Raw genomic sequence first — 110,211 nt, forward strand, 5'->3', positions numbered from 1 at the left:
AGCAGCGGATCCAGGAATTCCGAAACCGCCTCCAGGCGTTCCGCCAGCAAATGGAACAACGGCGCCAAAACCTGCCGCCCCGCCGTCCCGTTCTGCCCGCCTTCCCCCCCAGACACCCCGGCGGAACCCCGCACCATCAGGCCTGATCTCGCAACCTCTCGGGGCGGTCCCTCGCCTGGGATCGCCCCTCCGATCACTTGCGTCGACCCGTCATTACCTAAGTTCCGTCGATCCCGCAGATTGCGTACGTTCCCAACGGCCGGAATGATACCCCCGAATCGGCATCATGAACTGGGTAAAATGTTGAAGGACGGCAATTTCCTGGCTATGCTTTCACCAGTGTCGCACACCCACGAGATGACCCGCAGTCGAGCCCGGTCAGGACGGAGGTTGAGCCTCCCGACTCACCGTTCCGGATCGTGACTGTCGAGTGTCCCTGACGAGTTGCACCTGCCGAGAGGAGCCCGCACCATGTTTCAGGAACGCCGGACGCCCGGCTCGATGGAACGGTCGTCCGGGATCGGGGCGGAGACGTCGGTCGAAGCGACCTTCATCCCTCACCGGTACGAGCCGAACTACGCCTATCCCTTGCTCGTGCTCCTGCATGGTCGGGGCGGCGACGAACAGCAGCTCGTCGACGCCATGCCGACAATGAGCTGGCGAAATTATGTGGGCCTGGGACTTCGCGGTCCCGATCCCGTCCATCGCGCGGGAAAGGTCGCCGGCTATGACTGGGGAGCCTCCTTCCGGCACCCACGCCGCAGGCCCGGCCCGCACTGGGAGGAGATCGAGCCGGACGCCATGCTCCATCGCTTCATGACGCACGGCGCGGCCGACTCCTTCGACTCCATTGAAGATACCCTCTTTGCCGCCGTCTGCCGCACCATGCGGGCCTTGCACGTGCATTCCGAACGAATCTTTCTGGTCGGCAGCGGCGAGGGGGCAGCCGTCGCCTTTCGCCTCGGCTTGACGCACCCCGAGCGATTCGCGGGTGTGGTCGCCTTGAATGGCTGGATCCCCCGAGGGTTCCGCCCTCTTGCTCGCTGGGAAGCCTGTCGCTCGCTCCCGATCCTCTCCCTGCATGGACTCTGGAACGCCCGAGCGCCGATTCAGGATGCGATCAAGGACGACCGGCTCCTGCGCAACGCCGGCCTTCCCATCACCTCTCGGGTCTACAACGCGGCTCGAACCATCACCCCCCCGATGCTCTCCGATGTCGATTCCTGGCTGATTGAGCAATGCACCGCGGGTATCCGCTGATCTCGGTTCGCAATGCGGAGAGGCGTTCCCCGATTCCCTCCTCGCGACGTAAGATGAATCGGGAGCAACGCTGTGCAACATCGACTCGACTGATTCCTCTTGACCCTCGTGCCGGTGCATCAGAGAGAACCCCGCCGGCGTTTGACCTCGTCGAGCGAGGAATATGAGGAGGTGCTGCCCGCTCCGTCGCATCCTTGAACTGTGATCACGAACGAGCTGGACTCGGATCGACGGGGGCGCGGATGGGGACGTCAGTGGCGTTCGGTTGCCCCGAATGTGGCCGGAAGCTCCGGCTGAAGACGCGCTCTTCCGGGCGTCAGGTTCGTTGTCGGGGTTGTGGAACTCTGGTCGAAGTCCCGTTCTTCCCCAGGCACGTCGGACGGCGGCGTTCGAAGCGATCGCGATGGCGGCGGTGGGGGCCGCTGGCCTTCGGCCTCGTGGTTGCCGTGCTGGTTCCGGTCCTCGCCTGGCGGTGGTGGCAAGCATCCCTTCGAGCCGATCGGGCCGAGGCCATCGCTCAGGCTGTCGCGGAGATGGAGCAGGCCGAGCAGGCCGGGGATCGCTCAACCGCCTTCCTCGCCGCCGACGCGGCGCTCACCTTGGCCCGTCAGTCTGCCATCGACCCGCCGGGCGGCCTCGATCGCCTGGCCCTTCGTCGTGATGAACTGGCACGCGCCGATGTCTCGGCTCAACTGGAGTCCCTGGCCAATCAACCGCCTCGGGAGGCCCTGAACCAGGCCCGAGCGGTGGCCGATCGGGTGAACTCCGACCCGGCCCTGAGCCCTCTGAACAGCCGATCGGAACTGGCCGTTTCCGAGGCCGCCCAGCGATGGACCAGCCGGCAATTGACCCAGGCCGAGGCCGCGCTCGCCTCTGGAAATCCGGCCAGTGCGCTTGCGTTTGCCGATCAGTTGGCGAAGGACCTTGCTCCTCCGCCGGCCTCCCCGATGGCCTCCGCTCGGGATCGCCTCCGGAGCTTTGTGGCCGCGATTGTGGAGACGCGAGGCATCAGGATCGAACCGATCGACCTGACCCCGGGACCGACCGGACCACCCGCGGAGACCTTTCTCTCAGACCTTCGCCAGGTCATTCAGGACGGGCTGCACCGACGCGGCTATGTGGTTGCCCCTCCAAACTCATCGCTCGCGGAACTCTGGAACGAGGCTCCGTTCCGCTTTCAAACCCAGCTGACCGAGCAATACGGCGCCTCGTATCTCCAATCCGCACACCAGACCGCCTTGATTCGAACCGAGCTGGAGCTTGACCACTCTGGCCAGACCCTTTGGAGCGACTATTTCGAGGCGAGAACCCGAGTCCCACTTCCTGGACTCAGCGCGATGGAATCCAGTCGCCTGGAGATCGGGCGTGAGCCCAGCCTCGAAATCGAGCAACGGTTCGCCCGCGATGCCAGGGCCGACCTGATCGACAAGCTTCGCGTCAAGCTCGGCAGTCTTCCCGCCGTCGAGGGAACGCCCTCGGAAACGCGTTGATCGGGAGACTCAGTCGGCCTGCAGAACGACATAAAGGGCATCGGGAGGCAACGCAACGTCCAGGGCACCGTCTTCGGTGGTCACGTCGAGCGACCGAACGGGGACCCCGTTCGAATCGAGCACAACGGCCGAGGTCAACGCCGGGTTTCGCACGCGAATCGAGGCGTCGGCCCGGGTGATCGCCCAGGGCATCCGGCCGGTTTCGACAATCTCGAACCCCTCGACCTCGCGACGGCCGCCATCGGTGGTGAACGTCGTTTCGTGGGTCGTCCACCCAGTCGGCAGCGCCTCGGTCCCGATCTGGACGAGAATCGATCGGCTCGTCGCCAGCGGTTCTCCATCGAGCGAGACGGCGAGGACGGCTCCATACGGATTCTTCGACGAGATGGTCACATCTCGAAGTGAGAACGTCTCGACCCGATCAAGAAACCCAACGACTCCCTGGGCCTTCGGCGCATTCAGGCCGCAAAGCCCCTGGCCGAAGTTGAGAACCACCTGCCCCGTCACGCTCCCCACCCGTTGCCGATCGCGAGCGATCAAGGCGTCGAGGTCGGCCACTTCCGACCGGCTCGGGTCGGAATCGTACGAGACGACCACCGGCCCCGCGAGGAAGGCGAGGGGATCGACCGCTCCCGGTCCGGTTGGCTCGACCCGTCGGGCCGAGTCGCCCAGGTCGCGGTTCGGGTCGTAGCTGGGATCCTCGGCAATGATCGGCGGTTCACGCTGCCAGAGGTCGTCGAGGGGGCGATGCTCAACCACGACCGGCTCCCCTTCGGTCACGTATCCGAGTCGATAGATCAACGCCGCGGCCGGAAACTGCCCGAGCACCATCGGCGTGGCGATTTCCCACTTCTTGCGCGAGGCCGCGTTCCAGTCGGCGCGGTCTTCGATCGACCATTCCGACTCTCCGGTCGAGAACCAGACGAAGCCGTCGATGCCGGTCAACGCCGAGTAAACGCTGGCCAGAAACGGTGCCTCGGCCTGGTAGCTGAGCGGCGGAACCCATCGAGTTTCGGTCAGCATGGTCGGGAACCCGGAAACCTGCTTGATGTTCGTCGGCAAGCTCCTCGGATCGAGCAGGGCGGAGGTGTTGGCGAAGCGGTCGCCGGCGTTGATCCGCCAGCCGCGATCGGGACCGAGGTGCACCGGGCTGTAGTAGCGATTGACTGCGATAATATCGTTCGCCGTGTACGACCAGCGCTCGACATCTTCCAGGCGAATCGGGTCGGCCGTTTTCCAGTTGCCGGCATTGATCAGTTGGCGGCAGCCGAGATCCTCTCGCAGGTAGCGGGCAATCTCTTGGTTGAAGCCGTACATCGTCTCGCCGAAGAACTGCAACTGATCGTCGAGCCGAGCCTTGCGGCCTCCGCTCCGCGATTGAGTCCACTCCCAGACAATGTGAATGCCGACGACTCCCCGATCGAAGTCGTCCTCGGGCATCCGGTCGCCCTTCCAGGCCCGAAGTGCGGCATCGAGCGATCCATACTTGGCCACAAGCCACGAGCCAAACTGCTTGCCGAGCAATTCAAGCTGGCGTCCCTTGACGCTCTGCATGGTCCAGAACAGCATCGAGTCTTCATTCTGGAGCTGAATGATCGCCAGGGCCGGATCCTCGGCCAGGGGAATGCCGGTGTACGGATTGGGGGTGGTCAGCAGTTTCCGAAGCCAGGCTTTGTACGCTTGCTGGAGGGTCGGGTTGAAAAAGAGGAGCCCCTGGGGACTCTGATCCTCCGGCCATCCTTCCAGACCGAATCGGGCGGGCACCTGCTTGAAGTTGGAGGCCCAGTAGGGGCTGAGCGTGGTGTAGATGCCCGCGTCCTTCATCCCCGCGACCAGCTTCCAGGCCTGGTCGAGTTCCTTGGGGTCGGGGTCGGAGAGCGAGGCCTCCGGAGTGTCCTTGGGCTTCGGTTCGAGGTGGCCGTGGTATCGGACCATGTTCACGCCTCGCTTGGCCAGAAAGCGGGCGTGGTGCTTCACCGTGTCCAGGTCCCCTTGCCGCTGCACGTAGGAGGTGACGGCCCAGAACCGTACGGGCGAGCCATCCCCCAGAACGAATCCGTTGCCGTCCTCGGTTCGTCGGACGAATCCGTTCTGCCCGGCGACCTCCTCATTCAAGGATCGGAGGTCGAGCAGGGCATCGTCGCGGAAGGTGTCTCGTTCCGGCCGGAACGGCCAGGTCCCTGCGCCGCCGAAGACGGTCAGGTCCGAGGCCCCGGGGCGATCCAGCCCTCGGGGGACGAACGCTTCGGTCGTGAGCACGAAGGCGTCGATCGCGCCATGATGGTGCAACGCGCTTCGGGATCGAACGGCCAGAATGTGCCGACCGGCGTCGAGTTCCAGGTCGTCGAGCCGAACCCAGGCCACGAACCGGAGGTCGGGCTTGTCGTCGTCGGCGACATTGACCTGCTGGTCGGCCTGGGAAAAGTCGACCGTTTGCCACTCGTTGTCGTCAATCCGGTAGTCGAGGGTCGTCTGGACCGGATTCGCCCGAAGCCAGAACGCATAGCGCCCCGCCTCGGGAATGTCGAGGTTGTACTCGGCGGTGCCGGGCCGATCGTCGGAGAAGTGAGAGAGCCAGTCGCCTCCGGACAGCTGATCCGTCTTGACCCGGTCGTACCACTGCGGGTGGCGGATCATGGTCGATCGGCTCGGCCGTTCTGCCTCAATCCAGAGCGTTTGACCCTGATCGTGCGCGGAGAGCGGCTGACCGTGGCCGATGAGCGTGGCAAGCAGGAACACGGGACCGTAGTGTTTCGCCAGGTGCGCCATGGATCTCGGCTCTTTGGGCTGGAAAAGCAGTGCTCTCGGAGGCCGCTTCGTCTCGCAACAACGTCGGACAGCGGAACGATCCCGCGGTTTCGGGGTCGGCGTTGTCGAACCGTGATGGAAGCCGGGGCCGGGTCGCATCTTCAGGAGCGGCCCGGCCCGGCCTCGGTAGGACGCGGCGTGGCGTGAAACGCTCCGCGATCAGCCCTTCGGCTCGTACGTCGCTCCGGAGAGGGATTCGAGCAGCCGCTTGGTGGCCAGAATGCCTTCCGGCTCAGAGAGGCGGCCGCCTTCGTACTCGATGCCGACGTAGCCATTGTAGCCCGCGTCGGTGACAATCTTCATGATCCGGGGGTAGTCGAGGAAAATCTCATGCCCCTTGTCGTCGAAATCGAACGACTTGGCCGAGACCCCCTTGGCAAACGGCATCAACCGGGCGATGGCGTCGTAGATGTCGATGGTGTAGTCGTGCTCTTCCCGAGGCCCCTGCGAGGGGAAGTTGCCGAAGTCGGGCAGGGTGCCGAAGTTGTCCATGCCGACCCCCTTGATCAGGGCGATCAGGGAATCGGGATCGCTCGACGGGCCGCCGTGGTTTTCGCAGATGATGTTCAGGCCGACGGACTTCGCGTACTCGGCCAGCGCCGAGCATCCGTCCACGGCGTCGGCCACCTCGGTCGCGCTGTAATTGTTGCCGGTGTTCACCCGGATCGAGTGGCAGCCCAGCGCCTTGGCGGCATCGACCCACTTCTTGTGGTTTTCGACCGCCTGATTGCGCTGCTCGGGATTCTCATGGCTGAGGCTCCCCTCGCCGTCGATCATGATGAGCAGGCATTCGACCCCCTGGTCGTCGGCCCGCTGCTTCAGGTCCTTCAGGTAGGCCTCGTCGCGGGCCTTGTCCTTGAAGAACTGATTGACGAACTCGACGGCTTCGATGCCGAACTCCTCTCGGGTATCCTTGGGGAACCCGAGGTTGGCCTTCGCCGGGTCGCCGCTGGCGAAGTACCGCTTGTGGAGCGACCACTGGGCGAGCGAGACCTTGTATTCGCCGATCGGCCCTGGGCCTGGGGCTCCGGTCAGTTCCTGGGCGAACAATCGGCCCGGACGAAGGCCCAGTCCGAGGCCGAGCGCGGCCCCACCGGCCAGGGTCCCTCGAAGAAACGCGCGACGAGATCGAGGACGAAGATTCATCGGGAAACGACTCCGGAAGCGTGCAAGGCAAGGGGAAGATGGGGTGCCCGTCGTGCCGAGGCAAGCACGAGCCTTGCGTTGAGTCTAGGGTGGGGCGATCGAGGGGTCAATCGGGAGGGTCGCGGAGGCGCAGTCGTGACACGGCGTCGTCTTCGCGGTCTAATCAAGAACCGACGTCGGCCCGAGGGGTCGGCGAACGTGTTCAACCCCCTTCCTTCGATTCCTGACCCGGAGACCGCGCCCGTGATCGTCTCGACTGCCCTGGCCCTGGCCACCCTGCTGTTCGTCGCCCCGACCGACGAGAGCCAACTGAACACCCCGCCCGAAGGCTTCATCGCCCTGTTCAACGGCGAGGACCTGACCCACTGGAAGAAAGACAACGACGCTGCCGAGCACTGGACCGTCAAGGACGGCATCCTTCATTACGATGGCAAAGGCAACAGCCTGGTCACCGCGAAGGATTACGGCGACATCGAACTGTACGTCGATTGGAAGATCGGGCCGAAGGCCGATTCTGGCATCTACCTGCGCGGCAAGCCCCAGGTCCAGATCTGGGATGAACCGGAAATCGGCTCCGGCGGCCTGTTCAACAACAAGGTCGGCGAAAGCAAGCCGCTGGTGGTCGCCGACAAGCCGATCGGCGAGTGGAACACCTTTCATATCATCATGAAGGGGGAAAAGGTTACGGTTTTCCTCAACGGCGAGAAGGTGGTCGACGATGTCGCCCTGGAAAACTGGCCCGACTACGACGGCCCGATCCCGGCCAAGGGTACGATCGAACTTCAGCACCACGGCAACCCGTTGGAGTTCCGCAACATCTACCTCAAGGAACTGGACTGAATCCATCCCCTCGGAGCGGCCGGAGCCTGGTTCGGCCGCTCATGGGTTTCTTTGGAATCAAACCTCTTGGAATCCGAGATGCGTTACCGGACCTTTGGTCGAACCGGGTGGTCGGTCTCCGAGATCGGCTACGGCATGTGGGGCATGGCCGGCTGGGTCGACTCGAACGATGACGAGTCGATGGCCAGCCTTCATCGATCCGTCGAGCTGGGCTGCACATTCTTCGACACCGCCTGGGGCTACGGCGAGGGGCACAGCGAGCGCCTGCTCGGCCGCCTGGTCAAGGCCCATCCCGACCGTCGCCTCTACGTCGCCACCAAGATCCCGCCGAAGAACTTCACCTGGCCCTCGCGCCGCGGATTCACGCTCGACGACTGCTTCCCGCCCGACCACATCCGCGAGTATGCCGAGAAAAGCCTGGCGAACCTCGACCTGCCCCGCATCGACCTGCTCCAGTTCCACGTCTGGGAAGATACCTGGGCGACCGACGACCGTTGGCAGCGCGCCATGGACGACCTGAAGCGCGAAGGGCTGGTTGAGGCCGTCGGCGTCAGCGTCAACCGCTGGGAGCCGACCAACGGTGTCGAGGCCATCAAGACTGGCCTGGTTGACGCCGTTCAGGTCATCTACAACATCTTCGATCAGGCTCCCGAGGATGAGCTGTTCCCCCTCTGCCAGGAGCGGAACATCGGTGTCATCGCCCGGGTTCCCTTTGACGAAGGAACGCTCACCGGCAATCTCTCCTACGACTCCACCTGGCCCGAAGGAGACTGGCGGAATACCTACTTCGTGCCCGAAAACCTCCGGGCCAGCGTCGATCGGGCCGAGGCGCTCCGCCCGCTCGTTCCCGAAGGCATGACCATGCCCGAACTCGCCCTGCGCTGGATTCTGACCGAGCCGACCGTCTCGACCATCATCCCCGGCATGCGCAAGCTCCGGCACGTCGAGGCGAACATTGCCACGAGCGACGGTGTCCCTCTGGAACCGAAACTGCATCAATCGCTTCGCGCCCACCGATGGGATCGGACGCCGACCTCCTGGTCTCAATGAGCATTGTGACGCGACATCGTGATCGGCTGGCACTGCTGGCACTCCTGGCCTTCACCTTCGGGGTGCGGGCCTGGAAGATCGATCAGCCGATTGTCGAGAACTACGTCGGCCGTCAGATCCCCACGGCGATGGTCGCGCGCAACCTTGAGCGCGGGTCCGGATTTCTCCGTCCCCAGCTCGATACCGGACCATTCCCGAACCTGTTCCTGGTCGAGCCGCCGATCTTTGCCTCCATCGTTGCCGGAGTCTCCCGCGCGACGGGCTGGCCGATCGGCGTTTCCGGTCGCCTCGTCTCGGCCCTGGCGACGACCCTCGGAGCCTGGGGCCTCTACGGTCTGACTCGACGTCGGGAAGGAGTCGGGGTTGCCTTGGTGGCGATCGGTGTCTTTGCGGTCTTGCCGGTCATGATCCGCTACGGTCGGGCCGTGCAGCCCGATGCCCTCATGCTCGGCACGCAACTGGCGGCCCTCCGCTGCTGGGATGCCTTCGTCCACGAGGATCGCGGGCGGCGAGGCTGGCTGGTCGGCGGTTGGTTCCTCCTGGCAACCAGCCTGGCGGTCAAGGTGACCTCGGCGTTCGTCTTCGTGCCGATTGTCCTGGTGATCCTCGGTCCGAAGCGGCGATGGGCGATCGGATTGGCATTCCTGGCCTTGATTCCGGCCATCCTCTGGTATGTGCATGCGTCAACGTTGCTGGCCGAAGGGGAAGGCTCGCGTGCCTCGCTCGACAACCGGCGCATCTGGCTCGACGCCCTGGTGCCGACGGCCCTGGTTCACCTGGAAACCTACCGGCCCGCGGCACGGTATCTGCTCATCCGATCCTTCACGCCCATCGGGCTGGTGCTCGCGATCCTGGGAGTGTTCAAGGTCCGACCCATCGACCGGCTCTGGTGTCTCTGGGGAGCCTCAGCCCTGCTCGCCCTGGTGCTCTTGGCGGGGAAGTGGCATCACGAATACTATTGGATGGTCCTCGCGCCGGTGTTGAGCGTCGGGATTGCCCGGAGTCTTGTCGCGTTGGCCCGAGTGCAGCATGGCCGAGGGTGGGCGGTTCCCCTGGGAGTCGCGTTCGTCGCGATGGCGGTCCTCGGCTCCTCCTCGACCTGGCAGACTCCGGTCGAGTGGGAAAACATCGACCAGGCGGCCGAGCAGGTGCGCCGGGTTGTCCCGCCCGATCGTTGGCTCGTGGCTCCGGAGGCCTTGCTCTACACCGCCGATCGTCGCGGCTGCCGCCTGGAAACAACCCCTCGATCCGCCCAGCGGGCGGCCGGAGAGTGGGCGGGGCGGCTGGAAAATCCCGACGATCCGCTGGCCCTCGTCGCGTTTTACCAGAGCCGAGGGGCAGCGTTCCTGGCCGATCTCGGCTCTGAGGATGACCAGGACACCGATCCTCGTCGTGCCTTGCTTCGCCGGCGTGCCCGCGAACACTACCGCATTTTGATCGATCGGCCCGATGTGTTCGTGGTCGAGCTTGTGCCGAAGCCCGGCCTCGATGGAGCCTCTCATGGCGATTGAGAACGACCCCAAGGTAACCCCTCCTGTGCTTTCCCGATGGAAGCGGGAAGGCCGGAAAATCACCTCGCTGACCGCCGCCGATTTCACCATGGCCCGCTTGCTCGACGAGGCGGGAATCGACGTCTTGCTCGTCGGAGACTCCCTCGGTACCGTCGTTCAGGGGCATGCGACGACCTTGAAGGTCACGCTCGATCAGATGATCTATCACGCCGAGATGGTTGCCCGAGCCGCCAGGCGGGCTCTGGTCGTCGCCGACCTGCCGTTCGGTTCGTACCACGAGTCGCGCCGCCAGGCCGTTCGATCGGCCTGTCGGTTGCTGAAGGAAACCGATTGCCAGGCCGTGAAGCTCGAAGGGGGGCGACGGATGGCCCGGACGATCCGAGCCCTCGTTGAGTCCGACGTGCCGGTCATGGGCCACATTGGCCTGACGCCGCAATCGATCCGCCATCTGGGCCGTTACAAGGTCCAGCGCGACGCCGAGGCCCTGCTGGCCGATGCTCAGGCCGTGGCCGAGGCCGGGGCCTTCGCCCTGGTCATCGAATGCGTGCCGTCGGAGATCGCCGCGACGATTTCGCAAGCCTTGACGATTCCGACCATCGGCATCGGCGCGGGGCCGTCGTGTGATGGCCAGGTGCTTGTCACGCACGACCTTCTCGGGCTCTTTGAAGGTTTCCGCCCCAAATTTGTCCGCCGTTACGCCGAGCTGGCCGCCACCGTCCGAGAGGCCGCCACGCACTACGCCAACGATGTCCAATCGTCGGCCTTTCCCTCCGATGAGGAAGGATTCCGATGACGAGCGATCCGAGCCGAGCGGATCGTTGACCCCCCTGTGAGTCCCGGATAGGGTCGGTGCCTGGAATTGCCTTCTCGACCCCGGGCCTAGAATGGAATCGTTCCCGAGCTTTTGGAGAGGGGAGCGGAGATGCCCCGTTCGACGACGCCTGCCTTGAACATCACCCGGATCGACACCAGCTCCGACGACGCTCGGGAGGCTATCGCCTCACTCCGGGCCCAGTTGAGCCCAAGGGGAGACGTGGTCAGCCCCCGTGGTCGAGAACTGACCATCGCCGTCTTCGGCGAGCCCCTCAACCCCCAACAGGTCGTTGATCGCATCTGTGCCGACGTCCGAGAACACGGGCTCGACGCGGTCCTCGACTACACCGCCAAGCTCGACCGCAAACCACTCGACCGCTCGAACTTTGCGGTTTCTGCCGAGGAAATGGCCGAAGCCTTCCGCAAGGCCGACCGCGAATACCTGCGCACCGTTCGTCGCGTCCGCGACAACATCCTTGCCTTTCAATCGGGCATCCTCCTCCGAGATGCGGTCATGACCCCCTCTCCCGGGGTCGAGCTCACTCTCCGCTACCGCCCGATGCGCCGGGTCGGCGTCTGTGTGCCGGGAGGGGCGGCGGCCTATCCCTCGTCGCTCCTCATGACGGTCGTCCCTGCCCAGGCGGCCGGAGTCGAGGAGATCGCCGTCGTCGTTCCTCCCACCGAGTTCGGCGGTTATAACACCGACCTTCTCGCGGCCTGTCACCTGCTGGGCGTGAAGGAGGTTTACCGGATCGGCGGCGCCCAGGCGGTGGCGGCTCTGGCCTACGGGGTCGAGGGAATTCCTCAGGTCGATAAGATCGTCGGTCCCGGCAACCTGTTCGTCGCCCTGGCCAAGCAGAAGGTCTACGGCGAGGTCGACATCGACAGCATCGCCGGGCCGAGCGAGGTCGTTCTCATCGCCGACTGGACCGCCGAGCCCTCCTTCGTCGCCGCCGACCTCATCAGCCAGGCCGAGCACTCCCCGGGCGCAAGCATCCTCATCACCTGGGAGGCCGATCTCATCGACCGCGTGATCGAGGCGCTCGAAGACCAGCTCTCCCGGCTCAGCCGGGGCGACCTGGCCCGAGACAGCCTCGAACAGTTCGGCTCGTTGATCCTCGTTCGCGACGAGGAGGAGGCGATCGAATTGACGAACCTCATCGCCCCGGAACACCTGCACGTTTCGACCAGCGACGCCCATCGCCTTGCCGATCGCCTGATCAATGCCGGCGCCATTTTCCTCGGCCATCTCACTCCCGTGGCCGTCGGAGACTACGCCGCCGGCCCGTCTCACGTCCTGCCCACCGGCGGCACCGCCCGATGGGCCTCGGGCCTGGCCTCCAACGACTTCCTGAAGCGAACAAGCCTCATCCACGTCGATCGCCGAGGCCTCGAACGCCTCGCCCCCGACGTTCGCCTGCTCGCCGACAAGGAAGGCTTGACCGCCCACCGCTACAGCGTCGACGTCCGCCTGAGCCATGAGAACGACGAGTCCTCGTGATCGGGGTTCGGTCTGTTCCCCGATGGCTCGATGGTTCACTGCCGTTGGCGGGTTCAATCGCCTCGTCCGTCTCGAAATCGTACGCGGACTCCGGGTATGATCCTGGTCGCCGTCGCGTCCCGATCGAGCAACGGTCGGCCCCTGAGTTTGATGCGTCCACCCTGATCGATTCCTTCCCCCCCTTTGTGTTCGAACCACCCCCCATGACCGCGATCATCCGTCCCGCCCAGCCCGACGACTGTGAAACGATTGTTCAATTGATTCGGGAGCTGGCCGATTACGAGCAACTGCTCGATCATGCCAGGGCCACCCCCGACGACGTTCGTCGCGGCCTGTTCGGCCCTCGTCCCTTCGCCGAGGCCCTGATCGCCGAATGGGATGGGCAAGCGGTCGGTCTGGCCCTCTTCTTCCACACCTTCTCGACCTTCCGGGGCCAGGCGGGCCTCTACCTCGAAGACCTGTTCGTTCGGCCTTCGCATCGCAGCCGAGGGATTGGCAAGTCCTTGCTCTCCTCGCTGGCGAAGCTCGCCGTCGATCGCGGATGTGGCCGCCTGGAGTGGTCGGTCCTCAACTGGAACGAGCCCGCCATCGGCTTCTATCAAGCGATGGGAGCGCGACCAATGGACGAATGGACCGTCTACCGCATCGACGACGAACCCCTGCAACGCCTCGCCTCGCACGCGAACACCCCGTCGGCGGTCTAGTCAACGCCCGATCCTTGATCGTTTGCTCAACCTCGGTGATCAATCGCCTCGACCGAGAAAGGACTCCCCCGTGCTGCCGCACATCGACCGGATGGCCGGCTACATTCCCGGAGAGCAGCCGCGCGATCCGGCCGGCATCATCAAACTCAACACGAATGAAAACCCGTACCCATCCTCCCCCCGGGTGGCCGAGGCGATCCAGACGGCCCTGTCCGACGGTCGACTCCGGCGCTACCCCGACCCCTCCGGAACCGCCTTCCGCGAGGCCGTCGCCCGGCGTCATGGCGTCTCCCCCGACATGGTCCTGGCCGGCAACGGCTCAGACGATTGCCTCACCATCCTGACCCGAGCCTTCGTCGGGCCGGGTGATCCGGTCGCCTACCCGACCCCCAGCTACGTTCTTTATCACACCCTCGCCGAGATCCAGAACGCCCGGCCCGTCGAGGTTCCGTTTCAGCCCGATTGGACCCTCACTCCCGACGCCTTCGCCGCCACCGGCGCCCCGCTCGCCTTCCTGGCGAACCCCAATAGCCCCTCCGGCACGATGCTGCCCGCCGCCGAGGTCGCCGCCATCGCTCGCCACTTCCCGGGCACCCTCGTCGTGGATGAAGCCTATGCCGACTTCGCCGACGAGAACTGCATCGGCCTCGTCTCCGAACTGCCCAACGTCATTGTTTCCCGGACCTTGAGCAAGGGGTTGAGCCTCGCCGGATTGCGGATCGGCTACCTGATCGCCCGGCCCGAGGTGATTGAAGGATTGAACAAGGTCAAGGATTCCTATAACTGCGACGCCCTCAGCCTGCTCGGCGGCGCGGCGGCGCTCGACGATGCCGACTACACCCGGTCGATCCGCGATCGCGTCATCGCCACCCGCCAACGCCTCACCGAGGCCACCCGAGCCCTCGGCTACGCCGTTCCCGAGAGCCAGGCCAACTTCGTCTGGTGCGAGGGCGGTCCCCCGGCCGAGGAGATCTATGAGGCATTGAAAGCGCAGAAGATCCTGGTTCGCTTGATGCGTTATCCCGGCCGCGCTCCCGGCCTGCGCGTCACGGTCGGGACCGATGAGCAGATCGACCGCTTCCTCGACGTGCTCGGTACGATCCTCCGATCCCGTTGACCGCCCGCCTCCCTCAATAGCTGTTATCGCTGATCACCTCACCATCGGCCCGATGACCGAGGTAGCGAAACACCTGTTGATCCACCGTATCCTTCACGAACCGGACCGATCCATCTCCGAAGGCAAAGTTCGCTCCTCCGGGGTGGTTGCTCCCGAATCCGCCGACAAGGTAAGCGGCCGGCGGGAAGTCCCCCGGGACATCCGGTTGCTCCGGTTGCTCCGGTTGCTCCGGTTGTTGCTCGATGGCGTCGAGACTCCCATCCCCCAGATCCTCTCGGTTCATCCCCGCCGGAAACCGAGCCGACCAGTTCGGAGGTGTCCCCGTATTGCGCAGGGTCGCCCGCGTACCGGAGGCCCAGCCGAGCGTCGGAGCCCCGGTCGCTCGATATTCCCCGAAGAAGATCGTGTTTGTCAGACCATCGGGTACCCCCTGAGCCTTCAACGCGCTGTTCAGAAAAAACGCTCCGTGGTTCGTCTCGTCGATCGGCGCTTCCACATCGTGATGATTCCCGGCATAGCTCATCTGGGCAGGTGAGGAGGGGCCGGCGGTCCCGATGCGTCCATCAGACGGACACAAAAAGATGCGTTTCTCCATTGTCCGGATCGTATCGTTGGCCGGCGCATACAAGCCTGTGTCGAAATTCAGTTTGGCAAAGGCGTTCCGCTCCTCCAGAAAGGGGAGGATCTGCGTCGCCCAGCCATAGTGCTTGCCGACCGGAAGATTCGGGATCGGGCCCGACCCTGGATCGTCGATCACACCGGGCGGAAACACCTCGTGCGCCGACGCATAATTTTGCGAGGCCAGGATCAGTTGCATCAGGTTGTTGGTGCACTGCACCCGCCTGGCCGCCTCCCGCGCCGATTGCACCGCCGGGAGCAAGAGCGCGATCAGGACCCCGATAATGGCGATCACGACCAGCAGCTCGATCAGAGTAAACGCTCGCGTTCGCCGCCTTTGAATGGTCATTCGCGCGATTCCTTGTTCCAGAGGGTTGGATTGATCCCGAACGTTTTGCTTCGACGAACCCGGTCGTCGACGGCTCCATCGGACGGGTAATCGGCCCGAACGAGCACGCGAAATGCCTCATCCTCGCCGTCCCCCTCCCGATCGGTTGCAATGGTAATCACCACCGTGGCCGCCCGGAGACCTGGCGAGTCGGCAGGAATCGACCAGGTTTCCCCGTCGTATGTCGGGTCGGCCTTGAGCCGAACGGCGGCCCGTTCGAGCCCCGCCTCAACCAGCCAGTCGGCCTGGCGTTGCCACTCGATTCGACGGAGTTGGTCCGCCCTCGCCTTGCTCACCCGGAGCAGGCCCACCACGACCACTCCCATCACACTCAAGCACACCAGGGCGACCAGCGCGGCTCCCCCTCGACGGCGACTCGCCCGAGCCTTCATGAGCCGTCCTCCTCGAATCGGTGGTCGCGGCCAACCGTTGATTCGATCCGGACGGATCGCCGATCCCCCTCGATCGTGCCGGGCACGTCGAGCACCAGGGAAACGACCGGGATTCCGTCCGATTCCTGAAGATCCCACGAGAAGGTCGTCCCCGGCCGCAATCGATACGATTCCCGCCGATCGACCTCTCCCGGACGGTGATCCTCGCGGATCAACAAACGTCCCTGCATCTGATAGCTTGTCCTTCGGTCACCAGGTCCGATGAGCACAAGTCGAACGGGATCGTCCTCCCGCTCGACTCGAAACGCCGCGTGAACATCCGCGCGAACGTCAGCGGCGAGCGCGCCCTCTGTGATCGTCGCCGCCAGATCGTCCCGTCCAAGGCGTTCCAGGCGGAACATCAGAGCCAGAAGGCTTGCGGTCGTGCCAAACAGAACCGCGATCATCGTCATCGCGGCCAGCACTTCGATGAGCGACGCCACGCCCGACCGCTCTCCCCTTCGCCTGTTGCGTCGGGCAATCATGGTGCCTGCTCCTCAGGAGGCTTTGCCGAGCTTTCGTCCCGATGCGAGGTCCACGTCCTCAACCGAACCACCGAGGCGGGGATGCCGGGGCGGTCCTGATACCGAAGCGTCACGGTGATCCGTTGCATCGTCAGGCCATCCTGCTCCTCCTCCTCCCGATCGACCGTTATCGTACCGTCGGGAAGGGCCCGTTCTCCTTCCGAAGAGAGGCTCAGGGGAGCGTTTGCATTGGCCTCGGTTCGCACTACCCGATCGAGCAGGTGTTCGGTTTCCCGGATCGCCAATGCCCGACGATCGAGCGCCTGACGTTCTCGGGCAATCCACGACACCGCCTGCAAGGTGGTCGTCATGCCGACCAGCAACAGCACCACGGCAACCGTTGCCTCGATCAGGGTGAACCCACCCCGCGGACTTCCCGATCGGGAACGTCCGCATGGCTTCGACGAACCATTGAACACGTTGAAATTCATGACGCCATCGCCCGAATGATGGTCACAAGGGGGAGAAAATACGTGAGCATGAACAGAACCACCGGAACTGCCAGTGCAATGATGGCAACCGGATACAGGATCTGGCTCCAAACAATCACGCGGTATCCGACCCGCCGATCCAGCCCGTTCGCCTGATGCTCCAGTGCCCAGGCAAGGTTCCCGGCACCCGATGCCGCATCGAGCACTGCGCCGTCGTTCGGTCGAATCAATCCTGCGGTGGTCAGCGATTGCGTCCACGACTGCCCCCGAGCGACACGAGCCGCCACCCACCGGAGCCGTTGCCGAACCAATCGGCTTGTGTGCGCCTGAGCGATCCGATCCAGGGCCTCCGGCATGGGACGGTTCAACGCGACCTCTCCGGCCAGGGCTCGCAGCACCGTTGCCCCGTGGCGTTTGATCAACAGCCGGTCGACCAGCGTGAACCCCCAATCCATCGGATCGAACGCCGTGAACGCCAGCAACGGCAAGCCGACCAGTTGCAGGAGCACCAGGGCCGCCACGGTCGGCCCCACCGCAGGATGATGAGCCAGGGCAAAGGTCCACCGCGTAATCGCCGGGAGTTCCACACCGAAATCGATCGAGATGGCTTCAATTTTCGGGCCAACCCAGAACATCAGGAACGTGATCACGACCTGCATCACCAGGAGGGTCCAGATCAGGTACGTCAGCCGAGCTCGGATGTGGGCATGAAACGGTTGGCGTGCCGATTGCCGCTGCCCCAACGACCGAAGGGCCTGACCCAGCACCGGGCCATCCCACCCCATGCGGAGCGAGACAATCCCCTGGCGAGGGAACGAGCCGGGAACGCGGGCGAAGGCCTCACCTATCGGCACTCCCCGCTCCATCAGGGCCACGACCGCCCGGGATCGCCGTTGCATGCCCCCTCCGCAGAGGGCGCCGCACGCCTCGATGCCGGGTTCCAGAGGCAAACCACGCTCAACCGCGTTCGAGACGACTCGCAGCATCGGCTCCGAGCCAATCGACCGGCCCCGAACGAGCATGGCGACGCCTCCTGCCACTCCCGCCAGCACCACCACAACGAGCAGCAGAATGACAACCCCCAGACCCGCCGGCATGGCAAGGCGGACCAGGACCGCCACGACCACGATCACGAGCATCGCATCGCGCAACGTCATCGACCGTGATGTGGGGAGCGGACGGCCCGGTTCGTCCCCCGGAATCAGCCCCGCAGGCAGCGGGTTCCGCTCAGAAGATTCTTGACTCGAAGACGTATTCATCAAGAAGAATCACCAAAACATGGAGAAGGGTCCGCCCGTTAACTCCGAGAGCAACTTGAGCGTTGGCATGTAGAGCCCGAGCACGACCAGGATGACCCCAATCAGCACAAACGCCACCGCCATCGCCGAGAGGAACACCCCGAGGAGCGTGGTCTGCGATCGTGCTCGGGCCAGATAGATCTCCGAGGCCAGACGAAGCGCATCGGGGAGGACCTGGTGGGTCTCGGCCCAGGAAAGCAGCCGATCAAACCCGGTCGGGAACAATCGGTACTGCCGAGCGGCGTCGAGCAGCGAACGGCCTTGCTCAACCTCGTGCGATGCCCCAAGACATGCCGACATCAAGTCAGGATCACGAACCCCCTTGCCGGCCAGCAGCAACGCCTCGGGCATGGTCAATCGCGCATCGAGCAGGATCGCCAGCAGTGCCGAGAACTCAGCCATCGCCGCGTTTCGCCAGATCCGCCCGAACAGGGGAATACCGTTGGCAACCCGCCTCCATCCCTGAAGCGTCGCCCCACGGGCGAATCGCCAGGCCAGCACGACCACCAGCAGACTTCCCACGGGAAGCGCCCAGCCGGTCGCATCGACCCATCGGGAAAGTCTGACCAGCGCGCTGGTCAAGGCGGGAAGCTGCACGCCGAAATCCTCATATATCGCCACCAGATCCAGGGTGACGAACCGAGAAATGACCTGGAAAACCACTGCAAACGCACAAAGCAATAGGATCGGATAGGCCAATCGTGTGATCAGATACTGGAACAATTCTCGGTCGGTCCGTTCGAACCGAACGGCCTCAAGCAAGAGTTCCTGCGGCCGACCTGAGCGTTCCGCGGCCAGAACGATCCCCGGCAGGTGATCCGGCATCTGACCCCGCTCGACCAAGATCGCCTCACGGAGCGATGCGCCCTGCTCAATCCGGTCAGCCAGGCGAACCAGGCCCCGCTGGACCCTCGCCGATTCCGATTCCTCCGCCAGGGCTCGCAAACCTTCAGGCAAGGCCACCCCGGCCCCGACCAGCCCACCCACAGCCCCGACCATGTCCGCTGCCTCTCGTGCGTTCAACGAATCGCACGCTTCAGATGGGGTGGAATCGGGAGGATGGTGTCGAGGTTCATTCATCACTCAATTCCAAAAATCTAGGAATATAAATGGTCTCGCGTTGTTTTAAGATGATTCGTCGAATGCGATCAGTTCAGGGATTCCAGCAGAGCCGTAAACGGGACGAACAGCGTCAACCCGTAGAGCAACACCGCGGTCCCTCCGATCCCCACGAGAAACACGGTGGGAATGACGAGCCGTTGAAGTTCCGCCCGAGCCGCCGCTCGATCGCGGTAAGTCCGGGCGGCCACACGAAGCGCCTGGGGCAGATCCCCTTGAACGGCTCCCGAACCAATCAACCAGCGAAGCATCGGCGGAAACGCCTGCGATGCCTCGGGTGCCATCGATCTGGGCCATCGCTCGCCGCGTTGAATCGCATCGGCCAGCCGGTCGCTCGCCTCACGCAGCCTCGCATCACCGATGGCTCGGGAGGAAAGCCGCAGGGCGTCGGGCATCGGCACCCGGTTCTCCAGCAACAGCGCGAGCAAGTCCGCGAACAATCCGCACCGGGTCAGTGCGATCTGGGTTTTGACCCCTGGAAACACGAGCCTCCAGGCCCCTCCGACCTCAAGACCCAGGGCTGACACCCGGCCCGATCGCATCCACAGCCAGGCAACGATTCCCAGAATCAGCAGGCCGATCGGTCCCCAGATCCACGCCCACCGGCCGAGGGCGCTCAGCACCGCAAGCGAGGCCGTCGAACCTCCCAGCAATCGCGCACTCAGTTCCAGCCGAGGAGCCAGGACCGTCACAAAGCCGAGGAACAGGCCATACGCCATCACCAGCAGAATCGCCGGGTAAAGCATGGCAAGGGTGATCGTTCGTCGCAGATCCGTCTGCGATCGAACGAACGTGGTCAGGCCTTCCAGCGCCGCGGTCAACCGGCCCGCTCGCATCCCCGCCTCGATGATGGCCCGGTACAGATCCGGCATCGGGCGCGACTCATTTGCGAATGCATCGGTCAGCGAACACCCCTCGGCCTCCATCCGCCTGCCGAGGGCCTCCGCCACCCGCCCGAGCCGCCCCTTCCAGTCCCCACCGATCCCCACCAGCCCTCGCTCAATCGGCACCCCAGCCCGAACCAGCGCCACGATCTCCTCGTTCAGCGCGATCAGTTCGTCCATCGAAAGCCGATCAATCGCTCCCCGGCTCGACATCGTCGGCAGTCCTCCCCCGAGTGGCAGGATCATCTCACCGGGGGGATTCTACGACAGTTGTCACAGGTTGTCGAGGGGGCGGCTGAAAAAGTTCGGGAACGCGGAAAAATCAAGGAGTCCTGCTGTCCATGTGTTTCGATGCCGTAGGGTTAGGAGGGGAATGGGCGATCGTCCTCCCTCTTGGGCGTCTGAAGCCCGAGAACCCGGCGCACCTCGGCGGGGCTGGTCCGGCCCGCGGCCACTGCCTCGAGCGCTCGATCCCACAGGCCAACCATCTGCGACAACCTCGCAGCGGCTTCGATCCGATCCACATCAGCTCGATTGAGCACGGCTTGGGCAACCGGTCCCTCATGGGGAAGGAGAAATTCGGCCATCGGCATGCGACCCTGATACCCGGTCCCTCGGCAGGCGTCGCAGCCCGAGGCCACTCGGGCCGACTGCAGCGGAAGGCCCAGCATTGCGGGATCGTCGGCCGAGATCGGTCGGGAACAGCCGTGGCACAGCCGCCGGACGAGTCGCAACGCCAGGACGGCTCGAAGCCCACTACGCAGCAAATACGGTTCGATCCCCATCTCAGCCAGCCGACCGATTGCTCCGCTCGCCGATCCCGCGTGAAAGGTGGTCAGCACAAGATGCCCCGTCAGGGCTGCCTGAAAGGCCGACTCCGCCGTGTCGGGGTCGCGGATCTCCCCCACGGCGATCACTTCCGGGTCCTGCCGGAGCAACGAGCGCAACCCCGATTCCAGCGTGAACCCGGCCGAGGGGTTCACCTGCGCTTGCACCACCCCCTCGACGGCCGCTTCGATCGGGTCTTCCAGCGTGACGAGGCATCGGTGGCCGGCCGAGGAATGTGCCAGGGCACGCAGGCACGCATAAAGGGTTGTTGTTTTGCCGCTTCCGGCGGGGCCGGCCAATACAATCAGACCCGATGTTTCGACCAGCGCCGAGCGCAGGGATTCGAGCAGATCGCCAGGAAAACCCAGTTGATCGAGGTCGAGCAATCGCCCCGGTTCCGCAAAGAACCGCACGACCACCCGTTCCCCCAGGAGCGTCGGAAACGTGCTGACGCGAATCTCGGCCTGGCCCGGTTGCGAGGGAATTCGCCCTTCCTGGGGAAGGTCGGTTCGATAAGTCAGCAGATGTGCAAGCACTTTGAGCCGGGCCACAACATTGGGTGCGACCTGTGACGGAAGCAAGGCCATCGGTTGCAAGACGCCGTCAATCCGATGGCGAATCTCCAGCCCCTCGGCGATCGGCTGGAAATGCAGGTCGCTGGCCCCGACCGCACGGGCCGTTTCCAGGAGCACGCCAACCGCCTCCGTCGCAAACTGCGGGGAGGCGGGGTCGAGCCCGGCAAGCACCGAGGGCCCTCCAGGCGATCCTCGATTCGAGGTGCTGGGCATCGGTAGCGATCAGCCTTCATTGTCCGAGTCGGAGGCCAATTCGTCCGCACTCAGACGTGCTTCGAGGGCTTCGAGCCGGGCCGAGAGGGCCGCGACCTTGGCCGAAAGCGTGGCGGTATCCTCGGCCCGAGCCAGACCAAGCCGTTGCGAGACTTGCTCGATGCGCCGGTCGATCTCCGCTTGAAGATCCTCTTGCGCGGTCGTGGCCCGATGTTCGAGTTCGGCCTGGAACTTGGCGGCTTCGGCTTCACTCAGGTCGGCCTGACGAGCCACCTCCTTGCCCAGTTCCTCAAGCTTCTCCTTCGTCATCGCCGCAAGGCCGACGCCGGTAAACAGGGTTCGCTTCACAAGTTCGAACATCGCTCCATCCTTTCGCATGATTGTCCGTGGATTGAGTCGTGATCGTGGCTCAATCCTCCGGCAATGATCGACCACGCCGAGGGGCGTGATCGTGATCCCGAACCCGCCGCAGCCAGTTCCGAACCTAATTCATTGTCTCATTTCAGGCCACTCGACGCGAGGGGCTGCTTTTCGTCGGTGGCCGTGTGAAACCCGCGCTGGCAACCCGTAAACTGGAGCCGCCTTGCTCCTCACCGCTCCGTTCCGTTTTCGACCGAGGATTGTTCCCGATGGCGTCTCCCGAGGACCAACCACCCCCCGATTCCGCTCCCACTCCGGTTCCGGCCGACCTCTCCTACGGTGGGTTCTGGGAACTGCTCGGCATGGTTCCCCTCGAACCTGCTCAACCGGGAGGACCGAGCCGTGTGAAGCTCGTTGTGGAACCGCAGCATCTCCGAAGCCTCGGCCTGATGCACGGTGGTGTCACGGCGGCCATGCTGGATTCGTTTATGGGACGAGCCGCCTTCGCCCACTCCCCTCCGGGGCATCATCTGGTGACCTTGCAGCTCAACGTCCACTTCGTCCGAGCCGCTCGGGTTGGCGATACGCTCATCGCCGATGGCGAGGTACAGCACAACGGACGACGAACCGCCGTGGTCCGCAGTGAGCTCCGAACCGATCAGGGAAGCCTCATCGCCACCGGCTCCGGCACGTTCATGCACCTGCCGACCGATCCTCAGACCCCAGATCGTTCCTGATCGCGGGGCGTCAGACGTCCAGCCCCACGGCTCGCATCAACTCCAGCGCATTACTTTTCTGAACGACCCCGGGACGCATGATGTAATCGAACCGCATCTGCCCGTCTTCCAGATGGTCCTCGAAGTGGACGTTCTCCGCCCGATGCCCGAGGCCCGCGACGATCTCGGCCAGCGCCAGGTCGTGCGTCGTCACAAAGCCGATCGCCCCGCGGTCGAGCAATCCCTTCACCACACCCTGTGCTCCCGATCGCCGGTCGTGCGAGTTCGTCCCGTGCAGGATTTCATCGAGCAGAAAGAGCAGGGGGGGAGGGCTTGAGGCCAGATCCACCAGCGTCCGCAACCGCGTAATCTCGGCGTAAAACCGCGATCGCCCCGCCTGCAGCGAATCTTGCACCCGGAGCGTCGATCCCACGCTCATCGGAGAAAGCCGCAGCCGATCGGCTCGAACCGGAGCCCCCGCCAGCGCCAGCACGACGTTCACCCCCACCGATCGCAACAGCGTGCTCTTGCCCGACATGTTCGATCCGCTCACCAGCAGCACACGGGGGCCATCGGCGCCTCCCAGGCGGACATCGTTCCGAACGTTCTGGGTGTCCGGGATCAACGGATGCCCAAGCGCCTGAGCCTCGATCACCGGGCCTTCCGACTCGTCCACGATCTCCGGGAACGGGTCGTGCGGCCGCTCATACGCATACGACGCCAGCGCGCAAAGGGCTTCGAACTGACCGACGGCGTCGAGCCATTGCTCAATCGATCGGCCCGATCGGTTCCTCCAGCGTTCGATGGCCAGTCCGAGATGAATTCCCCAGAGCAGGAGAAACGCCAGCGGCGCAAACAACTGGTTCCGTCGGAAGTCGAGCAGCATCACCAGTCGGGCCAGTCGCGCAATCTGTCGAGAGGGCGGTTCGTAGTCCCCCGTTTGGCTGTCTCGAATCATCAAGAGCCGGGCCGATGTGAACGGCTCGTGTTCAATCCTCGCCAGCAGCGATTCCAGCAATCGTAGCTCCTCGGCCCGCTCATCCACGGTGCCGAGCGTCTGAGCCAGGTCATTCCGAAGCGATCGAGACAGGATCAAGGTGGCCGCAATCGTTGCCATCAGCGGGATTCCCCCCATCCCCACGATCCAGGCGGCCAGCGCGGCCAGGTTCAGGACGGCCAGCAGCGAGGCGGCCAGGGGAATCAAGGGGGATTGCAAGACGGCAGGAGCCTTGGCCCAGGCAATCAGGGTGGTCGGATGCAGGCCCTGCTCGATGTCGTCTCCCAGCAAGGCGAGGTCTTCGCGTAGATCGAGCCGATCGCGCAGCTCCGCCACCGCCTCGTGCCGGGCTCGAATCTCGTCCACCTCGGCCGGGTGATGCAGCCAGGCCGCGAGCGTCGTTTTTCCAGAGCCGGTGCGGGCGGTGCAAAGCCGTTCGAAGACCGATCCGGACCCGAACAAATCAAGGTCGGCGTCGAACGGATGATCCGGTTTTAAGAAGCGATTGCCGGGATCGCCTCGGCCGGGCCATCGGTCTTCCAGCCGAGCCAGCCCGGCCTCGTAGAAGGCGACCCGACGTTCCGCGCGCCGATGCGATCGCCCGACCGTGTCGTAGGCGATCACCAGGCCCACAAAGACAACCGTCGGCACCAGCAACCACCAGGGCGACCCCCAACCCAGCCCAATCGTCACGACGGCCAGAACCAGCCCCACGGCGAAGACCAGCAAGCGGCCATCGGCAATCTTCCGATGCCGGTCGCTCAATCGGTTCGCTTCCGCCCGTCGGGCATCGCGGCGTCGAAGGTATTCGGCATGAGGATCTGATGGCTTGGAATCGGCGGATGACGAGTCGGAGGGACGCGCGGCCAAGGTGCGAACTCCCAGGGAAAGCTGCTCCGAAGCCATGACCCCATCATGACCGGCTCACGCCCGACGCAGCGCAGAGGATTCTGCAGATAAAGAATCTCGACCCCGACGTCACTCGAATCAGGTCGAGCGACGACGCATTCGGCACCATCTTACCAGGAGCCATGATCTGTGGGGATGCCCGCCCCGCCCCTCCGTAAAGGATCGAATCAGAGAACGGTGCGCAACCGCCCGAGATTCCCGACCCTCACCGAACCACCGGGTAAAACCGGGCGAGCGTCTCGGTCGACATCCCTCCCGCGGCCCCCGCCGTCAGGGCCCAGTTGCGCAGACTCTGGCCCAGAATCCCCTGGTTCCGCCAGCGCCTTGCCGAGACCTCAATCCGCTTCGGAAGCAACGCAATCCTTCCCAGTCTCCGCAATCGGAGCATCAGATACACGTCTTCCATCAAGGGCAATTCCGGAAACCCGCCGACCCGGTCAAACGCCCATCGCGGAACGAAAATCCCTTGATCGCCGTACGGAACCCCCAGAACTCCCGCCCGGAGGTGCGCCGCGGCGTCGATCGCGCGAAAGGCCCATTCCGGCCCATCCACCCGCATCCGAAAGCAGCCGCCCGGCACTTTCGGGCACCGGGCGACGAACCGCTGCAACTCGGCAATCGCCCCGCCTTCAAGCCGGCAATCGGCATGGAGGAACAGCAAGACGTCTCCCGACGCCTCCAACGCTCCCCGATTTTGCTGAACTCCTCGGCCTTTCGGAGCGGCCACGACCCGAGCCCCGGCCCGACTCGCCCGATCGGCCGTGCCGTCAGGGCTGCCGGCATCGGCCACGATCACCTCATCGACCCCCTGGTCGGCGAGATGATCGAGGCACGATCCGATCGTCTTGGCTTCGTTGAGCGTCGGAATGACGACCGACACACGAGGCAATTCCGCCATCTCAGCGCTGCAGGTCGTAGAGGTCTCGGGGAGAGTCGTGCAGGATTTGCTGGAGCAGGGCCGGCAGATCCTCCTCCCTCGCAAAGCCCGATTCCACCTGATGCGCTAGGGCCGAGGCAATCGCCCGCTTGATGACCTGGAGCTTGCCATACGCCCATTCGACCGAATACGAGTCGCTCAGATAGGCGCAGAACTTCGTCATCGGCACCACCTGCGACCGCAAGGCAAAGTGCCGCTCGATCAAGGACGGGAAGAACGTGTGCCACCAGTAGCCCGACGTGTAAACGTTCGGGAACTGCCGGGCCAGCACGGCGACCTCCTGCGACAGCACGTCGGAGGCCATCATGATGTCGAACCGGGCATTGCCGAATTCGTGGAACGTCCTTGCCATCTCGCTCGTCCAGTTCGGCTGGAACCGAGGGATGCTCTTGCCGTCACAGATGAAATATTCGGCGCCAACGGCAATCTGCACCGCCTTACGTCGCTCGTGGTGCCATTCCAGAATCGCCCAGGTCACCGCGTCCACCAGAGCATCGACATCGGCCTCGGTCTGGTCCTTCGCCGTTCCGATCCGGGCGAGAATGGCGTCGATCGTGGCCGGATCGGGCCGTCGGAATCGCTGCTCAATCGGAATGAACGTGTTGGTGAACCGCACCGGCCCGGTCACGGTCCGATCGAGCCAGCCCTGCACCGCCCGAGACAGCTCGCCCGACGATCCCGGATGCGATCCGAACGCCTGACTCAACGCCTCGAAATAGTCCAGCTTCCGCGTCCTGCCGGTGAAGAACGGGTCGAGGTCGGTGGCCACTCCCGGGCAAAACAGGTAGTGCGCATCGAGCATAAACAGCGCATCGGGCGCAACGCTACTTGACGCTTCCCCCCGATTGCCCAGGCTGGTCACAAAGGTCTGAATGTTGCAGCGATCCCGAAGCACATGGGCCGGCCACTCCGGGTCTTTCCCCTTGGCTTCGACCCGGTCGAGCAGGTCGCGGTAGTTCGCTTCTGTGACCTCCGGCTCGGCGAATTCGTACAGATCCCAGAGAATCCGGTAGACGCACCACGACATCGCCGTGTTCCGCATCCGCTTCAGGTACGGAATCATCCGACGGATGCGTTCATCGGTCGGCAACGCTGGGTCGAGGTCCTCCTTCGGCATTCCGACGGCGATCAGCTCGGTCTGAACCCAGTGGTAGCCGAACAGGGCGGTCAGGTCGGTGGCCGACGGCCGATCGCAATGGATGTGCGTGTGCGGGTCGATGATCGGCGTGTCGTCAATCAGGCGTTCAATCGACTGGGCCAATCCGGGGAGGCTCGTGAACATGAGGACGGTTTCCGTGAAGTCGGGACGGCTCGAAGCGACCGCCGTTGCGAGGGCCGCGAGCATTCTCGGACGAGGCCCTTCGCCTGTCAACGAGACCCCGCCCGTGCCCTCGGCGAGCCGATCCGCTATAATACCTCTGGGACCGCTCCAGCGCCCGCCCACGGACCCGGACCATTTTTCCCAGTCGCCGAACCGGGAGCGATTATGCGGCGCGATATTGACGAGGCCCTTCGGGGCTGGCCCTACGACCCCGAGTTCGACGAGGTCGAAGCCCGAGAAATCCTGGCGCGCGACGGTCGTACCGTCCTCCAGATCCGGGTCGATCTTGGCGTGCTTCAGATGGAACTCGACGGCCGACCCGACGGCGCACGACCTCGCGGCTTCTTGACCTACCTCGACTACCTCCGCCATCGCTCCAAATTCCGGAGGCGTCGGCGATCACAGGCCGCCGCCGATCCCGGCCCGGTCGGATGGTCGATGACGCCCGAACACTGCGCCGAGGCCGACCGCGAACTCGTGCAGTTCTACCACCGCCGTGTCGCCTTCCTCACGCTCCAGCACTACGAGCGTGCCCTCCGCGACGCCGAGCACAGCCTCAACCTGATGGATTTCATCGCCGACTTCGGCCCGACCCCCGAATACGTCGAGCGTCACGAGCGCCTTCGCGCCGGCATCCTTTTCGACCGGACTCAGGCCTCCGCCGCCCTCGCTCTGGAACGGACCAGCCCCGAGGAAGCAATCGACGCCATCCGCGAGGGGATCGACCGGCTCGAACGTCACGCCCGGACCCTCCTCGAAATGGACGATCTCGACGACTTCGAGGCCCTCGAACTCCCCCCGGGCGAACTCGAAACGCCGACCGTCGCCTACATCGAGCGCCTCCGCCGCCTGGAAGGGGAGGTCCGGCATCATTTCGAGGTCCCCAAGACCCTCCGCGAACAGCTCGACGAGGCGGTCGAACACGAAGACTACGAACGCGCCGCCCGCCTCCGCGACCAGATCCGCTCCCGAAGCCGCTCCTGAGGCGGTATTTACGAACACCTTCCCGGGTTTGGGGTGGCCCCGGTTACTCGCCAACCGGGGCGGCTCCGCCGCAAGAGGTCCCGAAGGCGGGGGATCATCTCTCGTCGCTGCGCGACCCCGATTGGTGAGCAATCGGGGCCTCTCAGCTCGGTGGAACCGCTCTCACCGTCGTCGGGAATCGGATTGCGGAGACTGGCCGATCAATCCGCCGCCCTCAATGCCCGCCGCCCAGCGGCCAGGCCACCTCCGCCGCCCTCACAATCGGCCCTTCCACGCACACCCGTTTCAGGTCGGTCGAGCCGTCGGCCTGTCGCATCGGCACGACGCAGCTAAAACAGGCCCCGAAGCCGCACGACATCTGGTTTTCAAGCGACACGTCGCACGGAATCCCTTCCCGATCGGCAATCCCCGCCAGCACGCTGAGCATCGCCGGAGGCCCGCACCCGACAAGCTTGCTCGGCCGGTGCCCCGCTTGCAACCGCTGCTCCAGCAAGGTCGTCACGAACCCGTGAAAGCCTGCTGATCCGTCGTCGGTCGCCAGTGCCACGCGGATGCCGGCCCGCTCGAAGTCCTCGACCCCCGCGGCAAGTTCCGCGGTGCGCACTCCGTAAAGCAACTCGCTCGACGACGCGACCGGACCCGTCCAGCCGGTCGGCTCGGCCCCGTACGATTGCCGGCCGGTCCACCATCGACCGAGCGCGAGAAACGGCGTTTGCCCGATTCCCCCGGCCACGAACGTCACCGGGCCTCCGTCCTCGGGAGGGGGGCCGAAGCCGTTACCGAGCGGCCCCCAGACCTCCACGGTTTCCCCCGCCCGGCGCTCGGTCAGTGCGGCCGTGCCTCGACCGATCACCAGGTAAACAATGTCGATCGCTTCCGGAGTTCCCGAAGGCCCTGGCACAATGTCATACAACGCGAACGGTCGACCGAAGAACGGGTCGGTCGAGCCCTGGCGCGTCGGCCGGATCATCAAGAACTGCCCCGGAATGATGCAACGCGCCATCTCCGGGGCCAGCAGCCGGATGCGGTACGTCCCCCTGGCGATCGGGACATTCTCGACGATCTCCACCGAACGATGCGCCGCACAGGCCGGAACCACCGCATCCATCAGGCGACTTCCTCCCAACACCGGGCGATCCTTGAAACAAGTCCGGAAGACGACCCGTCACGCCGGGTTCCCGCGTTCAACCGCTCTCAACCCTCACCCGCCGCTTCGCTTGCGGGGGAGAGGGTGGCCGCAGGCCGGGTGAGGGGGGGCAGTCGCCTCGACTCGCTCGCAACCATCACTTGAAACGCGACGATTCGATTCCGCCCGCCCCTCCGCTCCGATCACTCGTCCCCCGCAGGCTTCGACCGCCGCGACTTCGGCAACGGCTTCGGCCGACGCTTGGCAACCTGGCCGGGTGGCTTGATCGCCGGGCGCCGTCCGCCCGAGGGACCATTGCCGCCGCCGCCAATCGGCGGGCCACCAGGACCTCCGGAACTGCGACGCTTGGGACCAGCACCCGCCGATCCTCGACTCCGAGGCGGGCCGCCGCTGGCCGGCGGACGACCGGCCGGTGGCCGCGACCGAGGCCCGGCGGGCCGGGGCGGTCGTCCGGCCGGAGGAGGGCCGTCGAAGTTCCCGCTGAAGATCGGCGGAATCAACACCTCATCGGGCCCGTCGTCGAGCGAAGCCGGGCGTTTCCCTTTCACACCGGTCGGCGGTGGGGCGAACGAGCCGACAGCCCCTCGCCGGGGAACGCCTCCCGGTCGTCCTCCCCCCTGGTCCCGATCCCGACCGCCTCGCGGCGGGCCGCCGGGGCGCTTGCCCCTCGGACCATCGGCCGATCCGACCAGATGACCCATGCCCGACCGAGGGCCGGATGGGGCCGGTCCCCCTTCGGATTTCCGTCGAGGAGCCTCACGACGCTTGGCGTCTCGGGGCCGGAGCGACTCTCCGGAGGCAACCCGGCGAAGCATTGCGACCTCGTCCGGTTCCAGATACCGCCACTGACCGGCCGAAAGCCCCTTGAGCGTCACCGGCCCGACCGAAACGCGAGTCAAGCGCATGACCTTGTGGCCGAGTTTCGCCAGCATCCGGCGCACTTCGCGATTCTTCCCTTCGGCCAGGGTCAGCTCGATCATCGTGGCTTCGCCGTGATTCGATTTCTCGTTCACGAACCGGGCCGATCGTGCCCTTGCCTTCCCTTCGGCAAGCCAGACCCCTTCCACCAGCTTGTCAATCACTTCCGGCCCTGGCTTGCCGGCGACCAGCACGCGATACACCTTCTCAACCCCGAACTTCGGGTGCGCCAGCCGGTTGGCCAGCTCCCCGTCGTTGGTCAAGAGAATCAGGCCCGTGCTGTCCTCGTCGAGCCGACCGATCGGATAGACCCGTTGCGGCAAGTCGGGCACGATGTCGATGACCCGAGGCCGCCCGGACGGGTCGGAATTGGTCGTGACAAACCCCTTCGGCTTGTAGACGGCCAGATAAACGATCTTTTCCTGGCGAATCCGCTCGCCATCGACGGTAATCGTCGCCTGCGTCGGATCGACCCGCGTGGCCAGATCGCGCACGACCTGGCCATCCACCAGCACGCGACCCTGGAGAATCAGTTCTTCCACCGCTCTCCGCGAGCCGAGCCCGGCCGCCGCGAGCACTTTATTCAGGCGATCTCCTTCGCTCGACCCGCCGGATCGAGCCGGGCCACGCCCTGCCGACGACGATCGACGAGGACCCGCCGTCGGTCGCGGGCCGGATGACGGCCGCGGGCCGGTCGGAAGGCCGGCGGGCCGGGGTTTACGGTTCGATTGCGGACCCGCGCCCGACGTCGAGCCGGCGCGGCGGGGAGGCGGGCCACCGCCTCGGCGGGGTGGTCGTGCTGCCATTGCGAATTCTCTTCCTGCGTCGGCGGACGCAACTCAATCGGAAAGGACTTAATGTGAAGCGCCGCCGACAAAAGCCACGGACCGGCGGGTCGTTCCTCATTCGTTGGTTCATCGAGTATACGATCGTTCCCCAGAAAGGTTCCAGGGAATTACGCAGAAGTGTCCTGAGATTCGACTCTGCGATCGTTAGGGGCCTGATTCGAGGCTCCGGCCAACCCTTGCTCCAGGCGCACCTGGCCGGACCGGCCGATGTCATCGAAGAAGTGACCCATCACCTTCCAGGTCTCACCGTCCCGCCGGAACTCGAAGGTCGCCGCCCCGGAGAAGCGGCGAGCCATCATGCCGCCCCCTTCCCGCCGCGGCAGGTTCTCCTCGAACGTGTACATGAAGCGGAGCGTCACCAGCTCGGCCATCATCCCGATGTGGAGGCTCCCCAGATCGCTGTGGACCCGCACCTGGCCGCCGCTCTCCGCCTCACGCTCGACCATCACACTGATCTGCTCCCAGGTCTGGGAGATCTTCATGAAATAGCCCGTGCGAAAGACCGATCCCGACTCCGACGGCGAGTACAGCTCGATCGTCCCGTGGTATTCCCCGGAGAGGTCGGACGGGGCCGGCAGCCCGGCCAGCCGGAACATCCACGTCCCCAGCTCGGTTCGCCAGACATAGGCGTCGAAGAGATTGATCAGGACGCCGAAAAGAATCAGCGCCGTGAAGCCGCCGAAGAAAAGGGCCTTCTCGGCGAGGTCCCAGTCGTCTCCCCCGTAGCGGCGAATCAGGACCAGGACCCCGTGCTGGGCCAGCGGGGTCAGGAAGGCGGTGATCAGGGCCAGCAGCGCGTACATCCGCGCCCGGCCTCCCAGCCCGCTGCTATAGATCGTGTAATCGTGGCCCTCGATCATGGTCCAGGCCCCATCGTTCCGTGAAGTCCCGAGGCTCAGAGCCCGGTCGACGGCCCCTTGCGGCCCAGGATCAAGGAGACGACGAACAGGACCAGGAAGATGAAAAAGAGGATCTTGGCGATCCAGGCCGCGTCCTGCGCCAGTCCGCCGAACCCGAAGACGGCGGCCACGATGGCCACGACGAGGAAGATCAACGCATAGCGGATCATGGGTGCCTCACGGTGATGTCTGGGGAGGAGTGGGAACGAGTCGGTGGAATGAATGACGAACGCAACGATTCAGGTGACAACCCGATGACCTGTCCCGGCGCCAGGCCAGGCCACCCGGTTGTCGAGCCACCACGGCGGGTGACAGGTTTTCTCAGCGGTTGCTGTCTGGTTCTCCAGAGGGCTCGCCCCTGATCGCCTTGCCGGCCCCCTCGACCGCCTTGCCGGCGGCGTCGGTGTCGGAGCGGGCCTCCTCGCCGATCCCCGGGGCCGCGTCCTCGATCTTCCGGCCCGTCTCCTCCAGGCCGACGGACTCGGCCGCCTTGCCGACGGCATCGACGGTGCCCTCGGCGGCGCCGCCGACCGAATCGGCCGAGTCTTCGATGGCCTTGCCGGTCGCCTCGACCGCCCCGCCCATCATGTCGCGGGTCCCGTCGACGGCACTTCCTACGGCGTCGCGGGTCCCGTCGACGGCACCTTCCACGGCCTGCCCGGCCGCGTCCATGTCCGCCTCGATTTCCTCCTTCGAGCAGCCGGCAACCAGCGCCAGCACCATGGCCAGCCCGGCCATCATTGGTCGATTCATCGGAAGATGCTCCTGAGTTTCAAGCGGTCACGACGGGTGGCGAGCTCACGCGGCTCGCCTTCCTGTCGCATGGATGATGAGGTGTCGTGAGTGGTCACATCAAGCGATATGCCGGGCCGACGATCCGATCCCGGCTCAAGCGAGAACCCCCGGCCACGATGCAGGGGGTGCTCAAGTTGAATCGAGGGTTGGCTCCCTCGCGTCAACTCCGGCTTCGGCGTCGCTGCCGGTACGCGCCGAGCCCGATCAGCACCACAGCCATGCCGCCCATCGCCAGAGTGGAAGGCTCAGGAACCGCTGATACCTCCGTGGCATTCACCTGGAATAGGATTGGAGCCGGGCCGTTCCGGGGATCGGAGAACGGATTTTCCAACGCGGTCCAGCCGTCAGTACCATACCCGGCATAGGACGTGTCTCCGATTGACCAGCCAGCCAGACCCGTTTGGTTAGGATCGCCCGTGAAATTCCAGAAGAAATTGTCATTCACATTCGCAGAAACCATTAACCAGTAGGATGTGTTCGCGGACAGCTGCAGCATGTTCTGCGGCGTGAACGTGATCTCCTCGGCCGATGAGCTTGGGTTGGAGCCCAGAAAACTCACGAGAGGGGTCGTCCCTGGCAAACCGCTGAGATCCGCGAAGAGTGCAACGCTCACGGACCCGCTGGGAGTCTCAAACACTCCGAGATTAAGCACGACCGAGTCCAGAATCCAACCTGGCCCTGAGCCGGTCGTGAATTGATTGGCAACTGGAGAATCTAGGAGCGTCGACCCACTGCCGATCCTCCACGCGGAATCCTGTGTGTTGCTGAGGTTGGAGACCACTAGACCGGCCCTGGCGTGGGAATCAGCCGAGGACCAAAGGCCGAGGACCAGTACGACGAGAGCCGAGGTCGAGTAGAACGGGTGGCTGGGAATCCTGGTCATATCGGATGTTCTCCCGAGTTTGGGGCTTCATGAAGGCGCAGGGGCGATTGAATCGGGGAGCCCTCGGGCGCCACGGGCTGAGGAGAACTCGCCATCTACAACCGGCGACCGTCGAACGGCCCTCCTCTCCTCTTCTTGGGGGTGCCGGGCCGAAAGTTAGCACCCGCGGCGATAAATATTTTCGGAGACACTCCTCGAACAGACTTCCAAGCACTAGAATGTGTTCCAATGGGCCCCAGGCAGGATGCAACGTAGCGATCAGCCCCAGATCGCCCGAAATCCCAGTCTTGAAAACCAGATCCGTCGACGAGCCAGGTGAGCCCGATGGCCGTGCCGGAGGTTTCCGAGAACCTTGGAGGGACACCGTGAAGCCAACGGACACCTGCCCCGATCCGAGCCGCTGGGAACGATTCCTGGCCGACCAGGTCGATGATCGGGAATGCAACGACCTGGAAGCGCACCTCGACGCGTGCGAAACCTGCCGCGATCGGCTCGCCCTGCTGGCCGAATGGCCGTCGGTGGCCGAGGTGACGGCGAAGCCCGATCAGGATCCCTCGCAGTCGTGGCTCGATCGGCTCGAACGCATCGACGGCTGGGAGGCATCAGATGCCGATCGGGAACCGGCCACGCTCCCAACACTGCCGGGATTCGACGAACTCGAAGAACTCGGCCGGGGTGGCATGGGGATCGTGTACCGCGCCCGACAGGTGGGCCTGGACCGGTCGGTGGCGATCAAGGTCCTTTCGTCCGCCGGTCGACTCGCACCCAAGGCCCGCTCCCGAGCATTCCGCGAGGCGAGGGCACTCGCCCGACTCAATCACCCGAACATCGTCAAGGTCCACGACATCAGCGAGTTCGACGGCCTCCCCTCCATCGTCATGGAGTGGGTCGAGGGGGGCGACCTGAGCCATCGCCTGGAGCACGGCCCGCTCCCGCCCCGAGAAGCCGCCGAGCTGGCCCGGACCCTCGCACTGGCCTTGGCCGCCGCCCACGAGCAGGGGATCATCCACCGCGACATCAAGCCCCGCAACGTCCTGCTCGCTGCCGACGGCTCTCCCCGGCTGACCGACTTCGGCCTGGCCCGGGAGGTCGATTCGAACGACCGATTGACCTCGACGGGGCTCGCCATCGGGACCCCCGGCTACATGGCTCCCGAGCAGATCGACACGACCCTCGGCCCGGTCGGACCGCCGGCCGACATCTACGCCCTGGGGGCGACCCTCTACGCCATGCTCACCGGTCGGCCCCCGTTCCAGGCGGCCAATGAGGCCGAGTCGCTCCGCCAGGTCGTCGAGTGTGATCCGGTCCCGCCCCGCAGGCTCGACGACGTGATCCCCCGCGACCTGGACACCATCTGCCGCACCTGCCTGGAAAAGCGTCCCGAACGCCGCTATGCGTCGGCCGACGACCTGACGGCCGACCTCAAGCGATTCCTGGACGGTCTCCCGATCAAGGCCCGGCCGATCGGTCCGGTTCGATCGATGATCCGGCGGGCTCGTCGGCACCCGAAGCAAGCGGCCCTGGTGTGTTCGGTGGCCATCTTGCTGCTGACAATGGCCGTCGGCGGACTGCTGGTCGCTCGGGAGCAGGCGCGACTCCGCTCCATCGCCGAGGACCGCCGCCTTCTTGCCGTCGAGCGCGAGAACGACGCCCGCGCCAGCGCCGACCACGCCCGCCGTGTGCTCCAGGTCATGGCCGAGGGCATGGGAGCGTCCGCCAAGGCGATCAGGACGATGAACGCCTCATCGCAACCGGAGCTCCGCCGCATCTCCTCAAAGCACCTCGCCGAGGTCACCTCAACCTATGCCCGCTATTTTCAGGAGCACTCCGCCGAAACGCCCTGGATCGCCAGCGAGGTGCAGATGCTCGAAACGCTGGCCGAGCTTCGCGGTCTCGAAGGTGACCTCGACGAGGCCGATCGCCTCCGCCGACGCTGCATCGAGGAAGGGATGATCGTCCTCGAACGGGCCCCCGACGACATTGCCTTTCGACAATCGCTGGTCGAATCGGCGACGAGGCTCGCCCTGGCTTCGGAAACGCAGAACGGACCCGAGGCCGCGATGCCTGACTTCGAGGCCGCCTACCGCCTCGCCAGGGTGATCGCTCCGGAGGACGTCAGCAACACCGACCAGTTCTTTGTCCGGGCGATGGCCGCCACCAACCTCGCGGGTACGTACCATCGCCTCGGACACTATGAGAAGGCCGCCACCGTTCAGGCCGAGGCCCTCGCCTTCTCCCGCGACGTCCTGGCCCGACAGCCCGATGACACGGCCGTCACGGCCTTCGTAATCGATCACCTCTGCGGGCTCGCGACCACGCGGATTGAGCAGGGGGCATCCGAAGAGGCGTCCCGCCTGCTCCTTGAGGCCGATGCGATGCTTGACACCCTTCGGGACGCCGGCCCCACCTCTCCGGGACGCGATCCGGAGATCCTGCGAGCCTGGATCAACGAGGAACGGGAACGACTGCCGAAATCCCTGGCCGGCCGATGACCCACGAGCCATCCCCGCAACCCTCCGGAACCGTCGGGGATCATCCCGACGCCTCGAAGCCGCCCGCTTCGATCTTCCCCTCGGCCTCGAACCGGGCGATCTCAAGCCTGATCAGCCGCTGAACCTTGCAGCGCGCGGCGAAGGCCGAACCCCGCTTCATGCCGAGTCGAACCGCCGCCTCCTCCCCAGACAATCCTTCGAGCGCCAGCAGTCGGAAGGCGTCCCAGGTACGGGGCTCGACCCGGGCCCGAACGAGTCGCATCGCCCGTTCGAGCCGCTCCTGGTCCACCTCGGCCTCCCGGCACGCTGCCGACACGTCTCGATCGGCAATCCGCTCAAGCAGACGGACAACCGCCGTGTCTCCCGTTCCTCGGTGCCAGGGGCGATGCCGCTCGACCCAGTCGCACCAGGCCGCGTGCGTCAGCCTTCGCAGATAGCCCCGAAATTTCCGAGACGGATCGTAGCGGAATCGCGTGGCCTGCCGGGCGAAGCAGAGGAAGACCTCCTGCGCCACATCCCGGGCGTCCTGCTCCTGCAGCCCCTTGCCCCGACACCAGCTCAGGACCAGCGGGCCATAGGAGTTCACGAACTGTGACCACTCGACCGGGTCGCTTGAAGGTTCGCTCAGCTTCCGGAGGAGGGAGATTCTGGTCTTTGGCTCAAGCGATTGCATCGTCGCGGTTCCAGATGTTGCGGAGCATCGCCGACCCATTCACTTTACACGCGGTCCCCAACTCCATGTCAATCAATGATCGTGATGGGTGTTGATCTCGCGTGCGTCACGCGGAACCTCTCCCCATTCAGAGAATCCCAGAAGAACAGCCCGTTCCGGCCTGGCGACGTTGCGGGGGTTCTCCCGCGCTGGCATTTCGAGCGAGCCTCCGAGAACGACCCTGATCGGGATAATTGCGAGGATCATCCGGTTGAATCCCCCGCGTCGGCTTGCTATGACGAGAATGCCTGGCGCGTTCGGAATCACCCGTTCCGAGGGACGCCATTCCTCCCGTTTTGCCTCCACCCGATCGCACCCCACCCATTCCAGGGAGTCGATTCCTCATGACTCGCATCCTTGCCCCTGCTCTGGCCGTCGTCGGCCTGACCCTCGGCCTCGCCCTTTCGGCCACCGCTCAGGAAGGCTTGAAGGTCGGCGACAAGGCCCCCGACTTCACCCTGAAGGCGTCGGACGGCAAGACCTATTCCCTCTCCGACTTCAAAGGCAAGAAGGCCGTCGTCATCGCCTGGTTCCCGAAGGCGTTCACCGGCGGCTGCACCAAGCAGTGCACGGCCTACGCCGAACAGGGCGACCAGCTCAAGGACCTGAACGTCGCCTACTTCACCGCCAGCACCGACACCGTCGATGAGAACACCCGCTTCGCCCAGTCGCTCAACGCCGATTACCCGATTTTGAGCGATCCCGACGCTTCGGTTGCCAAGGCCTTTGGCGTCCTGATGCCCGAGCGCCCGCTCGCCCGCCGCGTCACCTTCTACATCGACAAGGACGGCGTCATCCAGGCCATCGACTCCCAGATCAACACCGAGAACGCCGGCACCGACACCGCCAAGAAGCTCAAGGAACTCGGCATCGCCGAATAATCACCTTCCCTTGAGCCATCCCAGGTTCGACCCATCACGCGGGGAGCCGCCGGTCCCAACGGGCCGAGGCTCCCCCGTGGTCTTTCCGGCGGGGTCTTGAGTCGTTCGATCAATTCAGCGATGCTTACGGCTTCGAACGGACTGCTGGACTCGAAGGCGGAGTAATCATGATCGTCGGCGTCGTGAAGGAGAATTTCCCGGGGGAGCGTCGCGTGGCCCTCATCCCCGCGTCGGTGCCCTTGCTGAAGAAGGCCGGTTGCGAGGTCCTGGTCGAGACCGGCGCCGGGTTCGAAGCGGGCTACCCCGATCCCACCTACGAGCAAAAAGGGGCAACCATCGTCTCCAGTCGAGACGAGGTCTTCGCCCGATCCGACATCCTCCTGCACTTGCTCGGCCTCGGGGCCAATCAGGATCGCGGACGCGACGACTTGCCCCGCTACCGCCCCGGCCAGATCGCCCTCGGCTTCTTCCGGGCGCTGGGAGCCCCCGAGACCGTCCAGGAGGTGGCCGCGACCGGCATCACCGCCTTCGCCATCGAGATGCTCCCTCGGATCACCCGCGCCCAAAGCATGGACGCCCTGTCCTCGATGGCCACCGTCGCCGGCTACAAGGCCGTCGTGATCGCCGCCGACACGCTCCGCCGTATGTTCCCCATGATGATGACCGCCGCGGGCACCATCTCTCCCGCCCGAGTCCTGGTTCTGGGCGTCGGCGTGGCCGGGCTCCAGGCCATCGCCACGGCCCGTCGCATGGGAGCGGTTGTCTCAGCCTTCGACGTTCGGCCCGCGGTCAAGGAACAGGTTCAGAGCCTCGGCGCCAAGTTCGTCGAGCTTCCTCTCGAATCCGGCGACGCCGAAGACACCGGCGGCTACGCCAAGGCCCAGGGCGAAGACTTCCTCCGCCGCCAGCGCGAACTGATGGCCAGGGTTGTGGCCGAAAGCGACGTCGTAATCACCACCGCCAACGTTCCCGGCCGCAAGGCTCCGGTCCTGGTCACCGCCGACATGGTCGAGGCCATGACCCCCGGCTCGGTCATCATCGATCTGGCCGCCGAACGCGGCGGCAACTGCGAGCTGAGCCGGGCCGGTGAGGTCGTCACCACCCACGGCGTCAGCATCGTCGGCGCGGTCAACCTGGCCGGCACCGTTCCGTATCACGCCAGCCAGATGTATTCGAGCAACATCACCACCTTGCTCCTTCACCTGTTGAAAGACGGTCAGCTCGCGATGGATTCGTCCGACGAGATCACCCGCGAGACCCTCATCGCCCGAGGCGGCAAGGTCGTCCACCCTCGGGTCCTTGAGGCCCTCGGCATCCCTTCGGAAGTCCCCGGCGACTCAGGGAGATCGTGATTCGATGGAACTGCTTGTCTTCTCCCTGACGATCTTCGTGCTCGCCCTCTTTGTGGGCTTCGAGGTCATCACGAAGGTTCCCCCCACCTTGCACACCCCGTTGATGTCCGGGTCGAACGCTATCTCAGGGATCACCCTGGTCGGGGCGATTCTCTCGGCGGGCTTGCAGTATTCGACCCTGACCTCCGTGCTGGGCGTGCTGGCCGTGGCCCTGGCAACGATCAACGTGGTGGGCGGATTCCTCGTCACCCATCGCATCCTCGGGATGTTTCGACGGAAGAGCTGAACCGTGTCCACATCGCTCATCAATCTCGCCTACCTCGTCGCCTCGGCCCTGTTCATCCTGGGCCTGAAAGGGCTGAGCCACCCCCGAACCGCCGTCCGCGGCAACCTGCTGGGCGCGACGGGCATGCTCATTGCCGTCGTCGTAACCTTGCTCAATCAGGAAATCATCGGCTTCGGCGGCATCCTCGTCGGGCTCGCTCTCGGCTCGCTCGTCGGCGCCGTCCTGGCCGTTCGTATTCCGATGACCGCCATGCCGCAGCTCGTCGCCGTCCTGAACGGCTTCGGCGGTGGTGCGTCGATTCTCGTCGCCGGCGCCGCCCTGGTTGAGGCGGTCGGCCTGACCGAGCGCGAGGTGACCTACCAGCTCACGATTGCCACCGCCGTTTCGGGCCTGATCGGTGCCGTCACCCTCTCTGGCAGCTTCATTGCCTTCGCCAAGCTGCAAGAGTTGATCTCGGGCAACCCGATCCTCTTTCCCGGCCGTCACGTCGTCAACGCTTTGCTCCTGATCGCCACCCTCGGCCTGGCCGCGATGGTGGCCGTCCAGCCCGACCAACCGCTCGCCTACTGGGGGCTGGTTCTCGTCGCCTCAGCGCTCGGCGTGCTGGCCGTCATCCCGATCGGCGGGGCCGACATGCCGGTGGTGATCGCGCTGTTGAACTCGTACTCCGGCCTGGCCGCCTGCGCCACCGGGTTCGTCCTGAACAACACCATGCTCATCATTGCCGGGTCGCTCGTCGGCGCCTCGGGCCTGATTCTCACCCGGATCATGTGCGACGCCATGAACCGATCGCTGACCAACGTCCTCTTTGGTGGCGTCGGCGCGGTCGCATCTCAGCCCGGCGGCGGCAAGGGGGACGAGGTCTACGCCGGTCGGGTCAAGTCGGCCGGTCCCGAAGAAATCGCCATGATCCTCGAAATCGCCCAGCGGGTGATGATCGTCCCCGGCTACGGTCTGGCTGTCAGCCAGGCCCAGCACTCGGTGCGCGACCTGGCCAACCTGCTCGAATCGCGCGGCGTGCGGGTCGATTTCGCCATCCACCCCGTCGCCGGCCGCATGCCCGGCCACATGAACGTCCTGCTCGCCGAGGCTGACATCCCCTACGAAAAGCTTCTTACGATGGAGGAAGCCAACCCCCAGTTCGAGCAGACCGACGTGGCCATCGTCATCGGCGCCAACGACGTCGTGAACCCCGACGCCCGCACCGACCCCACCGGCCCCATCGCCGGCATGCCGATTCTCGACGTCGACAAGGCCCGCACCGTCATCGTCATCAAACGCTCCCTTTCCCCCGGCTTCGCCGGCATCCCGAACCCCCTTTTCGCCGCCGACAACACCCTGATGTACTTCGCCGACGGCAAGAAAGCCCTCGTCGATCTCATCACCGCGCTCCAGAGCTAACCAGAACGATTGCAACGTGCTTGGAGTAGACCTTCCATCCGAAAATGCTGTGTCGCCTCTTTGCCTTGGGTGGCCCCGGTTGCTCGCCAACCGGGGCGGCGCAGCCGCGAGAGGCGACGGGAGGCCCCACCGAGACTGCTCGTCGCTCCGCGACCCCGGTTGACGAGCAACCGGGGCCACCCAGCAAAAACCCACCATTATTGAGTGGAAGAGGTTGTAGTCGGGTACCGTCGCGTCGTCGAAGACGCACCCATCCGCTCTCGAAGCCCGGCGGTGCATCTTCGACGACGCGACGGCACCCAACGGAACCGCCTTGCAATCGCCCTATCGATGGAAAGGCCCGCCTTGCTCACACCCGTCCGGATCGGATAGGTTAAACTGATGTTGATCTCCCCTCCGGAGCGCGGCGGGTTCTGGGTCGGTCGGGTCGAACGGGGGGCGACGAGTCACAGAATCAAGGGAGGGCTGCATGATGCGGGGAGTCAATCGAGGTTGCGGTTCCTTCCGATCGGGCCTGCAACGCTCTCGCCGCGAGTTCCTCCGCGCCGGCGGCCTGGGCCTACTCGGCATGAACCTGCCCACCTTGCTCAACGCCCAGGCCCGATCGGCCAGCGTGATGGCTCCGCCGTCGAGCTTCGGCAAGGCCAAGGCGTGCATCCTCCTGTTCATGTGGGGCGGCCCCGCGCAGCAGGAAACCTGGGACCTGAAGCCCGACGCCCCCGAGCAGGTGCGCGGCGAATTTAAGCCGATTGAGACCAACGTCCCCGGCCTCCTAATCTCCGAGCACTTCCCCCGCCTGGCCACCCGTTGCGACAAGCTCGCCGTCATTCGCTCGGTCCACCACCGCGATGTCAACCACACCACCGCTACCCACGAACTCCTCACCGGCCGCCCCATCCCTCGCCCCGGCGGCGGCCCGATGAACGAGGACTGGCCCCACTACGGCGCGGTGCTGGAACACATCGACCACTTCAAGCGCCGCTCTCCGTTGCCTCCGTACGTCCAGTTCATGCCCGTCAGCACCGACGGCGCTCCTCGATTCGTCGAGCAGAGCCACGGCCAGGGGGCCGGCTGGCTCGGGCCCGCTCTCAATCCGTTCTCGATCGACCACGACCCCAGCCTCCCCGATTACGACGTCGGCGACTTCCGCCTCCCCGCCGAGGTCGGCCCCACCCGGCGTGACGTCCGGCAGGGGCTCCTCCAGCTCGTCGAGCAGCAGGCCCGGCACCTGGAGCAGTCCCCCCAGGTCGATGCCATGTCCTCCCATTACGAGCGCGCCCACGCCCTCCTCACCGACCGTCGCGCGCTCGATGCGTTCGATCTCACCCAGGAAGACCCGCGCCTCCGCCAACGCTACGGCATGCACGCCCACGGCCAGGCCGTCTTGCAGGCCCGCCGCCTCGTCGAGGCCGGGGTGCCCTTGACGACCGTTTTCTGGCAGAACGACGGCATCACCAACGTCAGCGTCTACTGGGACACCCACAACCGCAACTTCATCGACCTCAAAGACCGCCTCATGCCCCCGGCCGATCAGGCCTTTTCCGCGTTGCTCGACGACCTGGAGGCCCGCGGCCTGCTCGACGAAACGCTCGTCGTCTGGACTGGCGAGTTCGGCCGCACCCCCAAGGTCGGCCAGTCCGTCGTCGGCGGCGCCGGTGCCGGCCGCGACGGCCGCGACCACTGGGCCCACTGCTTCAGCACCGTGCTCGCCGGCGCCGGCATCCGTGGCGGGACCGTGTATGGCGCCTCCGATCGCTGGGCTGCCTACCCTTCCCGAGACGCCGTCACCCCTGCCGACATCGCCGCCACCATCTACCACTGCCTCGGCGTCGATCCCGAGCTTGAGCTGGTCGATACCCTCGGCCGCCCGCTCGCCCTCTGCCTCGGTCGGCCGATCCAGGGGATTCTTGCCTGAACTGATCGTGCCATGTTCGAGGATGGATCATGGTTCTCCCCGAGATCTCGATCGACGCGGTCCTCGCCGCCGAACCTCTGGTGCGGCCGTTCGTCTCGCCGGCTCCCTTGATCCGGTCGTACCCCCTGGAGCGCGAGCTTGGGCTGCCCTCCGATCGCCGGGTCTGGCTGAAGGATTTCGGCTGGATGCCGTCCGGGTCGTTCAAGCTCCTCGGCGCCTTGAACTGGATGGCACACCACCTCGATGAGATCGGGGATCGGCCCGTGGTGGCCCATTCGTCCGGCAACTTCGCCTCGGGAATCGCCTTCGCGGGCCTCTGCTTCGGCCGACGGGTCATCGTCGTCATGCCCGAAACGGCCCCCCGCGTGAAGTTCGAAAAGACCCGAGCCTTCGGTGCCGAGATCCAGACCTACGACATCTCCCGAGACCACGAGACGGGCGAACGCGATCGCCTGACCCGCGCGATCGCCCAGACCGAAGGAGCCATCCAGGCATCCCCCTACGACGATCCCCACATCATCGCGGGCAACGGGGTCGGCGCCCTGGAGATCGTTCGGGCCTTGAAGCATGAGGGGCGCGACCTCTCGACGTTCCTCTGTCCGGTCAGCGGCGGGGGCCTGATGGCCGGCATGGCGCTGGGGATCGCCGATGGCTTCCCCTCAAGCCAGATCGTCTCGGTCGAGCCTTCTGAGGCCGACGACTTCCGGCAATCGCTCGAACTCGGGCGACGGGTCCGCCTCGACCACCCCCGGAGCATCTGCGACGGACTGCTCTCCTACGACGTGGGGGAGCACAACTGGCCGATCCTCCAGCGCCTCGTGACCCGTGCGGTCGCCTTGCCCGACCTCGCCACCCGCGTCGCCATGCGATGGCTGTACGACCAGCACGGCCTCCGGGTCGAGCCCTCTGGGGCGATCGGCGTGGCGGCCTTGCTCGATCGCCGGGTCGACCTGGGCACGTCCGGCGACCTTGTCGTCGTCCTCAGCGGTCGGAACGTCGATGACAACGTCTTCCGCTCCTGGATCGAGGTCGACGCACGGCCTGCTCCCGCCTGGAATCGGATTCCTTCTTGATGGGAAACATCGAAGCTCCCCCACCCGGCGGGTCGCGCAGAGACACGAGGCGCCGGGAATCGCCTGGCGGGTTCGACAGGCTAGGTCCGGACAAAAGCCTCTTGCGGCGTTGCTGCCCCCCCCTTGCATTCAAATTGATTGCCTGAAAGAATGACATGAACATCAACCTCTCCATCACACGTCGCACCGCCCTCGGCGGTCTTGCCGCCCTTGCCGGGAGCCTGGCCGGAACCGCCCGGGGATCATCCCCCGCCCAGGGCTTCCGCCTCGCCACCTTCTCGACTGATGTCACCATCCCTCTCGGCCACCCCTGCATGGGCGGCGGGGTCGAGCCCGCCTCCGAAATTCGCGACCCACTGCTCGCCCGAGGCATCGTGCTGCTCGGCCTCGATCACCCCCTGGTCGTCGTCGCCGTCGATTGGTGCGAGATCCGCAACGACGCCTTCGATCGCTGGCGCTCCCTCCTGGCCGAGGCCGCCGGCACCACCCCCGAGCGCGTCCTTGTCAACAGCATCCACCAGCACGACGCCCCCGTCGTCGATCTGGAAGCCGAGCGCCTCCTCCTCGCTCACGGGGCACAAGGGAGCGTCTGCGACCTCGACTTTCATGAACATGCGGTTCAGAAGGTCGCCGCCGATCTGAGGGCAAGCCTTCCCTCCGCCCGTCGTGTCACCGAAATCGGCCTCGGTAGCGCCCCGGTCGATCGGGTCGCCTCCAACCGCCGCTACCTCCTCCCCGACGGCCAGCCCTCCTTTTCCCGAGGCAGCGCGACCCGCGACCCCTACGCCCAGGCCCAGCCCGAGGGAATCATCGATCCCCTCTTGCGCACCCTTAGCTTCTGGGACGACGATCAACCCCTCGCCGCCTTGCATTCCTACGCCGTCCACCCCATGAGTACCTACGGCCGCGGCGCCGTTTCCAGCGATTTCGTCGGCCTTGCCCGCACCCGCCGCCAGGCAGACGATCCTACCATTTTTCAGATGTATTTCTCTGGATGCAGCGGCAACGTCACCGCCGGCAAATATAACGACGGCTCCCCCGAATACCGCGACATCCTCGCCGATCGCCTCCACCGCGCCATGATCGCCTCCTGGCAGTCCACCCAGCGTTCTCCCCTCGAACGCGTCTCCTTCCGATCCGTCCCCCTCAACCTCCCTCCCCGATCCACCGACGCCTTCACCCCCGAGGCTCTCCTCGATCGCCTCAAACACGACCCGAAACCCTTCGGCCAGTGCCTCGCCGCCCTCGGCCTGAGCTGGCGCAAACGCTCCGACGCCGGACGCCCGATCGACCTGCCCGCCATCGACTTCGGCCCCGCCCAGCTCGTCCTTCTCCCCGGCGAAGCCTACGTCGAATACCAGCTCCTCGCCCAGCAGCTTCGCCCCGACCAGTTCATCATGGCCCTTGGTTACGGCGAATGCGCCCCCGGCTACATCCCCACCGACCAGGCCGTCTCCGAATCCGACACCAACCTCTCCGAATGGTGCTGGGTCGCCCCCGGTGCCGAGCCTCTCCTCCGCGCCGCCCTCGCCGATGCCCTCAACGCCCCCCGCTGATCCCTCCGCGACCCGAATGCGTTCCGTCGGGTCCGCGGTGTGGCTCTCCACCCTTCGTGGGGCGCGTCGAGTCTCCGAAGACGCTCCGCGATGGCCGAGGTTCGACTTCGCGGACGCGATGCGGATTGCAAAAGATGAACATTTTTTGTGAGCCTGGGTGAACGGCCGAGAAACGAACCCGCCGCTTGACAGCAAAAGAGCCTGATTCTCACAATAAACCTATCTGAGGAGGGCTTCGGATGCGCCGGTGGGCAGTCCTATTCACCCTGATCGCCACGATCACCGGCACACCGCTTCGGCAGGCCGAGGCCGCGTCCGATCTGGCTCGCATCCTTGCGGGCTTCTTCCATTCGGTTGACCTTGAATCGCCCGATGGCGGCGTCGGCGACGATTCCGGGGTCGGGACACTGGCCGCGGTTCATGGCGGCCGCGTTGTCGAACGTCCACTCTCCGCCGACCCGCTCTTCCTCCCCCCACCCGTCGCTTCGAGGCTCACTCGCTTCGAGGTCCATTTCCTGCGAGAACGGGTCTGGTGGCCGCAAGACCCGCCAGGCCTTTGGTTCGCTTGGCTCCAATCCTTCCTGTGTTGAGGTCGCGTGCGGAAACGATTCCGGCCGGTCATCCGCCCCTTCGAGAGGCATGCCCGACCACTCCTTCCTCGTCGCGAATCGAACCATCAAGACAGGAGCCATATTTCATGCGTTTCTCGCCGAGTTTCCGACCCGTTCGCGCCTTCACGCTGATTGAACTGCTTGTGGTCATCGCCATCATCGGTGTGCTCATCGCCCTCTTGCTCCCGGCCGTCCAGTCGGCCCGAGAGGCGGCCCGCCGCATGCAGTGCTCGAACCACCTGAAGCAGATCGGCCTGGCAATGCACAACTATCACGCGACGCAAGGCACCTTTCCGCCCGGTTACATCACCGGGACCGAGACGCCCAATCCCAACAGCCCCGAAACCGGTCCCGGCTGGGGGTGGGGAACGATGCTGCTCAACAACCTGGAACAACCGGCGCTGTACAACACGGTCAATTTCAGCCGTCCCATCACGGTGTCGGCGTCTCAGACGGTTCGCACCGTGAACCTCTCAGGCTTCCTCTGTCCGAGTTCGACGGGGCGGGATGGCCCGGTCACCCTCCGCGATGCCTCGGGGGTATCGCTCGTCACCGACCTCTCTGCCGGCCAGTACGTCGCCTCGGCTGGCCAGTGGGAGATCGAAGAGTTCCCGTCCCAGAATAACGGCGTCTTCTACCGTAACAGCCGCATCGGCGTCCGCGACATCAGGGACGGGACCAGTACGACGCTGATGGCGGGCGAGCGTTCTCGAAACGTCGCCGATGCCACCTGGGTCGGCGTCATCCCCTACGCCGAGGTCTGCACCAACCCCGAGTGGAGAGTGCAGGAGTGCGAGACGGCCAACGTGATGGTCCTCTCGCACACCGGCCCGTCTCCCGACCAGCGTTGGGTCGACGCCCCCAATCACAAGGGGGCCGGAGCCGACGACTACTGGAGCCTCCATCCCGGCGGCTGCAATTTCCTCTTCTGCGACGGCTCGGTCCGGTTCATCAAGGAATCAGTCGACCCTCGCATCTTCAGCTTCCTCTCGACACGGGCGGGAGGCGAGGCCGTCTCGGCCGACCGATTCTGACGCGTCCGGACCATCCTCTTGGGGAGAACCCTCGCCAGGCGGCGGCCGCCCCGACCAGAGGGCGAATGGCGGGTGGCCGTCAGGCGGGTTAGGGGGGCTGCATCTGGCACGAACGGCCCTGCGTCCTGGCCCCATCCCCCGCCGAGATCATCCGCAATCGTGGGCGCGATTCTCGGTCTCGACGATCCCCCTCGGCCCCGGCCACTCTCGATTTTTCCCCCCACGGCTCAAGTCTCTGGCACACGCAAACGCGGCTCCGTAAACTCTTTGAACTTTGTTGCGCAACGCAGGTGCCGAGAGGCCGCCGCAATGGATCTGATGGAACTGAACTGGCCCGCCGTGGCCGCCCTCGACCGAAACACCCCCGTCGTCTTCCCCATCGCCGCGCTTGAACAGCACGGGCATCACATGCCCGTCTTCACCGATAGCATGCTCCTCGGCGAGGTCCTGCGCCGCGTGAAGGAAACCCCCGTCGCCAACGAGGTCCTCTTTGCCCCGTTGCAATGGCTGGGGAACTCGCATCATCATCTCGATATGCCTGGAACCCTTTCCGCAACCCCGAGGCTCTATCTCGACCTGCTCCGCGATCTTGCCGAGAACCTCCTCGTGCACGGCTTCCGGCGGATCGCGTTTCTCAACGGTCACGGCGGCAACATCGTCCCCTCGCAGCAGGTGATCTTCGAACTCCGGCAAACGCACCGCGATCGCGACGACCTGCTGCTCACCTCCCTCACCTACTGGGAGAGCGCCGACCCCTCCTCGTCCATCGCCGGCCTTTCTCAGACGGCCATGGGCCACGCCTGCGAGTGGGAAACCTCCATGATGCTCGCCCTTCATCCCGACCTGGTTTCCCCCAATTATCGCGACGTTCCCGAGGTCCCCTTCGGCGCCGGAGCCTCGCCCGCCTCTCGCGGCTGGACCATGCGCGATCGCAGTCCGATGGGGCACATCGGCCACCCGGCCGTTGCCTCGGCGGAAAAAGGCGAGGCCCTGTTCCGCGTCTTCGCCGAGGGAGTGAGCCGTTATCTCCAACGTATGATCAACTGGTCAGGTGACTCGTGGAATCTCTAACTCCTCCCGCGCTCGGCGCTCGCGTTTGGCTCATCTGTGGCGTCCTCCTGCTGGCCACCATGCTCAACTACATGGACCGGCAGGCCCTGGCCGTCACGCTCCCCACGCTCAAAAACGAGTTCGCGCTGACCGAGAGCCGTGTCGGCATGATCGAAGGGTGCTTTGGCTACGCCTTCGCCTTCGGCTCGATCTTCTTCGGCCTCCTCGCCGACCGCTGGGGACCGCGCTGGCTTTACCCGATCGTCCTGATCGGCTGGTCGATTGCCGGCATCGCCACGGCCGGCGCCGGCCAGCCCTGGATCACCGATTGGTTCGAGACGCCCGGCGACTCCCCCGGCACCGGCACCTATCGCTGGCTCCTCCTCTGCCGGGTCGTGCTCGGCGTCTTCGAGGCCGGCCACTGGCCCTGTGCCCTCTTGACGGTCCGCGCCGTCCTTCCCCCGCAGGGGCTCGCCCTGGGCAACGGCATCCTTCAAAGCGGCGCCTCCATCGGCGCGGTCGCCGTCCCCCTCTACATCGAGGCGGCCGAACGGTCGGGATTCTCCTGGGAATTCCCGTTCTGGTCCATTGGTCTCGTCGGCCTCGCCTGGGTCCCTCTGTGGGGTTTTGCGATCCGAGACCAGCAACTGCGCCTGCCTCACGGCTACTCCAGTGACCCGATACCGACCCCCGGCGATCGCGGCATCCTCCTGCGCCGGCTCGCCGTCCTCGTCGTGGTCATCGCCTCCCTGACCATTAGCTGGCAGTTCCTCCGCGCCTGGCTCGGCCTGTTCCTGCAGGACTACCACGGCTACGGCAAGTTCGCCACCCGAGGTATCATGTCTGCATACTTCATCGTCGCCGATGTCGGCTGCATCCTCTCCGGCCTCCTCGTGGCCCGCCTCGCCCTCCGAGGCTGGCGCGTCTCCAGCGCTCGACGCCTCGGCTACCTCCTTTTCTCCCTGCTCGCCCTGGGTGCCTCGCTCGTCCCCTTTGCCGGCGATGGTGCCCTCATGGTCGCCCTCCTCCTCATCGCCGGAGCCGGAATCCTCGGCCTCCACCCTTACTACTACGCCTTCACCCAGGAACTTTCCGCCCGCCGCATGGGCATCCTTTCCGGCGGCCTCGCCGCCTGGGGCTGGGTCGCCTCCAGCCTCTGGCAGATCCGCATCGGCAGCCTCATCGAGCAGACCCGCAGCTACGGCCTCGGCCTCGTCATCGTCGGCCTCGTGCCGATGGTCGGCTGCCTTGTCCTCCTCCTCTTTTGGCCCCGCTCCGAACCCAAACCCATCACCCCCGGCTCCCCCTCGTAACCTTCCGCAGTCCGGTTGGTTCGGACACCATCCCGCCGTGTCCGGACCAACCCGCGAACAAGATCTGAGCGAGAAACCCACGAATCGCGTTCGGATCGAGCGTTCAATCGGGTTGATGGATCGCCCGGGTCACCGAGTCTCCTGGGCGCCGGCCTCGTCGTCGATCTGGGAATGGGCCTGGGCTTCTTCCATCAACAGCAAGGCCAGCGCCTGCTCCAGCTCGGCCGGCTTGAACCCGAAGGGGCCCCGGCCACTCTTGAAGGCGACCAGGCCCTCGCGATCGATCAGGTAGAGTCGCGCAGGCATCCCACTATAGAGCGTTCCCACCGGGTCCTCGATCGAGTCGACAACCATCGGCATCCCCAGGTCGAGCGTCCGCTGGCAGAGGCGGGCCACCTCCACCCGGCCGGCGTCGTCGGTCGGCTGGGGAAGGGTGTAGCCCTGTCGGAAATTGTCGAACATATGCCAACCGTCCGTCGGGTGTGCCTCTCGGACGTAGACAAGCAGGAAACCGGCCCGGTCCCGGTATCGGCGGAAAAGCTTCTCGATGTTCCCGGCCTGGCTCCGGAACGGGCCGCACGTGAAGTTACCAAAGATCAAGACGACCGGCTTGTCCAGCCGTTCGCGGTAGGCCGAGAGCGTCACGTCGCGGTCCCCATCCACCGAACCCAGGGTGAAGTCGGGCGCGACATCGCCGATGCCAGGTCCAGGCCAGAGCGACCCGATTTCCTGCGTGAACAGACCACGAATCAGGGTCGACTTGCTCGGCCCCTCCGGTGAAGGCGGCAGCCCTTCTCCCTTGATCCCCGGTTCCATCATCAAGCGATTGAACGTCCCCTGATTGAAAACGCCCTTCAGCTCATCTCGCGACAGGAAGCCGAGATCCCCCCGGTCCAGCCGCTCGAACAGCGCGAGGAACTCGGCCCGACCCACCTTCCCGTTCCCATCGGTATCGGCCAGATAAAACAGGGCCGTACCCGGCCCCCCGGCCAGCGCATGTTCCGACCAATCAAAGTCATCTCTGGTAATCAGCCCGTCGCCGGTTCGGTCCACGGCGATGAAGTCATCAGCCGTGCCGGGCCACTCCTCTTGAGAAACAAATCCGTCGTTGTTCATGTCAAGGCGGCTGCGGACTTCCGTCCAGGAGAATCGAGAGCCCCCCGTAGGGCGTCGGAACCAGCCGTCGGACGCGTTGAGCTGACTTCCCCGGAGAATGTCTGTAAGCATTAACATCCATTCTGGTCGTTGCTCGGAAGGCGTCTGCTCCAGCCGCTTCGCCAGCCAATTGCCGAGCCTTCCCGCCAGTTCGGAATCCCAGAAGGCCCTGGCGGCCGGAGACATCACCTTGGCTGTCGAACCGTCGCCGCTCCCCTCCTGAGCCTGGGCCAGACCAGTGAGCGTAACCACCAAGAGTCCCACCGAGAGGACCGCGAGCCGCCGACTCCTTGAAGGAAATTCGATCGGAAAACGCTTGTTCATCGATCTGCCTTTCTCCCAGGCCTGAAGGGCAATCCGCCGCCAGATCCATCACTGAGCATTCCACACTTTACCCATCACTCATCCCCAATCGATAGGGGCCCTTGTCATCCGCAGCACACCAGGAGTCCCCGGCTTGCCGCAGAACAGAGGAATGTCTCTCTGGAATCAAGAGGTTTCTGAACAATGGCCTTTTCACAATGGCAAGTCCTGCAAGGACGGAGAACGCCCCCCGTGCTCCGGGCTTCGAAGCTGCAACAGGCGTGATCCAAACCCACAGAACCGGATTCAGGCCGCGGTCGGCTCGGCGGGAGCGCGAAGGGCCTCGATCTGGGCGGTGTAGGCCCTCACCAGATCCTTGCGGCCGAGCAGGCCGATCAGCCGGTTCGGGCCGTCGGCGGGGACGACGGGCAACTCGTCCACGTTCAGCTCGGTCATCCGCTTCAGCGCGGTGTGCAGGTCGTCTTCAGGGGTGACGGTCATGGGAGATCGGGCGATGTCGTCGGCAACCACCAGCGCGCCGAGGTTCCCCGTGCCCAGCAGGGCAAGGCGAACGTCTCGCAGCGAGAAAATGCCGGTGAGCAACCCCTCGTCGTCGACCACCGGGAAAAGGGTCTCGCTCGACCGAGCCACCCGGCGCACGACCTGGCTAAACGGAGTGGCCTCGGGCACGATCTCCAGCCCCTCGGTACGAACGCGCACCTGGTCGACCCGGAGCCGCTCCAGCACGTCGACCACAAAGTCTCCCTGGTGCGCCGGGCTGTCGACCGGCGAGGCGACCTGCTCCTCGTAGATCGTCCAGTGGCGAGAGAGCCCGACATTGAGCCCGCACACAAGCATCAAGGGGACGAGCAGGCTGTACGATCCGCTCATCTCGCACACCAGCACGATCGAGGCCAGCGGTGCCTTCGACACCCCCGCGAAGAAGCCCCCCATCCCCACCAGTGCGAAGGCGGCGGGGTTCAGATCCCAGGTCGGCAAAGCGGCGTCGAGCAGTTGGCCCAGCGCCCCGCCGAGCATGCCGCCGATGAAGATCGACGGGCCGAACACGCCGCCGCTGCCGCCCGAGCTGATCGTCAGACCGGTGGCCGCCGTCTTCAACAACGCCAGGCTCAGCAGCAACCACACGCCCATGCCGGGGTCGAAGACCGACTCTCCGGGCAGCACCAGCGAGGGCGGCAGGCCGATCGCCCCCCACTGCACCCAGCCGTATCCGCCGGTCATCAGTTGCGGGAAGGCCAGCGCCATGATCCCCAGCAGCAACCCACCGATGGCCGGTTTCACGTGCTTCGGCAGCGGCAAGGGGCGGAACAGATGATCGCGCATCCCGTAGAAGACCCGCACATACAGCCAGCCGACCCCCGCGCAGGCCAGCCCGAGCATGGCAAACAGCGGCAGCTCCAGCAGGCCGTGGAACTCCAGGTCCGGGACGATGAAAATCGGCCTCGGGGTGATGAATACCGCAAAGGTCGAATACGCCACGATCGCGCTGGCCAGACACGGCAAGAGCGCCGCCGACTCCATCGCGGCCGTCATGTACAGCACTTCACATGCAAATAAGGCCCCACCCAGCGGTGCCCGGAAGATGGCGCCGATCCCGCCGGCCGCGCCGGCGAGCATCAAGAGCCGGCGCTCGTCGGGCGTCAGCTTCAGCACGCCGGCCAGCAACGATCCGAAGCCGGCGCCGACCTGGGCAATCGGCCCCTCCGAGCCGGCCGACCCCCCCGAGCCGATGGTGATGATCGACGAGAGCCCCTTGATCAAGGGCACTCGGCCCCGGATCTGGCCGCCGCCTCGGTGGAAGGCGCGGATCAGCGCGTCGGTTCCATGCCCCTCGGCCTCGGGAGCCCAGGTGAAGACGATCAAGCCCGAGATCAGGCCGCCCACGGTCGGAATCAACAATACCAGCCACCAGGTCGCCGGATACGCGATCGGGTGCGGTGTCCCTTCACCCGTCGGCGGCGGCCGCAGGCCCATCCACTCCCCCAGCACCCCGTGAACCACCGCATCCAGCAGCAGCAGAAAGGCGACCGCCCCCAGCCCCGACACCACCCCCACCAGCGGGCTGCACACCCCCACCCGCCCCGAGCCCGGCGTCGCCCACCGGGTCGCCAACTGGTTCATCAACCGGAAGATCAAGAAGTCAGCGCGACGGTCAGGAGTTGAAGCGGGGTCGGGATCAGCCATCTGCCTAGCTCGGTCCTGGGCGCGGTCAGAAATTGGGACAGCTCGGACCCCGCGCGGGCGATTGTCGAGCCGTTCGCCCCGCCGCGATCTCCACAGTCCGTCCCCCATACGGAGCCGACCAGCCTCGATCCGTCAGAGGGCCTGGCCTCGATCGACATGAAAACGCCTATCCTACAGAGTTTCGCCCGATCCGTCGATGAGCCCTGGCCACCCGTCGGACCCGACACGGCTCAACGAATGATGACGAGTTCCGGCCTTCTCTCCCGAAGTCGCTTGAGAGCATCGTCGGTGATCGTCGGATTCCCGGCCAGGAAATGGACCTTTCGGAGGCTGCGAATCGTGCCGAGGGACTCCAGCCCGGCGTCGCCGATGGCGGGGGCCTCAGGGCGGGAAGGGCCGCGAGCGCCACCAAAGGTGAGCTCTCGCAGGCGGGGGAGCCCCTTCAAGTGCTCCAGGCCGGCGTCGCGAATCGCCAGATCGTCGCTGAGGGACAGGACCTCCAGGCGATTCATCCCGCCGAGGTGCCTCAAACCCTCATCGGAGAAGCGAGGGCCCGTGAAAATGCTGAGCGTCTTCACCCGGCGAAGTGGTGCAATGAGACGCAGATCCTCATCCGTCGCACCGTTGAGATGGACGAACACGACCGAACCGAAGAAGTCGGGGCCGAGTCGATCGAACAGCCAGCTCGGGGCCCAACCCGGCTTGACGGAGCCATTCTGCGCGCCGTTTGTGTCCTGCCAGTCGTACCGAACGAAGCCGTTGGACTGTTCGATCTCCTTGACCGCATCTCGCTGGATCCGGGCGGAGTTGATCCACCAGCCCCCGCAACCCCCGATGAGCAGGACGAGCCCCATCAGCACCCGGACACTCAAGCGGAACACTGGACGCCTTTGCGGGGCGTCAAGATTCTCATGAGAGTTCATGCCGATGATCTCCGGCAGGGTGGTGCAGCCGCACGAGGTCTCTGGCCGACTGTTGGCCTGACCTTGAACGCTTCACCCTCGCTCAACGAATCGTGCAAACCTCGACGGCCGATCGACAGACCGTGTTCCATCCCCGGCAAAATTTTCCCGCTTTCCCCGGAATCACGCAATTAACCCGCCCCCATTTCCTGATCTTATCAGACAGGGGCTCCGCTTAGGCCGCCCTCCCTGTTCCACCTGTCGACCTCGCATCCTGGCGCCTTTCGGAACACCGTCATCATGGCCACCTCCCTGTCGCAGACGATCGCCAACCGCCTGAACGCCCTGTTGTCCACCGGCCCGAAATCGCGGGAGGGCAAGGCGCGATCGAGCCGGAACGCCCAGACGCACGGCCTCTCGAAGCTTGGCAGCCGACCGCCGGCCGAGATGGCCGAGGCGATTTCCGAACGAACCGACCAGTGGCGCGGCGACTACCGCCCCGAAGGCCCCGCGCAGCAATGGCTCTTCGAGCAGCTCGTGGCCGAGTCCGTCCGTCTCGATACCTGCGTGGCACGGATCTGCGCCGCTCGGGCCGAGCAGGCCGATCGGGCCGTCGAATCGTGGGACGACGACCGCGCCGCCGCCATCGCCACCCTCGCCGCCCGATTGCTCCATCACCCCGACCGCATCCAGCCCCAGTTGCTCCAGACCAGGCACGGCGTGCTCTGGCTCCTCGACCGCTGGGCCGAGATCACCGAGGCCATCACGCAAGCCGATGGCTGGACCCGCGACACCTGGCACCGCGCTCTCGACCTCCTCGGCGTTCCCCCCTCGGCCCGCGACGGCTCCGGCCCCTGGGATCTCCACCCCGAAGACTCCAGCGCCGCCCCCGGCCTCGACCTCATCCATCAGGCCACCGCCGCCCTCCGCTCCCGCTTGGAAACGTACCTCAACGCCCGAGACGACCGCGCCCAGGCCGACGCCGCGCTCGGCCTCGCCACCGACGACCCGCCCGCCCTCCGCCTTCTCGAACGCTACGCCGTCGACGCGCGTCGCCAGTTCTCTCGTCACCTCAACGAGTTGCGCCGTCTGCAATCCCTCGCCCCTCACGACGCTCCCACCGCTTCCCGCTCGACCCCGAGCCATCCTCCCGGCCCTCGACCCGACCGCCTCCGACCCCGCGCCGAGTCTTCCTCCCCTCTCTCGGAGCCCCACTCCACCCCCACCCTTTCCCCCACCGAGCCCACCCCCCCGGCGCGAAACGAACCCAAATCCGGCTCGTCTCTCCGCCCGGTCTCGATCCTCGCGACCCTTCCCGGTGCCTCCGCCCCCTTGAATCGCCGCGCCCGCCGTGCCCTGGCCGCCGCCGCTCGCCGCTCCTGACGCCCCCAAACCACCCGGCTCATCCCAGATGACACGAACCACGGATCATCCGCATGCCCTGAGTCCGCGCCTCGGCCACCTCCCTGCGTGCCGCATCCGCCACCGTCTCCGACCGATCGCTTCCGGCCCTTCTCCCGGCTCGTGGGGAGAGGGTTGGGGAGAGGGGGCTTTGCGTTCAAAGCCCACCCCGGCGCATCGTCCGAGCCCCTCCTTTCCCCGCCTCCTCGGAGCATTACGACCACCCTCCACCACGCGCCAACCCGCAGGAGAAATCACCGAACCGGCCCGCGGTTCACCATTCCATCCCGATCAGATCCGAGCGCGGCGCAAAGGCGCTCGAAGGCACCGCTTCACGCATCGCATCGACGTTCCTGCATCGAGGTATCGAGGCCAAACCTTCATCGCCCCTTCACGTTCAGGAAATCGACCGTGTTGAACCTTTGTTGTGCGGCGTCTTGACGTTCGGCCGAGAAGTGGCTAGACTCGCCATGCGTGGCGTTTATCCTGCCACCACTCCTGAACGCACGCATTGTTGGGCATGAGGCGCACTTGCCTCGCTCGCGAAACCCAACCCCGCCCCTTTTTCCATCCGAAACCTGAGCCGCCGCCGTTCCCCTTCGCTCGCCCCAGTGTGCGAAGCGGGCCCCGCCCCAGGGCGAGCGCTCATCCTCCCCCCCGGAGTCGGAATCGTGGTTTCTTCCAGCATCGCCGAACTGGTCATCAAGGTCCCGTTCCTGATCCCCTTCACCCGGGCGATGATGAGCGGACTCATCAGCGTTTCCGTCCTGGGTTGGGTGGTCAATCAGGCCGGCGACCCGAACGGCGAGGTGGTGATCCACGTCGCGGAATCGGAGGTTGACGTGGCCATCGGTGGCATCGTCTACCGGATCGAGAACCGCCGATACGAGCCGATCGTCTGCAAACTCCCCGCCGGCCGCCACGAGCTGTCGATGCGCCGCGATGGGCAGGTCGTCTACTCCGAATCGTTCGACCTTGATCGTGGGGCCCGACTGATCCTCACCGCCTGGGACCCCGCCGTCACCCCCGGGCCTCCGCTGTCTCAACCGGAGCGGTAATGCGGCGGGGATCGGTCCGATTCCCGGCTGATCCGTCGATCGCCCCGTCGCCGAGTGAGTGGCTGAGGTCGGCCAGACACTCCTCCCTCCCTCTGCCACGGGGCGTCACAGAACTGGCCGTCGATCAGGGCTGGTCGTCCGTCGATTCCGGAGCGATGCGAACGGCCTCGGCACCTCCCTCGGCAAACCGGACGGGGACGGTCCACGCATACTGCTTCACCGTGCAGAAGCCGCCGACCTCGGCACAGGCGAAGATCGAGGCCGAGACCTTCAGGGTCAGCTCGTCACCGGCCTCGAATGCTCGGGCCAGCGGGACGGGAATGGGAATCGAATCCCCCTCGGGCTCGACCGTCTCCCCCGTCTCCGACACGCCATCCGCCAGGGCGTCGGGCGCCTCGGGGGCCTCGACGAGGAACAGAACGGGGGAATCGGGCTGGAGCTTGAAGCCGGGGATTGTCAGGGCCAGATCGACGGTCAGGGCGTCGCCGGGCCGGATCTCCGCTTGCGGCACGTCGATGGCGGTTGCATTGGCGAAGGTCGGTTTCCGCTTCGGCGGTTCCGGAGGGTTGATCCCCTCGATCGCCAGGGTCCGGACCTCCTTCGACTCCAGGTCAAAGGCGCGGATGGCATGGTTGTTCGTGTCGGCAATGTAGAGCCTCGATCCCGCCAGCGAGATGCCGCCAGGCTGGTAGAAGGTCGGCTCCGCGTCGGACGAACCGGCCTCACCTGTACCCACCAGCGACGTGACGCTGCGCTCGTCGGGCGTGCATGCCTTGATCTTGTTGTTGTACGTGTCGGCGATGTAAAGCCTGCCGTCGCCGTGGGCGAGTCCGAGGCAGTGCTGGAGCCGGACCTCGTCTCCGGTGCCGTCGATGTCGCCGAACTCGAACAGGCCCATGCCGACGACCGTATCGACCTGCGGTTCCTGCTCTCCCGAGAGCGAGACGCGCCGGACGCCCGAGACCTCGGAGTCGGCCACATAAAGATACGTGCCGTCGGTCGCCAGGCCGCTCGGCTGGGCAAAGGCCCCGGTGTCGTAGGTCCCGTCGGTAATGTCTTCTCGACCCGACCCAGCCCAGATCGACACCATCCCTGTTTCCAGGTTCAGCTTCCAGAGCTGATGCGGCCCGGCCATGGCGATGATCAATTCCGAGGTCCCCGGCACCTGGATCAGATCCCAGGGGCTATTGAGCCCTTCGGCCGTTCCCTGGAACTCGCCGTTGCGGCGGTACGACTGTTCGCCGGTTCCGGCGATCGTCTCGACCGTCCGGTTCTCCAGGTCCACCTTGCGGATGGCGTGGTTCTCGGTGTCGGCCACGTACAGGGCACCCTCGACGAGCCTCGTCCCCTGTGGCCGGTTGAACCGGGCGGTGGCGAAGTCGCCGTCTTCCAGGCCAAGCTGACCGCTGCCGATGACAAACTGCCCCTGGCCGTTCAGGTCGGTGACGACGATCCGGTGATGACTCGTATCGGTGATGAACAGCCGGTTGTTCTCGGCATCGGCCGTGACCTTGCCCGGGAAGAGCAGGGGGCCATCGCTCGGCCGGTCGCTCTCGGCATAGACGACGAACGGCGTCTCGTCCAGCTCCCCCTTCTCGCGGTGCTGGGCCACGAGCTTGCCGATGAACTCATCCAGCGTGTCGTAATGCCCCTCGCCGCTGAGCGACCCCCGGAAGTTTCCCTTCGCGTCGATCAGGGCCAGGGTCGGCCAGGCCCTGACGCCGAAGCGTCGCCAGATCGCCATGTCGGCATCATTCACAACCGGGTGCTTTACCTGATACTCGCGCACCTTCTGCCGAATGTTTTCCGAGTCGCGCTCGGCCTCAAACTTGGGCGAGTGGACGCCGATGACCACCAGCTCGTTGGCGTACTTCTTTTCGAGCTTTTCCAGGTCGGGAATGATGTGGTGGCAGTTGATGCAGCAGTAGGTCCAGAAGTCGAGCAAGACGACCTTGCCCACCAGGTCCTGCGTGCTGATCGGCTTGGCCGTGTTGATCCAGTCGATCCCGCCGGCAAACAGGTCTTGCTTGGCGCCGGGGCCGAGATCATCGTCGTCCTGCACACGCAACGGGGCGGCGTTCACCGTGGCACCTTGCTCCTGAGAGGCATTGGCACCCGGAGTCGTCCCGGCCTTCGGGACCGCGTAAATGGCGATTCCGGCGGCGATGGCCAGCGTCACGGCCATGGCCGCGACGGTTCGGGGTGCGGATCGAAGGGCTCTCCGTGTGGTCATCGTCTACCGCCTCTCCTGGTGCTTCGGTCATCAAACCGCGGCGCATCCGGACCAGCCGAACGTGCCGCACGGCCTTTGGGTCATCATGATTGTAGCGGTTTCGGCCCGGCGCGACATCGGTCTGATCGGGAATCGAGGGGCGGCTCCGCTGGTTCTCCAGAGAGGTCGGGGTTATACTCAATCGTGATTCGTCCTGCCCCCGAGTCGCTGTCTCTCCGGGCGGTCTTTGCTCACTTCGGCCGGCTCTCTCGCGAGGTTCCTCCCGTCATGGACCGCTCCTTGATCTGCACCTCCTCCAAGGATCGCGACCCCTACGGGGAGATGAAAATCTTCGCCGGGTCGGCGAGCCGAGGACTCGCCCGCGCCATCTGTCGGCACCTGGGCGTCCCCCTGGCTCAGTCCGAAACCAAGATCTTCAGCGAGGGGAACATCTTCGTCCGCGTCCTCGAAAATGTCCGAGGGCGAGACGTCTACATCGTTCAGGGGACCGAGCAGCCCGTCAACGACAACCTGATGGAACTGCTCTTCTGGATCGACGCCTTCAAGCGAGCCAGTGCAACTCAGGTCACGGCCGTCATCCCTTTCTTCTCCTACGCCAAGGGAGACAAGAAGGACGAGCCCCGCGTCTCCATCCGCGCCCGAGTCATCGCCGATGCCCTCGAAGCCGTCGGGGCCGACCGCGTCTTGACCATGGACCTGCACAGCCCGCAGATCCAGGGGTTCTTCAAGATTCCCGTCGACCACCTGTACGCCGGCCCTGTTCTCACCGCCTATTTCCGCAAACTGAACATCCCCAACCTCGTCGTCGCTGCCCCCGACGTCGGCTTCGCCAAGGCCGCCCAGCGCTATGCCGACCTGATGAACTGCGACCTTGTCATCGGCAACAAGAACCGGCCCGATCACGAGGAGCGAGCCGAGATCCTCGACGTCATCGGGAATGTTCAGGGCAAGAATGTACTGCTCGTCGATGACTTCACCATCTCCGGCGGCACCCTGATCGAGATGGCCCACGCCTGCAAGGCCCGCGGAGCGCTCGATGTCTACGCCTGTGTTTCGCACGGCGTCTTCTCCCGAGGATCGGCCGAGAAGATCCGCAACAGCCCCCTCAAACAGCTCGTGCTGACCGACACCATCGGCCACTGGCCCGAGCCTTTGGCCGAGAACTGCCGACGGATCAGCGTCTCTCGCCTGTTCGCCGAGGCGATCCTCTCCATCCACCAACGTGAGAGCGTCAGCCGCCTGTTCGATACCCAGGTCGAGCCCGAACTGGTCGAGGTTTGCGACGATACCGAGACCACCCTGGACGATCGCTCGATCGTCGGCCCTCGTTGACGCCTCGCAACGCCCTGCCTAGCATGTTCCTTGAAGCGGCTTCGCGTGTTCGTTGCGACCGAACCTCACTGACATTGCGACCGCTCTCGCATCACCCCCGCCGCCTTGAATCAAGGAATCAGCATCGATGGCATCTGACCGACCCCGGACCCTGGGCGAGCTGAAACAGAGCGGCTACCGTGTCGAGTCGGTCAAGGACGAGATGCGCCGCAACCTGATTGCGATGATCCGTCGCGGGGAGCCCCTGTTTCCCGAGATCCTCGGCTACGAGGAGACGGTTGTTCCCCAGATTCAGAACGCCATCCTCTCCAAGCACGACATGCTCTTCCTCGGCACCCGAGGACAGGCCAAAACCCGGATGCTCCGGCAACTCGTTCGTCTGCTCGACGACACCATCCCCATCGTCGACGGCTCCGAGGTGAACGATCACCCGTACCATCCCGTCAGCCGAGAGGCCCGCGACAAGCTCGACGCGATGGGTGACGCCACTCCGATCTCCTGGGTCGGCCGCGAGCAGCGCTATCAGGAAAAGCTCGCCACGCCCGACGTCACCATCGCCGACCTGATCGGCGAAATCGACATGATCAAGCACGCCGAGGGGCGCTACCTCTCCAGCGAGCTGACCATGCACTTCGGCCTCATCCCCCGGACCAACCGCGGCATCTTCTGCATGAACGAGCTGCCCGACCTCTCCCCCAAAATCCAGGTCGGTATGTTTAACGTGCTCGAAGAACGGGATGTTCAGATCAGAGGTTATCCGGTTCGCCTGGAGCTGGACCTCTGCATGGTCTTCTCGGCCAACCCGGAGGACTACACCAACCGCGGTCGGATCGTCACCCCCTTGAAGGACCGGATCGGCTCGGTCATCCGCACGCACTATCCGCTCACCCGAGAGGTCGGGATCTCGATCAACGACCAGAACGCCTGGGTCGATCGGGCGGGGGAACAGGTGGCCGTTCCGTTCTTCGTCAAGGAGGTGGTCGAGGAGACCGCGCGGCTGGCCCGGACCTCGTCGCACGTCAACCAGGCGTCGGGCGTCTCGGTGCGAATGTCGATTGCCAACCTGGAAAACGTCGTCTCCAACGCCGAGCGACGGGCGTTGGTCAACCAGGAATCGTGGGTGGTACCTCGGATCGGTGACCTCGCCCATGTCGTACCCAGTACTCGCGGGAAGATCGAGCTCACGATGGCCGACGACGACGGTTCCGAGGATGTGCTGATCGGCCGGATCGTGGGAGAAGCAGTCAAGAATGTCTTCTCCGAACGCTTCAACCCGAAGGAATTTCGCGCCGCCGTCGAACACTTTGATAATGGCGGAGGTGTGGAATTGACTGATGTTTTGCCGACGCGAGAACTGTTGAAGCGGATTGAGAAAATCCCTGGCCTGCTCAAGAAGGCGGAAGACCTCGCCAAGGATTCCTTGCCCGACCTGTCCGACCCCGACCTGCATCACGCCGCTATCGCCGCGTCGGCCGAGTTCATTCTCGAGGGTTTACATGTGCATAATCGTCTGAACAAGAATGTGAAGGCGGGTGTGGCGTCGTACGAGCGTTAAGCTGGTCTCTCCGGAATCCTTCGACCATCCTCTGGCCACGGGCCATTGAGGCTCTCATGCCCCAGTACGAATATTCCAAGTGGGACGGGTCGCAGGAGTTTCGCCCTCAGTCGGCCGAGAAGGCGTTTGACGAGTTGAGCGAGTACCTGCTGCACTACGGTGATCAGGTGCTCCGCCAGCTCGATCGCTTCGACGACGACGACAACCCCGAAATCGTCGAGCTGCTCCAGCAGGAGGGGTTGATCGAGCGGGACCGCGAAGGCAAGTTCGTCGTCGCCCCCAAGGGGCTTCGGCGCATCCAGCAAAGTGCGCTCACCGATCTGTTCCAGACCTTCAACCGGGATGCGATCGGCAAGCACGACTCTCCTCACAAGGGAGACGGTACCGTTCGGCACGAGGACTCACGTCCGTATGTTTATGGTGATTCGCTGGCGAACTTGAACCTGCACGAGACGATCAAGAACGCCTACACCCGCCAGGGGGGCGGCGTGCCGATTCGGGTCGAGCGTGACGACTGGGTCGTGTACGAGACCGAGCATCAGACCCGCGCCGCCACGGTTGTTCTGATCGACATGAGCGGGTCGATGGGCCGTTACGGCAAGTACGGCATGACCAAGAAGGTCGCCTTGGCGTTGCAGGCGATGGTCCGAGCGCAGTACCCGACCGATTCGTTGGAAATGGTCGGGTTTTACACGCTCGCCAGCAAGATGACCGAGCGCGAGCTCTTGAACTCGGCCCCTAAGCCGGTGGGGCTGTTTGACCCTCGGGTGCATCTGAGGATCAGCCTCGATGCCCCGCTCCCCCGGCAGGTGCAGCACTTCACCAACATCGACGCTGGGTTGAAGCTCGCCCGGAACATGCTGAACAAGCAGGCGGCCGAGAACAAGCAGATTATCGTCATCACCGATGGCGAACCAACAGCACACATCGAAGGACGTGAAGCCGTCTTGATTTACCCCCCCGCCGAGAAGACCGCCGCGGCCACGCTCGCCGAGGCGAGGCGCTGTGCCACGGCCGGAATTCGCGTCTCGTCGTTCGCCCTGATCGAAGATTACTTTTATCTGGGCCTGGTCAACTTCGTCGAGGAGATGGCCCGCGTGACCCAGGGGGTCGCCGCCTACTGCTCGGCCGACGACCTGGGGAAATATGTCTTCGATAGCTTCGTCGGCGGTCGTCGTCAGCGGAAGATGACTCGCTGAGCGCCCGATCGGCCGCTCACCCTGCTTACGGCCAGGGGTTCGGCTTCGGGTTGGCCACTGGGGCTTGAATGAAGCCGGAATCCTCAGGAGCCTCGTAATCAATCGAGGCCAGTTCGGGCGTTTCGATCCGCACCGAGCCGCGAATCCGGCTCTCCAGCGCCACGTCGAGGATCCCCCCGGTCAGTTGCGTGCGCTCGGCGGGGTAGGGGGGATGGCCGGTGCGGAAGAAGTCCTCGATCCGCAGCACGAGCGGCGTGAAAAAGTCGGCGCCGGGTGGGGCAGGAAGATAAACAAGCGTGGACACGTCGGTGGGAGTTCCGTCGTCATTCACGACCCGGCTTGCGATGGTCGTGTCATCGACGTGACCGTTGAGAATCAGGACGGTCCCCTCGAAGCCGTCGGCATACTCGACCAGGAAGGCGACCGGCTGGAGGAAGGTCGGCCGGCCGGCGGGGTGGACAAAGTCCCTGGTATTCTGCTGGACGTCGCCGGGGTTCCGGGTGTAGCTGCGGCTGAGGGCCTCGTCGAGCAGATCCCAGGACCAGCGGCCTGCGTCTCCGGCCTCCCAGACGGCGTCTCCTTCCAGATAGGTCACGGCCACAACCCCTTGAGGCTTGCCGCCCCGGTCGCGCCGCTCGACCATGCACTGGAGCGTCTCCAGGGCGTGGAATCCAAAGATTTCGATTTCCCCCCGGGACGCCACCAGGGCATCTTGCCAGGTTTTTCCCAGCGGGACCTCCAGGTGGGGGATACGCCAGGTCACCGGCAGGCTCGAACCGGCCATGAGCGGCACGCCCAGCTCGCGGGCAGAGGCGATCATCTCGGCCGCTTCCGACCGATCGTAAGAGAGGTGCTTGTCGATGAACACCGGCACGCCACGGCCCGAGCGGCGCACCACATCGAGCACCTCTCGGAAGTAGGCTCCCCTCGGGTAGCGTTTCTGGAGCTTCTCGTTGAGGGGATAGTCGCCGTGCTCGGCGATCAGGAGGATCGCATCGACGGCCAACTCTCCCGAGCCGAGGGTGAGGGCATCCTCGATCGTCGGACTGAGCCGGACGCCATGCTCGGCGGCCTTGGCCCGGCCCAGGTCGCCGACCCCCGAGGGGGCGACTCCGTCCGGGAACTGTTCGATGTAGAGGCTGCTGATCTCGACATCGGGGCGGAAGTGGCCTCGACCATCGTTGACGACGAACCCGTCGAGGAATCGCCCAACGATATGATAGGCGTGAGAGAGGTAATAGTATGTCGATGCAAGGGCTGCGACCTTCAGGCGGCCTTGCTTCGGTTCAGCCAACGGGCCGCCCAGGGCGTGGGGAATCGCGGCCGGGCTGGGCCGGTCGGCCGTCGCAAGAGCGGCCCCGGCGCCGGGCAACATGACGGAGAGACTGGCGGCGTTCAGGAATCCTCGACGGGTCAGATCGTCTTGCATCGGCCTCTCCAATCGTCCGGGATCAAAGCTTTCGTGCGATTTCAAGACGATCGGTTGTCCGCCCAGCCGCGTCAAGTCGTGACCGACCGCGCCGAATCGAATTGTCCGAGCCGGATCGAAATTCCCTCGATCCGGGGCACCACCCGACCGATCGTGGCCGCGGCCAGCGTCTCTCGTTGCTTTAATTGCTCAAGGAAGGCATCGAGATGGTCGGGAGCGATCGCCACGAGCAGGCCGCCCGAGGTCTGGGCGTCGAACGCAAATTCGACGCGCTTCGGATTGGCCCCCGAGGCGATGTCGAGCCGACCGGCCAGAAAAGCCCGATTGGTCGCGCTGGCTCTGGTGAAATTCCTGGGAACGGCCAGAGGTTCGGCCCCATCAATGAGCGGAAGGGCATTGAGATCCAGCTCGATCGTGATGCCCGAGCCGTCGGCCATCTCGGCGGCATGCCCGGCGAGGCCGAAGCCGGTCACGTCGGTCAGGGCGTGGACGCCGCCGGAGGCCCGGCCGGCCTCGCTTGCGTCGGCGTTCAGGCGAATCATGCTTGTGATGGCCCGGTCGAGGACCTCGGCGGGACAGCGACCGTTTTTGGCCGCGGTGGTGACGAAGCCGGTTCCCAGCGGCTTGGTCAAGACCAGCAGGTCGCCCGGCCTCGCCCCGGCGTTGGTCAAGATGTCGTCGGGATGGACGAGGCCGGTGACACTCAGGCCGAACTTGATCTCGGAATCTCGGACCGTATGACCGCCGACGACCGAGGCTCCGGCCAGCGCGACCCGTTCACCGGCTCCGGCGATGATCTGACCCAGCACCTCCAGGGGCAGGCGATCATCGGGAAAGGCGGCGATGTTCAGGACCGTGAGCGGCCTGCCGTTCATCGCGTAGACATCGGAGAGGGCATTCGCCGCGGCAATCTGACCGAAGATGTAGGGGTCGTCGACCAGCGGGGGAAAGAAATCGACGGTTTGTACCAGAGCCAGATCGGGCGCAATGCGATACACGCCCGCGTCGTCGCATGTTTCGGTGGCGACGAGCAGGTCGGCGGGTCGGGGTGGTTGTGGCAAGCCGCGCAGAACCTGCGCGATCCCCTCGGGGGGAAGTTTGCCTGCTCACCCAGCGCAGTTGGCGTAGTCGGTCAGGCGTTTCTGTCGTCCGAACATGCTGAACAGGGGCTCCGGGGCCGGTCGATTCGGCGCTGAGGGGAAGAAAGTCGTCCGATCGGCCGAACCCTGCTTCGCTTCACTTTGGGGTCATTCAGGAACAACGACCAAGGTTCTCGGGTGGCCGCGGTTGCTGTGCAATCGGGGCGGTGTCGCCGCAAGAGGGCTGCGGGTCATCCTGGCGCCTCGGTCGGGCCTCTCGTCGCTGCGCGACCCCGGTTGGCGAGCAACCGGGGCTACCCGAGAACCTCACTCGAAACGCGGACGTTGTTCCTGAATGTCTCCTTAGCGGTGGAGCAGGCGGCCGACTTCCTCGACCAACGCGGTTTCGTCCGGGAAGTGACCGGTCTTGAGCTTTGAGTACACGATCGTCGTGCCCACGGTCAGCTCAAAACAGCCCCCTTTCGAGGGGATCAGGGTCATGCGGCCGATTGATCGCTTGAATCGAGGCAGCAGCAGGGCCGTCAGACTGACGGCCTGGGGCTCGTAATTTCAAAGAGCGCAATATTCGAGTGTGATGTCCACTGAGAATGGTCCCGTGATGGAAGGATTGCCTGAGACGTCCGCGTCTCAAGCGTTGGTTGAGATCAGTTGGAATTCGATCGTCGGGCCAGCATCCAGCGCCTCGCGGCTGGGGGTTCTGGGGAGGGGCTCTCGGCCACGGCGGGTTCGTGCGAGGATTCCGCCAGGCTCATGAGGTCGGCCCAGTGGCGGAGCGACGGCACATGCTGGAAGACCAATTTTAGACTGACGGTGATGGGGATGGCGAGGATCAAGCCCATCAGGCCCCAGAGGAACCCCCAGAACAGGCAGGCGATGAGGACGGTCGTCCCGTTCAGGTCGAGCGAGCGTCCCATGACGTAGGGCATCACCAGATACCCCTCGACCGTGACGATGACCAGGAAGACGGAGGCGACGATCAGGCCGTCGGCGATGGAGCCGCGCTGGCCGAGCGTGATGAGGACCGAGAGAACTCCTGCCGCCACGTTGCCAAGATAGGGGATATAGTTCGTCACGGCGGCGAAGACGCCGAGCGCCACGGCAAAATCGATTCCCAGGAGCATCAAGGCCACGGCGGTTGCCACCCCCAGACCGATGTTCAGGACGGTTCGGGCCAGCAAGTACGCTCGGATCTTCCGTGTCAGATTCTTCAGGGTGCGCTCGACGGCCTTCGACTCGGCGGATTCGACCGAGATGAGGTGGACCAATCGCGGGACGAGGGTATCTCCCTCGGCCAGCAAAAAGAGCACCAGGAACAGAACGATGACCCCGTAGCCGACCCAGGTCGTCAGGTCCGAGAGCCGGTAATTGAGCGAGTTGACCAGCAGCTCGCGATTGGTGTAGCCGAGAATGTCGATCGTGCCCGGCTCGGGCAGGATGTTGGCAAGATACGGGTGGTCCTTGCCGGCGTCGTTGATCAGGTCGCTGACCTTTGAGGCGAGCCGCTCCACGTCTGCCGGAAAGGTCGCGGCGGCTCGAACGAGGCTCTCGGCCGTAAGGCTGGCGCCGTAAAGTCCGGCCACGGCCATCAGCAGGAAGAGGATGACGGCCGCTCCGACCGGACCCACCGGCAGGAGCTTCCGTAGCAGATGGGTGGCCGGAGACAGCAAGCAGGTCAGCAGGATCGAGAGGGCGATCGTGACCAGGATGGGCTTGAGCAGGTAGAGCGCAGCGATCAGGCCGAGCGTGGCCAGAATGGTGAGTGATGAACTGGCCGGTTTGGTTGTGGACTCCATCCGGCCTCCTCCCGCTCGGACCTTCCGGGCGAGCAACACGCTCGCTTCACAATTCAATCTTCGGGAAGAGGGGCCAGTAAGACAAGAGAGCCCCGTCGAGATCGAAGGTTCTTCGGAGCGACCGGCCTCGACCGGTCGCCCTCGATTGACCGGGGCGCTCGCAAGGGTTTAAAACGCGAACGGTCCTTCGCAGATGCTCTGTTCAATGGGACGGCGGAGGGAGGGGACCTCGCGCTGGCGAAGATCTTCGGGCAAGGTGGCCGGGTCGCCCGGCCGACCGAGGGCGATCATGGCGGCCACGTCGAAGTCTTCGGGAACATGGAGGGCGGTTCGTGCCTGGTCGTAATCGAACCCGGCCATGCCGTGAACGACCAGCCCCATGGCCGCGCCCTGCAGGGCCAGGTTTTGCCAGGCGGCGCCGGCGTCGTAGAGATGGACCGGATTGGGCGCTCCGGTGTTCGAAAAGAACTTGTGCGCGACGACCACCACCAGCACGCTTGCCTGCTTGCACCACCCCTGATTGCCCGGCGCGAGCAGGTCAAAGAACGTTGGCCAGTGCGGCGAATCCTTGTGGGCAAAGAGGAATCGCCATTCCTGCTCGTTGCGGGTTGAGGGAGCCCATCGAGCGGCTTCGAAGAGCCGTTTCAGTTCGCCATCGGTGATCGGCTCGCCACTCATCGCGCGGGGGGACCACCGCTTGAGGAATAGGGGCTCGATCGGATGATCGGCCTTTCGGACGGTTAACGGGTTGGGATGCTGCCCCATGAGCGGTTTGACTCGTTCAGGGTGTGGGAATCGGGTGGCGGCGGGCTCCCTTTGGCTCGCCTGATCGGAGCGATTGTAGGCAGGGCGCGGCCAATGGCGGGGCGGTTAGTCGTGATCGTTCGACGTTGCTGCTTCGAAAAGGGATGCGACGTCCTCCGCCGTCAAGGCCCGGTCGAACACGGCCACCTCGTCGAGCTTCCCTTCGAGACCGGCGAAGCGGTCGGTCCGTCCTCCGAACACGAGCAGATTGTCGGCGATGGGGCGGGTGACGGGGAGTTCGGCGTCGATCTCGGGCTCGGGGTTGCCGTTGAGGAAGACCCGGACGCGAGCTCCGTCCCGAACAAGGACGACGTGGCACCATTCCCGACGGGGTAACTCGGTTCGACCGACCCGCACGTCGTTCGCGGAATTGCCGTTGAAGACGAACAGACGACCGGCTTGGAGGTCGGCATGCGTGCCGCCAATCCCGAGATGATCGCCGGGGGCATCGGGGTTGGCATCGGGACCGATCGACGCCAGGTAGCCGGTGACGGCTCTCGCGTCGGTCGGCAGGCCGTTCCAGAACCAGAAGGCGAGGCTGTAGGAGCCTTCCAGGTCAATCTGATCAGCGATGAGTCGGCCGCCAGCGCAATGGATCGCGCGATTCGGCTCCTCGTTGGCTCCGACGAAGGCTGAACCTTCGGGACCGGGCAAGGCCAGGGCGACTCCCGGCTCGACGTGGGCGGGAGCGCCTCCCATCAGGTTGGCAGGGCGTGAGCCATCCAGCTCATCGAGGCGGAAGGTGGCGATCGGACCCGCCTCGACGACCGATTGGGCGTACGAACCTCCTTGAGGACGGACGGGCCGTCGGGAGCTGCCGGAGACCGTCTCAAGCAGCTCGACCAGAGTTGCGACGATTTTCGGCTCGGCCTCGACTTCCAGGCCCGCCGTGCGAGCCGGCCAGGTGGTGTAACCGCCCAGCGCGTGCTGTTCGGGAGGAGGGATGTAGCCGTCGGCGCCGTTGGCCAGCTCGATGTTCATGGTGATCGGCAGGGGGCTGGCCGCCTTGAGTTTCAGGCCGGTGATGCCGTACACCTCGTTCGGGATGGCGGTGATGGCCACGTCTCCGATGCGGATGGCCTGGAGCTTCAGCTCACGCTCGGGGACGTCGAGCAGATGGAACTGTTCCAGCGCGTAGACTTCGGGGATGGCTCGGGGTTCTTCCCCTTCCATCGCTGAGCGGACCGATCGAGCCCAGTCTTGCCGGTCGTCGTCGGGCAGGCGACGGCCGAGCGTCAGGGGGGCTTCGGCCATGGCCAGGGTGACATCGTCGCGATAGGAGAGGTTCTTCAGGGCACCGAGCGCGACCTCGGCCACGGCATCGGCGTAGGCGAGGACGTCGCGATTGGGAGTCGGGGCGCCGTAGTCCATCCACATCAGGTCGCCGCTGGTCCCCTGCGACATGGACACAACCAGGCCCTCGCCGCCGCCGAGCTCCTCGGCCAAGGTGGTCGAGAACCGGCCGAAGTAGTCGGACGAGATGGCGTCGGTGCCGTAATAGTGCATGGAGTAGTTGGCGAGAACGCCCAACGGTTTGCCGTCGGCCGTCTGAATCGCCAGGACGGACAGCGCCGGATCGACCGGGCCGGAGGGGCCGATCGCGTCGGGGTTCTGGTGCCCCGGGTGCATGTTGGCCCGGACGGTGCGGTGGCCGAAGGGATCGGTGAGCATCCGGTCGGATCGATAAATCCATCGGCGACAGAACGTATGATCAAAATCGTCGACGACCGCCGCGCCCAGTATTGCGGGTTCGAGACGGTTGGCCGCTGTGATGATGGCCTCGGCGATTTTCGAAGGGAGCGAGGCGGCGTACACCGGATCGACCGGGCAGCCGAGGCATCCCATGGCCGCGGGGGCGGTATGGGTGTGGGTGGCGGAGACCATCATGCGGTCGGTCGGAATGCCCACGCGGTCGCTGGCCAGGGCCTTGGCCTCGTCAATCAACTCGCGAGGCATCATGCAGGTGTCAACCACACAGAGCGCGATCCGGGTCTGGCCGTCATCCAGGACGAAGGCCCGGGCGAACAAGGGGTCACGCACCTGATCGGCGTCTCTCCGCAGGAAGCCACCGTTGATGATCGCCGGTAGGGTTTCCGGGGAGATGTCAATGGCCGCGACCCCGGCTCGGAAGTCGTGCGCCTCGGCCTGCGATCGGAGCCCGCCGAGACAGACGGCCAGGACCGCGAGAGAAACGCTGTATCGCATGGTAATGCTCCGATCGAAAAAAATGGTCAGCCTGCAACGCCCGGTCGGACGACGGGGACCTCGCCGGGCTCCTCGGAAAAGCTGTCGAGACACCTGCGCAGTTCCGCGGCAAGATCGTCGAACCGCTTCGATTCCAGGGTGAATTTTGCTTCATACGAGAATCGGTCTCCCTGGAACCGCCGTTCCAGGACCGTCATCGAGAACGAACCTCGCTGGGTGCGTACCACCGTCTCGACGGCCTGGCCGACTCCGGGCTGGTCGACGACCTCGCACGAGAGGACCTCGCATCCGGGTTCCTCGCGCTGGAGCAGCGCCGGGATTTCCTGGACGAGCCGATCGGGATCGAACCGCTCGGACGGGCGGGCGATCACCAGGAAGTTGTCCGACCAGATCCCGAACGCCGGTCCATTGGCAAAGAGCAAGGCGAGTTGGCTGGGGGCCAGGGCCGGCTGCCACTGATCGGGAAGATCAATGGCGAACTTGAATTCGGTTTGAACCCAGCGGTTTGAGTCGCTCTGGTCGTCACGGGTTGCCCCGGTATCGGGAGGCGAGAACGAGGCGTCGTTCACCATCGTCTCGAACGCGGCGAGCGTGGTGTCGTGCGAGGGATCTTCGAGGTCGGAATTGATCTTGAAGACATACATTTGTCGATGAGCGATGCGCCGGACGGTTGTCTCTCTCCAGACACCGCCGAAGGGAGGGCGAAATTCGGTGACGGTGATCAGGCGAGGCTCTCCCTCGTGGTCGATCAGTTCGTTGCGGATCAAATCGCCGGGAATGCGCCCTCGTTCGGCGTTGGCGTCGATCCGGGTCCGGTACTCATCGAGTGATTCGGGGGCGAGGGCGAGTTCGCAGCCGACTGCGGCTGGTCGTTCCGGATCGCGCTGAGGGATCCGAGCCACGAAGATCAGGTCATCGCGCTCGCGGATCACCACATCCCAGTTCGGGGCAAGTGGGCAGGTGATGCCATACTTTTCCGAGGAGAACGCGGTGTCGGTGGCGGCCGGGCTCCCCTCATCGGCGATCACTGCCGAGGCGAGGGTGAGGGCGACCGCAAGCGCTCCGATGAATATCCTCATGTGTTCTCCCTGTTGAGGTGGACTCCGCAGTTATTACATGTCTCTGATGAAGTCTGCCGCGTACGATCGAACATGCTTGCCATTGAGCACGTGAAACGTGCGCAGTCGCTCCAGAAGTTGCCCGCTGAACCGTTTGATCGGGAGATGGATGAGCTTGCGACCATGACGACGCGCCAGGCGCCGCCAGGAGGCCGGAGGCGGCTTGGGGCTGACGAGTGCGACGTGGCGTTCCTTGCTGTGCAGAAGGGCCCCGCCGAGCAAGCGTTCTTCCAGCGTTTCGAGACGGTCGAGCCTTGGGTCTTCCCAGACGTCCGGGATCAATCGAGGAGGATACAGGAACAGGGCACCGCCGTATTCGGCCTGGGCGATCCCCGGTCCGATCAGGTTTTGCATCGGGTCGGTGGCAAAAAAGGCGAGGGTCGATTCCTCGGCATGCTCGGCGTACCAGGTCGCACGATGCACGTAGACCGCAGGATCGGCCGGCACGTCGAACAGGAAGACGACCGCGTCGATCGATCCTCGGCTCGGGGGGATGACCTTGACATAAAGATCACCCTTATGAAAATTCCTCAAGGTCTCGCGGATGTCGATGCCGTCGCGAACGCTCGTGGTAAATTTCTCGGAGCGAGCGAGGTCGGCCCCCAGAATCGCCCTGGCTTGCTCGGCCACATGGCGCTGAAAGCTCTCGATGCGGTGGTCCTCCGGCGGCCACGAGCACATCCCGTACGGGTCCCATCGCTGTTTCCACTTTTTTTGATCCGGCTCGTCCGGTTTCGGGCGCAGCTCGCACGATCGCCAGGAAATCGCCTGGCCGGGCAGGCGGCTGGTCATGGGTGCCGTGCCCCAGGCGGGGACCTCGGCGCGGCCGTCTCCCATGCGGAGGTTCGGCTCGTCCCACCACCAGGGGCGCTCCCCTCGATCAAACGTATCGGAGTAGGGATAGTCGCGGGCCTGTTCACCGATCGCCAGCGCGAAGTCGTCTCCCGCCGTCTGCTTCGCCGCGATCACCAGCGAGTACAGATCCGGGGTCAATCGCCGCTCGATGAGTGAAAGATTGCGGACGTAACGGATGTAGACCGAGAGCAATTGCGGGGTGATCCGGTTCGCGACCTTCGGGCGATCCTTCGAGAGCCGTTCCCGGGCGGCCAGGGCCATCTCCTTCACGCCGTCGACCGAGAGATTCTCGTCCTCGGTCAGCTCGCGCCGGCCACGCTCATAAAGCCCCGTGATGAAGGGAAGCTCCCCGAGCAGGAAGATCAGGGTCTGGGGGTCGACTCGGCAGGTCCTCATCTGCGGCAAGAACCATTCCGGCGGCGGGACCTCGGCCTCGCGATGGTAAGCGTCCCGCACCCAGGGCCAATCCATGAGCGAGCAGACGAACAGGATCGATTCGTGCCGATCTTCCAGTTCTCGCAGCTTTGCCGCCATCCAGGCGAACCGTGCCGCCTCGGTGCCGTCCGGGTCGGGCGGCGGGATTGCCGGGAGCACCGCCGCGGCGAACCCCTCGACCCGAACCCGCTTCAGGGCATAAGGGTCGGGGTAGTATCCGGTCCGACCTTCGAACCGGGGGGATTCCCGATCGACGAATGCCCGGGGGATCCGCTCCCCCATCGCCGTGCGGATCGCGGCGATGACCGGCTGGCACGGGTCGATCGGGACATACGTGAACCCATCGGTCTCCCCTTCGGCGTCGCGTTGCAGCACGACCGAGATCGAGGGCAGGGCGTCGACCGATTCCTCCACCTCATCCTGGAACGACGGAGGTAACGGGATCGCCACGCAATCATACGGATGCGCCAGCAATTCTTCCCGGACCCGGATTGCGCAGTCTCCCGAGCCGTGAATGATCGGCAAGGCCCGGATTTTGGGGCCGATGGCGAGGACGTCGTTGGGCTGGGATCGGTCGTCCGGAAGCTTCGTCAACGGGGCCGGCTCCGCTCAAGGGGTCGCGTTCCGTGCTCAATCGAACAGAATGCCACGAAGGTTGAGGACGAATCCCGGCAGCACATCGCCGCCGTCGAGTTGCTCGGGCCGGGTCAGCGTCTCCGGTTTTTGGCCCGGCCGGGAAATTTCAACCGTGCCGTCGAGCGGGTCGATCAGCCAGCCGAGCCGGGCGCCGTTGGCGAGGTATTCCCGGAGCTTGTCGCGGAGTTTCCGCTTCGAGTCGGAGGGGGAGCGCAGCTCGGCGACGAAGTCGGGGCAGATGGGGGGGAAGACGAGGCGTTGCTTGGGGGTCAGGGCGAGCCAGCGGTCGCGGGCGATCCAGGACGCATCGGGGCCCTTCGTCGCCCCACTCGGGAGTTTAAAGCCGGCGGAGGAATCGAAGCAGACGCCCGCATCATCGCCCCTTGCTTCGTTCCAGTTCACGAGCCTTGCATTCAACAGGCTGTTCTGCCGAGACGATTCACCACCGGCCGGGTACATGATTTCCAGGTTCCCTTCGGCGGTCCGCTCCAGGCGAAGCTCGGGGTTGGCCGCGCAGATCTTCCAGAACAGATCGTCGGTCAGTTCGATCTCGGGGGCGAAGCAGAGCGTCAAGGGGGAGGGGTTCATCATCGGCAGGTCGCTCTCCAACCGGGGGTATTCGGCAGGGGCGAGTTCTGCGTGGTCCTGGACATCGTCCAGGGGAGGCAGGTGCGAACGGGCCTCAGTAGGCATCGTCGTCGTCCTCCTCGTCCTCGTCGTCCTCGTCGTCGTCGAAATCGGCGTCGGGGTGGAGCGGATCGTCGGGGGAGAAGAAGAGGTCGCCAAGGCCCATCGGGGTGGCCTGGCCGCCGAGGGCGCGGCGGCGGCGGTGGGCGAGGGCGTCGAGGTCGGCCGCTTCTTCACCAAGAACGCAGAGGATCGACTCGGCCCAGGCGCGATCGCGGCCGAGCGGATGGTCGGGGTCCTGGGCCATCCGTTTGATGGCGAAGCGGAGGATGTTGATCCCGTCTCTTGGGGAGAAGTCGAGCCGAAGCTCGTGGGCCTTCTGGAGGAAGTCGACGGTCATCTCCAGCAGCTCGGAGGCGGCGAAGGGGAGGTGGTACTTGAGGATCGCCATCTCGTCGTCGCGCTCGGGGAAGCCGAGGGCGAGCTGCGGCTGGAGTCGGCTGAGGATGTAGTCGGGGACCTCGTAGGTGGACTCGTCCTCGTTCATCGTCACGCAGCAGCGGAACTCGGGATGGGCCTTGATGGTGATGCCGGCGATGATGCTCTCCACGTAGCGCCGGTGGTCGAGCAGGGGGGCGAGGCTCGCCCACGACTTCTCGTTCATCCGGTTCCCCTCGTCGAGGACACAGACGCCACCGACGATCATCGCTGTCACCAAGGGGGACGCGTGGTAGGAAATCTTCCCTTGCTCGGAGAGAACCGGGGTGACGAGCAGGTCTTCCGGCCGGGTGTCGGCCGTGCACTGGTTGATATAAAGCGGTTGCTTGCGCAGCTTGGCGGCGGCCATGGCCAGCGTGGTCTTGCCGATGCCGGGAGGCCCGACCAGCCGGGGAGCCAGGGGGAGATCCTTCGGGTCGACCATCAGCCAGCAGGCCGACAGTTGGCGGAGAATCTCGTCCTGGCCGATCCACTCCTGCTCGGTCGTGTCGGGAGCGCTGAGATGCAGGGTCACGCCACCGATTTCGACTGTTTTGGCCTGCTGGGCTGATGCCGCCATGCGCCGATCGTCCCTTCGTCTCATCGTTGCGGCCGGGCCGCCGGCTCCCGGCTTCGTGGTGCGGTGCGCGTCGATCCTGGGTGCGATTGCAGTCTAACGGAGGAATCCGCGAGGGGCGAGCATCGGGTTCAGGCAAATCGAAGGGGGCGATTAGATACCGATTTGCGCCAGCAGGTCGAGGAAGCGCCGGACCACCTGGGTGGCGAAGGGGGCCTCGGCCTCGGCGTGAGCGGCGGCCTCGTCGAGCCGGGCTCGGGTGGTCGAGAGGAACCCTTCGTCGCGGTGCTCGTGGAGCGCTCGGGCCAGGGCCGAGGCGCTGGTGGCCAGATTGGCGGCGGTTTCGGGGGGAGCGTTGGGGTCGAGGGCCTGGCCCAGTTCGTCGATCAGCTCGGCCAGGCGGCCGCGTTCCTCGGGGTCGAGGTGGTGCGCGTCGCGCAGCAGTCGGGCCGATTCCATCAGGTTCGCCCGGAGCTGGTCCAGGTGTTCGGGTTCGGCGGGGGGCGGGGTTTCCTGAGCCATTGCGGGAGCGTCCTCGGAGCGGGGCAAACCGATGCGGTGGCAAACTCCACCGCCGTTCGTTCCATTATTGAGTCATCGCCGGGGATCATGAACCCCCGAGCCGTCGTGATTCCGTCGATCCGGCGTTTCAGGAGTCGCAACGCGTTCTCATGGCCGAGTCAAACCGGATCACCTGCGCTCCAGATCGGGACCGGGATTTTCGTACCAGATCACTCCCAGACCATCGGTTTCTTCGCAGGTCAAGACGTCGAGATCGCCGTCGCCGTCGAGGTCGATCAGGCGGACGAGGTCGAATTTTGTGCCCTCTTGAGCACCGCTGATGGTCCGGAGACGCACCGGGCCGTCAATCGTCTTGCCGATCCAGGTGATCTGGACAAGGCCATGCTTCCCCCGTGCGTTCTCGGTGGAGACGACGAGGTGGAGCCAGCCGTCGCCATTGAGTTCGCCGACGGCCACCGCCTTGCCGGTCCCGATCGCATCGCCGAGCGGGATGCGAGACGATTGCCAGGAATCCTCTTCGGTTCGGAAGATCTGGACGCCCCGATCGCGGGTGGCCACGAGGATGTCCTCCCGGCCGTTGAGGTCGGCCACGTCGAGGAACATCACCTCGGCGTCCTCGCCACCGATCGGGTGCTCGACCCACTCGGTCGAGTGCGCCGGGCCTCGGCGTTCGAGCCAGAAGACGCCCCGGCGATCGCCGCGACGGTCGGAGCCGATCAGGTCGAGGTCGCCGTCGAAGTCCAGGTCGTGCGCCAGGAGAGACATGATCCAGCCGACCGGGCGAATCGGATGCCAGCGCCAGGCACTCAGATTGCGCGGATTCTCGGGCGCTTCGAGCCAGCCGAGGCTCGCCCCGTCGTTCTTGCCCGCGACGACCAGATCGACCCCGAAGCGGCCATCGACCTGCATCGGTACGCACCACATCCACTGTTGCATCCCGACGGTCGCGGGGATCGGTTCGGTGGTCCAGGCCTCAGGATCGAGCAATGCGGCCGGGTCGCCCGGGTTCCAGTGGACGAAGACCGTCTGGGTCTTCCCCTCGCACGAGCTGACGATATCCGGGAATCCGTCGCCGTCCAGGTCAACGATGACGGCGTCTTCGGGAGAGGCCACCTGCCCGACGGTGACAGCCGGCCACGGAGCCTTCGCCCGATCGGGACCGGGGTTCAGGTACGCGCGAACGATTCCCCCTTCTTCCCAGCCGGTGGCGAGGTCGAGCAGGCCATCGCCGTTGAGATCCGCCAGTCGGACGCCGTCGGCTCCGCTGGAGGAGTCGTCGATCGTGTGGCGGACCCAGCCGTCGCCATCGAGTTCGAAGACGGAGGCAACGTGCGGATCATCGATTACCAGGCCGATCGCGAGCAACCAGGCCAGGGGAAGCGTGAGCAAGGGCATGGCGGTGCGGCCTTTGTTCGGGAGGTGATCGGTTCGGCCGCGATGGGGAGACGCCCCCAGGGGGAACGCGGCGCGAGGCTCCGATCCTACCGTACCCGGGCCTGCCGTCTCGATGCCGAGGTGTCTCTGATGGGTTTCGATTGCCGGGCAGCCCGAGCCATCACACCCACTGAGCGGAGGAAGCCCGAGCGTGCGCGGCGTCGTCGTCCGAGGGCTCGCGGGTGAGCAGTTCTTCCCGATAGATCATCTGACCATCGGGGGCTTCCACGCCGATGCGAATGGAGTTGCGGTCGATCCGGACGATGGTCAAGCGGATGTCCTCGCCGATCTGAAAACGCTGACCTTGCTTGCGGCTCAGAACCAACATGGCGGACTCCTTTCCCTCGTTTCGGTAAGGTTCGCAAGAGAGGGATGATCTGGGTTGGAACGGGCATCCTGCCCTTGCTCCAGGGCAATTGCAGCCCTCGTGCCGAATTCGAGCAATTCCCGAACGTTGACCTGTTTGTGGTTCGAAGTCCCTGGATCGCAAAGGGTTTCGTAGTTGGCTTGTTTCGCGTGTCGAGGGATTCAGCCCTCGGATCAAGGAACTTGAATCACGACTTACAATCAAGCCGTGCAGGTCAGTGCGTCGATCCTGTAAAGTTTACCGATCATCCGAGAACGGGTTGAGGAGCGGCGTTGTGGGCAAGGGGATGGTCGGATCAGGGATTGCCAGGGGCCTGGGCCCGGTGTTGCTCTGCGCCTTGATGCTGGCGTGGCTCTGGCCGATCGGACTCGGCGGGGCGATGCCGGTCGGCGGCGACGTGACCCAGTTTCAGATGGGCCTGATGAGCGTGCTCGGCGAGGCAATCCGCGCCGGTCGCTTGCCGCTCTGGAACGATCGCTGGGGCTTCGGATTTCCGGGCCTGGCCGAAAGCCAGATGGGGGTTTATTACCCGCCGCACTGGGTCTGCTTCGGCCTCCTGCCGGTCGAGGCCGGTTACACGGCAAGCATGGTCGTGCACCTGCTCTGGGGAGCCCTCGGTGCGTACTGGGCGGCCCGGCGCTTCGGGGTGTCGTCCTGGGGGGCGACGCTGGCGGGAGGCGCCTGGGGGGCCTCCGGCTTCTTCCTCATCCATCTGCCGCACCTCTGGGCCCTGAGTGTCGGAAGCTGGACCCCGTGGATCTGGGGGTTGGGCTGGTCGATTGTCTCAGGCCGAGGTGGTCGCGGTGCCTCCTGGCTGCTGGCGGCGGCGTTGACGGTACAGGTTCTGCCTGGGCATTTTCAGCTCGCCTTTTGCACGCAGGTGAGCCTGGGGGTGATGGCCCTCGGGGGGCTGCTGATGGGCAAGGGAGCGCGTCGGGAGATGGCCCGGCGATCGGTCCTGGTGCTGTTCGCCTTGATCGCAATCCTGCCGATGGCGGCCGCTCAACTCATGCCGACGGCCCAACTCGCCCGTCTGGCGGAAACGCAGCGTGACTTCGAGTACCTCTCCGGGTTTGCCGCCACGCCGCTCCATCTGGTCAACCTCGTGGCTCCCGATCTCTTTCACCGCTCCCCGCTCTGGCGGCCGGTGGTCTGGGATCCGTTCCACACGTCTCCCGAGGAGCTTCGGCTCTACGTCGGCCTGATCCCCGTGTTTCTTGCCCTGTTGGCGATCATCCGACCAGGACCGCACGCTGGGGTCATTCGAGTGCTGTTCCTCGTGGGGGTGGTGGGGCTGTTCCTGAGCCTCGGCCCGTATGTGCCGGGCTTTCGGGTGTTCAGTCAGTGGCCGGGCTTCTCGTTTTTCCGGGCACCGGCGCGCTGGGGAATGATTGTCTCGCTTGCCCTGGCCTTGCTCGCAGGCTTCGGCCTCGATGCGATCCGAGACGGCCGCCTGCTCCGGCCCGGTCGATGGCTGGTCGGGTGTGTGCTGGGAGCCGTCCTCTGGATCGTGGCCGTGATCGGCCTGTTTGAGCTGGGGCTGAACGCCACCGAACGCCCCGGCCCTTCGGGAGTGGTCGCGGTCTACGACCGGGTCTTCGCCCAGTTGCCCTGGACGAACGATCCTCCCGTCACCGAGGTCTTCGCCCGAGCCCGACGCCCGCAGGGCGATGTCCGCGTGGTCGCCGCCCAGATGAGAGAGGGGCTCGGTTCCGTGCCGACGGGGGGCCTTCGGCTCGATCGGGAACGATGGCGGATCGCTCGGGCCGAACTGGGAACCACCGCCGCCCTCCTGGTTGGCGTCGTGCTGCTCGCTCTCCTGGCCAGGCGACGACAAGCGCTGGTGTTGGGGCTGCTGGTGGTGACGATCGTGGACCTCGGCCTGATGGCTCGCCGTCGTCCGGTGGACTCGGCACCGATTCGCCCGCTGACGGAACAAAGTCGCGTGCTGGGCCGCCTCGCCGAGCTTCCCGAAGGAACCCGGTCGATCGACCCGATGCGCAACCTGACGATGGTCTCGGGCGCGGCTCCGATCCAAAGCTACCGGACGCTCGACCTGCCGATTCAACCCGAGCTGCGCGGCCTGGCCGACGCTATCCCCCGAGCGACCGGCGAGGCCGAGACGATTCTCGACGCCCAGCGCAGCCTTGGCGCTCGGGTCCGGGTGATCGGGCCGATCGGCCCCGGCATCGAGCTGCTCCGTGACCGCTTCGCCGAAACCGGGCGGATCGAGTCGGCCGAGATCCTGGAAGATCCCTCGTTGACGTCCTGGCTGCTCGGAGCCGGATTCGCCGAAACCGACGAGGGCCGAGCCGGGCGCTACCTGGTCCTCGATGCCGGTTCGGCTCCTCGGGCCTGGTTCCTGCCAACCAATGACCCTGATCCAATCGAGCAATTCCGCGGTCTGACGGCCAACCCCGCCGCGATCGTTTCCCTGCTTGGCGATGCCCGGCCGCTCGATCTTCAAACGATGACGCCCGAGCAACTCTCACTGACTGTCTCGACCGACGGCCCCGGCCTTGTGCTGGTGACGCAGCTCGATTATCCCGAGTGGACCGCCTCGCTGATTGATGCCGAGGGAATGGCGAACCCCGTGCCGATCCTCGGCGTCCTGGGGGGATGGCAGGGCGTCGGTTTGTCCGGTCCCGGCTCGTGGACGATTCAACTCTTCTACGAGGGACGGGCCGAGCGATTGGGCCTCGCCGTCTCCGCGGTGGCGTGGACCATCTGGTGTACGGGGCTGCTCATCACTCTGCGTCGGGCTCGACCACGGCACGGAATCTCAACTGGGGAATGACTGATCGAACCCGCCTCTGATCCTCCTCCTTCTCGCCTTCCGCTCAAGGACCGACCGATGACCGACGTGGCGATTGTGGGCGCCTCCGGATATACCGCCCGAGAACTGATTCAACTGCTCCTCCGGCACCCTGGTGCCCGGATTCGCCTGGCAACCTCGCGGAAGGATGAAGCGCCGAAGCTCGATGCGCTGCATCCGTCACTTGCCGGTCGGATCGACCTCGCCTGCGAACCGTTCGATCCCGACCGGGTGGCCGAGGTTGCTCAGGTCGCCTTCCTTGCCTTGCCGCACGGGGCGAGCATGGCGGCGGTTCCCGAACTTCGACGCCGAGGGGTTCGCATCATCGACCTCAGCGCCGATTACCGCCTGAACGACGAAACGGTTTACGAAGACTGGTATGATCATCCCCACACCGACCCGTCCGGGCTTCGTGAGGCGATTTACGGGCTGCCCGAACTGTACCGCGAGGCGATTCCCTCGGCCCCTCTGATCGCCAATCCGGGGTGCTACACCTCGACGGCGATCCTCGCGCTGGCACCTCTGATTGCCCAGAACCTGATCGAGCGGTCGGGCATTATCATCGACGCCAAAAGCGGCGTCTCGGGTGCGGGTCGATCGCCGAAGCTGACCACGCACTACCCGGAATGCAACGAGAGTCTGTCGGCCTACGGAGTCGGTCGGCATCGGCACACACCGGAGATTGAGCAGGTTTTGACGGATGTCGGCCAATCCTCGGCCGGCGAGGCCGTCGAGGTCATTTTCACCCCTCACCTTGTGCCGATGGATCGCGGCATCCTGGCCACGATCTACGCGCAGCCGAGGGGGGCGGTGACGGAGCATGATCTGCTCGACCTGTACCGAGCGTTTTATCAGTCGTCTCCCTTTGTCCGGGTGGTCAATCGCCTGCCCGCGACCAAGGACTCGGCCTTCACAAACTTCTGCGATCTGACGGTTCGGGTCGTTCGAGGCAAGGTGTTGGTGATCGCCTGTCTCGACAATCTCATCAAGGGGGCCTCAGGAGTGGCCGTGCAGAACTTCAACCTCCTGACCGGCCATCCGGAGACAACCGCCTTGCTTTGAGCCGCCAAATCCATCGGCGGATCGCTGCCCGGTCGACGGCCCGGCGACCGATTCGATACGATCAAAGATGAGGTTCGGCCACCCGCTTCGGGTCGTCTCCCGAAGTGCGGGGGCCAGGTCTACAGTTGGGGAGACGCGACGATGAACCCGTCGATCCGGACGACCTTGCTCGCCCTGACCTGCCTGAGTGCTCTGGGAATTGTCGGCAGTCGTGTCGGGGCTCGTGCTCAAGAGGAACAACCCCAGGACCGCACCCTCTCGATGTTCATGCAGGCCAAGCTCGACCATTCCAAGGATGTACTCGAAGGCTTGACCGTGGCCGACTTTGATCAGATCGTGCAGGGGGCTCAGGCCCTTCGGCAACTGGCCGAGAATGAACTCTGGCGCGTCAGCCCAAACATGACGTACGTGCGCTACACCGAAGAATTCATTCGACTCACCGAAGCCCTCGAACAGCAGGGCCGCGAGAAGAATATCGACGGTGCCACGCTGAATTATGTGAATCTGACGATCAATTGTGTCAACTGTCACAAGTTCGTCCGAGATCAGCGCGTGACGGTCCTCGATCCCGAGACGCTCCGCCGCTGATCGGCTCCGATCGCCCGAGCTGATCGCCGCTGCTAGGTCAGGAACAATCGGAATCCGGCGGCGATCAGCAAGACCGCCAGCACCCGACGCAGGGTCGTCGGGTTCAGGCGATCGCGTCCCAACCGCGCGCCGATCAACCCTCCGAGCATCGCCGCCGGTGCCCAGAGTACCAGCCCGATCGGCAAGTGCGGGGTCGAGCAAAGGTAGCCGGTCAGCCCCGCAACCGAACTGACCAGCACGAACGGCGCGACCAGCCGAGAGGCGTCTTTCGGGTCTGCCCAGCCGAGCAACTGAAGGGCGGGAAGGAGAAAGATGCCTCCGCCCGTCCCGGTGATTCCCGAGGCAAAGCCGATGGTGCCTCCCAGCGCAATTCCCGCGGCGAGGGGAATTCGCCTCGCCCCGCGATTCTCGGCATCCTCGCGCGTCGGCCAGAGCAGCCGCGCCGCCGACAGGATCAAGAGGCTGCCGACGACCGGCAGATAGATTTCTTCCGGGACTCGGATCAGGCCTCCGAGAAACGCCATCGGAACCGCGGGAACGGCAATCGCCGCAACGGTCTGGAGTCGTTCCCAGCACCCTTGCAGAAAGACCCAGGATCCGATCAGGGCGACGAGGCCGTTGAGCAGCAACGACGCCCCCTTCATGGCCAGCGGATCGACCCCAACGATCGCCAGCACCGCAAGGTAGCCCGATGCCCCGGCAAGCCCGACACTGGCATACAGCGTCGCCACGATCGCAATGAACAAGGCCGTCACCACGGGTTCCATCAACGGTTCCCCCGTGGTGCCGGCCAGTTCCTTAGAAGCGTCTTCTGATCCACGACGAAACGTTCAACCGCCGAACAGGGGGGTATCCCGATCGCCGAGCCCACCCTTCAAGGGAATCTTCCGCTCCTTCTTGGGGCGAGGAGTTTCGTCTTCCCCCTCGTCGTCCTCCTCGACGACGGCGGGCTCATCCTTGGCGGTCGGCTTGAGCGAGAGGCTCATGCGCTTCGCCTCAGCGTCGATGTCGAGAATCCGGGCCTCGACCTCCTGGCCTTCCTGGACGATGTCCTTCACGCGCCGGACCCGTCCGGGGGCAAGCTCAGAGATATGAATGAGCCCTTCAACCCCCGGCTCGATCTCGACGAACGCGCCGAACTCCATCAGCTTGACGACCTTCCCCTGGATCATCTGGCCCCGGCCGAAGCGGTGTTCGACGGTGTCCCAGGGACTCGGTGCCAGTTGCTTCAGGCCGAGGCCAACCCGGTCCTTCTCCTTCTCGATCTTGAGGACCTTGACCTCGACCTCGTCGCCGATCTTGACCACCTCCTCGACCTTCGTCCCACGCGACCAGGACAGATCGGAGACATGAATCAGGCCATCGACGCCGCCAAGATCGACGAACGCGCCGAAGTCCTTGATCGAGCGGACCACGCCCTTGCGGATCTGGCCTTCTTGCAGCTCGGCCCAGGTCTTTTCTCGCATCTCGGCGCGTTGCTGTTCCAGCAGTTCCCGACGCGAGACGACGAGGTTCTTCTCCCTCGGGTTCGCCTCGGTCACGACCACCTGGAAGCGCTGATTGAGGTACGCTTCGGGATCGGCCACGAAGCCCAGCTCGATCTGGCTGACTGGCAGAAAGCCCCGCATGCCATCGACATCGACTTCCAGGCCCCCTTTGATCGCCTTGGTCACGCGGGCCTCGACGACCATGCCGCGCTGAACGCTTTCCCAGTCGGCGTCAACGGCGGCCCCCTTCAGGTTCAGGCGGGTCAGGCCGGCGGCGGGGTCGTAGCGATCGACCATCACCTCGATGGAATCGCCCACATTCGGCAGCGGTTTCTTGGCGCCGAACTGCGAGACGGGAATGAAGCCCTCGCTCTTGGTGCCGAGGTCCACGATGATCTCGTTTTCGCGGACCCGGACCACCCGGCCGACCTTCGGCGCCTTGGCCGGTTCCGTGCCTCGACGGCCGCCCGAAGGGGCCGAAGCCGGCGGGGCGGCTTCCGACCGAGCCCGGCGGTTGACCGAACCGGGAACCGAATCCGGATCAAACCCTTCAAGGGCCTTCTCCAGCTCGGCTTCCAGCTCGTCGTCCCAGTGGCGTTTCAGGTTCACTTCCGGCTGCACGTCCTGGCCGGTTGCGGCGTCGAGGGCGCGATCGATCTCGTCATCGAGCGGATGATGGTACGGATCCGGCTCGGGCTTGAGGCTCTGCCCGGGGCGGGGCCTCGGCGGAGTGCCGGCGGGAGGTTCGTTCAGATTGCGGATCGGTTCGTCGGACATGGCCTGACCCCGTTCGGGAGGGTCCTCGGATCGGTTGGATCGGGTCGGATCAAATCAAATCACGTCGGAATGCAAATCGGTGTGCGGATTGTGGACCACACCTGCGCGGAAGCCTCGGATTACTCGATCAGCTCCAGGGTAGCCCAGAGGCTCGGGTCCTCGCCGACCGGGAATTCTCTCCCGACGGTCAAGAACTGGTCCCCTCGGTCCGGGTCGGTGACGCGATACGAGAACCCAAGGCGCCGGTTCGTGTCCGGGTCAAATCCGTTCAGGACCGACCCGGGCAGGAAGACCTCCAGCCGGTAGCCCGATCGGGTGCGCTGGGCCGCCGATTGCACCGGCTTCAGGTCGGCCAGAGGAGCATCGACGGTCGCCCTGGGAATCTTCAGTTGGCGGACTTCCGCATCGAGCGTTTTTCCCTTGCCCGGCACGACACCGAGGTGGAACCGATGGCAGTGGCGGCTGGCCCGGTGGATGTCTCGCGTGTCTCTCGTGTCGATCCAGAGCTGCGCGCCGTCGGAATCCTCGGGGTGGGCGGGCACGTGGGTGATGGAGCCGACCTTGCCGGTCACCTCGACCGCAACGCCCAGCCCTTCGCTGTTCCAGGCGATCCGGACTTCGGCCCAGCGGGACCGTCCATCGAGCGCCCCCAGGTCCGGCAGCGTGCACGAAGGGGCCAGGTCGAGCAGCCGAGCCTTGCCCGATCGGGGAATTCCCTCGACCTTCGGGCAAGGGAGGGCGATCCGGAAGTAGAACCCTTGCGGAATGAGCGGCGCTGCGGATGGTGTGGACATCGTGGCTCGACCTCCTCTGTCGCCCTCCTCGACCCCGTTGCGTGGCGTTGCCGGATCAAGACGCGAACTCCTCAACGATCGCGAGGTTAGCCGCCCGCCTTCGAGTCGGCAACCGGCTCGGCTCGGATTTGAGCGAGCAGATTGACCATCTCGATGGCCGCCAATGCCGCTTCGCCCCCTTTATTTCCGGCTTTCAGGCCCGATCGGTTGAGCGCCTGCTCGACCGTTTCGGTGGTCAAAACGCCGAAGATCACCGGCACGCCGGTCGCCAGGCTCGCCGACATCAGGCCGCCGGCGGCCTGACCGGCGACGTGGTCGTAGTGTCCCGTCTCCCCTCGGATGACGCAGCCGAGGCAGATCACCGCCGCATAGTTGCCCGACTCGGCCATCGCCTTGGCCACGATTGGCAGCTCAAACGAGCCGGGCACCCAGGCGACGTCAATCCGATCGTCGGCCACGCCGTGCCGGATGAACGCATCGCGGCACCCAGCCAGTAGGGCCTCGGTCACCATCGCGTTGAACCGCGCGGCGACCACGGCAAAGCGGCCGGCGGGGGGGGAAAAATCGCCTTCGAAGGTGGGCATCGGTGTGTCAAACAGGTCAGGAAGGATGAAAAGGAGGGGAGCCGACCGATCATCCCGGTCGAGTCCCCCCTCCGTGTCCCGATCACCAAGGGGCGTCACATCAGGCGTGATCCACCGTCGCCAGGAAGTCGTCGTTGGACTTCGACGTTTTGATCCGAGCGACCAGTTGATCCATGGCCTCGACCGGTCCCAGATCGTTCAGCTCGCGGCGGAGTGCGTAAATCCGCTGCAATTCGTCGTCGGGGACGAGATTTTCCTCGCGACGGGTTCCGGAACGGTTCAGGTCGATCGCGGGCCAGATGCGTCGATCGACGAGCTGACGATCGAGGTACAGCTCCATGTTGCCCGTGCCTTTGAACTCCTCGAAAATCACCTCGTCCATTCGGCTGCCGGTCTCGATCAGGGCGGTGGCCAGAATCGTCAGGCTGCCCCCTTCCTCAACCTTCCGGGCCGCGCCGAAGAATCGCTTCGGCTTCTGGAGGGCCGAGGCGTCGATCCCTCCGGTCAGGACCTTGCCTGAGTGAGGGGCCTCGGTATTGTAGGCGCGAGCGAGCCGGGTGATCGAGTCGAGCAGGATCACGACGTCCCTGCCGTACTCGACCATGCGCTTGGCCTTCTCGATGACCATCTCGGCCACCTGGATGTGCCGCGAGCTTGGTTCATCGAAGGTCGAGCTGATGACCTCGGCCGTCGGGCTGTTGACGGCCCGTTCCATGTCGGTCACTTCCTCGGGCCGCTCGTCGATGAGCAGGACCATGAGGTAGGCCTCGGGGTGGTTTTTCAAGACGCTGTTGGCGATCTTCTGCAGGAGGATCGTCTTGCCCGTGCGAGGAGGGGCGACGATCAAGGCACGCTGGCCGAAGCCGATCGGCGTCATGAGGTCGACGACCCGCATGGTCGTCTCATCGGCCGTCGTCTCCAGGGCGATCTTCTTCAGCGGGTGCAGAGGGGTCAGATCGTCGAAGCTAACCTTCTCGGAGAGCTTGTCGGGATCTTCGTAGTTGATTGCCTCGACCCGGAGCAGGGCGAAATAGCGCTCGTTTTCCTTCGGAGGGCGAATTTGACCGGCCACGATCGCCCCGGTCTTCAGGCCGAAGCGGCGAATCTGGCTCGGCGAGACGTAGATGTCGTCGGGGCAAGGGAGGTAGTTGTAGTCGGGGCTCCGGAGGAATCCGAAGCCATCGGGCAGGACCTCCAGGGTCCCCTCGCCGTACATCAGGCCGTTTTGCTTGACCCGTTCCTTGAGGATCTTGAAGATCAGGTCCTGCTTCTTCAGGCCGGTGTACTCGGTCACCCCCTCGCGCTTGGCGGCGGCGATGAGCTGCGGCATGGTCATCCGTTGCAGTTCGGTCAGATGAATCTCGCCGCGCTTGATGACCTCGTAGCGGTCGTGAATCTCCGAATCGCCGAACAGGGACTCGTCGTCGGCAAACTCGGCGAGGTTGCCTTCGAGGTCGGCCTCGGCGGCCTCGGCCTTGACGAACTCGTCCAGGTCGGGGTCGAGATCGTCCTCGACCATCGACGTGGTGGAACGGTTCAGCTGCTCGGGAGCCTCATCGACATCGAGCCCCTCGCCGAAGGATCGGCCCGAGCCGTGGCCCCGGGAATCGTCGGTGTCGGCCTCGGCTCGTTGGCGTTCGGCCCGAGCCGCGCGATCACGCTGCAAGCGGTCGCGGAGGGTCGGGGCGGCGGCGCCGTCTCGATCGCGAGCGGTTTCTCGGTAGCGAACCGGTTCCCGAGTCCCCTCGCGGCGCGAGGAACTCGGCGGCCCTTCGCCTGCGGTTGAGTCGGCAGGAATCACGGTGTCTCCAGTCGTCGAAAGGTTGGCCTGGTCGGTCTGAGACGACTTGCGGGAGCGAGACGGGGAGGGATTGGGCTCCCGGCGACGGGTGTCGTTGGCCATTTGAGGACGATCTCCTGAACTACTCGGCCGGGCGGCGAGAGCCGTCGGCCGCGACAAGGTGGCGTGATCGAGTGGCGGGTCGCGTCGTCGAACCTTGAGAACATGATTCGTCCTGGTGACAGGTGCGAGCGACGTCGGTCGAGTGATGGAAAACGATTGGTTAGGTTAGGGGATACGAAGAGATTGGTGGTCGTCAGGGTTCGGCGGGTCAACGGTCGAGATTCATCGTTTCCGACGGCTGCGGCTTCGAGGACCGCCGGGCCGGCCCTGGCCCGGAGTGAACCGTCGGGGCCGAGCCGCCGGGCGTTCGGGATCGACGATCGGCTCGGCCCGATCCGTCGCAGCCCCCCGGGCGTCCGGGGCGACCGAGAACTCGGGGCGTTGGATCAAGACCCCCCAGAGGGCGTCGAGGCGGGCTGTCAGTTCCTCGGGGGTCCCATGATTGTTCAAGACGTGGTCAGAGTGTTCCCGCTTGCGGGGCAGGGGCCACTGGGCCGCCTCTCGGGCAGAGAGTTGTTCGCCCGACCAGCCCCGAGATTCCGCGATTCGAGCCCGACGGACTCGATCCGGGGCGTCGACGAAGACGATCGCGTCGCAGAGGTCATCCCATCCGGCTTCGAACAGGACCGCGGCGTCGAGGACCACCATCCGGGCTTCTCGTCGCCGACCGATGCGCCGGATGGCCTTTTCGAACGTCGATCGCATTCGGGGGTGCAAGATCGCCTCCAGGGCTCGCAGCGCGTGCGGCTCGGCAAAGACGATACGCCCCAGGGCCGACCGATCAATCTTCGGCTCCTCTCCCTCGCCGACCGACGTGTCGAGCACCTCCTCGCCGAACCGGGCAACGACGGCATTGCGCGACGGTCGCTGATCGAGCAGGGCATGGCCGATTGTGTCGGCGTCGAGCACCGCGGCCCCCCGAGCGGCCAGTTCCGAGGCCACCCGGCTCTTGCCGGCCCCGATCCCACCGACCAAGCCAACGACCGGCAACGGACCATGTTTCCACGGACCCGGCAGACGACGTTGACCGGAAGGGCGACGTGCGTAACGCGGCATGATCGTCGGACTCGTTGTTGGACCGAGGGGTTCGGTCCCACCAATCCCGTCTCGAGAACCGACAGGAACGGCGAGAGCGCGATGGAACAGGACGTTTCGGTCGGATCGCGAGGTTCGAAGACGCTCACGAGGTGGGTTCAGGAAGGAGTAAGCGGTGGCCCGCACGACGGGACAACCGGAGAGGACGGCAATGCGTGCGAAACCGATCACCGCACGCCTCATGAAAGAGACGTCATGTTCGGGGTCGCAAGGCCCCCCGAGGCTGATCCGCGTTGATCGAGTGATTCAATCGCCGCGGCAGGGCTCGCGGGCAGGAAGGGGGGCCGGGGTGGTGCGAGTGCGAGAGACCTGCGAACTCTGCGTACATATATACTCGACCTTCGGGCTTCAATCAACGGGATTCCGTCGCTTCGATCGAATTGTCACGCCATCCGCCCCTCAATCGGCCTGGCTCAGAGGGAGGACACATCCAGCCAGTTCGGGCCAGCCGCAAGATCCACCTGCAATGGCACATCCAGCGGCAGGGCCGACGCCATCGCGTCGCTCACCATCGCCGAGAGTGCCGGGAGTTCCTCGACAGGCGCTTCGAAGACAAGCTCGTCGTGGATTTGAAGCAACATTCGGGCGGCAAGCCCTTCGGAACGCAACCGCCGGTCCACCTCCAGCATCGCCCGCTTGATCAGGTCGGCCGCCGAGCCCTGAATCACCGTATTCACGGCGGTTCGCTCGGCCAGGTTCCGCACCCGGCCGGTCGTGTTCTTGATCCCGCTGATCGCACGACGGCGCCCGAGGATCGTCTCGACCCGACCCGCCACCAGGGCCCGTTCCAGGGTTTCGGTGATGAACCGATCCACCCCTTCGTACTGTTGAAAGTAGGCGTCGATGAACAGCGCCGCATCGCTTTGCGAAATCCCCAGCCGGCCCGCCAGTCCAAACGCGCTGAGGCCGTAGATCACGCCGAAATTGACGGTCTTGGCCATCCGTCGCTGGTCCTTCGTCACCTCCTCCTCGGCCACGCCGAAGATCTGCGATGCGACCACGCGGTGAATGTCCCGATTCTCGGCAAAGGCCCGCACCAGGGCCGGGTCCTTGCTGAAATGGGCCAGAATCCGCAGCTCGATTTGCGAGTAATCGGCCGTCAGCAGCGACCAACCGGGGGCTCCGGCCACGAACGCCTGACGAATCTGCCGCCCGTCCTCGGTGCGCACCGGGATATTCTGGAGGTTCGGGTCCGATGAGCTGAGCCGCCCCGTTGCGGTGACCACCTGATTGAACGAGGCGTGAATCCGGCCGTCCGGGTGGACCAGCTCGGGCAGGGCATCGAGGTACGTCCCCTTGAGCTTGTCCAGCTGCCGGTGCTGCACGATGAGCCTCGGCAACGGATGTTCGGCCGAGAGCGCTTCGAGGACCTCGGCATCGGTGCTCGGCTCGCCGCCGGGGGTCTTCTTCGTCGGCTTGAGCTTCAGGTCCTCGAACAACACCTGCCGAAGTTGCGGGGCCGACCCGATGTTGAACTCGCGGCCGGCGATCGAAAAAATCTCCGCTCGGATCGTTTCCAGCCGATCGGCAAACTCGGCCGACAGTTGCCGGAGCTTGCCCACATCAACCGCAATGCCGGCCGCCTCCATTCGCGCGAGCACGGCGATCAGCGGCCGCTCGACCTCGTCGTACAGCGTCCAGAGCCCCTCCTCGCGGACCTTCGGCGCCAGGATCGCATCGAGCCGCCAGGCGGCATCGGCGTCTTCCCCGGCGTAGGCGGCCACGCGATCAATCGCGACCGTGTCGATGGTCGTCTGGAGCTTTCCTTTACCGATCAGGCTCGAAATCGGGATCATCGAGTGGTCGAGCAACCGCCTCGCCAGCTCGTCGAGGTTGTGGTTCCGTTCGCCGCTTTCGAGCAGGTAGCTCAACACCATCGTGTCGGTCATCGACTCCGACAGTTCGATTCCGAGCTTCCCAAGGACGAGCAGGTCGTATTTCAGATTCTGGCCGATGATCTCCCGCTCCGGGTCGGTCAAGATCGGCTTCAAGGCCGCCAGGGTGGCCGTTTCGTCGAGGGTCGCGCTCCCTTCCGGACCTCGAATCGGCAGGTAGGAGGCCTCGCCCGCCTTCCAGCAGAACGACATCCCAACCAGCTCCGCCTGCAACGGATCGATCGCGGTCGTCTCGGTGTCGAAGCTAAAGCGCCGTTGCTTGCGGAGCGTAACGAGAAACGAATCGAATTTCTCGGGAGTGTCGATCACCTGATAGCCTTCGACCGGCCAGATGTCCTCCGGCCGATCCGGCTCGCTGGCGGCGATTTCGTCCAGAAAGCGATGGAATCCGCATTCAATACAAAGCGCCTTCAAGGCCGCGTGATCGATCCCGTCTCGGTGCAGATCGGCCCAGTCGAAGGTGATTGGCAAATCGGTTCGCAGCGCGATCAACTCGCGGGCCTTCCGAGCCACGTCCGCATTCTTGTACAGATTTTCCTTTCGCTTGACCCCCGAAACCTTCGGGATGTTGTCGAGCAATCCATCCAGTGATCCGAACTGCTGGAGCAACTGTGCCGCCGTCTTCGTGCCGATTCCCGGGACTCCCGGCACGTTGTCCACCGCGTCTCCGGTCAGAGAGAGCAGATCGACGACCTGATCGGGGCCGATTCCCCAGTCCTTCTGCAACCCTTCGACGTCGAGCACCTGCTGTTTGCGCAGGTTATAAATGAACACGTGATTGCCCAGGAGTTGCCTGGCGTCCTTGTCCGACGTGCAAATGAAGACGTCCATCCCGTGATCGACCCCTAGCCGGGTGATGGTGGCGATCACGTCGTCGGCCTCGGCCCCTTCGTATTCGAGGATCGGGATGCGAAAGCCCTCGAACACGCGACGGATCAAGGGGATCTGCGGTTGCAGGTCATCGGGCATGGCCGCGCGATTGGCCTTGTAGTCCTCAAACAGGTCCGAACGAAAGACCCGCCCCGGACCATCGAACGCCGCGGCCACCGAATGCGGCTTCCGGTCCCGATGCAGATTCAAGACGTCTCGCATGATGCCGAACACGGCGTTTGTCGGCTGCCCCGCCGGTCCCGTCATGGTCGGAATCGCATGGAAGACCTGATAGATGATCGAATACGCATCCAGCAAGTAGAGCGTCGGGCGGTCGTTCATCGTGATCAGGGGCAGAGGTGAAGGAAGAGGGGACGGAACCCGGTGTGGGGTTGACCAACCGAGGCCGCACGCGACGGAGGGATCGAACTTGATCGACTATCCCCCGCAACGCTCAACCTGTCAAGACGCCGATTGACCTGCGGTCCATCTCGACGCGGGGCAAGGCCTCCGACCCCGACTCGCCCCCCGTGGAACCGGGAACATCCGGCAAGGATTCTCCGACTCGACCGGCTTGCCTCTCCCGGATGGGTGGCGTCAGAACTCGGGTCCAGGAAAACCGTCCTCTCCCTCATCGCGTTCCCCGTCCGTCTTCTCGTACAATCCCCATTCCGGAACCCATCTGTCCAGCCTTTCCGACACGACGATCCTCTTTCGTCGAGGAGCCATCGCTCATGAGAACCGCGATCGTTCTGACACTCCCCTTGCTCCTCATCGCTCCCGCAATCGGCAACGACGACCCGCCGATCACGCGAGAGGCCGTTTGCCGACGGGTCGAGACCCCCCCGGTCCTCGACGGCAAGCTCGACGACCCCGCCTGGAAGGCCGCCGAGGCCGATGAGATCAACCGCTTCTCCGCCTTCTGGGTCGGCGAGGCTCGGGGGGAAGGCACCCGCTCCTGGCTTGTCTGGGACGACGACGCCCTCTACTTCGCCGCCACCATGACCGACGCCGAGCTGCGCGCCTTCGGCACCGAGCGCAACGACCGCCTCTGGCTCGGCGACGTCTTCGAGCTGTTTTTCAAGCCTTCCGAGGACGATCCGCGCTACTACGAGTTTCAGGTCAATCCCCGCTCCGTGATTCTCGAACTCCCCTTCCCGCGCCGCGGATATTCCTTCGAGGAACTCGCCGCCTTGCCCCCGCTGGGCTTCGAGGCCGTCGCCGTCGTCGATGGCACGCTCGACCAGCCTGGCGATACCGACCGCTCCTGGTCCGTCGAAGGACGCATTCCCTGGTCCCTGTTCGAGGCCACCGGCGGTCGTCCTTCCGTCGGCGACTCGTGGCGCTTCGCCCTCTGCCGCTACGACTACGGCCCCGAGGGGACCGAACCCCTTCTCATGAGTTCCGCCCCCCTCTCACAACCGAGCTTTCACCGATACGAGGATTACGGCCTGCTTCTCTTCAAGGGGCCCAACGACTGAGCCTGAGGGATCAAGCCCTCAACGCTTCTTTCGTTTCCTCGACTGAGACCGAGCCTGTTTCTGCTGCTTCTTTTTCGACTTGAGCTTCTTGAAGTCCGGGCGCTTCGCCCCGAGCGACGGATCCCAGCCGGCCCCGAAACCTTGTGATGCGAACGCAGCGTTGCGGCCCCTGCCTCGTTTCGGCTTGGGACCAAGACCCAGGTAATACTTGACCTCCGGCCAATCTCCCGCGATCGAAGGATCAATCCGATCTTGTTCGAAGGCCGCCTCGATCACCGGGGCGGCCTCGGTCGCTTCCAGATCAATGAGCGCGCTGACGACGAACCCGTTCAACTCCGGGTCGTTTTCGGGGTGCTCCGTGAGGAGGTTCGACAGGTAGGTGACCACCCGATCTCGCGCTTCGGGGTGTGCCTGGGCCACCTTGACGAACGATTCACTCACCCCGAGCCGGTTGAGGACGTTGTGCGAGTCGTCCGCGAAGTAGCGTTCACATGCCGGCAGGACGTCGGGCCCTAGAATCGACATCACCTCGGCAAATTCTTCCATCCAGAAATCATGGATATCGGCGATCTTTGCATAATTGGCCAGAAGGGGCTCGACGGCTTCGACCGCGCCGAGCTGTCCCAAAGCGCGCAAGGCGTGTTCACAGGCCCAGGCTTGAGCCTCGTCAACACCCTCCTCGTCGCACTGAAGTAAAAGCTCAGAGTCGGTCGCCATGTGAACCAGATCCGGAACATGCTCCGGCCCGATCCCCATTGCCCGGTAATCGGGCCGTTCGCCCCCCAGTTCGGTTTCGCCGAGGCGAAGCAGTTGGTCGAGCGGAGGTGGATAGCGATCGTTCATCGGTTCGTCCGGTCTCTTGCTGGTGAGCATCTGCTCGTCCAGCGATCACGCAGTCTCAAGCGATTTGCGCGTGCTCGCATTCAGAACAGCGTATGCAGCGGTGTTCCTTCCGCCAACGGATAGGGACGACGTTGCAGGTCATGGATCAGGGTTTCGTGATGAACCCCAAGACTGTGATGGAGCGTGGCGATCAGGTCGCCCGGTGTGACCGGATCGCTCGTCGGATAGGCTCCGATCGCGTCGGAGGCCCCCAACACCTGACCGCCTTGAATCCCTCCCCCGGCCAGCACGACACTGAAACAATGGGGCCAGTGATCGCGGCCTGCGTTTTTGTTGAATCGAGGAGTTCGGCCAAACTCTCCCATCAGGATGACGAGCGTTTCATCGAGCAATCCACGGTCATGCAGGTCTTCGAGCAGGGCGCTGAAGGCCGCGTCGGTCGGCGGCATCAGTTCGGTTTCCGACCAGGAAAGATGGTTCCGGTGGGTGTCGTATCCTTGCCCACCCTTGCCGCCATCGTGCCGGACCCAGTTGACGTGCACGAGCCGCACCCCGGCCTCGACCATCCGACGCGCCAGTAAGACCGACTGGCCGAACACATGCCTGCCGTAGCGATCGCGCACCGCTTCGGGTTCTGCCTCGATGTCGAAGGCCCGCCGGGCCTCGGGAGAGGAGATGAGGTCGAAGGCCGCTTGCGCATAGGCATCAAACTCAGAGACTCCCGCCGTCCGGGTAAGATGCTCGGCCGTGCCTTCCACGACGCTCAGCAATTGCCGACGCCCTCCAAACCGCTCCGCCTTCATTCCCGCGGGCGGACTGACCGCTCCGGGGTCGTAATCGAACAGGTTCGGGTCACTATTGATCCGGTACGGGTCGAACGCCGCGCCGAGAAACCCCGCATGCTGCCCCGATCGCTCCGGCCCGTTCGGTTGCATCGCTTCGGGAAGCATGACGAAGGGGGGCACGCCCGGCGTCGGGCCGAGGATCTTCGCCAGGGCCGACCCCGGATGCGGACGATCGGCGCGGCTCATGAACCCCGAGTCACGCACCGGCCGGGCAATCGGGCTTCCGACCATCATCCAGTAGGCCGCCGCCGGGTGATTGGCCTGCGGATGCTGCACCGACCGCACGATGGCGAACCGATCGGCCAGCCGAGCCGTTCGGGGCATCTGGTCGGCGATCATCACGCCGGGCACGTTCGTTGCGATCGGACGGAAGGTTCCGCGAATCTCCTCCGGAGCCTCGGGCTTGAGGTCGAACGTGTCGAGATGCGACGGCCCCCCCGAGAGGAACAGGATGATCACCGATCGCGCCTTGCCTGGCTTCCGACCCCGGCCGGCCGCCTCGTCCTGCGCCCGGAGCAATCGAGGAAGCGTCAATCCTCCCAGACCGAGGGCCCCGATCCGCATTGCCTCTCGTCGCGAGGGGCCCGAGGCCACGAGTCGACCGTCAGCGGCTTTGATCCGGATCATCGCGCTGGTCCCTCAGAAATCGTCCGCGCGGTTCTGCTCCGATCGCTCACGCTGACCGTGATTGTGGCCCACGGGGCATCACTGTGCAACGGTCGATCGTTCTGGATCGTTCCGCGATGATTGCCCCACGTTTCCAGGTCAAGCCAGGCCTCGATACCCAAAGAGCGACCACAAACAATCCGTTCCTGCCGATTCTTGATTTTTAAGGATGTATCGGTATCTTGACTCAGCCAGAGGGGTGTGTCATTGTAAACTCGCCTGTTCAACTTCGCGCCAACAAACTGATCCTGATTTTCGGGTTTGACGAACGCAAGGATTCATTTGGGTGTTGTTCCTGGTCCGTTCCCAAGGACCCGGAATGGTCTTTCGTACCGGCGTTTCTCCGCCTCCCAACCTTTGCTGCCCGTTCCCGTTCCTTCCGTGTGATCCTCAAAGGACCTGACTCACTCCGCTCCCGAGACCCGTACCAAGGAATCACTCGACGCTTGCGATTGCGCTCTGCCCGCCTGGGCCGAGATCTCGTCCGAGGATTCGTTTGAGTCTTCAGGCGTGATTCGGAAAACCTCCCTCTCCCTTCCCGTGCCTGGGTGGTGGGTTGGTCGATCGATCGATCCGAGCTTGAGCGTTGGTTGATCGTTTTCCTCTTGAACTCCGTGCGGCCGAGATTCGGGCCGCTTCGGACGCTCGTTCTGCTGCGCCCTGCCCCCCCACTGTGACCTCTGGAGAATTGCCGGGTGGCCGTGCCACGGTGGAGTGGTTTCCGGCACTCAGGTCGCGATGCTCCAGAGTCCCTCGGAACCTCGCGTCTCATGAATCATCGCGCCACAAGATCCTTCTGCCGATGGACCCTCGTCGCCACCCTGACCATCGCCTATGCCTCCGGGTGCGGAGGGGGTGACGGTCTGCAACGCATGCCGATCGACGGCACCGTCACCTTCGACGGTCAGCCGTTGGAGGACGGCCGAATTCAGTTCTTCCCCGATCCCGGCAACGCCGAGCCCATCATGAGCGGCGCGCCGATCACGTCGGGGTCATATTCCATTGCCCAGGTCGATGGGCTCGTTCCCGGCACGTATGTCGTAAGAATTTCGAGCGCATCGGGCGAAGAAGTCGCTGTTACAGGAGAGGGGGATGCTCAAATGCCCGGGCTCGGCCCGATTCACCCTATTGAGCTGATCCCCTCGAAGTACAACACCGAATCGACCCTCACCGCGGAGGTCACCTCAAGCGGCTCGAACACCTTCGACTTTTCTCTCGAGAAATGACCACCCACCGGGTGGGACCGAAACCCCTCTCGCTCCGTTCGCTCCCGTCCTTTGACCTTGCACTCGCAAGAGGAGTTCCCGATGCGTCGACTTCGCTCAGGATTCACGCTCATCGAATTGCTGGTTGTCATCGCCATCATCGGCGTCCTGATTGCGCTGCTGCTGCCCGCGGTTCAAAGCGCCCGAGAGGCGGCCCGCCGTGCTCAGTGTGTCAATAATCTGAAGCAAATCGGCATCGCCATGCATAATTATCATGACATGGCGGGAGTCTTGCCTCCGGGGCACCGCACGGCCGTTTTCGGCACGTTTCAGGTCTACATCCTGCCCTACATTGAGCAGGTGAACATGTACAATTCGTATAACCAGTATGGCCGTTACTGGTCTCCCGGGACCACCTCGGGTGGTGGCAACGGCCCGGCGAATCAGCTCCGCTATGGCAGCCCCCCGAACCTGACCGTGACCCGATCGATCGTCAACAACCTGCTTTGCCCGAGCGACGGCGAGAAGCCCTCCGACCGATCGATCTATAACGGCATCACCTGGCACAACTACGCCGTCAACTTCGGCAATGGCGACATTTACCAGTCGCTCGGCACCGTAGGCGGCGGTTACACCGTGGGCATCTACCCCGACGCCCCCTGGCTCGGCGCCGCCTTCTCCGATGCCGATACTACCCAGCGCTTCTATCCCTCGCGCGGCCGCTGCTACGGCTTCGCCGACTTCCGCGACGGAACCTCCAACACGCTCCTGGCCGGCGAACTCATCAAGGGCATGGGGGCCGACCTCCGCGGCTTTACCTGGTGGGGCGACGCTGTCAGCGCCTCGACCTACCTGAGCCCCAACAGCTCCCTGCCCGACGTCCAGAACAGCGCCGGCTATTGCCGGTCGCTCGTCGACGGAAACCCGCCTTGCGTCGTCGCGACCACCTCTCAGCCTCCCACCTATGCCTTCCGCAGCCGGCATCCCGGCGGCGTGAACATGGTCTTCGGCGACGGTAGTGTTCGCTTCATCAAGAACACGATTAACCTGTTCACCTGGCGAGCGCTTGGGACCACCCGAGGCGGAGAAGTTCTCAGCGCCGACCAGTTGTGATCGTTCCCCCTTCGAGAACGTGATCGCCGCGCCGGCTTCGGGATTCCTGAAGCCGGCGCGGTTCTCATTCCGGGTGTGATGTCCCCCTTGAATCGCTCGGTCTCGCCATGATCCAATAGCACTCGATGCCGCTTCGGAATCGGGGCCCGAGCCCCCGAACGTCCCTGAACGAATCGAGCCCGACTCATGGCCACCGTCACCGACCTCTCGCAGTCCCAAGGGCCTGTCGGCGACCTCTTCGCCGAGGCCCTCCGCGCCGACCCCGACCGCTTCCGCCTCTCCGACGATCAGGTTCGGTTCTACCACGAGAACGGCTACCTGCCCGGCGTTCGCATTCTCGACGAGGCCCAGGTCGAGGCCCTTCGCCAGGAACTGGCCGAGTGGTTCGATCCCGACCACCCCGGCCGAGACCTCTGGTACGAGTATCACAGCAACGAATCGGCCGATCCGGACCGCGTCCTCTTTCACGCGCTCGGCGCCTGGCGGATCAAACCGGGCTTTCACGATCTGCTCTGGAATCCAGCCTTCACCGTTCCCGCCTCGCAACTGCTTGGCGGCGCTGTCCGGTTCTGGCACGATCAACTCTTTTGCAAGCCCGCCAAGCACGGCGGCGTGGTCGCCTGGCACCAGGACTATTCCTACTGGACCCGCACGATCCCGATGGCCCACCTGACCTGCTGGATCGGCCTCGACGATAGCACCATCGACAACGGCTGCGTCCACTATGTACCTGGCAGCCACCGCTGGCCCCTCTTGCCCATTACGGGCCTTGCCGGGGATATGGAGGCGATTCGAGAGGTCCTCGACGACGAGCAATGGGCCATGTTCCAGAATCCCGTCGCCGTCGAGTTGAAGGCGGGCGAGGCCACGTTCCATCATCCGTTGATGGTCCACGGCTCCTTCGCCAATCGGACCGATCGCCCCCGTCGCGCCACCGTCATCAACGTCTTTCGAGACGGCGTTCGTTCCGACACCAACGACGTTCTTCTCGACGGCGTTCCCCCGATTCCCCAGGGAGCCCCGATGAACGGGCCGTTTTTCCCCTTGCTGTACGATCCAGCCGGGCGTTGATACCCACACGCCCGGTTAGTCCTGGCCACACGAGGGGGTGATCAACCCTCGACCGGCCACCCGCTTCGACCGTCACAGTTCGCCGATCGATCCGTGATACCCAGACACGGTCCCGAGCCTTGGCAGGCGATTGCAGGGGCCTCTGTTGATTCCTACGCTCGGGCCTTCGTTGGTCCGTCCTCCCCGGCCTCTTGCAGACTCGGCCGGTGATTGGGAGCCGATGCGCAAGAGGATCGAGTGAAACGCCTTGCGATTGTGATTCTGAACTATCGAACCCCTCAGATGGTGCGCGATTGCCTGGCCTCGCTCCAGAGTGAAGTCGATCCGCTCCAGGATCGGGTGGTGGTCGTCGATAATGCCTCCGGCGACGCTTCGGTCGAACAAATCCGACAGGCCATCGACGAACATCACTGGCACGACTGGGTTGACCTCCTCCCCTCAGAGGTCAACGGCGGGTTCTCGGCCGGGAATAATCTGGGCATTCGGGCGGTGGACGCTCGGGCCTATCTTTTGCTGAACAGCGACACGATCGTCCGGCCCGGGGCGATTGCTAGCCTCCTTGCGGGGCTCGACGCCCATCCCGAGGCCGGGCTCATCGGCCCTCGGCTGGAGTGGCCCGATGGTCAGCCCCAGATCAGTTGCTTTCGGTTCCCCTCACCCGCCAGCGAGCTGATTGCCGCCGCCCGGACCGGCCCGGTGACCTCTCTCCTCCGGGCGTTCGACGTGCCGATCCCGGTCTCGGACGAACCCTTCGAACCGCAATGGATCAGCTTCGCCTGCGTTCTGGTCCGCCGCGCCGTCATTGATCAGATCGGGCCGATGGACGAGGGGTACTTCATGTACTTCGAGGACATCGATTACTGCCGACGCGCTCGTCAGGCCGGTTGGCGCGTCCTCTCCTGGCCCGAGGCCCACGTCGTTCACCTCCGAGGGGGAAGCAGTCCGGTCAAGGAGGAGATGGCCGCCCGGAAGCGCCCGCGTCCCTATCTCTATGCATCGCGGACACGTTATTTCGCCAAGTTCTACGGCGGGTTCCGGGGAGTGTTCCTCGCCAATCTCCTCTGGTATGCTGGTCGGCTTGTCTCGCTCTCCCGAGAAGTCCTTGGCTCGAAGACACCGCACACGTGTGAGGCCGAGGCCCGCGATCTCTGGACCAACTGGCGATCTCCGCTCCAGGAATGGCCGCTTCCCCCCGTCCCTTCTCCCAGCCGGAAGCCGCTCGGACCTTCCGATCCCGACTCCATCCCCACTCCCGAGCCGCTCGCCAAACCCGGCCCACTTCACCATTCATGACCTTTTCGTATTCTGAACCAATCCTCATGAATACCGCGCCTGACTTCATCATCATTGGGGCCATGAAGTGTGCGACCAGCACCCTCCATGAGCAGCTCGCCCGCCAGCCGGGCTTCTTCATGACCGACTTGAAGGAGCCGAACTTTTTTAGCGACGACGACCAGTACGCCAGGGGGAAAGACTGGTATCTCAGCCTCTTTGCCGACGCCAAGCCCGGCGACCTCCGAGGCGAGTCAAGCACCCACTACACCAAACTTCCCACCTATCCTCAGACGATCGATCGCCTCCGCGAGCATTGCCCCGACGCAAAGCTCATCTACGTGATGCGGCATCCGATTGATCGTTTAATTTCTCAGTATGTTCATGAGTGGTCACAGTGTGTCATCCCGAACCAGATGGGAATTGACGAGGCGATCGACGCTCATCCCGAGCTGATCGCCTATAGCCGCTACACCATGCAGTTGCTCCCGTATTTCGAAACCTTCGGCAGCGATCGGATTTTGCCGGTCTTCTTCGAGCGAATTGCCTCGGCACCGCAGCCGGAGCTGGAACGAGTCTGCCGATTCCTTGGCCACCCGCACACGCCGACCTGGCAGCACGACCTCGACGCGCAGAACGTTTCCAATCAGCGGATGCGAAAAAGCCCGTTGCGTGACGCGATCGTCGAGGCTCCTGGCCTGAAGCAACTGCGCCGCGCTCTGGTGCCCAAATCGGTGCGTACCTGGGTTCGGGGGCTCTGGACCCTCAAGCAAAAGCCCCGGCTCTCTCCCAGCCAACTCGCCCGGCTCGTCGATCTGTTCAACGAAGACCTGGCGACGCTCGGCTCCTGGCTTGGTGTTTCCTTGTCCTGCCCGACCTTCAAGGACACCGTGAAGGCCGGCGGCCTCGAATGGCAAGCCCCCCCCGCTCAGACCTCCACTGCGCCAATCGCCTCCGCTGCCGCCGAGACGCCGAGTACCTCAGATCGCTCGTAACTCGCCCTCGTGCTCGCCAAACGGGCCGGTACTGGGTGCATGGCGTTGTTCTGACCGAACGATTCTGGCCCCCTCTCCCTGGTTTCGGGGAGAGGGTTGGGGTGAGGGGACTGTGCGTGCGGAGCCGAGCCCAAGGCATTGTTCTGGCCCTGCTCACCCCGACCCGCTCTCACTCGACACGGGGCAGAGGGGGAACACGCACTCAACCGCCAATGAATGGGCCTGTCCAGCCCCTTACTCCTCCGCCTCGACCGGGTTGACGAGTGTCCCGATCCCCTCAATCTCCGCCGTCACCACCTCTCCCGGTTTCAGGAACCGGCCGCGACCCTTGCCGGTGCCGCCGGGGGTGCCCGTGCCGATGATGTCGCCCGGCTCCAGCGTGATGAACGAGCTGATGAACGCGATGATCGCCGCGACCGGGAAGATCATCTGCGCGGTCGAGCTGTTCTGCATCTCCTCGTCATCGACCCAGAGCTTGAGCGAAAGCCGCTGCGGGTCGGTCAGGCTGTCGGCCGACCGGATGCAAGGGCCGATCGGGCAGAACCCATCGTGCCACTTGCCATGCATCCAGTCGAAGAAGGCGTCGCGTTCGCGCTTCTTCCTCCCCGGATTGGGGCGGAACCCTCGGTCGCTCACGTCGTTGAGCACCGTGTAACCCGCCACATATTTCAGGGCGTCCGCCTCCGAGGCTCCCCGGCAGGTCTGGCCGATGACCACACCCAGCTCGCACTCCCAGTCGATGCCGTCGGGTGAGATGTTCGGGATCACGATCGGGTCGCCCGACCCGCTGACCGTCGTTCCCGGCTTGAGGAAAACGTACGGGAACGTCTCGGCCCGCTCGGCCGCGATGTCCCCCACCTCGACGCTATGCTCCGGATAGTTCCTCGCCAGCATCAGGATCTTGCCCGGCCGCTCGATCGGCGGCAACAGCCTGACCTCGTGCAGCGGCACCGACAGCTCGCTCAAGGTCTCCTCATCGAGCCCCTCAACCCATTTCGACAGCTCCCAGGCTGCCCGGTGCGACCGACCGCTCGGTGGCAAGAGGCCGATCAGGTCGTCCGTGTCAAGGATCAAGAGTTCCAGATCCATCGCCTCGGTGAACGCCTCGATCGCCTGGTCGAGCGGGACCACGTGATCGTCCATGAAATAGCCGGTCAACGCCACGTCGTCGTCGAGTGCGAAACGGCAAAGTCGCATCGGGCAACCTCGTTCCCTGGTCCCGAAGAGGAAAGATGACAGATCCTTCCGAGGGGAGCGCATTAAATTACCCCCGAGACCCGTTCCCGGCAATGCTCACCTCGCCTCAGTTGCGAACCACGCTATAGTCACCTCTGGACTGGGCCCTTCGGACTGGCCCAACCTTGGTCTCTCGGTTAAGATGATTTTGCAATACGATTCTCAATCAATGGGTCGAGGACTCCTTCCGACATCTTCCTGGCATGACTCTCGCTGTCGGTCGTCTCCTCATCGCCTGGTTGCTGGTCGCCTACGGGGTTGGAGCCCTGGTAGGACCGGCCCTTCATGCCTTGCCCGGCTGTGATCATCACGACTCGGGTGAGTCCTCCTCGAATGCGCCTGACCCGGTCTCCCCGACGCACGACGACTGCCTGATCTGCAAAACGATCAACGCCGTCTCGATCCCCCTCGCAATCCCGGCTCCTCCGTTCCCTGAGTCGATCAGAATCGCCGAGGTTGCAACCCCTCCCCTGACCACCTTGGACAGGCCTATCGGGCTTCATGGCCCTCGCGCCCCTCCCGACAAACGGTCAGCCAGCGCCGCCTGATTTGACCGTTCTGTTCTTGAATCCGCCCGAGATCCGATTCTGGGATCACTTCGCGCCGGGCTTGCACGATCTTCCGATGCCACGCCTATCCCCTGCAGGGCGTGTCGTGTACCGGACGATCACGCGCCCCTCGGTCTTGGTTCCAGGAGTGCTCCCTTCGGCCTTTCGTCCGCCAAGGGTGAGGGGATCCGGGCGCCGGCTCGCACTGGGAGGAACGTATTTCATGGCTTTGCCCCTGACCAAACGACGGCTCCGCACCGGAGGCCCCCGAACCGGTTTGCCGATTCCGCCCACCTTACGCCGAGAGGCCGCCAACCTGCTCGACCTCCAGTTGTGGTGCTGGGGTCTCGACATCCGACGCCCTCAGGGAAACGCCCTGATCGGCTTCGGCTTCCAGCGCATTCCCGTGGCCGAAGGTGGTCGAGGCACCAGCGCTTATCAAAAACCGCTCGACGAGGGTCGAACGCTCGTGCTCTGGGGTTCGGGCCTTGTCCTGACGGATCCGATCGTCGGGGCCATCGGGGTCCGTCGCTTCGAGTTTCGTCTCTCATTCGATCGATCCCCGACGCTGACTTCCGAGCTGCTGGCTGCCGGATCGGTCCCGGAACTCGGCCCGATCCTCGATCCCGACGATTGTGGCCGGGCCCATCGCCTCGTCCTCTCCGTCTTCGAGGCGATCATCGCCTACGAATCCTGGGCGATCGACCACCTTGGCCCGGGCGAACGCCAGCGAGGCATCAACGCCTGGCCGAAACTCCGAATCCCCGCCGAGCAGCTCGTCTCCACCTGGAAAGATATCGCCAACCGCTGGCGCGTTGGCATGCCCTTGCAATCCTCTCCGACCCGGACCGACCTCTCATGAGCCAATCCCCCCATCGCCTCCCTGTCACGGTCCTTTCAGGCTTCCTTGGCGCGGGCAAGACGACGGTCCTGAACCACGTCTTGCACAACCGCGCCGGGCTCCGGGTCGCCGTGATCGTCAACGACATGAGCGAGATCAACATCGACGCCCGCCTCGTCCGCGACGGTGCAAGCCTCCGACGTGTCGAGGAGCGTCTCGTCGAGATGACCAACGGCTGCATCTGCTGCACCCTTCGCGAGGACCTGCTCATCGAGGTCGCCCGCCTCGCCCGCGAAGGCCGCTTCGACTACCTCCTGATCGAGTCCACGGGCATCTCCGAGCCGATGCCTGTCGCAGAAACGTTCACGTTCGAGGATGATCAGGGGCAATCCCTCTCCGAGATTGCCCGACTCGACACCATGGCCACCGTCGTCGACGCCGGCGCCTTCCTCCCCGAAATCGAGCGCTCCGACGATCTCCTCGACCGCGGCCTCGCCATCGGCGATCACGACGACCGCACGATTGCCGACCTCCTGCTCGATCAGGTCGAATTCAGTGATGTGATCGTCCTCAACAAGACCGACCGCGTGCCCGAAGCCGACCTGGCCCGCCTCGATGCCCTCCTGCGACGCCTGAACCCCTCGGCCTCAATCGTCCCCACCCAGTTCGGCCGGGTCCCGCTCGACGCCATCCTCGACACCGGCAGGTTCGACTTCCAGCGCGCCGCCGAGGCCCCTGGCTGGCTCGCCGAGCTGCGCGGCGAACACACGCCCGAGACCGAGGAATTCGGCATCCGATCCTTCGTCTATCGCTCCCGACGCCCTTTCCATCCCTTGCGCTTTCATGCCTGGATTTCTTCCGATCATCCCGGTCTTCTCCGCGCCAAGGGGACCTTCTGGCTTGCCTCTCGCCCGTCGTTCGTCGGCCTGTACTCCCTCGCTGGAGGTGCCTGCCGGACCGAGCCTGCCGGCTTCTGGCTCGCCGACACCCCCAAATCCGAATGGCCCGACGACCCCGTCGAATGCCAGGCTGCGCTCGACGACTGGCACCCCGACTTCGGCGACCGCCGCCAGGAACTCGTCTTCATCGGCCTCGACCTCGACCCAGACGCACTCTCCGCCTCCCTTGACGCCTGCCTCCTCACCGACGCCGAGCGATCTCTCGACCTCTCCTCCCTGTCCGACTCCTTCGATTTCTGGGATCTCGGCCCTCCCGCCTGTGACCACGATCATGGCGCGTTCGAACACCTGTCACCGCCTCGGCCGTCATCGTAAGTCGCTCACCAGGACGGGGCAGGTCCGCACGTTCCGGCACATCCCGTCCGCGTTCCCAGTGCCCACCGTCGAGCCCTCTCGGCCTCAACCACTGCCCCCACCAGGATTCTTCGGGGCACGCACCAGCCTTCTCACGCGAGCCGACGCGATCCGCGGAAGTTCCCAGGCGATTTTCCCTCGATTACAACGCGATTCGAACTTTTTCCAGGTTTTTATCCTGTTGTCTGGCAAGAGCTTGCGGCAAATTTCTTTCCTGGTTTTTCATGTGTTTTTGTGCTCTGGCACCAAATGTGGACCACAGAGCTCCACGTCACCTGAGCACGATGCCAAATCGACAACTGGTCAGGTGAGCCAGATCAAGAACACCACACATTCAGCATCACCTGCGAATTCAGGAGCCCTGACATGTTCTACCGAACGATGATCTCCCTGCCGACCCTCGCCGTGATCTCGGGCATCGTCCTCGCCAGTGGGTCGAACCAGGCTCAGGCTCAGGTCCCGCAACAGTTCGTCAACCAGCTCAAGAAGCAGGTCGCTCCGTTCCTCGTCGGCGGCCAGCCCCCCGTGCAACAGCCCCCGATCCAGCAGCCCCCGATCCAACAGCCTCCGATCCAACAGCCGGCCCCCGCGTACATTCAGCCGGCCCCAACGCCGACCAATGGCTACTCGCTGGGCGTTTACACGCAGGTCGTTTCGCTGCCTCCTTCGTTCGGCGCGCCCGGCGGTGGACCGGCCGTCGCTTACGTGAATCCGGGGCAGGGGGGCGCTCCTCCGCAGGTTGGCCTGATGATCACCAGCCTGATGCCGGGTGGAGCGGCCCAGCGGGCCGGTCTGGAAGTTGGCGACATCATCGTCTCGGTCAACGGTCAGCCGACGCCGAACGTCGATTGGCTTCGATGGATGCTGAACAACTCGAATGGCTATGTGAACCTGATCGTGCGGAACGTTCGACCGCCTCACGCGTTCGTCCCGGTGCCGGTTTCCCTCGTCGGTGGCGGTTACCCCATCGGCCAGCCCGCCGCCGTCTCCTACGGACAGTGACTCGCGCAACCACGAAACACCTCACCTCGCCGAGCGTTGCAATCAACACGCTTTCGACTCGGCGTCTATCGCCTCCTCGATCGGGGTCTACCCCCTCGATCCGGGAGGCGATTCGTCATTCAGAAAAACATAAAATTAGATCTGCATGCGATCCGATTCCTCTCCCCTCGGCTCATCGCTCGATTTCGGAATCGCCGAAGCCCTTGGTGGGCCAAGATCACCCATTCGATATCCCTTCGGATAGCTTTTCGTGCGCCTGTTGCTGTGATAGTACGGCCGACGTCTGGGCGGCATCATCCGTAATCCGACCGCCCGAGCCCTCAAGGCCCCTTCCACCAGCCGCCTCATCGTCTTCGAGGGGCGTGGAAAGTCGAACGCCCTGAGAATCGCCTCGTCCATCATCGCGTACATCGCCGGGCGCACCAGCGGTCGGATCGCCTTCGGATACCAGCTCAGGAACAGGTCAAGCGTCGCTTGCCCGATCTTCACGTTCGATTCGGCCAGCCGGAAGTGCTCCTGCTCATACGCGACGTTGTACTGCTCGAATGCCGCATAATCCTCGGGAATCTCCTTGATCCCCATCCGCTTGCCCACCGCTCGCCAGAAGTGGAACATCGCCAGCCGTTCCTGTTCCACATACGCCCGCCACCCGAACCGCGCATTCCACCGGATCGGCTCGAACACGAAGGTTGAAAGCACGTAGCGATAATCATCATTGGCGATAGCGAATCTCTGATGCATCCCGTTCATCGCCCGTAACGCCTCCTTGCCCCGATCGCTCTCGTACCCGTGTTCCATCAAGATGCTGACGATGAGGTCCGTATCGTCGTACCGCTTCTGCGGCCTCGCCGCGAACTCCCCCGTCCGATCCAGCAATCCCGAGATGCTCGGCACGCAATACGTCCGAAACAGCGCAAATTCCAGGGACCGCGCCACGTCGAACGAAAAATCAAACGTATTGCTCAGGCTCACGATCCGCTGACAATCCGTCACCGGATCGAGCCGCTGGATCTCATCAAGCACGGGAGATTTGGCCATCAAGGGAACCCTCTGAGATGAAGCGCGTCTCCCCACTCTACGCCGGTTGTCCCTCCTGAACCACCGACGGCCCGTCCTCGCACTCCTCTCGGGCCGCGACGGTCCCCGATGGGGCCCAGCGCCACTCTTGCGTGCCGATGCGATCGCGACCATCCTGAAACCGCCCAATCCCCCCAACCCTGGGAGCAACCTCCGGCGCCCCGGCCTGTCCCTCGTCCGATTCCCGTAATTCGCGTAACCGATCGCCCCCAACTCCGCCTCTTTCTCCTCGAACAGACCTCCGGACGCCGACCCTTCCCGAAGGACCGCCCTCATGCCCGGCAACCCCCGGACCGCCGGAATCCGCGAGTTCGACCGCCTCTTCCGCCAGGGGACGCTCCTCGGCCGCTCCGAGGCCGAGCTGCTCGACCTGTTCGTCTGCTCCCGAGACGAATACGCCTTCGAGGCCCTCGTCACCCGCCACGGGCCGATGGTCCTCCGCACCTGCCGCGCCCTGCTCGCCGACCCCCACGACGCCGACGACGCCTTCCAGGCCACCTTCCTTGTCCTCTCCCGCCGCGCCGGCTCGATCCGCAACGCCAAACTGCTCGGCCCCTGGCTCCACCGCGTCGCCCGCCGCGTCTGCTCCCGATTGATTGCCGATTCCTCCCGCCGCTCCCACCTCGAACGCCCCTCGACCGCCACCCTCGCCACCCTCGCCGCTCCCTGCGCGAGCCTCCCCCACGCCGACCGCGTCGCCCTCCACGAGGCGATCGACCGTCTCCCCGAACGCTACCGCCGCGTCATCATCCTCTGCGATCTCGAAGGCCACTCCCACGCCGAGGCCGCCGCGCGCCTCCGCTGCCCGATCGGCACCGTCAAGGGTCGCCAGTCCCGCGACCGCTCCCTCCTCCGCCGCCGCCTCACCCGACTCGGCCTCGCCCCCGCCTCGCTCCTCTCCGGCACCCTCCTCTCCCTCCCCACCCGCGCCTTCAGCGTCCCCCACGCCCTCATCCACCGCACCTCCCGCACCGCCGCCACCTTCGCCCTCGGCAGTTCCCTCGCCCCCGGGACCGTCCCCGGCGTCGCCCTCTCCCTCGCCACAGGAGTCTTATCCGGCATGGCCGCCCACCAGCTCAAATTCACCGCCCTCGTCGTCCTCCTCGCCCTCGGCCTCGGCTCCTCCGGCCTCGCGGCCCTGTGGCACACGACCAACGACGGCCCTCGTTTGGCAATTGTGCCCCCGGTGCTCGGGGGTTCGGCTCCCGACGCCGCCGACGATCTCCCCGACGCGGTCCGTTCGCTGATCGGCGGTTGGAATTGCGTCTCGATCAACGGACATCCCATCACCGAGGGCACGAGCCGTTTCGAGATCGCGTTCGTGGGGTGTGTCCAGGGCGGATCGAAGGTGATACTCTCGGGCAAATCGACCTTCATCCCGTTCGAGCTGGTTGATGGTGACGTGCGGGTGACTGCCAAAAATGCTCGGGTGAATCAATGTGTTCTCGTCGATACCGACGCAACTCCCCTGACCTGGGATTACTGCTCCTTCGAACCCGAGTCCGCCTCGGTCCCAATCTCGGAGGACTCCCTCATCATCGCGAATCGGGGAATCTGTCGCCTAGACAAAGAGACCTTGACCCTTCACGTCGCCTTTGCCAACTCCGCCCGGCCCGATGACTTCGATTACGGGGGGGAGTCCACCTCGCTCATGGTCTTTACTCGGGTTCGCGACGAGGCTCCGCGACGCTCGACGCCGAACGCGGGCGGGGTGGCTGATGTCGTCCCAACCCCGGCAGAACATGCGGAAGGCGACCGCCCCGACGGCCTGGATCGTCCCGCCCCTGGCGACCTCGACGCGGCGAAGGCTCCCCCACCCTTCGAAGGCGTGGCGGATCTTCTGGGGAAATGGCGTCTTCAGTCGATCGAAGGCGATGTGCTCAACAAGGACATGGTCCCAAGGATCGACATCGGACCGATTCTCGACCTTGGTATGCCGAAGGACGACCCGATCCCGCTGATGGTCGGTGTGCATCATGGGGCGGTTGGTCACGGGATCGGGCCGCCCTTCCCCACGAGCGAATACCCGATTTATCTCGTCGATCCGACCGCGACCCCTCCCCGCATTGAACGGTCCACCAGGGAAGGCCGGGAATCCCTTCCCCGGTCCCGCGGCGTCTACCGGATCGAAGGTGATCGTCTCACGCTCCATTTCGTCGATCCCGACGCCCCCCATCCCTCCGGTTTCGAACGAACCGACCCAGGTTCGACCCGCTACATCTACCGTAGGATCAACTTCGGCGGGGTGGCTGGGGTCGTGCCGACCCCATCGGAAGACGTGGAAGGCGACCGCACCGACGTTCGGGGCCGGGTCAGTACCGACCAGCTCAAAGACTCACCGGGCGAGCCCCTAGCCAGTCCTTTCGAACGGCCGGTGGTAACGGGCGGTCCCCGACAATCAAGCTTGGAAAAACTCCATCGAGAGCAGGAGATGCTTCGGCGTGCGATCGCCCGGGCTCGACCAGAGGTCGAACTGCTCACCATCGAGGCGGAGGTCTTCGGTGAACTCTATCGGGAGCGTTTGGAAGATTCTGGGCGCAGGGCTCTCGACCATGCCCAGCGCCCTGACGATCGTAACCAGAGGATCACCCTTGAGCACGCCTTGGACAGTATCAAGCAACAGTATCTCGACCGTATGGGCGAGGCCGCGGACAGGCAGGCCTACCTCCGATCGATCGAATCCGCTCTCGAGGGGAACCAGCGTCAGATGGAAGCCATGCGATCCCCGGCCGACGGACGCCCCACGCTACCGGTCGAATCCATCGAACACCGCCTCTCCGCCCTCGAATCCAAGCTCGACCGCCTGCTCGAACTGCTCGAAACACCCGACCGCTGAAACGACCAGCCGCACCCGGTGCAGCCCGCTCGGTATCCCAACGCCCGACCCGGGGCTATTGCCTGGCATCAAACCAATGTGTAGGACTGCTTCCTGTCTGTCCTCTTGGGTCGAACGAACGCAGAAGCCAGATCCGAAAACGGTGAACCCACCGATTCAGACTGGCAGCAGCACTCCTCACACGCCGGGCGATCACCGATCAGCGGTCTCCGGCTCGTTCATCCGACGAAGGTGCCGACGGACCGCCCCCCGGAGTAGCAGCGAGATCAACAAGAGGAAGGGCCGGGCGACGACGGACCGAGGATGCAGGTCGAACGTGCGGACGACCCGCGTGCGATCGCCCAGCTCTTCGAACGTCCAGGTCTCCTCGAAGTCGGTCGCCAACCGCGACAGCGGCGGGGAGAATCCGCCCAGCCGGAGCCGGATGCGCCGTGGCGGGCTCCACTCGGTCACGGTCTCCGTGTGGGTTGAACCGTCCGCGTTCGACACCCGAACCACGCTGCCGACGACCTCCGGCGTCCGAACCTCGAACGACGCCTCCCGAATCCCTGGCAGCGGCCCATAACCCTGAAAATCGGGCCATCGGTCCAACTCAAGCATGCCGCGAGCGATCTCCTCGGCAGAAATTCCCAACGACGCTTCGCACGAGAACGAGATCGGCTTCATCTCGAACGCTCCAGTATAGCCTTTGACAGTCCAGGCAGTTTGCCGAGTCGAGTGCCCCCAGACCCTCACCAGGCCCACGACGGACTCACGCTACCCGACACGCGTTCCCTTCGATGGGATGCACAGAATGAAGTGTGTGCGAAGATGTCCAATTCCATGAATTGACGCGAAGGATTCGAGGCTGCTGCCGTCCCCGTGCCAAACGTTGCCCCTCCGCCTGACCAACGCCAGGCAATCGTCGGAAACGGACATGGTTTGATATCCTCTGTCGATCGGTGAAGGTAGACAGAATTTCTCAATGCAATCGTGAGGGGGGGGTGGTGTATTTTGTCATCATGCACTTGTGTCCGTTGGGTAGGCCCGCTAGGGTTCGAACTCGCTCAAGAGGAATTGAATGCGCTTGAGCATGCTCGAATTTCCTGACAATGCCGTGGAAGCGGATTTCCTCCGGCATTGGAGGATTCAGCCGATCGAGGAAGAGAGTGTCAGATGAGTTTGCTTCGAATCACCTGGATCAGTCTCACGCTCGCTACTGTTGCAATGCTTCCCAGCGGGACACAGGCTGGTCAAATCTTCACGTTCGACAACGCGGGTGATGTCACCCTTTCTCCGACCCAGACGGCAGGGTCATGGTACACTGACCGCTACGCTCCTGCAGGGTTTGTGTCAG

General features: G+C 64.8%; 91 protein-coding genes and 2 pseudogenes. 41 read left to right on the forward strand and 52 right to left on the reverse strand.

Annotation, left to right across the window (positions count from 1 at the left end):
• Positions 1-471 precede the first annotated feature (471 nt).
• On the forward strand, positions 472-1,260 hold the full coding sequence (locus GA615_RS23740) for an alpha/beta hydrolase (protein WP_152053825.1): 789 nt from the start codon (positions 472-474) through the stop codon (positions 1,258-1,260).
• A gap of 446 nt (positions 1,261-1,706) precedes the next feature.
• Positions 1,707-2,750 (forward strand): hypothetical protein, encoded by a 1,044-nt coding sequence (locus GA615_RS23745; protein ID WP_152053826.1) that lies wholly within the window; start codon positions 1,707-1,709, stop codon positions 2,748-2,750.
• 9 nt (positions 2,751-2,759) lie between these two features.
• Here the strand turns inward: GA615_RS23745 and GA615_RS23750 are convergent, their stop codons facing one another.
• A complete protein-coding gene (locus GA615_RS23750) occupies positions 2,760-5,519 on the reverse strand; it encodes a hypothetical protein (RefSeq protein WP_152053827.1) in 2,760 nt (919 codons plus the stop codon).
• 198 nt (positions 5,520-5,717) lie between these two features.
• Complete coding sequence (locus GA615_RS23755) at positions 5,718-6,704, reverse strand: sugar phosphate isomerase/epimerase family protein (protein ID WP_152053828.1); 987 nt, start codon at positions 6,702-6,704, stop codon at positions 5,718-5,720.
• 243 nt (positions 6,705-6,947) lie between these two features.
• On the opposite strand from GA615_RS23755, the gene GA615_RS23760 reads away from it, so the two are divergent.
• The 7 genes from GA615_RS23760 (at position 6,948) to hisC (ending at position 14,240) form a co-directional block, all read left to right on the forward strand.
• Positions 6,948-7,544, forward strand: coding sequence for a 3-keto-disaccharide hydrolase (locus tag GA615_RS23760; protein ID WP_152053829.1), 597 nt, complete (start codon positions 6,948-6,950; stop codon positions 7,542-7,544).
• Positions 7,545-7,622: 78 nt separating this feature from the next.
• Positions 7,623-8,594 (forward strand): aldo/keto reductase, encoded by a 972-nt coding sequence (locus GA615_RS23765; protein ID WP_152053830.1) that lies wholly within the window; start codon positions 7,623-7,625, stop codon positions 8,592-8,594.
• Positions 8,591-10,105: a glycosyltransferase family 39 protein gene (locus tag GA615_RS23770; RefSeq protein WP_161602518.1), complete on the forward strand. Its 1,515-nt coding sequence runs from the start codon at positions 8,591-8,593 to the stop codon at positions 10,103-10,105. The genes GA615_RS23765 and GA615_RS23770 overlap by 4 nt, the downstream gene beginning before the upstream one ends.
• On the forward strand, positions 10,095-10,898 hold the full coding sequence (gene panB / locus GA615_RS23775) for a 3-methyl-2-oxobutanoate hydroxymethyltransferase (protein ID WP_152053832.1): 804 nt from the start codon (positions 10,095-10,097) through the stop codon (positions 10,896-10,898). The genes GA615_RS23770 and panB overlap by 11 nt, the downstream gene beginning before the upstream one ends.
• Positions 10,899-11,027: 129 nt before the next feature.
• Positions 11,028-12,419 (forward strand): histidinol dehydrogenase, encoded by a 1,392-nt coding sequence (gene hisD / locus GA615_RS23780; protein ID WP_152053833.1) that lies wholly within the window; start codon positions 11,028-11,030, stop codon positions 12,417-12,419.
• Positions 12,420-12,622: 203 nt separating this feature from the next.
• Positions 12,623-13,123: a GNAT family N-acetyltransferase gene (locus GA615_RS23785; RefSeq protein WP_152053834.1), complete on the forward strand. Its 501-nt coding sequence runs from the start codon at positions 12,623-12,625 to the stop codon at positions 13,121-13,123.
• 70 nt (positions 13,124-13,193) lie between these two features.
• The gene (gene hisC, locus GA615_RS23790) at positions 13,194-14,240 is read left to right on the forward strand and encodes a histidinol-phosphate transaminase (protein ID WP_235905646.1); all 1,047 of its coding nucleotides are present in this window, start codon (positions 13,194-13,196) and stop codon (positions 14,238-14,240) included.
• 13 nt (positions 14,241-14,253) lie between these two features.
• Here hisC and GA615_RS23795 read toward each other — a convergent pair whose 3' ends face one another.
• The 9 genes from GA615_RS23795 to GA615_RS23835 form a co-directional block, all read right to left on the reverse strand.
• Complete coding sequence (locus tag GA615_RS23795) at positions 14,254-15,207, reverse strand: DUF1559 domain-containing protein (protein ID WP_152053835.1); 954 nt, start codon at positions 15,205-15,207, stop codon at positions 14,254-14,256.
• Complete coding sequence (locus GA615_RS23800) at positions 15,204-15,638, reverse strand: hypothetical protein (RefSeq protein WP_152053836.1); 435 nt, start codon at positions 15,636-15,638, stop codon at positions 15,204-15,206. Before GA615_RS23800 ends, GA615_RS23795 begins: the two co-directional genes overlap by 4 nt.
• Positions 15,635-16,162, reverse strand: a complete 528-nt coding sequence (locus GA615_RS23805) for a hypothetical protein (protein ID WP_152053837.1) — start codon at positions 16,160-16,162, stop codon at positions 15,635-15,637. Before GA615_RS23805 ends, GA615_RS23800 begins: the two co-directional genes overlap by 4 nt.
• Entirely contained in the window at positions 16,159-16,632 is a 474-nt protein-coding gene (locus tag GA615_RS23810) for a type IV pilus modification PilV family protein (RefSeq protein WP_152053838.1), read from the reverse strand. Before GA615_RS23810 ends, GA615_RS23805 begins: the two co-directional genes overlap by 4 nt.
• Entirely contained in the window at positions 16,629-17,891 is a 1,263-nt protein-coding gene (locus tag GA615_RS23815; protein ID WP_152053839.1) for a type II secretion system F family protein, read from the reverse strand. Before GA615_RS23815 ends, GA615_RS23810 begins: the two co-directional genes overlap by 4 nt.
• A 9-nt stretch (positions 17,892-17,900) precedes the next feature.
• The gene (locus GA615_RS23820; protein WP_161602519.1) at positions 17,901-18,929 is read right to left on the reverse strand and encodes a type II secretion system F family protein; all 1,029 of its coding nucleotides are present in this window, start codon (positions 18,927-18,929) and stop codon (positions 17,901-17,903) included.
• Positions 18,930-19,078: 149 nt separating this feature from the next.
• A complete protein-coding gene (locus GA615_RS23825; RefSeq protein WP_161602520.1) occupies positions 19,079-20,146 on the reverse strand; it encodes a type II secretion system F family protein in 1,068 nt (355 codons plus the stop codon).
• A gap of 149 nt (positions 20,147-20,295) precedes the next feature.
• Complete coding sequence (locus GA615_RS23830; protein ID WP_235905648.1) at positions 20,296-21,507, reverse strand: GspE/PulE family protein; 1,212 nt, start codon at positions 21,505-21,507, stop codon at positions 20,296-20,298.
• A gap of 51 nt (positions 21,508-21,558) precedes the next feature.
• Entirely contained in the window at positions 21,559-21,909 is a 351-nt protein-coding gene (locus tag GA615_RS23835; protein ID WP_161602521.1) for a phasin family protein, read from the reverse strand.
• Positions 21,910-22,178: 269 nt separating this feature from the next.
• Here GA615_RS23835 and GA615_RS23840 point away from each other — a divergent pair, with 269 nt between their 5' ends.
• A complete protein-coding gene (locus GA615_RS23840) occupies positions 22,179-22,646 on the forward strand; it encodes a PaaI family thioesterase (protein WP_152053844.1) in 468 nt (155 codons plus the stop codon).
• A gap of 10 nt (positions 22,647-22,656) precedes the next feature.
• Here GA615_RS23840 and GA615_RS23845 read toward each other — a convergent pair whose 3' ends face one another.
• The 3 genes from GA615_RS23845 to GA615_RS23855 all read right to left on the reverse strand — a co-directional run bounded on the left by GA615_RS23845 (position 22,657) and on the right by GA615_RS23855 (position 26,813).
• Positions 22,657-24,387, reverse strand: a complete 1,731-nt coding sequence (locus GA615_RS23845; RefSeq protein WP_235905649.1) for a MutS-related protein — start codon at positions 24,385-24,387, stop codon at positions 22,657-22,659.
• A gap of 349 nt (positions 24,388-24,736) precedes the next feature.
• Positions 24,737-25,411 carry a TIGR04283 family arsenosugar biosynthesis glycosyltransferase gene (locus GA615_RS23850; RefSeq protein ID WP_161602522.1) on the reverse strand — a complete coding sequence of 225 codons (675 nt, stop codon included), beginning with the start codon at positions 25,409-25,411 and terminating at the stop codon, positions 24,737-24,739.
• Positions 25,412-25,430: 19 nt separating this feature from the next.
• Positions 25,431-26,813, reverse strand: a complete 1,383-nt coding sequence (locus GA615_RS23855; protein WP_235905650.1) for a hypothetical protein — start codon at positions 26,811-26,813, stop codon at positions 25,431-25,433.
• A gap of 141 nt (positions 26,814-26,954) precedes the next feature.
• On the opposite strand from GA615_RS23855, the gene GA615_RS23860 reads away from it, so the two are divergent.
• Positions 26,955-27,773, forward strand: coding sequence for a UvrB/UvrC motif-containing protein (locus GA615_RS23860; RefSeq protein ID WP_152053848.1), 819 nt, complete (start codon positions 26,955-26,957; stop codon positions 27,771-27,773).
• A 214-nt stretch (positions 27,774-27,987) separates the two neighbouring features.
• Here GA615_RS23860 and GA615_RS23865 read toward each other — a convergent pair whose 3' ends face one another.
• The 7 genes from GA615_RS23865 to GA615_RS28605 form a co-directional block, all read right to left on the reverse strand.
• The gene (locus GA615_RS23865; RefSeq protein WP_152053849.1) at positions 27,988-28,881 is read right to left on the reverse strand and encodes a dihydroorotate dehydrogenase electron transfer subunit; all 894 of its coding nucleotides are present in this window, start codon (positions 28,879-28,881) and stop codon (positions 27,988-27,990) included.
• Between the two features lie 221 nt (positions 28,882-29,102).
• On the reverse strand, positions 29,103-30,380 hold the full coding sequence (locus GA615_RS23870) for a pseudouridine synthase (protein WP_235905651.1): 1,278 nt from the start codon (positions 30,378-30,380) through the stop codon (positions 29,103-29,105).
• Positions 30,381-30,421: 41 nt separating this feature from the next.
• Positions 30,422-30,676, reverse strand: coding sequence for a hypothetical protein (locus GA615_RS27920; protein ID WP_201750300.1), 255 nt, complete (start codon positions 30,674-30,676; stop codon positions 30,422-30,424).
• Between the two features lie 117 nt (positions 30,677-30,793).
• Positions 30,794-31,546 carry a hypothetical protein gene (locus GA615_RS23875; protein ID WP_152053851.1) on the reverse strand — a complete coding sequence of 251 codons (753 nt, stop codon included), beginning with the start codon at positions 31,544-31,546 and terminating at the stop codon, positions 30,794-30,796.
• Positions 31,547-31,581: 35 nt separating this feature from the next.
• Complete coding sequence (locus GA615_RS23880) at positions 31,582-31,755, reverse strand: DUF1328 domain-containing protein (protein WP_152053852.1); 174 nt, start codon at positions 31,753-31,755, stop codon at positions 31,582-31,584.
• A 151-nt stretch (positions 31,756-31,906) separates the two neighbouring features.
• Entirely contained in the window at positions 31,907-32,338 is a 432-nt protein-coding gene (locus tag GA615_RS23885; RefSeq protein ID WP_152053853.1) for a hypothetical protein, read from the reverse strand.
• 202 nt (positions 32,339-32,540) lie between these two features.
• A complete protein-coding gene (locus GA615_RS28605) occupies positions 32,541-33,263 on the reverse strand; it encodes a choice-of-anchor R domain-containing protein (protein ID WP_152053854.1) in 723 nt (240 codons plus the stop codon).
• Between the two features lie 365 nt (positions 33,264-33,628).
• On the opposite strand from GA615_RS28605, the gene GA615_RS23895 reads away from it, so the two are divergent.
• The gene (locus tag GA615_RS23895) at positions 33,629-35,755 is read left to right on the forward strand and encodes a serine/threonine-protein kinase (protein WP_161602524.1); all 2,127 of its coding nucleotides are present in this window, start codon (positions 33,629-33,631) and stop codon (positions 35,753-35,755) included.
• 40 nt (positions 35,756-35,795) lie between these two features.
• Here the strand turns inward: GA615_RS23895 and GA615_RS23900 are convergent, their stop codons facing one another.
• Positions 35,796-36,428 (reverse strand): RNA polymerase sigma factor, encoded by a 633-nt coding sequence (locus GA615_RS23900; RefSeq protein ID WP_161602525.1) that lies wholly within the window; start codon positions 36,426-36,428, stop codon positions 35,796-35,798.
• A gap of 383 nt (positions 36,429-36,811) precedes the next feature.
• Between GA615_RS23900 and GA615_RS23905 the strand changes: the two genes are divergently transcribed.
• The 7 genes from GA615_RS23905 to GA615_RS23935 all read left to right on the forward strand — a co-directional run bounded on the left by GA615_RS23905 (position 36,812) and on the right by GA615_RS23935 (position 44,931).
• A complete protein-coding gene (locus tag GA615_RS23905; protein ID WP_152053857.1) occupies positions 36,812-37,348 on the forward strand; it encodes a peroxiredoxin family protein in 537 nt (178 codons plus the stop codon).
• Positions 37,349-37,515: 167 nt separating this feature from the next.
• The gene (locus GA615_RS23910; protein ID WP_152053858.1) at positions 37,516-38,700 is read left to right on the forward strand and encodes a Re/Si-specific NAD(P)(+) transhydrogenase subunit alpha; all 1,185 of its coding nucleotides are present in this window, start codon (positions 37,516-37,518) and stop codon (positions 38,698-38,700) included.
• A gap of 4 nt (positions 38,701-38,704) precedes the next feature.
• A complete protein-coding gene (locus tag GA615_RS23915) occupies positions 38,705-38,986 on the forward strand; it encodes an NAD(P) transhydrogenase subunit alpha (RefSeq protein WP_152053859.1) in 282 nt (93 codons plus the stop codon).
• A gap of 3 nt (positions 38,987-38,989) precedes the next feature.
• The gene (locus GA615_RS23920) at positions 38,990-40,387 is read left to right on the forward strand and encodes an NAD(P)(+) transhydrogenase (Re/Si-specific) subunit beta (protein WP_152053860.1); all 1,398 of its coding nucleotides are present in this window, start codon (positions 38,990-38,992) and stop codon (positions 40,385-40,387) included.
• A 469-nt stretch (positions 40,388-40,856) separates the two neighbouring features.
• Positions 40,857-42,302, forward strand: coding sequence for a DUF1501 domain-containing protein (locus tag GA615_RS23925; protein ID WP_235905652.1), 1,446 nt, complete (start codon positions 40,857-40,859; stop codon positions 42,300-42,302).
• A gap of 29 nt (positions 42,303-42,331) precedes the next feature.
• A complete protein-coding gene (locus tag GA615_RS23930) occupies positions 42,332-43,375 on the forward strand; it encodes a threonine ammonia-lyase (protein ID WP_152053861.1) in 1,044 nt (347 codons plus the stop codon).
• Positions 43,376-43,530: 155 nt separating this feature from the next.
• Positions 43,531-44,931 (forward strand): hypothetical protein, encoded by a 1,401-nt coding sequence (locus GA615_RS23935; protein WP_152053862.1) that lies wholly within the window; start codon positions 43,531-43,533, stop codon positions 44,929-44,931.
• A 257-nt stretch (positions 44,932-45,188) separates the two neighbouring features.
• On the opposite strand, the gene GA615_RS23940 is transcribed toward GA615_RS23935, so the two are convergent.
• Entirely contained in the window at positions 45,189-45,572 is a 384-nt protein-coding gene (locus GA615_RS23940) for a hypothetical protein (protein WP_152053863.1), read from the reverse strand.
• A gap of 56 nt (positions 45,573-45,628) precedes the next feature.
• Here GA615_RS23940 and GA615_RS23945 point away from each other — a divergent pair, with 56 nt between their 5' ends.
• The 3 genes from GA615_RS23945 (at position 45,629) to GA615_RS23955 (ending at position 48,939) form a co-directional block, all read left to right on the forward strand.
• Positions 45,629-46,576 carry a DUF1559 domain-containing protein gene (locus GA615_RS23945; protein WP_152053864.1) on the forward strand — a complete coding sequence of 316 codons (948 nt, stop codon included), beginning with the start codon at positions 45,629-45,631 and terminating at the stop codon, positions 46,574-46,576.
• A gap of 309 nt (positions 46,577-46,885) precedes the next feature.
• On the forward strand, positions 46,886-47,647 hold the full coding sequence (locus tag GA615_RS23950; RefSeq protein ID WP_152053865.1) for a creatininase family protein: 762 nt from the start codon (positions 46,886-46,888) through the stop codon (positions 47,645-47,647).
• Positions 47,635-48,939 carry an MFS transporter gene (locus GA615_RS23955; protein WP_152053866.1) on the forward strand — a complete coding sequence of 435 codons (1,305 nt, stop codon included), beginning with the start codon at positions 47,635-47,637 and terminating at the stop codon, positions 48,937-48,939. The genes GA615_RS23950 and GA615_RS23955 overlap by 13 nt, the downstream gene beginning before the upstream one ends.
• A 129-nt stretch (positions 48,940-49,068) precedes the next feature.
• Here GA615_RS23955 and GA615_RS23960 read toward each other — a convergent pair whose 3' ends face one another.
• The 3 genes from GA615_RS23960 to GA615_RS23970 all read right to left on the reverse strand — a co-directional run bounded on the left by GA615_RS23960 (position 49,069) and on the right by GA615_RS23970 (position 53,525).
• A complete protein-coding gene (locus GA615_RS23960; RefSeq protein ID WP_152053867.1) occupies positions 49,069-50,418 on the reverse strand; it encodes a deiodinase family protein in 1,350 nt (449 codons plus the stop codon).
• A gap of 285 nt (positions 50,419-50,703) precedes the next feature.
• Positions 50,704-52,602 (reverse strand): chloride channel protein, encoded by a 1,899-nt coding sequence (locus GA615_RS23965; RefSeq protein ID WP_152053868.1) that lies wholly within the window; start codon positions 52,600-52,602, stop codon positions 50,704-50,706.
• 230 nt (positions 52,603-52,832) lie between these two features.
• The gene (locus GA615_RS23970) at positions 52,833-53,525 is read right to left on the reverse strand and encodes a hypothetical protein (protein WP_152053869.1); all 693 of its coding nucleotides are present in this window, start codon (positions 53,523-53,525) and stop codon (positions 52,833-52,835) included.
• 279 nt (positions 53,526-53,804) lie between these two features.
• Between GA615_RS23970 and GA615_RS23975 the strand changes: the two genes are divergently transcribed.
• Together GA615_RS23975 and GA615_RS23980 are read left to right on the forward strand one after the other, a co-directional pair.
• Positions 53,805-54,887, forward strand: coding sequence for a hypothetical protein (locus GA615_RS23975; RefSeq protein WP_152053870.1), 1,083 nt, complete (start codon positions 53,805-53,807; stop codon positions 54,885-54,887).
• Between the two features lie 689 nt (positions 54,888-55,576).
• Complete coding sequence (locus GA615_RS23980) at positions 55,577-55,963, forward strand: hypothetical protein (RefSeq protein ID WP_152053871.1); 387 nt, start codon at positions 55,577-55,579, stop codon at positions 55,961-55,963.
• 124 nt (positions 55,964-56,087) lie between these two features.
• On the opposite strand, the gene GA615_RS23985 is transcribed toward GA615_RS23980, so the two are convergent.
• Entirely contained in the window at positions 56,088-58,196 is a 2,109-nt protein-coding gene (locus GA615_RS23985) for a thioredoxin-like domain-containing protein (RefSeq protein ID WP_152053872.1), read from the reverse strand.
• Between the two features lie 267 nt (positions 58,197-58,463).
• Between GA615_RS23985 and GA615_RS23990 the strand changes: the two genes are divergently transcribed.
• From GA615_RS23990 to GA615_RS24000, 3 genes are all read left to right on the forward strand, one after another.
• The gene (locus tag GA615_RS23990) at positions 58,464-59,528 is read left to right on the forward strand and encodes a ribose-phosphate diphosphokinase (RefSeq protein WP_152053912.1); all 1,065 of its coding nucleotides are present in this window, start codon (positions 58,464-58,466) and stop codon (positions 59,526-59,528) included.
• 127 nt (positions 59,529-59,655) lie between these two features.
• On the forward strand, positions 59,656-61,083 hold the full coding sequence (locus GA615_RS23995) for a sigma 54-interacting transcriptional regulator (RefSeq protein WP_152053873.1): 1,428 nt from the start codon (positions 59,656-59,658) through the stop codon (positions 61,081-61,083).
• Between the two features lie 56 nt (positions 61,084-61,139).
• Complete coding sequence (locus tag GA615_RS24000) at positions 61,140-62,282, forward strand: VWA domain-containing protein (RefSeq protein ID WP_152053874.1); 1,143 nt, start codon at positions 61,140-61,142, stop codon at positions 62,280-62,282.
• A 25-nt stretch (positions 62,283-62,307) separates the two neighbouring features.
• On the opposite strand, the gene GA615_RS24005 is transcribed toward GA615_RS24000, so the two are convergent.
• The 13 genes and pseudogenes from GA615_RS24005 to GA615_RS24065 all read right to left on the reverse strand — a co-directional run bounded on the left by GA615_RS24005 (position 62,308) and on the right by GA615_RS24065 (position 76,622).
• On the reverse strand, positions 62,308-63,711 hold the full coding sequence (locus GA615_RS24005) for a hypothetical protein (RefSeq protein ID WP_152053875.1): 1,404 nt from the start codon (positions 63,709-63,711) through the stop codon (positions 62,308-62,310).
• Positions 63,712-63,782: 71 nt separating this feature from the next.
• Positions 63,783-64,817, reverse strand: a pseudogene (selD, locus tag GA615_RS24010) (selenide, water dikinase SelD); the annotation flags it as partial.
• A 336-nt stretch (positions 64,818-65,153) separates the two neighbouring features.
• Positions 65,154-65,348, reverse strand: a pseudogene (locus GA615_RS24015) (Rdx family protein); the annotation flags it as partial.
• 107 nt (positions 65,349-65,455) lie between these two features.
• Positions 65,456-66,604, reverse strand: a complete 1,149-nt coding sequence (locus GA615_RS24020) for an AI-2E family transporter (protein ID WP_152053878.1) — start codon at positions 66,602-66,604, stop codon at positions 65,456-65,458.
• A gap of 168 nt (positions 66,605-66,772) precedes the next feature.
• Positions 66,773-67,369, reverse strand: a complete 597-nt coding sequence (locus GA615_RS24025) for a nitroreductase family protein (protein ID WP_152053879.1) — start codon at positions 67,367-67,369, stop codon at positions 66,773-66,775.
• A gap of 105 nt (positions 67,370-67,474) precedes the next feature.
• The gene (locus GA615_RS24030; RefSeq protein ID WP_152053880.1) at positions 67,475-69,613 is read right to left on the reverse strand and encodes a LamG-like jellyroll fold domain-containing protein; all 2,139 of its coding nucleotides are present in this window, start codon (positions 69,611-69,613) and stop codon (positions 67,475-67,477) included.
• Positions 69,614-69,639: 26 nt separating this feature from the next.
• Positions 69,640-70,692, reverse strand: coding sequence for a hypothetical protein (locus tag GA615_RS24035; RefSeq protein WP_152053881.1), 1,053 nt, complete (start codon positions 70,690-70,692; stop codon positions 69,640-69,642).
• Between the two features lie 33 nt (positions 70,693-70,725).
• Positions 70,726-72,615: a hypothetical protein gene (locus tag GA615_RS24040; RefSeq protein WP_235905654.1), complete on the reverse strand. Its 1,890-nt coding sequence runs from the start codon at positions 72,613-72,615 to the stop codon at positions 70,726-70,728.
• A gap of 36 nt (positions 72,616-72,651) precedes the next feature.
• On the reverse strand, positions 72,652-73,350 hold the full coding sequence (locus tag GA615_RS24045; RefSeq protein WP_201750302.1) for a Uma2 family endonuclease: 699 nt from the start codon (positions 73,348-73,350) through the stop codon (positions 72,652-72,654).
• Positions 73,340-74,341 (reverse strand): AAA family ATPase, encoded by a 1,002-nt coding sequence (locus tag GA615_RS24050; RefSeq protein ID WP_152053882.1) that lies wholly within the window; start codon positions 74,339-74,341, stop codon positions 73,340-73,342. The genes GA615_RS24045 and GA615_RS24050 overlap by 11 nt, the downstream gene beginning before the upstream one ends.
• Before the next feature lie 150 nt (positions 74,342-74,491).
• A complete protein-coding gene (locus GA615_RS24055) occupies positions 74,492-74,860 on the reverse strand; it encodes a DUF4404 family protein (protein WP_152053883.1) in 369 nt (122 codons plus the stop codon).
• A 168-nt stretch (positions 74,861-75,028) separates the two neighbouring features.
• Positions 75,029-76,255 carry an FG-GAP repeat domain-containing protein gene (locus GA615_RS24060; RefSeq protein ID WP_152053884.1) on the reverse strand — a complete coding sequence of 409 codons (1,227 nt, stop codon included), beginning with the start codon at positions 76,253-76,255 and terminating at the stop codon, positions 75,029-75,031.
• Positions 76,256-76,415: 160 nt separating this feature from the next.
• The gene (locus GA615_RS24065) at positions 76,416-76,622 is read right to left on the reverse strand and encodes a carbon storage regulator (protein WP_152053885.1); all 207 of its coding nucleotides are present in this window, start codon (positions 76,620-76,622) and stop codon (positions 76,416-76,418) included.
• Between the two features lie 298 nt (positions 76,623-76,920).
• Between GA615_RS24065 and GA615_RS24070 the strand changes: the two genes are divergently transcribed.
• From GA615_RS24070 to GA615_RS24080, 3 genes are all read left to right on the forward strand, one after another.
• Positions 76,921-79,458 (forward strand): YfhO family protein, encoded by a 2,538-nt coding sequence (locus tag GA615_RS24070; protein WP_161602526.1) that lies wholly within the window; start codon positions 76,921-76,923, stop codon positions 79,456-79,458.
• A 57-nt stretch (positions 79,459-79,515) separates the two neighbouring features.
• Complete coding sequence (gene argC, locus GA615_RS24075; RefSeq protein WP_152053887.1) at positions 79,516-80,538, forward strand: N-acetyl-gamma-glutamyl-phosphate reductase; 1,023 nt, start codon at positions 79,516-79,518, stop codon at positions 80,536-80,538.
• Positions 80,539-80,679: 141 nt separating this feature from the next.
• Positions 80,680-81,126 carry a hypothetical protein gene (locus tag GA615_RS24080; RefSeq protein ID WP_152053888.1) on the forward strand — a complete coding sequence of 149 codons (447 nt, stop codon included), beginning with the start codon at positions 80,680-80,682 and terminating at the stop codon, positions 81,124-81,126.
• A gap of 32 nt (positions 81,127-81,158) precedes the next feature.
• Here GA615_RS24080 and GA615_RS24085 read toward each other — a convergent pair whose 3' ends face one another.
• The 7 genes from GA615_RS24085 to polA form a co-directional block, all read right to left on the reverse strand.
• Positions 81,159-81,893, reverse strand: coding sequence for a sulfite exporter TauE/SafE family protein (locus GA615_RS24085; RefSeq protein WP_152053889.1), 735 nt, complete (start codon positions 81,891-81,893; stop codon positions 81,159-81,161).
• Positions 81,894-81,956: 63 nt separating this feature from the next.
• Positions 81,957-83,390: a 30S ribosomal protein S1 gene (locus GA615_RS24090; protein WP_152053890.1), complete on the reverse strand. Its 1,434-nt coding sequence runs from the start codon at positions 83,388-83,390 to the stop codon at positions 81,957-81,959.
• A 119-nt stretch (positions 83,391-83,509) separates the two neighbouring features.
• Positions 83,510-84,184, reverse strand: coding sequence for a hypothetical protein (locus GA615_RS24095; protein WP_152053891.1), 675 nt, complete (start codon positions 84,182-84,184; stop codon positions 83,510-83,512).
• An 86-nt stretch (positions 84,185-84,270) separates the two neighbouring features.
• Positions 84,271-84,768 carry a 6,7-dimethyl-8-ribityllumazine synthase gene (gene ribH, locus GA615_RS24100; RefSeq protein WP_152053892.1) on the reverse strand — a complete coding sequence of 166 codons (498 nt, stop codon included), beginning with the start codon at positions 84,766-84,768 and terminating at the stop codon, positions 84,271-84,273.
• A gap of 100 nt (positions 84,769-84,868) precedes the next feature.
• Positions 84,869-86,287 (reverse strand): transcription termination factor Rho, encoded by a 1,419-nt coding sequence (rho, locus tag GA615_RS24105; RefSeq protein ID WP_390622255.1) that lies wholly within the window; start codon positions 86,285-86,287, stop codon positions 84,869-84,871.
• A gap of 606 nt (positions 86,288-86,893) precedes the next feature.
• A complete protein-coding gene (coaE, locus tag GA615_RS24110) occupies positions 86,894-87,727 on the reverse strand; it encodes a dephospho-CoA kinase (protein WP_152053894.1) in 834 nt (277 codons plus the stop codon).
• 452 nt (positions 87,728-88,179) lie between these two features.
• Positions 88,180-90,873 (reverse strand): DNA polymerase I, encoded by a 2,694-nt coding sequence (polA, locus tag GA615_RS24115; protein WP_152053895.1) that lies wholly within the window; start codon positions 90,871-90,873, stop codon positions 88,180-88,182.
• A 392-nt stretch (positions 90,874-91,265) separates the two neighbouring features.
• Here polA and GA615_RS24120 point away from each other — a divergent pair, with 392 nt between their 5' ends.
• Positions 91,266-92,012, forward strand: a complete 747-nt coding sequence (locus GA615_RS24120; RefSeq protein ID WP_152053896.1) for a carbohydrate-binding family 9-like protein — start codon at positions 91,266-91,268, stop codon at positions 92,010-92,012.
• A gap of 18 nt (positions 92,013-92,030) precedes the next feature.
• Here GA615_RS24120 and GA615_RS24125 read toward each other — a convergent pair whose 3' ends face one another.
• Positions 92,031-92,855, reverse strand: a complete 825-nt coding sequence (locus GA615_RS24125) for a DUF1186 domain-containing protein (RefSeq protein ID WP_161602527.1) — start codon at positions 92,853-92,855, stop codon at positions 92,031-92,033.
• Positions 92,856-92,935: 80 nt separating this feature from the next.
• Positions 92,936-94,327: a DUF1501 domain-containing protein gene (locus GA615_RS24130; RefSeq protein ID WP_152053898.1), complete on the reverse strand. Its 1,392-nt coding sequence runs from the start codon at positions 94,325-94,327 to the stop codon at positions 92,936-92,938.
• Between the two features lie 809 nt (positions 94,328-95,136).
• Here GA615_RS24130 and GA615_RS24135 point away from each other — a divergent pair.
• The 5 genes from GA615_RS24135 (at position 95,137) to GA615_RS24155 (ending at position 100,022) form a co-directional block, all read left to right on the forward strand.
• A complete protein-coding gene (locus GA615_RS24135; protein WP_152053899.1) occupies positions 95,137-95,592 on the forward strand; it encodes a hypothetical protein in 456 nt (151 codons plus the stop codon).
• 81 nt (positions 95,593-95,673) lie between these two features.
• On the forward strand, positions 95,674-96,684 hold the full coding sequence (locus GA615_RS24140) for a DUF1559 domain-containing protein (RefSeq protein WP_152053900.1): 1,011 nt from the start codon (positions 95,674-95,676) through the stop codon (positions 96,682-96,684).
• A gap of 186 nt (positions 96,685-96,870) precedes the next feature.
• On the forward strand, positions 96,871-97,755 hold the full coding sequence (locus GA615_RS24145) for a phytanoyl-CoA dioxygenase family protein (RefSeq protein ID WP_152053901.1): 885 nt from the start codon (positions 96,871-96,873) through the stop codon (positions 97,753-97,755).
• A 237-nt stretch (positions 97,756-97,992) separates the two neighbouring features.
• Positions 97,993-99,048, forward strand: coding sequence for a glycosyltransferase family 2 protein (locus GA615_RS24150; RefSeq protein WP_201750304.1), 1,056 nt, complete (start codon positions 97,993-97,995; stop codon positions 99,046-99,048).
• Positions 99,049-99,074: 26 nt separating this feature from the next.
• Complete coding sequence (locus GA615_RS24155) at positions 99,075-100,022, forward strand: sulfotransferase family protein (RefSeq protein WP_152053902.1); 948 nt, start codon at positions 99,075-99,077, stop codon at positions 100,020-100,022.
• A gap of 234 nt (positions 100,023-100,256) precedes the next feature.
• On the opposite strand, the gene GA615_RS24160 is transcribed toward GA615_RS24155, so the two are convergent.
• The gene (locus tag GA615_RS24160) at positions 100,257-101,219 is read right to left on the reverse strand and encodes a fumarylacetoacetate hydrolase family protein (RefSeq protein WP_152053903.1); all 963 of its coding nucleotides are present in this window, start codon (positions 101,217-101,219) and stop codon (positions 100,257-100,259) included.
• 810 nt (positions 101,220-102,029) lie between these two features.
• Here GA615_RS24160 and GA615_RS24165 point away from each other — a divergent pair.
• The 3 genes from GA615_RS24165 (at position 102,030) to GA615_RS24175 (ending at position 104,962) form a co-directional block, all read left to right on the forward strand.
• Positions 102,030-102,668: a hypothetical protein gene (locus tag GA615_RS24165; RefSeq protein ID WP_152053904.1), complete on the forward strand. Its 639-nt coding sequence runs from the start codon at positions 102,030-102,032 to the stop codon at positions 102,666-102,668.
• Positions 102,665-103,921, forward strand: coding sequence for a zinc metallochaperone GTPase ZigA (zigA, locus tag GA615_RS24170; RefSeq protein WP_152053905.1), 1,257 nt, complete (start codon positions 102,665-102,667; stop codon positions 103,919-103,921). The genes GA615_RS24165 and zigA overlap by 4 nt, the downstream gene beginning before the upstream one ends.
• 405 nt (positions 103,922-104,326) lie before the next feature.
• Positions 104,327-104,962, forward strand: coding sequence for a PDZ domain-containing protein (locus GA615_RS24175; protein ID WP_152053906.1), 636 nt, complete (start codon positions 104,327-104,329; stop codon positions 104,960-104,962).
• Between the two features lie 135 nt (positions 104,963-105,097).
• Here GA615_RS24175 and GA615_RS24180 read toward each other — a convergent pair whose 3' ends face one another.
• Positions 105,098-106,000, reverse strand: coding sequence for an oxygenase MpaB family protein (locus GA615_RS24180; protein WP_152053907.1), 903 nt, complete (start codon positions 105,998-106,000; stop codon positions 105,098-105,100).
• A 313-nt stretch (positions 106,001-106,313) separates the two neighbouring features.
• On the opposite strand from GA615_RS24180, the gene GA615_RS24185 reads away from it, so the two are divergent.
• Positions 106,314-108,875 carry a sigma-70 family RNA polymerase sigma factor gene (locus GA615_RS24185; RefSeq protein ID WP_152053908.1) on the forward strand — a complete coding sequence of 854 codons (2,562 nt, stop codon included), beginning with the start codon at positions 106,314-106,316 and terminating at the stop codon, positions 108,873-108,875.
• Positions 108,876-109,067: 192 nt separating this feature from the next.
• Here GA615_RS24185 and GA615_RS24190 read toward each other — a convergent pair whose 3' ends face one another.
• Positions 109,068-109,541: an SRPBCC family protein gene (locus GA615_RS24190; protein ID WP_152053909.1), complete on the reverse strand. Its 474-nt coding sequence runs from the start codon at positions 109,539-109,541 to the stop codon at positions 109,068-109,070.
• A 489-nt stretch (positions 109,542-110,030) separates the two neighbouring features.
• Here GA615_RS24190 and GA615_RS28305 point away from each other — a divergent pair.
• The coding region (locus tag GA615_RS28305; protein WP_235905656.1) for a hypothetical protein at positions 110,031-110,211 on the forward strand (181 nt) is incomplete at its 3' end.

The sequence above is a fragment of the Tautonia marina genome (genome assembly GCF_009177065.1).
Taxonomy (GTDB): Bacteria; Planctomycetota; Planctomycetia; order Isosphaerales; family Isosphaeraceae; genus Tautonia; species Tautonia marina.

Excerpts from the sequence above, each read along its gene's own strand:
- GA615_RS24060 (WP_152053884.1), bottom strand. The coding sequence starts at position 76,255 with ATGCCCTTGCTCACGCTTCCCCTGGCCTGGTTGCTCGCGATCGGCCTG.
- GA615_RS24160 (WP_152053903.1), bottom strand. The coding sequence starts at position 101,219 with ATGCGACTTTGCCGTTTCGCACTCGACGACGACGTGGCGTTGACCGGC.
- GA615_RS23960 (WP_152053867.1), bottom strand. The coding sequence starts at position 50,418 with ATGAACAAGCGTTTTCCGATCGAATTTCCTTCAAGGAGTCGGCGGCTC.
- GA615_RS24030 (WP_152053880.1), bottom strand. The coding sequence starts at position 69,613 with ATGCGATACAGCGTTTCTCTCGCGGTCCTGGCCGTCTGTCTCGGCGGG.
- GA615_RS23965 (WP_152053868.1), bottom strand. The coding sequence starts at position 52,602 with ATGGCTGATCCCGACCCCGCTTCAACTCCTGACCGTCGCGCTGACTTC.
- GA615_RS24005 (WP_152053875.1), bottom strand. The coding sequence starts at position 63,711 with ATGCAAGACGATCTGACCCGTCGAGGATTCCTGAACGCCGCCAGTCTC.
- GA615_RS24175 (WP_152053906.1), top strand. The coding sequence starts at position 104,327 with ATGTTCTACCGAACGATGATCTCCCTGCCGACCCTCGCCGTGATCTCG.
- GA615_RS23815 (WP_152053839.1), bottom strand. The coding sequence starts at position 17,891 with ATGAATACGTCTTCGAGTCAAGAATCTTCTGAGCGGAACCCGCTGCCT.
- GA615_RS24130 (WP_152053898.1), bottom strand. The coding sequence starts at position 94,327 with ATGATCCGGATCAAAGCCGCTGACGGTCGACTCGTGGCCTCGGGCCCC.
- GA615_RS23755 (WP_152053828.1), bottom strand. The coding sequence starts at position 6,704 with ATGAATCTTCGTCCTCGATCTCGTCGCGCGTTTCTTCGAGGGACCCTG.
- GA615_RS24165 (WP_152053904.1), top strand. The coding sequence starts at position 102,030 with ATGGCTTTGCCCCTGACCAAACGACGGCTCCGCACCGGAGGCCCCCGA.
- polA (WP_152053895.1), bottom strand. The coding sequence starts at position 90,873 with ATGAACGACCGCCCGACGCTCTACTTGCTGGATGCGTATTCGATCATC.
- ribH (WP_152053892.1), bottom strand. The coding sequence starts at position 84,768 with ATGCCCACCTTCGAAGGCGATTTTTCCCCCCCCGCCGGCCGCTTTGCC.
- GA615_RS24000 (WP_152053874.1), top strand. The coding sequence starts at position 61,140 with ATGCCCCAGTACGAATATTCCAAGTGGGACGGGTCGCAGGAGTTTCGC.
- GA615_RS23810 (WP_152053838.1), bottom strand. The coding sequence starts at position 16,632 with ATGAATTTCAACGTGTTCAATGGTTCGTCGAAGCCATGCGGACGTTCC.
- GA615_RS23770 (WP_161602518.1), top strand. The coding sequence starts at position 8,591 with ATGAGCATTGTGACGCGACATCGTGATCGGCTGGCACTGCTGGCACTC.
- GA615_RS24155 (WP_152053902.1), top strand. The coding sequence starts at position 99,075 with ATGAATACCGCGCCTGACTTCATCATCATTGGGGCCATGAAGTGTGCG.
- GA615_RS23910 (WP_152053858.1), top strand. The coding sequence starts at position 37,516 with ATGATCGTCGGCGTCGTGAAGGAGAATTTCCCGGGGGAGCGTCGCGTG.
- GA615_RS24055 (WP_152053883.1), bottom strand. The coding sequence starts at position 74,860 with ATGGCTCAGGAAACCCCGCCCCCCGCCGAACCCGAACACCTGGACCAG.
- GA615_RS24185 (WP_152053908.1), top strand. The coding sequence starts at position 106,314 with ATGCCCGGCAACCCCCGGACCGCCGGAATCCGCGAGTTCGACCGCCTC.
- GA615_RS23880 (WP_152053852.1), bottom strand. The coding sequence starts at position 31,755 with ATGATCCGCTATGCGTTGATCTTCCTCGTCGTGGCCATCGTGGCCGCC.
- rho (WP_390622255.1), bottom strand. The coding sequence starts at position 86,287 with ATGGTCGAGGACGATCTCGACCCCGACCTGGACGAGTTCGTCAAGGCC.
- GA615_RS24120 (WP_152053896.1), top strand. The coding sequence starts at position 91,266 with ATGAGAACCGCGATCGTTCTGACACTCCCCTTGCTCCTCATCGCTCCC.
- hisD (WP_152053833.1), top strand. The coding sequence starts at position 11,028 with ATGCCCCGTTCGACGACGCCTGCCTTGAACATCACCCGGATCGACACC.
- GA615_RS23905 (WP_152053857.1), top strand. The coding sequence starts at position 36,812 with ATGACTCGCATCCTTGCCCCTGCTCTGGCCGTCGTCGGCCTGACCCTC.
- GA615_RS23990 (WP_152053912.1), top strand. The coding sequence starts at position 58,464 with ATGGACCGCTCCTTGATCTGCACCTCCTCCAAGGATCGCGACCCCTAC.
- GA615_RS24025 (WP_152053879.1), bottom strand. The coding sequence starts at position 67,369 with ATGGGGCAGCATCCCAACCCGTTAACCGTCCGAAAGGCCGATCATCCG.
- GA615_RS24090 (WP_152053890.1), bottom strand. The coding sequence starts at position 83,390 with ATGTCCGACGAACCGATCCGCAATCTGAACGAACCTCCCGCCGGCACT.
- GA615_RS24190 (WP_152053909.1), bottom strand. The coding sequence starts at position 109,541 with ATGAAGCCGATCTCGTTCTCGTGCGAAGCGTCGTTGGGAATTTCTGCC.
- GA615_RS23885 (WP_152053853.1), bottom strand. The coding sequence starts at position 32,338 with ATGAATCGACCAATGATGGCCGGGCTGGCCATGGTGCTGGCGCTGGTT.
- GA615_RS24140 (WP_152053900.1), top strand. The coding sequence starts at position 95,674 with ATGCGTCGACTTCGCTCAGGATTCACGCTCATCGAATTGCTGGTTGTC.
- GA615_RS23785 (WP_152053834.1), top strand. The coding sequence starts at position 12,623 with ATGACCGCGATCATCCGTCCCGCCCAGCCCGACGACTGTGAAACGATT.
- GA615_RS24065 (WP_152053885.1), bottom strand. The coding sequence starts at position 76,622 with ATGTTGGTTCTGAGCCGCAAGCAAGGTCAGCGTTTTCAGATCGGCGAG.
- GA615_RS23900 (WP_161602525.1), bottom strand. The coding sequence starts at position 36,428 with ATGCAATCGCTTGAGCCAAAGACCAGAATCTCCCTCCTCCGGAAGCTG.
- GA615_RS23855 (WP_235905650.1), bottom strand. The coding sequence starts at position 26,813 with ATGCTCGCGGCCCTCGCAACGGCGGTCGCTTCGAGCCGTCCCGACTTC.
- panB (WP_152053832.1), top strand. The coding sequence starts at position 10,095 with ATGGCGATTGAGAACGACCCCAAGGTAACCCCTCCTGTGCTTTCCCGA.
- GA615_RS24180 (WP_152053907.1), bottom strand. The coding sequence starts at position 106,000 with ATGGCCAAATCTCCCGTGCTTGATGAGATCCAGCGGCTCGATCCGGTG.
- coaE (WP_152053894.1), bottom strand. The coding sequence starts at position 87,727 with ATGCCGCGTTACGCACGTCGCCCTTCCGGTCAACGTCGTCTGCCGGGT.
- GA615_RS24085 (WP_152053889.1), bottom strand. The coding sequence starts at position 81,893 with ATGGAACCCGTGGTGACGGCCTTGTTCATTGCGATCGTGGCGACGCTG.
- GA615_RS24145 (WP_152053901.1), top strand. The coding sequence starts at position 96,871 with ATGGCCACCGTCACCGACCTCTCGCAGTCCCAAGGGCCTGTCGGCGAC.
- GA615_RS23805 (WP_152053837.1), bottom strand. The coding sequence starts at position 16,162 with ATGATTGCCCGACGCAACAGGCGAAGGGGAGAGCGGTCGGGCGTGGCG.
- GA615_RS23800 (WP_152053836.1), bottom strand. The coding sequence starts at position 15,638 with ATGAAGGCTCGGGCGAGTCGCCGTCGAGGGGGAGCCGCGCTGGTCGCC.
- GA615_RS24135 (WP_152053899.1), top strand. The coding sequence starts at position 95,137 with ATGAATCATCGCGCCACAAGATCCTTCTGCCGATGGACCCTCGTCGCC.
- zigA (WP_152053905.1), top strand. The coding sequence starts at position 102,665 with ATGAGCCAATCCCCCCATCGCCTCCCTGTCACGGTCCTTTCAGGCTTC.
- GA615_RS23865 (WP_152053849.1), bottom strand. The coding sequence starts at position 28,881 with ATGGATGCGGTGGTTCCGGCCTGTGCGGCGCATCGTTCGGTGGAGATC.
- GA615_RS24020 (WP_152053878.1), bottom strand. The coding sequence starts at position 66,604 with ATGGAGTCCACAACCAAACCGGCCAGTTCATCACTCACCATTCTGGCC.
- GA615_RS23860 (WP_152053848.1), top strand. The coding sequence starts at position 26,955 with ATGCGGCGCGATATTGACGAGGCCCTTCGGGGCTGGCCCTACGACCCC.
- GA615_RS23795 (WP_152053835.1), bottom strand. The coding sequence starts at position 15,207 with ATGACCATTCAAAGGCGGCGAACGCGAGCGTTTACTCTGATCGAGCTG.
- GA615_RS23740 (WP_152053825.1), top strand. The coding sequence starts at position 472 with ATGTTTCAGGAACGCCGGACGCCCGGCTCGATGGAACGGTCGTCCGGG.
- GA615_RS23835 (WP_161602521.1), bottom strand. The coding sequence starts at position 21,909 with ATGTTCGAACTTGTGAAGCGAACCCTGTTTACCGGCGTCGGCCTTGCG.
- GA615_RS23840 (WP_152053844.1), top strand. The coding sequence starts at position 22,179 with ATGGCGTCTCCCGAGGACCAACCACCCCCCGATTCCGCTCCCACTCCG.
- GA615_RS24045 (WP_201750302.1), bottom strand. The coding sequence starts at position 73,350 with ATGCCTACTGAGGCCCGTTCGCACCTGCCTCCCCTGGACGATGTCCAG.
- GA615_RS23945 (WP_152053864.1), top strand. The coding sequence starts at position 45,629 with ATGCGTTTCTCGCCGAGTTTCCGACCCGTTCGCGCCTTCACGCTGATT.
- GA615_RS23915 (WP_152053859.1), top strand. The coding sequence starts at position 38,705 with ATGGAACTGCTTGTCTTCTCCCTGACGATCTTCGTGCTCGCCCTCTTT.
- GA615_RS23940 (WP_152053863.1), bottom strand. The coding sequence starts at position 45,572 with ATGCCTCTCGAAGGGGCGGATGACCGGCCGGAATCGTTTCCGCACGCG.
- GA615_RS23950 (WP_152053865.1), top strand. The coding sequence starts at position 46,886 with ATGGATCTGATGGAACTGAACTGGCCCGCCGTGGCCGCCCTCGACCGA.
- argC (WP_152053887.1), top strand. The coding sequence starts at position 79,516 with ATGACCGACGTGGCGATTGTGGGCGCCTCCGGATATACCGCCCGAGAA.
- GA615_RS23995 (WP_152053873.1), top strand. The coding sequence starts at position 59,656 with ATGGCATCTGACCGACCCCGGACCCTGGGCGAGCTGAAACAGAGCGGC.
- GA615_RS24125 (WP_161602527.1), bottom strand. The coding sequence starts at position 92,855 with ATGAACGATCGCTATCCACCTCCGCTCGACCAACTGCTTCGCCTCGGC.
- GA615_RS23750 (WP_152053827.1), bottom strand. The coding sequence starts at position 5,519 with ATGGCGCACCTGGCGAAACACTACGGTCCCGTGTTCCTGCTTGCCACG.
- GA615_RS24035 (WP_152053881.1), bottom strand. The coding sequence starts at position 70,692 with ATGAGGATATTCATCGGAGCGCTTGCGGTCGCCCTCACCCTCGCCTCG.
- GA615_RS23975 (WP_152053870.1), top strand. The coding sequence starts at position 53,805 with ATGGCCACCTCCCTGTCGCAGACGATCGCCAACCGCCTGAACGCCCTG.
- GA615_RS24095 (WP_152053891.1), bottom strand. The coding sequence starts at position 84,184 with ATGTCCACACCATCCGCAGCGCCGCTCATTCCGCAAGGGTTCTACTTC.
- GA615_RS23970 (WP_152053869.1), bottom strand. The coding sequence starts at position 53,525 with ATGAACTCTCATGAGAATCTTGACGCCCCGCAAAGGCGTCCAGTGTTC.
- GA615_RS23935 (WP_152053862.1), top strand. The coding sequence starts at position 43,531 with ATGAACATCAACCTCTCCATCACACGTCGCACCGCCCTCGGCGGTCTT.
- GA615_RS23825 (WP_161602520.1), bottom strand. The coding sequence starts at position 20,146 with ATGTCGAGCCGGGGAGCGATTGATCGGCTTTCGATGGACGAACTGATC.
- GA615_RS23930 (WP_152053861.1), top strand. The coding sequence starts at position 42,332 with ATGGTTCTCCCCGAGATCTCGATCGACGCGGTCCTCGCCGCCGAACCT.
- GA615_RS23875 (WP_152053851.1), bottom strand. The coding sequence starts at position 31,546 with ATGATCGAGGGCCACGATTACACGATCTATAGCAGCGGGCTGGGAGGC.
- GA615_RS24080 (WP_152053888.1), top strand. The coding sequence starts at position 80,680 with ATGAACCCGTCGATCCGGACGACCTTGCTCGCCCTGACCTGCCTGAGT.
- GA615_RS23820 (WP_161602519.1), bottom strand. The coding sequence starts at position 18,929 with ATGGTCGGGGCTGTGGGTGGGCTGGTCGGGGCCGGGGTGGCCTTGCCT.
- GA615_RS23765 (WP_152053830.1), top strand. The coding sequence starts at position 7,623 with ATGCGTTACCGGACCTTTGGTCGAACCGGGTGGTCGGTCTCCGAGATC.
- GA615_RS28605 (WP_152053854.1), bottom strand. The coding sequence starts at position 33,263 with ATGACCAGGATTCCCAGCCACCCGTTCTACTCGACCTCGGCTCTCGTC.
- GA615_RS23925 (WP_235905652.1), top strand. The coding sequence starts at position 40,857 with ATGATGCGGGGAGTCAATCGAGGTTGCGGTTCCTTCCGATCGGGCCTG.
- GA615_RS23985 (WP_152053872.1), bottom strand. The coding sequence starts at position 58,196 with ATGACCACACGGAGAGCCCTTCGATCCGCACCCCGAACCGTCGCGGCC.
- GA615_RS24050 (WP_152053882.1), bottom strand. The coding sequence starts at position 74,341 with ATGGCGGCATCAGCCCAGCAGGCCAAAACAGTCGAAATCGGTGGCGTG.